The following is a 96,631-nucleotide window of genomic DNA, read 5'->3' as shown; positions in this document are numbered from 1 at the left end:
GGCCGCCTTCGCGAGCAAGCCCGCTCCCACAGTTTGATCGTGGTGTGTCAGGTAGATAGGCGTCGGCTGTCTAATCGTCACGGGAGCAAGCTCCCTCGCCACAGATTTAGCGTCGTGCCGAAGTTGTATCGCAGGCAAGCCAGCTCCCACACTTGATACTCATTGTTTGCAAAAATGGCGCTCATCCAAGCGCTGGCCCATCCCTTGCATTACCCCCCTAAAGCCCAACCGGCCTGCGGTTGGGCGCTGCCATTAGGGGTGAAACTTACCTTGAACATTCTTGACCTTGACCACAGCCTCACCGGCCAGGCACCGATTGCCCGGCGGTTGGCCAGCGGTCTGGCCACGCGCCTGGACCTGCTGGACCTGGGCCCGAAATTGCGTTTGTGGTCCACCGAAAAAACCTGGAAGCGTTTCGTCGAGCGCCTGGCCCAACGGCCACGGCCCCGTGACGCGCGCCCGGAAATCCTGTTTGTCGGCTCCGGCGATTATCACCACCTTACGCCGGCGTTTTTGGCCGACCTCAAAGAGCCTGTCAGCCTGATCCACTTCGACAACCACCCCGACTGGGTGCGCTTTGCACCCAAGCGGCACTGCGGTTCGTGGGTCAACCGGGCATTGAAGATGCCGGCGATCCAACGCATCGTCACTCTTGGCCCGTGCAGCGATGACCTGCATAACCCGCAACTGCGCGGCGGCAACCTTGGCGCCCTCAAGCGCGGGCGTTTGCAGTTGTTTCCCTGGCAGCATCCGCCGTCCAAGGTCTGGGGCCGGGTGGGGGACGGCGCCGGCCACCAGCAACAGGAAAACCACCTGCATTGGCGCAACCTGGCGGACCTGGACTGGGGCGCCTTCCTCGACCAGATGATTGCCAGCCTGCCCACCGAGGCGATCTGGATCACCATCGACAAAGATGTGCTGGCCAGTGAAGACGCCGCCACCAACTGGGACCAGGGCGGCATGCGCCTGGCCCATTTGCTCCAGGCCCTGCGGGCGCTGGCGGCGCGTAAACGCATCATCGGCATCGACATTTGCGGGGAATTCGCTGCGCCGGCATTCAGCAACGCGTTCAAGCGCTGGGAAGCCAAGTCCGACCAGCCGCCACCGGAGCGCTGGAGCCCGCAAGACTTGCAGCGCAACGCCGCAACCAATGAAGCCTTGATCGACCTGTTTGAGGAGCTGTTCCCGTGACCCTGACCGTGGTGTTGTTACTGGCGTTTTCCATAGTCCTCGATGTGATTGGCCAGTTGTGTTTCAAGTTGGGCGTAGACCGTTTGCCACAGCTCGATGGCGGCTTTCGCCTGCGTGCCTTCTGGGGCCAGGTGTTCAATGCGCCGCTGTTGTGGGCCGGCGTCGGGGCCTATGTGATTGAGTTTTTCGTCTGGCTCGAGGCCTTGTCCCGTGCACCGTTGAGTCTGTTGTTTCCGCTGGCGGCATTGGCGTATTGCCTGGTGGTACTGGCGGGCAGGGTAGTGCTCAAGGAAACCGTCAGCCCCCGGCGTTGGGCGGGCACGCTGGTGATTACCTTGGGCGTAATGTTGGTGGCGATTGCGGGGAGCCAGGCATGACGACGCAGACAATCGATACAGGCTGGTTGCATGGGCGGCTTGGCACCCTGGTGCTATGGGCACTGCTGATCGCCACCGAAAGCGCCGGGCAGTTGTTCACCAAGGTGGCCGGCGATCAATTGGGGCCGATGGACTTCAGTTGGCAATGGCTGGCGGACGTGGCGCGCAACCCGGGAATTCTGGCGGCGATTGCCAGCTATCTGGGTGCGTTTTTTGTGTGGATGCTGATCCTGCGGCGTAGCAGTTTGTCCCTGGCGTTTCCGCTGAGTTCGCTGGTGTTTGTGGCGGTGCTGCTGGGCTCTTGGCTGGGGTTGGGGGAGCACATCAGCGTGTTGCATTGGGTGGGCGTGGTGGTGATTATCGGGGGTATCGCGCTGTTGGCTGAGGGCGAAGAACACTGAAGATAGTGCTATGAAACACAGGCTCAATGTGGGAGCGGGCTTGCTCGCGAATGCGGTGGATCAGTGAAGCATCGGGTGACTGACACACTGCTTTCGCGAGCAAGCCCGCTCCCACATTTTGCTCCCAGGTGATTCAGTCGAAGGTGTAGCTGATCGCCGTCTGCACCTGGCCCTGATTCACATGGCCTGCCTCCTTGACGATGCTGCTCTTGGCCGCCGACCCCGCCAGGCGTACCCAGCTGGCGCTGGTCAGCAGTGCCCAGTGGGACGCCAGGGGGAAGGCGAAGCTTTGGCTCAGCGTCACATTCTGCAAGCCGCCACTCGCGTTATAAGGCCGCAAGCCTGAAGCGACAGCTTCGTTGTCGTCCACACCGAAGAAGGTATTGGCCTGGCGTGCATCGGCAAAATGCGCAACCAGGCCATTGCTGCCGATAATCCCGCCACCCACGGGGTAACCCAGTTCGCCGCCGATTTTACCCAGGGCGCCGCTCTGGGAATGCCCGCCGCCCACGGCCTGGCCCAATTGCGCATAAACCCGCCAGAAATTGGCCGGGGCGTATTGGACGAAACCGCCCACTTCGGCCATGTCCGACACGTTGCGCAGGCCCTGCAACTCGCCGTTGGAGGTACGCCCCGGCAGGTAGTTGATATAGGGGCCAGCGGTAAGGCCGTGGGTATCCAGGGCGCTCCAGGTAAGGCCGTCATCGGTGCTCAGGCTGACGTCGCCCCAATCCAGGTCCAGGTACGGCACAGGCCGGGTTTCGTAGCGGCTGCCGCTGGGGTCGTGGGGCTGATAGCTGAGACCAGCGCCCACGTCGCCCGTGATGCCCTCTGCCCACGCGGCACTGCACAGGCCCCACCCTCCAAGTAAACCGGTGAATACAGCAGCAGCGAGCTTGGACATGGGGATATTTCCTGAAGGTGGGCAGGCGCGCATGAACGCGCAAACCGACGCGCCTGCGCAAGCACTCATGTTGTTTGTAGCAAGCTACAAAAATTGTAGCTCCTGCGACACCTATCGCTGCGCATTTCGCCTCAGCCCCCAGCCCTGCGGGGTTTTGGTCAGTTGGCACAGTCCCTGCTCTATCCCTTGGCAAGCGCATACAGCGCGCTCCTCCAAGGCCCTTTACCTAAAGGAAAGGCAGATGATCAACTGGCATATCGTGTGTGACTTCGACGGGACCATTACTCCCACCGATGTCATCGACAACGTCCTCCAACGCTTCGCCGGCCCCGAGTGGGAAACCATCGAACAGGAATGGCTGGATGGGCACATCGGTTCACGCGAATGCCTGAGCCGCCAACTGGCGCTGATCAAGGCGACCCCGGCTGAACTGCTGGCGTACTTCGACAGCGTCGAGATCGACCCGGACTTCCCGGATTTCGTCGATCACGTCATGGGCCTGGGTGCTTCCATCGAAGTGGTCAGCGACGGCATCGAGCAGGGCATTGCCCGCATCCTCTCGCGCAACTACGTGACCCTGTTGCCGATCCTCGCCAACCGCCTGCGCCAGGTCGACCAGGACAGCTGGCGCATCGACTTCCCGTATGCCAGCGATGCCTGCCGCGCCGCTGCCGGCAACTGCAAGTGCAAATCCACGCCGCGCAACAAGCGCGTGTTGGTGATTGGCGATGGCAAGTCCGACATGTGCGTGGCCTCCACCGCCGACTTCGTGTTCGCCAAGGGCAGCCTCGCCGACTACTGCGTCGCCCACCAGATTCCTCATGCGCGCTTCGACACCTTTGCGCAAGTGCCGGCGTTACTGGCCAAGCTGCCCCAAGGCATCGCCGCCAACGCCACCACCTTCAACACCTCTTCTGACAATCAGGAACTCTTCCATCATGTCTGATATCCGTATTGCTACCGCCGAAGACCAGGTTCTCCTGGATAAAGAAGCCAAGTACTGCTCCTACGGCGACACCGTTCACTACATCGAGCCGCCGCGTATTTTCAGCCGCTGCGAAGGCTCCTATGTGTGGGACACCGAAGACCAGGCCTACCTCGACCTGCAAATGTGGTACTCGGCCGTCAACTTCGGCTATGCCAACCCGCGCCTGAACAACGCGCTGAAAAAGCAGATCGACACCCTGCCGCAAATCGCCAGCCAGTACCTGCACAAAGGCAAGATCGAGCTGTCGGAAATGATCGCCGTCGATGCCAAGAACAAGTTCGGCCTCGACGGTCGTGTGCACTTCAACGTCGGCGGTTCGCAATCGATTGAAGACTCCCTGAAGGTGGTGCGTAACGCCAGCAACGGCAAGAGCCTGATGTTTGCCTTCGAAGGCGGCTACCACGGCCGCACGCTCGGCGCCTCGTCGATCACTTCCAGCTTCCGCTATCGTCGTCGCTATGGCCACTTCGGCGAGCGCGCCAACTTCATTCCATTCCCGTACCACTTCCGTGGCCCGAAGGGCATGACCAAGGAAGAATATGGCAGCCACTGCGTGCAGCAGTTCGCCCGCTTGTTCGAGACCGAGTACAACGGTGTCTGGGACCCGAAAACCAATCAGTGCGAATACGCGGCCTTCTACGTCGAGCCGATTCAGGGCACCGGCGGCTACGTGATCCCGCCAATGAACTTCTATCGCGAACTCAAGCACGTACTGGACCAGCACGGCATCCTGATGGTGTCCGATGAAATCCAGATGGGCTTCTACCGCACCGGTAAGCTCTGGTCGATCGAGCACTTCGACGTACAACCGGACGTGATCGTGTTCGGCAAGGCATTGACCAATGGCCTCAACCCACTGGGCGGCATCTGGGCCCGTGAAGAGTTGATCAACCCGACGGTGTTCCCGCCAGGTTCGACCCACTCCACCTTCGCTTCCAACCCGCTGGGCACGGCGGTGGGCCTGGAAATGTTCAAGATGACCAGCGAAGTCGACTACGGCGCCATGGTCATGGCCAAGGGCAAATACTTCCTGGAAGGCCTGCAAGACTTGCAGAAACGCTTCCCGATCATCGGCGACGTCGATGGCCTGGGCCTGGCGCTGCGCTGCGAAATCTGTGGGCCGGATGGCTTCACCCCGGACAAGGCGACCCTGGACTACATGGTCGAAGAAGGCATGAAAGGCGACATGGTGGTAGACGGCCAGAAGCTCGGGCTGATCCTCGACGTAGGCGGTTACTACAAGAACGTGATCACCCTGGCCCCGTCCCTGGAAATCAGCTACCCGGAAATCGACCTGGGCCTGAAGTTGCTGGAGCAACTGCTGGTGCGAGCGACCACGCGGTGAATGCTCAAGGGATCGACCTCGGTGAAGGCACTGCCGGTTTCGTTCTCGGTGATGGTCCGGTCGGGATCCTGTTGATCCACGGCCTGACCGGCACCCCGACGGAATTGCGCCAGGTTGCCAAGGGCCTGGCCAAGGCGGGTAACTGCACGGTGTATGTGCCGACGTTGGCCGGGCACTGCGGCGACAACAGCGACCTGCAAGCCACCGGTTGGCTGGACTGGTACGAAGGCGTGCGCAAGACCTTCGTACAGGTCAGGCAACGCCACGAGCAGGTGTTCGTCGGTGGCTTATCCATGGGGGCGGTGATGTCGATGTATGTCGCATCTGAACACCCAGGGCAAGTCGCCGGGCTGCTGATGTATTCCACCACCTTGAAGTACGACGGCTGGAGCATTAACAAGCTGGCGTTCCTCACGCCCTTGCTGATGAGGATCCCATTCGGCGTGCACATTTGCAGCTTCGAAGAGAAGCCGCCCTACGGCATCAAGAACGAGCGCCTGCGGGCCATCGTCGAGCGGCAGATGAAGGAAGGCGAGAGCAGCGAGGCGGGTTTGCTGACCATGGAAGGCATCACCGTGCGCGAGCTGCATCGCATGAACGCCGTGGTCAAGAGACGCATGCCCCAGATCAACGTGCCGGCGCTGGTGCTGCACTCCATCGAGGACGACATCACCAGCCGCTGGAACGCCGATTACGTGGAGCGCCACCTCGGTGGGCCGGTGACCAAGATCCTGTTGGACAACTGCTACCACATGATCACGGTCGATTTGCAGTACCGGCGGGTGATCGAGTTGAGTGCCGGGTTTGTCGAGCAGCACGCAGTGCAACTCAATCGCGTGGCGTGATTAGTTACTTGTAGGAGCGAGCTTGCTCGCGAAGGTCGTTAACGATAACGCGTACTGCCAGTTTGAACGCGGTGTCTGTTCGGTTTTCGCGAGCAAGCTCGCTCCTACAGTAGAGCGGTGTTGATAAGGAAAAACTGTGATAACCACCCAAGCCTACCCGACCATCCGGGCTATCCAGCGCGATGCCTGGAACGACTGTTTTCCCGGTGCCCTGGAGGATTGGGACTATTACCTGGCCGTGGAAAACGCCGCGATCGATGACTTTCAGTGGCGTTACCTCGCGGTCTTCGAGGATGACACGCTGGTGGCCGTGGCTGCCGCGTTCATCACCCATTATCGCCTCGACACCACGGTGTCGGGGGGCGGCAAACGCTTGACCGAGCGCCTGGAGCGGCTGTGGCCTGGCGTTTTGCAACTGGCGTTGTACGCCATCGGTTCGCCGGTGGCTGAACGCTGTGATGCCGGTGTCGCCAGCCATGTGCCCGAATCCCGGCGCCCGTTGCTGTTGCAGCAGTTACTGGCGGCTGCGCGCAGCGATGCCGACGCGCTCGGTATCGGCTTGCTGGCGGTCAAGGATGCGCCCACCAACGACCCGCATTGGGCCCAGAGCTGCCTTACCGCAGGCTTTCAAAGCATGCCCAGCTTGCCCACAGGGGTGTTGCCGCTGCCTTATGGCTCGGTGGATGCCTACCTGGGTTCGCTGGGCAAATCGACGCGCAAGGACCTGCGCCGCAAACTGCGCGCACCAGGGCCGCGGGTCGAGTGGCGGCGCAATATCGATGACGTGCTGCCCGAGGTCATGCGCCTGTATGAAGCCACGCTCACACGTGCAGACTTGCAGTTCGAACGCCTGCCCGCCGGTTACTTCACGGGTGTGCTCGAACACCTGCACGAGCGGGCGGTCTGTGTTCTGTACTGGGTGGACGAGCGCCTGGTGGCGTTCAACCTTATCTTGCTGGATGAGCATCGGCTGGTGGACAAGTTCTTTGGCCATGACCTGGAGTTCAGCCGCGAGTACAACCTGTACTTCCGCAGTTGGTTGACCAATGTCGACTACTGTATTGAACACCATATTCCGCTGTACGAGTGCGGCCAGGCCGGGTATGCCAGTAAACTGCGCCTGGGGTGCGAGTTCGAGGGCAACAGCCTGTTCTTCCGCCACCGCAATCGGCTGGTCAACGGCCTGCTCACGCTTGTAAAACTGTTTATTCGACCGGATCGTTCCGACCCTGCCATGGCTGCTGCGATAAGCGAAACCTGATGATTACCAAGACCCGCCAGAAAGCCCGCCCCTTTGCCATCTCGCGTTGGAGCGTCCAGCGCAAGCTGGTGCTGGCGTTCTGGCTGGTCAGCGTGATTCCCACCATGATCGCGGCTGAGCTGGCCGCCACCACGCTGTCGCAGATTTTCGACAGCAACGTGCGTATCTGGCTGCAAGAGTCGACCAAGATCGTCAAGGACGAAATCGGCGACATCCTTCACGACAACGCGCGCATGGCCAAGCTGTTCCTGCGCTACACCAGCCCGCCGTCGTCCAAAAATGCCGAGCGGCATGACCGGCTCACCGCTGACATTGCCGATGCCACCGATATCGACGTGGTCGCGCTGATTCGCACCAGCGACCGTAAAGTGATGTTCAGCACGGCCGCCGATGACATCGTCAGGCAGATCAACCTCACCAGCAACGCGGTGCTGCAAACCGTGCAAGTCGCCGGCGTGAGCACGGGCCTGGTGGTGTCCACCTTCGAAACCAGCCGTGACGGCGTTGATTACCTGTTGCTGGTCGCCACTTACCTGGACAGCAGTTTCCTCACCAGCGTGGCCGATGTGCATTCCCTCGACCTGCGTTTGTACCTGGCCAACCCTGCAGGTTTTTCCGAGATATTTTCCACCCAGCGCTTCGCCAATCACCCCTCGCGCATCCCCAAGAATGTCGAGGCCTACCTGCGCAGCACCAAGCAGCCCAGCGAGCAGTTCACTAACCAGTACAGCGGTCTGTATTGGCCGATTTTCAATGATGCCGGCGAGTTGCAAGGCGTGATCTTCAGCGGCCTGCTACGCCATACCAGCCTGGTGGGGTTGGTGAACCAGAGCAATCTGTTCGTGCTGATCTTCCTGGTCAGCTCGGCGCTGTCACTGGCGGCCGGCTTGCTGGTGTCGCGGCGCCTGACCAAGCCCCTGCGCGATTTGTCCCAGGGCGTGGATGCAGTGATCTCGGGCAGTTATGCGCACCGTGTGGTGGTCAGTGGCGGTGACGAACTGGCGCAATTGAGCAGCACCTTCAACCACATGACCGAACGCCTGGGCGAGTTGCATCATCTGGAAGCCCAACTGCGTCGGCGTGACCGCTTGCATGCCCTGGGTGAAGTCGCCATGGGGCTGGCCCACGAAATTCGCAACCCATTGGGCATCATCAAGACCGCCACCCAACTGTTGCATCGGCGCGCCGACCTGGCGGAAACCGACAAGCGTCACCTGGAATACGTCATCAGCGAGGTCAGCCGCATCAACGACCTGATTACCGAGTTCCTCGATTTCGCCAAGCCCAACCCGCCGATACGCGTGCAGCAACCGGCACGCGCCCTGGTGGACGAAATCCTCGGTTTTTGCGGCCCGGAGCTGAGTAGCCATCGCATTGACGCGCAGATCGACGACCAGGCGCCTGGCGCGACGATCTACGCCGATGCCAAGCAGCTCAAACAGGCCTGTCTCAACCTGATTCTCAACGCCATCGATGCGATGCCCGACGGCGGGCGCCTGACCCTGGGCATTCGCAGCGTGGGTGACAACACCCTGATCAGCATTGCTGATACCGGCGAAGGCATCCCGGCGGACATGGTGGAACGCATCTTCACGCCATTCGTCACCACCAAGGCCTCGGGCACAGGTTTAGGCCTGGCCAAAGTCTATTCGATCATGGAAAGTCACGACGGCAGCATCGAATGCGCCAGTGAGAAAGATGCCGGCGCGACCTTCAGCCTGTACATTCCGGCTGACGGTGAAGACGACGGTGAAGATGAGGACGGGCATGACGCATAACGTATTGGTGGTCGACGACGAGCCCAAGCTCTGTGATCTGCTGACCCAGGCCTTGAGCCAGAACGGCATCCAGGTGTTCAGCGCGGGCAATGGCCTGCATGCGCTCAAGGTGCTGGGCGAGGAGGACATCGACCTGGTCATCAGCGACTGGCGCATGCCGGGCATGGACGGGCCGGCTCTTTTGGCCGAGATCAAGGTGCGCTATCCCCATGTGCCGGTGATCGTGATGACGGCCTACAGCACGGTAAAAAACGCCGTGCAGTCGATGCGTAACGGTGCCTATGACTACATTGCCAAGCCGTTCGACATCGACGAGTTGGACATCACCGTGACCAAGGCCCTGCAATTTCGCGACATCATGCGCGACAACGCGCGCATGCGCGCCGAGCTGGACGAACATGCGCAGTTCGACAGCCTGGTGGGCGACAGCCCGGCGTTTCGGCAGGTGCTTCAGGCGGTGGATTCGGTGCGCGACAGCAACGCCACCATCCTGCTGACCGGCGAAAGCGGCACCGGCAAGGAAATGGTCGCCCGCGCCATCCACAAGCATGGCAGCCGTGCCGACCAACCTTTCGTGGCGGTCAATTGCGCGGCCATTCCTGAAGGCCTGCTGGAAAGCGAGATGTTTGGCCATCGCAAAGGCGCGTTCACCGGCGCCGTGGCTGACCGGGTAGGGCGCTTCATGCAGGCCGACAAGGGCACGCTGTTTCTGGATGAGGTGGGGGATATGCCCTTGGCTTTGCAGGCCAAGATTCTGCGCGCCTTGCAGGAGAGGGTTATCGAGCCGGTAGGCGACCCCCGAGAGCGCAAGGTGGATGTACGGGTAATTGCCGCCACCAACAAGAACCTGCTGGATGCGGTGGCGGCCAAGGAGTTTCGCGAAGACCTGTATTACCGCCTCAATGTCTTCCCGATTCCGTTGCCGTCCTTGCGCGAACGCGTGGAAGACATCGCGCCCCTGGCGCGCCACTTCGCCCACACCCTGAGCGCGACCACCGGCAAACGCATCACCGGTTTCAGTCCGGAGGCGTTGCAGGCCATGGCTGCGTATCACTGGCCGGGCAATATCCGCGAGCTGCAAAACTGTGTGGAGCGCGCAACCATCGTGGCGGCTTCATCGGTGATCGAGGATATTGATTTGCCGGGGTATCTGTTTGCTTCCAAACCGAGCGAGGGCGATGTGACCGCGATCCTCAGCGAAGGGCCGGGCGTACCTCAGGATCTGGATGCAGCGCTGGCCGAGGTGGAGAAAGCCTACATTCTGGCAGCGTTGCAGGAGAGCAATGGGGTGCAGGCCGCGGCGGCGCAGCGGATCGGGATTTCCGAGCGCAGCTTCTGGTACCGCTTGAAGAAGCTCGGGATTCAGGTCGATAAAATAGTCCGCTGACACACTGTGATTAAACATGTTGTAGGAGCGAGCTTGCTCGCGAAAAACGTCAACGATAACGCGTGCTTCCTGAATAAACGCGGCGCCTGTGAGTTTCTCGCGAGCAAGCTCGCTCCTACAAAGGGCGATCCCACCTGTTTAACCGCGTTGTGTCAGGTGTGGAGGCGTACCCAGACGCTGACCAGCACGGTCGCGGCCATCAACCAGGCCACGGCAGCGACTGCCAGCGATGCCTCAAGCCGCATCCGGTCCACCATCACATACAGCGTCGCCAAATACACAAAGTACGGAATGATCGACCACATCCCGAACAGGATCGTGGTCTTCAATTCCGCAACCGTTCGGCCTTTACCGACGATGTAATGGGCGATCAGCGCAAAAGTGGGAAACAGCGGCACCAAGCCTGCGATGTAATAGTTTCTGGTCTTGGCCAGCGCCGCCAGGATCAGCACCACTGCGGCGCCAAGCGCAGCCTTCAAGAACAGATCCATCAGTGACTCAACCCGTATTTCTTGACCTTGTCGAACAGGGTGGTCTTGGCCATCCCCAGTTCCTGGCTGGCTTGGGTCAGGTTGCCGCCGCTGCGTTGCAGTGCGTCGTTGAGCAGGTTGCGCTCAAAGGCTTCCACCGCCTCGGTAAAGGCAACCCCTTGGTTGCCGCTGCCGGCGCCGCTTTTCTTGAAGGCGGGCAGGCCCAGGGCGAAACGTTCGGCGACGTTGCGTAGCTCACGCACGTTGCCCGGCCAGTCGTGGCTCATCAGGCTGGACAGGGTCTGGTTGTCCAGCTCCGGCACCGCCCGGTCGAAGCGTAGTGACGATTGCTGCAGGAAGTGTTCGAACAGTTGCAGGATGTCTTCACGGCGCTCGCGCAAAGGTGGCAGTTCCAGGGTGACCACGTTGAGGCGGTAGTACAGGTCGCTGCGGAACTGGCTGGCGCGGCTCAGTTCGTCGAGGTCGGATTTGGTGGCAGCGATTACCCGGCAATCCACCGCCACGCTCTGGTTCGAACCCAGGCGTTCCAACGTGCGTTCTTGCAGCACCCGCAGCAATTTGATCTGCAGGTTGATCGGCATGCTCTCTACTTCATCGAGGAACAGCGTGCCTTGATGGGCATGCTCGATCTTGCCGATGCGACGTTTGCCGGCACCGGTGAAGGCGTTGGCCTCGTGGCCAAAAATCTCGCTTTCAAACAGGTTTTCCGGCAGGCCACCGCAGTTGAGCGCGACGAACTGGTGGGTATGGCGCCGGCTGAAATCATGCAGGCAGCGCGCGACCAGTTCCTTGCCGGTGCCGGTCTCGCCCTCGATCAGCACGTTGGCCGAGGTGTCGGCGACATTGGCAATCAGTTCGCGCAGGTTCTGCATGGCCGGCGAGCGGCCGATGATGCGGCCTTCCAGCGAGTCGCGTTCGGCCAGTTGTCGGCGTAGCGACCAGACTTCCCGCGCCAGCCCGCGTTGTTCCAGGGCGCGGCGTGCCACGTCCACCAGGCGTTCGGGCGAGAAGGGTTTCTCCATGAAGTCGTAGGCGCCGTTACGCATGGCGCCAACCGCCATGGAGATATCGCCATGCCCGGTGATCAACACCACCGGCAGGCTTTTATCCAGCGCCTTGAGGCGGGTCAGCAGTTCCAGGCCATCGATGCCCGGCAGGCGAATATCACTGATGACAATGCCAGCAAAGTTCTCGCCGATACGCTTGAGCGCTTCTTCGGCGCTGCCCACGCCGACGCTGGTAATGTCTTCGAGCGCCAGTGCTTGCTGGCAACCGAGCAGTACATGGGGGTCGTCTTCGACGATCAGGACAGTAAGGTCTTGGGCTTGTGTATTCATGTCGACTCAGCTCGTTGAGCGCCCACCAATGGCAGGTTCAGGACAAAGGCGGTACCACCATCGGCCGGATGTTCCACGGCAAGGCTGCCGCCGGTTGCGGCCGCGAGGCTTGCGGACAGGGTCAGGCCCAGGCCCAGGCCTTGTTCGCCGGGCTTGGTGGTGAAGAAGGGTTCGAACAAATGCTTGCGCGTCTCTGGGTCGATGCCGTGGCCGTTATCACGCACTCGCAGGCGGTATTTACCGTCGCCGCTTTGGCCCTCCAGCCACAACTGCGGCGCCGGTTGCGCCTGCATCGCGTCCAGAGCATTACCGATCAGGTTGACCAGGATTTGTTCCAGGCGGGTTTGGTCGATCTGCAATTGAGCCGGCGCGAAGTCGCGGTGCAAGGTCAACGGCAGGCCGTCCACGCGTGCACCGAGCACCTGGAACGCGGCGTCCACGGCCTTGCCGAGGCTGGCTTCGCCCTGGTCGTCACCGCGTCGGGCAAACGAGCGCAGGCTGGCGGTGATGCGGCCCATGCGGTCGATCAGTTCGTTGATGGTCTTGAGGTTGGTGCTGGCGGTGTCCAGGGCGCCGCGCTCAAGGAAGCGCACGGTGTTGCCCGACAACGTGCGCAAGGCCGCCAGCGGCTGGTTCAGCTCGTGGGCGATGCTGGTGGACATCTGGCCAATGGCGGCGAGTTTGCCGGCCTGCACCAGTTCGTCCTGGGCGCGGCGCAGGGTTTCTTCGGCCTGGCGTCGTTCGCGGATCTGGCCCTTGAGCCGTTCGTTGCTGGCACGCAGGTCGGCGGTGCGTTCGGCAATCCGCCGCTCCAGCTGGCTGTTGGCTTCCTGCAAGGCTTCCCGTGCGGCGAGGCGAGTGGCGATGACCTTGCGCCGCTCGTTCCAGGCAATCAGCAGGAAGGCGACCAGGCCAAAGGCGACGGCCACCAGGATGCCCTGGTTGATCGCGGCCCGGCGCAGGTCATTGAGCGGGGTGAGCAGGGTGAAGTTCCACGGCGTGTCGTTGAGCGGGCGGGTCTGCGCCAGGTAGCTGACGGCGTGCTGGTCGTTGACCACTTCGGTGTTGGCTGGGAAGGTCAGTTTCTCGGTGCCTTCGTTCAGGCGCTCGCGGGCCAGAGGTTGCAGTTCATTAAGCGTTGCCCAGTAATATTGCAGGCTGTGGGCCAGGCGATCCTTGGTGTCATCGCTCAGTGGGCGTACGGCCTTGAGGCGGCGCGCGGGGTCACTGGACAAAATGATGATGCCGTTCTCGTCGCTCACAAACGCCTCGAGACGGGCGCGCTGCCAGCGCTCTTCGAGGGCTTCGAGGCGCACCTTGACCACGGCGACACCGATGATCTTGCCGTGCTCTTCCAGGCCATGGGCCAGGTAATAGCCGGGCTCGCCGTTGGTGCTGCCAATGCCGTAGAAACGACCGGGCTGGCCGCGTACGGCGTTCTGGAAATAGGCGCGAAAGGACAGGTCCTCACCTTGGTAACTGTCGGCATCGCGCCAGTTACTGGTGGCCAGCACGCGGCCGGTGGTGTCCATCACGTAGATGGCGCGGCTGCGACTGCGGCGGTTCAGGCCTTCGAGGTAGTCGTTGACCGTCTTGCGGGTTTCCTGGTTCGGGTCGGCGAGCAGTTGGGAAACACTGGACTCCAGTTCCAGCAGGCTGGGCAGGTAGGTGTACTTGCTCAGTTCGCTTTCGACGGTGCGGGCGTGCAGCTCCAACTGGCGTTCGCCATTGTCGCTGAGGGTGCGGATGCCGTAGTAGTCACTGACCCAGAAGCCGATATAACCCAGGCCGACCATCAGGGCGATGATCAACGGCGGCAGGAACAGTTGGCGTATCAGACGAGGCTTCACGGCAAGTGATGGCGGCGCGGCGCGATATTGATTGGGGTCGCATTTCATCACAGATGCCTTGGGTCAGCTACTTCTCGCCTGCCAGCTGTAGGAGCGAGCTTGCTCGCGAAAAACTCAAGGGCAGCGCGTTAGTCCTGGATACACGCGTTATCGTTGTCGTCTTTCGCGAGCAAGCTCGCTCCTACAGGGGCAGGAGCGAGTTGCTTTTAGTGCTGCAGGATTTTCTCGAGAAAATGCTGCGCACGCTCGGAGCGGGCGCTGATGTCGCCGAAGAACTCTTCTTTCGGGCAGTCTTCGATGATCTTGCCGGCGTCCATGAAGATCACGCGGTCGGCCACTTTGCGCGCAAAGCCCATTTCGTGGGTCACGCACATCATGGTCATGCCTTCGTGGGCCAGTTGCACCATCACGTCGAGCACTTCGTTGACCATTTCCGGGTCCAGCGCCGAGGTCGGTTCGTCGAACAGCATGACGATCGGGTCCATGGCCAGGGCGCGGGCAATCGCCACACGTTGTTGCTGGCCGCCGGAGAGCTGGCCAGGGTGCTTGTGGGCGTGTGCCGACAAGCCCACGCGGTCGAGCAGTTGCAGGCCCTTCTTGGTGGCTTCTTCCTTGCTGCGGCCCAGCACCTTGATCTGCGCGATGGTCAGGTTTTCGGTGATGGTCAGATGCGGGAACAGCTCGAAGTGCTGGAACACCATGCCTACGCGCGAACGCAGTTTTGGCAGGTTGGTCTTCGGGTCGGCGATGGAGGTGCCGTCGACCACGATGTCGCCCTTCTGGAACGGTTCCAGCGCGTTGACGCACTTGATCAGGGTGGATTTGCCCGAGCCGGACGGCCCGCACACCACGATCACTTCGCCTTTTTTAACCTCGGTGCTGCAATCGGTCAGCACCTGGAAGTCGCCATACCACTTGTTGATGTTCTTGATAGAGATCATACGGCAAACCTTTTTTGCAGACGCTTGACCAGCAGCGAGGCGGAAAAGCTGATGATGAAGTAGACGACACCGGCAAAGATCAGGAACTCATTGGAGCGGCCGATGATGTCGCCGTTGGAGCGGGCGGAGTTGAGGAAGTCCACCAGGCCCACGGTGTAGACCAGGGAGGTGTCCTGGAACAGGATGATCGACTGTTGCAGCAGCAACGGCGTCATCTTGCGGAACGCCTGGGGCAGGATGATCAGGCGCATGGTCTGGCCGTAGGTCATGCCCATGGCTTGTGCCGCCGCCATTTGGCCCTTGGGAATCGACTGCACGCCGGCTCGTACGATTTCGCAGAAGTACGCGGCTTCGAACATCATGAACGCCACGACGCAGGAGGTGAACGCGCCGATCGGCGTGTCAACGCCTGTGATCCAGCGCAGCACGAACGGCACCGCCAGGTAGAACCAGGTGATCACCAGCAGCAAGGGGATCGAGCGGAAGTAGTTCACATAGGCGCCGGCCACGCGCGACAGCAGTTTGCTCGACGACAGGCGCATCAGCGCCAGGATCGTACCCAGGATGATGCCGCCGACCACGCCCATGACCATCAACTGCAAGGTCATGACCATGCCGTTCCACAGGCCTGGAATGGCAGGGATGATACCGCTGAAATCGAAGTCCATTATTTGCCCCCCACGGAGATCAGGCCGGGCACTGCGACTTTCTTCTCGACCACGCGCATCAGCAGCATCAGGCTCATGTTCAGGGTGAAGTAGATCAGCGTGGCCAGGGTGAAGGCTTCAAACAGGTTGGCCGAGAACTCGGCGGTCTGTTTGGTTTGCGCCAGCAGTTCCATCAAGCCGATCAAGGACGCCACGGAGGAGTTCTTGAACACGTTGAGGAATTCCGAGGTAAGCGGCGGAATGATGATGCGGTAAGCCTGGGGCAGCAGCACGTTCCAGTAGATCTGCGGCAGCTTGAAGCCCATGGCGCGCGCAGCGGATTCCTGGCCGCGTGGCAGCGCCTGGATACCGGTACGCACTTGCTCACACACACGGGCGGCGGTGAACAGGCCCAGGCACACCACGACGCTCAGGTAGGCCGAGGTGGTCGGGTTCAGGTCTTGTTTGTACCAGTCCTGCAGGTTTTGCGGCAGCATATCCGGTACCAGGAAGTACCAGATGAACAGCTGTACCAGCAGCGGCACGTTACGAAACAGTTCCACGTAGCAGGTCGCGATGCCCGATACGATGCGGTTTGGCACAGTGCGCATGACCCCCAGAATGGAGCCCAGCAGCAAGGCGATAATCCATGCCACGATAGCGATGGCGATGGTCCAGCCCAGCCCGGAGAGGTACCAGTCGAGATAAGTCTCGCTGCCCACGCCGGTGGACTTGAAGAACACGCCCCAGTCCCAGTTGTAATTCATTAGGGTCTCCCCTCGAGATCGATCGATGTACAAGCACCCGCTTGGGGAAGATCCGTTCCCGCCTGACGTTGAACGCCAGGCACACACGATCGGCTCGAAAACCGCCAGGTCGAGTGTTCCAAGTTGAAACCAGCAGGTAATTACAGACGCCTGAGGGAGGGTTGGCTCCCTCAGGACATAAGCTTAGTCAGGTATCAGATTTTTACTTCTGGCGCTGGTTTGTCGCTAGGGTTAGCGATCAGCTCCTTGACCTTGTCGCTCATCGGGAAGTTCAGGTTCAGGCCTTTCGGTGGGATCGGGCTTTCGAACCATTTGGCGTAGATCTTGTTGATCTCGCCGGACTTGTACAGGGCGACAATGGCGTCATCCACGGCTTTCTTGAAGGCCGGGTCGCCTTTGCGAACCATGCATGCATAGGCTTCGAAGGACTGCGGAGTGCCGGTAATGACCCAGTCATCGGGCTTCTTGGCCTTGGCTTCTTCACCGGCCAGCAGGGCGTCGTCCATCATGAATGCAACGGCGCGGCCGCTTTCGAGCATCTGGAAGGATTCGCCGTGGTCTTTGGCGGAGATAACGTTCATGCCCATCTGCTTGTCGGCGTTCATCGCCTTGATGATGCGCTCGGACGTGGTGCCGGCGGTGGTCACGACGTTTTTGCCTTTCAGGTCGGCAAAGTCAGCGTAGGACGGCTTGCCTTCCTTGTCTTTCTTGACCAGCAGGCGGGTGCCGATTTCGAAGATGTTGACGGTGAAATCAACTTGCTGGGCGCGTTCGGTGTTGTTGGTGGTGGAGCCGCACTCCAGATCCGCGGTGCCGTTCTGGATCAACGGGATACGGGTTTGCGAGGTCACCAGGTTGTACTTGGCTTTGAGGTCGGGTTTGTTCAGGTCTTTTTTCAGTTGCTCGACAACGGCCAACTGGATGTCGTGGGAGTAGCCCACGGGTTTGCCCGAGCCATCCGCGATGTAGGAAAACGGAATGGAGCTGTCGCGGTGAGCGAGAGTGATGGTGCCGGAGTCGTTGATTTTCTTCAGTGTGCCGGTGAGTTCGGCGGCAAAAACTGGAGTGCTGATCAGAGCAGCAGCGATAGCTGCGCCCAGGATATGGGGAACGATGCGCATCAATACTTCCTCGACATTTGTTTTTTTTATGAAGCCAGCTGAACGGCTCTCTTGTACAGCGATTGCCCGTGACGGCTCCTATGGCGCCTCAGGCAATCGTTGAAGAGTGTAGAGCATGAGTCGTGCCATACCGAAAACAAAAGGATAACTTAATGATTTATATAGAAATTAACTTTTTGTTTCGGCGATGTTTTCGGTCTTCGGTCCGGCAAACCGAATAGCGCAGAGGGGTGCGTTCGGAAAACCGAATGGTCTGTAGGGGCGAGCTTGCTCGCGAAAAACGCAAAAACGCCGCGTTTATGCTGAATAAACGCGGCGCTCTCAGGTTTTTCGCGAGCAAGCTCGCTCCTACAGGGTGGGGATAGCGGTCAAGCGGCTTCGATCTTGCTGCGGTTCTGCTCGACCCTGGACAAGTAGCGTTGCAGGTTTTCCTGCTCCTGCGGCGTGGTGAACAGGCCCAGCTTGGTGCGGCGCCACAACACGTCCTGCGGTTGTGTCACCCACTCTTCGGCGCACAGGTAGTCGACTTCGCGGGTATAGAGGCCGCCACCCAAGTGGTCACCCAGATCGGCGAGCGATTGCACGCCCTCCAGCAGGCGCCAGGTGCGGCTGCCGTAGGTGGTGGACCAGCGACGGGCAATCTCGCTCGGTACCCAGTCGAACTTGGCGCGGATGGCGTCGGCCAGGGCTTCAGGGGTGGTCATGTGTTCGCCGCCGGGCAGGCTGGCCGTGGCAGTCCAGCTTGGGCGCATCTGGGTGAAGTACGGCGCCAGTTGGGCCATGGCCGACTCAGCCAGTTTGCGATAGGTGGTCAGCTTGCCGCCGAATACCGACAGGATCGGCGCTTCGCCGGTGCTACCGGACAAGGCCAGGGTGTAATCACGCGTGATGGCCGATGGGTTGTCCGACTCGTCGTTGCACAGCGGGCGCACGCCGGAGTAGGTGTGGACGATATCGTCACGACTCAACTGTTTCTTGAAGTGCGCGTTGACCACCTTGAGCATGTAGTCGGTTTCACCTTCGGTGATCGCCACTGCAGCCGGGTCGCCGGTGTATTCGCGGTCGGTGGTGCCGATGATGGTCAAGTGGTTCAGGTACGGAATAGTGAAGACGATGCGCTGGTCTTCGTTCTGCAGGATATGGGCGTGGGCGCCTTCGTACAGGCGCGGCACGATCAGATGGCTGCCCTGGATCAAGCGGATGCCGTAGGGCGAATCCAGCTTCAGGTCGTCCTTGATGAATTTGGCCACCCAAGGGCCGGCAGCATTCACCAGGGCGCGGGCGCGGATCGAGAACAGGCTGCCGTCGGCACGCTCCATGTTCATTTCCCACAGACCGTTGCTGCGATGGGCGCTGACGCAACGGGTCTGCGTATGGATATGCGCGCCTTTCTCGCGGGCCGCCATGGCATTGAGCACGACCAGGCGGGCGTCATCGACCCAGCAGTCGGAGTATTCGAAGCCTCGGGTGATTTCACTTTTCAGTGGGCTGTCGGCACCGAACTTGAGGCTTTTGGAGCCTGCCAGTTTTTCGCGCTTGCCCAAGTGGTCATACAGGAACAAGCCAGCGCGAATCATCCACGCCGGGCGCAGGTGCGGGCGGTGCGGCAGCACGAAGCGCATTTGCTTGACGATGTGTGGGGCTTTGCCTAGCAGCACCTCACGTTCGGCCAGGGCTTCGCGCACCAGGCGGAATTCGTAGTGTTCCAGGTAACGCAGGCCGCCGTGGATCAGCTTACTGCTGGCCGAGGAGGTGTGGCTGGCCAAGTCATCCTTTTCGCAAAGGAATACCGACAAACCGCGACCGGCTGCGTCTGCCGCAATCCCGACGCCATTGATCCCGCCACCAATTACGGCAACGTCATAGACTTCGGCAAGCGGTGGAGCAGGCAAGGTGGAAGGGTTCATCGGCTGGCCTCGCGATCTTTTCGTCTTGGAATTCGAACATTAATGTTCATTTGCGAAAATGGTAGCTGATAATTGCGGGCACAGCCACCCGACTTCGATTGAAAAAACTCATCGAAGGGTGGGGAAAGGAAGAATTATGAACAAAGGTGAATGTGTTGGTGTTGGTGAGGCCGTCATCGCGGGCAAGCCCGGCTCCCACATTTGATCGCATTTCAAACTGTGGGAGCCGGGCTTGCCCGCGATGACGCCTGAGCAGGCGCTACACGACTTCCAGTCGCACCTTGTGCTCATTCAGCACTTGCACCAACGCCGGCACCGGCTGCTGGTCAGTCACCAGGCAGTCCACCAGGCTGATCGGCCCCAGGCGAATCATGGCATTGCGCCCGAATTTACTGGAGTCCGCCGCCAGGATGACCTGTCGCGCATTGGCGATGATTGCCTGGGAAACCCGCACTTCCTGGTAATCGAAGTCCAGCAGGCTGCCGTCCTCGTCGATACCGCTGATGCCCACCAAGGCAAAATCGACCTTGAACTGGTTGATGAAGTCGACACTGGCCTGGCCGACCACACCACCGTCACGGCGCACATTACCGCCGGTGAGCAACACATCGAAGTCGTCCTTGGCACTGAGCATGGTGGCGACGTTGAGGTTGTTGGTGATGATTTTCAGGTGGCTGTGATTGAGCAGCGCACGGGCGATGGATTCGGTGGTGGTGCCGATGTTGATGAACAGCGAGGCGTGATCGGGAATCTGCGCGGCGATGGCTTCACCGATGCGTTGCTTCTCGTCACGCATCTGGTCGGCACGCATGGCGTACGCGGTGTTCTCGACACTGGAGTCATAGGCTGCGCCGCCGTGATAGCGGCGCAACAAGTTGGCGTCCGCCAGCTGGTTGATATCGCGGCGGATGGTTTGCGGGGTGACAACGAATAGCTGCGCCATTTCCTCGATACTGACGTACCCGCGTTCGCGGACCAGTTCGAGGATTTGTTGTTGGCGGGGAGGCAGATTCATGGGGCGTCCTTTGGGCTGCCATACAAAAGTGGCCCATGATGACGCAGGAATCCGCTCCCTGCCAGTTACAACCTGCCGTAAGCCAGCGCTTGGCTTATTCGGCGCCTTCGTGCGGCTCCCAGTCACGGGTGCGGCTCACGGCTTTTTGCCAGCCGGCGTAGAGTTTCTCTTTGGCCGCCTCGTCCAGCTGTGGCTCGAACTCGCGCTCGATTACCGCCTTGCCGCGCAACTCGTCCAGGCTGCCCCAGAAGCCACACGCCAGGCCCGCCAGGTAGGCCGCGCCGAGGGCGGTGGTCTCGCGCATTTGCGGGCGTTCTACCTGGGTGCCGAGGATGTCGGCCTGGAATTGCATCAGGAAGTTATTGGCAACCGCGCCGCCGTCCACGCGCAGGGCCTTGAGGCGTTCGCCCGAGTCCTGTTGCATGGCGTCGAGGACGTCGCGGGTCTGGTAGGCAATCGATTCCAGGGCTGCGCGAATAATGTGGTCTACGCGTACGCCACGGGTCAGGCCGAACAGTGCGCCACGGGCATACGGGTCCCAGTAGGGCGCGCCGAGACCGGTAAAGGCGGGTACCAGGTACACGCCGTTGCTGTCCTTGACCTTGCCGGCAAAGTATTCGGTGTCGTGGGCGTCGTTGATGATTTTCAGCTCGTCACGCAGCCATTGCACGGTGGAGCCGCCGTTGAACACTGCGCCTTCCAGGGCGTAGGCCACCTCGCCGCGCGGGCCGCAGGCGATGGTGGTGAGCATGCCGTGCTTGGATTTCACCGCCTTGTCGCCGGTGTTCATCAGCAGGAAGCAGCCGGTGCCGTAGGTGTTCTTGGCCTGGCCCGCTTCCACGCACATCTGGCCGAACAGGGCCGCTTGCTGGTCACCGGCAATGCCGCCAATAGCGATGCCACTTTTGGTGCGGCCGTAGATTTCGGAGGATGACTTCACTTCGGGAAGCATTTCCCGCGGAATGTCGAGAATCTCCAGCATCTTCGCATCCCACTCCAGGGTGTGGATGTTGAAGAGCATGGTGCGCGAAGCATTGGTGTAGTCGGTGACGTGGGTCTTGCCGCCGGTAAATTTCCAGATCAGCCAGCTGTCGACGGTGCCGAACAGCAGTTCGCCATTGCGCGCACGTTCGCGGCTGCCCTCGACGTTGTCGAGGATCCACTTGAGCTTGGTGCCGGAGAAGTACGGGTCGGTGACCAGGCCGGTGGTGTCGCTGATGTATTGCTCATGGCCGTCGCGCTTGAGCTGCTGGCAGATCTCGGTGCTGCGGCGGCACTGCCAGACAATGGCGTTATAGATCGGGCGGCCGGTGATCTTGTCCCAGACCACGGTGGTTTCACGCTGGTTAGTGATACCGATGGCGGCCACCTGGTCATGGTGCAGGCCGGCCTGCGCCAGGGCTTCGACCATCACCGCGCTCTGGGTGGCGAAGATTTCCATCGGGTCATGTTCAACCCAGCCAGCCTGCGGGTAGTGCTGGACGAATTCACGCTGGGCGGTACACACCACGTTGGCGTCACGATCGAAGATGATCGCCCGGGAACTGGTGGTGCCCTGATCAAGGGCAATGATGTAGTTCTTATTCTGAAGGTCGGTCATGTCAATTGCCTTGGACGAAATAAGGAAGTCAGAAATCAGCCTGGGCCGCGAAGGGCAGGGGACCAGGCTGGCGCTTTCAGGAAATACGAGTCTTGCCGTTGACAGCCGTGTCAGGTGTTTCTTCAGCGATAGCCGGTGCGGCGCTCGGCAGGTGGCGAGCAATCAGCCCGCGATAGGCCGCAGCACCCAGGCATGCGCCGACAATCGGGGCGAAAATCGGCACCAGGAAATAAGGAATATCGCGACCGCCAGTAAAGGCCATTTCACCCCAACCGGCGAAAAAGGTCATCAGCTTGGGGCCGAAGTCCCGTGCAGGGTTCATCGCAAAGCCGGTCAGCGGGCCCATGGCACTACCAATCACCGCGATCAGCAAGCCGATCAACAGGGGCGCTAGCGGGCCGCGTGGCAGGCCGTTGTTGTCATCGGTGAGGGCCATGATCACGCCCATCAGGATGGCGGTGATGACCATTTCCACCAGGAATGCCTGGGCCGTGCTCAGCAGCGCATGGGGATAGGTGGAGAACACCGAGGCCAATTCCAGGCTGGCTTGGGAGCCGCGGACCATGTGGTGGGTTTGTTCGTAATCGAAAAACAGATTGCTGTAGAGCGTGTACACCAGGGCGGCGGAGCAAAAGGCGCCGGCGACCTGGGCAAGAATATAGAAGGGCAGTTTGCGCTTTTCAAAGTCGGCAAAGATGCACAGGGCGATACTGACCGCCGGGTTGAGGTGAGCCCCGGAAATACCGGCACTCAGGTAGATCGCCATGCTCACGCCGACCCCCCAGATGATACTGATTTCCCACAAGCCAAAGCTCGCACCCGCGACCTTGAGCGCGGCGACGCATCCTGTACCGAAAAAGATCAGCAGCGCGGTGCCCAGGAATTCGGCCATGCATTGGCTCGAAAGTGAAGGCTGTTGAAGAGCAGTTGTCATGGAAAACCTCAATTGTTGTTCTTGTCTTGCGCACGGCCTCAACGGGCAGTTGCGCGATATTCACCGCGAGAAGGATCCCCATCCTGGATCGCGGCTTATTGCGGAGCACCAGAGGATAATTCCTGCGGTATTCGGAAACGAAAAAATATAGACAAGAATGACCGCTGTCAAAGGTCGAAAGTGAACCATTGGTCATTTCCGAACTATTGGTGTGGTGAATGATCATGGCCAAGGCGCGTTGCTTTTGCGGTGATAGGTCTGTGCTAGAGCGTTTTAGGTAGGCTTGGCCTAGAATTGGCCATCAGTTTGCCCGCCCGGAGCCGTTATGACCCCTGCATTGGACCTGTTGAAAAAAGTTCGCGCCGAACATCGTGTGCATAGTTATGAACATGATCCCAAGGCAGCCTCGTATGGGCTGGAGGCCGCGGAAAAATTGAGCCTGGACCCGACCCAGGTGTTCAAGACGCTGTTGGCGAGCAGCGAGAAGGGCGAATTGTTGGTGGCGGTGGTGCCGGTCGTCGGAAGTCTGGACTTGAAAGCCCTGGCTCACGCTGCGGGTGTGAAGAAAGTCGAAATGGCTGACCCGGCAGCGGCGCAGCGCTCCACGGGCTATCTGTTGGGCGGCATCAGTCCGTTGGGGCAGAAGAAGCGGCTGCGCACATTTATCGATGAAACGGCGCAACCCTTTGCAACGATTTTTGTCAGCGCGGGCAGGAGAGGTTTGGAAGTTGAATTGCCAGCGGCGGTGTTGGCTGAACACACCCAGGCCAAATTCGCACCGATCGGCCGGGCCTGATAATCATTTTTGAACACCGTGGCGCTCAGCTGTGGGAGCTGGCCCGGTTTTATCAGTGAGCGACGCTGTGGCGGCGCACGCCTGACTCAACAGCAGGAATCTGCGCCGCTGTGCTGCCGGATGCCTGGAACAACACCAGGTGCTCAGCCGCCACACGAATCCCCACCTCTGCGCCCACTTGGTGATCGGCATGGCTGGGGAAAATCGACTCCAATTGAGCGCCGGTCGGCAGCTGTAACCGGTACAGCGTTGAGGCGCCGAGGAAAGTCTTGCCGACGATCCGGGCTTTCAACGCGCTGTCCGGCGCATACACGATATCGTCCGGGCGCAGCAGCACGTCCACCGCAGCGCCGGTCGGCAAGGTGTAGGCACGGTTGCCGCGCAGGTCGCCCAGTTCAGTGCTGACCGATTCGGGCGAGTTCAGCCGACCACGGATGAAATACCCCTGGCCGATGAAACTGGCGACGTAAGGCGTCTGCGGTTCGTGATAGAGGTTGTAGGGCGTGTCCCACTGCTCAAGGCGGCCTTCCTTGAAGACCCCGACGTGATCGCTGACGGCGAAGGCCTCTTCCTGGTCATGGGTCACCAGGATCGCGCTGGTGCCGCGAGCCTTGAGGATGTCGCGCACTTCATGGCTGAGCTTGCGGCGCAGTTCGCCATCGAGGTTGGAAAAAGGTTCATCCAGCAACAGCAGTTGCGGCTCCGGCGCCAGGGCCCGGGCGAGAGCGACGCGTTGTTGCTGACCACCGGAAAGCTCATGGGGAAAGCGCTTGCCCAGGTTCTTCAAGTTGACCAGCTCCAGCAACTCGGCGACTACGCGCTCTTTTTGCGGGTGCTTGCGAATGCCAAAGGCGATGTTGTCAGCCACGCTCAGGTGCGGGAACAATGCGTAGTCCTGGAACACCATGCCGATGCGACGTTTCTCCGGTGCCAAGGTGAAACCGGCACGGGAGATGACTTCGCCCGCCAGGCTGATTTCGCCTTCATGCACCGGCTCAAAGCCAGCAATCGCGCGCAGGGTAGTGGTCTTGCCACAGCCCGAAGAGCCGAGCAGGCAACCGATATCGCCGGCGTTGAGGTGCAGGTTGAGGTTTTGCACCACCCGCTGGTCTTGATAGCCGCATGCCAGATTGCGCAGGTTCAGCAGTAATGACTGGCTCATGCGTGGTGGTACGACGGCGGTACGAGGAATTCGAGCAAGGCCTTTTGCGCATGCAGGCGGTTCTCGGCCTGATCCCACGCGACTGAGCGCGGATCGTCGAGCAGGTCCTGGCTGATTTCTTCGCCCCGGTGGGCGGGCAGGCAGTGCATGAACAGCACGTCTGGCGCGGCCAGGTCGAGCAATGCGCGGGTCACCTGGAACGGCGCGAACCGAGCCAGGCGCTTGGCGGTTTCGTCTTCCTGGCCCATGGAGGTCCAGACGTCGGTGCTGACCAGGTGCGCGCCGGCCACTGCGTCCTTTGGATCGCGCAGCAGTTGCACACGGCCATCGGCCTTGGCCATGAACTCGGCGCTGGGCTCGTAGCCTTCAGGGCAGGCGATACGCAGGTGGAAGTCGAACTGGATCGCCGCTTCTATATAGCTGTTGCACATGTTGTTGCCATCGCCGATCCAGGCCACGGTCTTGCCTTGGATCGAGCCACGGTGTTCGAGGAAGGTTTGCATGTCGGCCAGCAACTGGCAGGGGTGCAGGTCATCGGACAGGCCGTTGATCACGGGCACACGGGAGTTGGCGGCAAATTCGGTCAAGGTGCTGTGGGCGAAGGTACGGATCATCACGGCATCGAGCATGCGCGACATCACGATGGCGCAATCGCTGATCGGCTCGCCACGGCCCAATTGGGTGTCGCGCGGGGAGAGGAAGATGGCCTGGCCACCCAGCTGGATCATGCCGGCTTCGAACGACAGGCGTGTGCGGGTCGAGGACTTTTCGAAAATCATCCCGAGCACCCGGTTTTTCAACGGCTCAAACAGTACACCGCGGTTACGCAGGTCTTTAAGCTCAATGCCTCGACGGATCACGCTGACCAGCTCATCGGGCGTGCAATCCATCAGGGAGAGAAAGTGCCTTGCGCTCATCATTAACTACCTTTTGCAACAGACCGCAGATACTCAAAGCCTTGTTTATTGCGACAACGGGCGAGACCTGCGGCGAAAGCCGCACGGGGCGACGAAATAGGGGAAGACGCGATATTGACATTAAATGTCGCGTTTTACCAATAGGGCTACGGCTTTAGGGGTGTTCAAGCAGGGCGCTGGCGCGCGTTTGAAGACGATTTCCTGACAGCAGCGAGCCATTTGTACACTGGCGTCCAGGCCTTTTGCAATGCGCGGGGGCGGGCTTGGGCCAGGTCGCGTCGGTTTCAGCGCCTGCTGGCAAGGTTTCTGAAACATTTGCTCATGCTTAGCCATGCCCTGGCCTATGCCCGTCGATTCACAACGCGAAGGTTGCTGGCGCCTCAAGGGTGCGCGGCCCATAGTTGAGCCAAAGCCCCTATAAAAGAGACTGGCCATGACCAAGACTCTCCACCACCGTGCCTGCCACCTGTGCGAAGCCATTTGCGGCCTCACCCTGGAAACCACCCAAGCCGAAGACGGTAGCCTGGCGATCACCTCGATCAAGGGCGACCCTCTGGACAGTTTCAGTCGCGGCCACATCTGCCCCAAGGCCGTGGCCCTGCAGGACATCCAGAATGACCCGGACCGCCTGCACCAACCCATGCGGCGGGTGGGCAGCGAATGGCAGCCGATTGCCTGGGATGAAGCCTTTGCCCTGGTGGCCGAGCGGCTCGCGGGTATCCAGGCGCGGCATGGCCGGAATGCGGTGGCGGTGTATCAGGGCAACCCAAGCGTGCATAACTATGGGTTGATGACCCACAGCAACTACTTTCTAGGGCTGTTGAAGACGCGCAATCGTTTTTCCGCGACCTCGGTAGACCAACTGCCTCATCACCTCACCAGTCACCTGATGTACGGCCACGGCCTGTTGTTGCCCATACCCGACATCGACCAGACCGACTTCATGTTGATCCTCGGTGGCAACCCATTGGCCTCCAATGGCAGCATCATGACCGTTCCCGATGTTGAGAAACGCCTCAAGGCCATCCAGGCGCGGGGCGGAAAAGTGGTGGTGGTCGACCCTCGGCGCAGCGAGACGGCAGCCATCGCCGACCAGCACTTGTTCGTACGCCCCGGCGGCGATGCGGCGTTGTTGTTTGGGGTGCTCAACACGTTGTTCTCCGAAGGGCTGACACGCGACAGCCATTTGCCGGTGCAAGGCCTGGATGATGTACGCAAGGCGATTGCCGGCTTCGATGCCGAGGCCATGAGCCGCCAGTGTGCGGTGCCTGCCGAGCAAATTCGCCAGTTGGCCAGGGACTTCGCCGGCGCTGACAAGGCCGTTTGTTATGGCCGCATGGGCGTCTCGACCCAAGCGTTTGGCACGCTGTGCCATTGGCTGGTGCAACTGATCAACCTGGTGACCGGCAATCTGGACCGTGTCGGCGGCGCGCTCTGCACCAGCCCGGCGGTGGACCTGGTGGCCTCTACCAGCGGCGGCCATTTCAACCGCTGGCAGAGCCGCGTGTCCGGGCGCCCGGAGTACGGTGGAGAACTGCCGGTGTCAGCCCTGGCCGAAGAAATGCTGACCGAGGGTGAAGGGCAGATCCGCGCCCTGGTGACGGTGGCCGGCAACCCGGTACTGTCCACGCCTAACGGTCGCCAATTGGAGCAAGCACTGGACGGGTTGGAATTCATGGTCAGCGTCGACCTGTACATCAACGAGACCACGCGTTATGCCGACCTGATCCTGCCGTCCACCTCAGCGCTGGAAAACGATCACTACGACACTACCTTCAATCTGTTCGCGGTGCGCAATGTCACGCGCTTCAATCGCGCGATCCTGCCCAAGCCGGAAGGTGCGCTGCATGACTGGGAGATCTTTGTCGGCTTGGCCAAGGCGTTTGCGGCGCACACTGGCGCGGTGCTCAAGCCCACCCTGCCACCCGCGCAGATGGTCGACTTCGGGCTGCGTGCGGGTGCCTATGGTGACGCATCCAGTCATAAGCTATCGGTGGCGATGCTGGCGGATCATCCCCATGGCGTGGACCTCGGACCGCTCAAGCCCAACCTCGCGGCACGTTTGAAAACCGCGGATGGCAAGGTGCAAGCGGCACCGACGGTGATCCTCGCAGACCTGGCGCGTTTCGCCGCCCAGCCGATGCCGCTGGCCGACGAACTGTTGCTGATTGGCCGACGGCATGTGCGCAGCAATAATTCCTGGATGCATAACTATCACCGGCTGGTGAAGGGCAAGCCACGCCATCAACTGTTGATGCACCCCGACGACCTAACCAGTCGGCAGCTGAGCGATGGGCAACGGGTGCGAGTGAGTTCGCGCATCGGCATGATCGAAGTGGAAGTGGTAGCCAGCGCGGACATGATGCCGGGTGTGGTCAGCCTGCCTCACGGCTGGGGCCACGGTCGTCCGGGCGTGCAGATGAGCATCGCGAGCAGCCAGCCGGGGGCGAGTGCCAATGACTTGACCGACGAGCGGCAATTGGACGAGTTGTCGGGTAATGCGGCGCTCAACGGCGTACCGGTGAAGGTGGCGGCGGCCTGAGCATCCTGTTGGATTTTTGCGTTACAATGCGCCACCGTGCCGACCCGTGAGTCGCAAAGTTCCTGCAGAGGTGTTCCATGGATATCATCGAAACGATCAAAGAGCAGATTGCCAACAACACCATTCTGCTTTACATGAAGGGCGCACCTAACGCGCCTCAGTGCGGTTTCTCCGCAAAAGCGTCCCAGGCCATCATGCAGTGCGGCGAGAAGTTCGCTTACGTGGATATCCTGCAAAACCCTGAAATCCGCGCCAACCTGCCAAAGTACGCCAACTGGCCGACTTTCCCGCAACTGTGGGTAGCCGGTGAGCTGGTTGGCGGTAGTGACATCATCACCGAGATGGCAGCGGATGGTTCCCTGCAAGCGCTGATCAAAGACGCAGCGGAAAAAGCAGCGGCCAAGACTGACGCCTAATTGGCGAGCAATAAAAAAGCCCCGCTTCTCACAAGAGAGCGGGGCTTTTTTTGAGCTTTTCTGTAGGAGCGAGCTTGCTCGCGAAGAACGTCAACGGTAACGCAGCGCGCCTGGTTTAACGCGTTGCCTGGGGAGCCTTCGCGAGCAAGCTCGCTCCTACAGTGATAGCAAGCGCAGTTATTCACCCATCTGCGATTGCAGGTAATTCTCCAGGCTGACCTTGTCGATCAGGCCCAACTGGGTTTCAAGCCAGTCGATATGCTCTTCCTGATCTTCCAGGATATCTTCCAACAGTTCACGACTGCCGAAATCGCCCTTGGTTTCGCAGTGAGCGATAGCGGCCTTGAGGTCGCTGTGGCTCTTGCGCTCAAAGCCCAGGTCGCTGCTGATCATTTCCTGGGTGTGCTCGCCGATGTTCAGCTTGCCCAGGTCCTGCACGTTCGGCAGGCCTTCCAGGAACAGGATACGCTTGATCAGCGCGTCGGCGTCCTTCATGGCCTTGATCGATTCTTTGTATTCACGCTTGCCGAGCTTTTCCAGGCCCCAGTCGTCGTACATGCGCGCATGCAGGAAGTACTGATTGATCGCGACCAGTTCATTGGCAAGGATTTTGTTGAGTTGCTGGATGACTGAGATGTCGCCTTTCATGACTGGGGTCCTGCCCTGTAATAGCTGTGTATAGGGCGGAGTCTGAGCGGTGAAAATCCTAGTGTCAAACCTAAGTTATTGAATAATAAATGAAAATTAATCGGAATAAGAATGTTTGTGTTCCGCGTCTTGGCGCTAACTAATTGAATTACAGGCATAAAAAAACCGGACACAAGGTCCGGTTCTTTAAAACATGCCTATCAGGCGTGTGTAAATTCTGTCGAGTAGGGGAGTGCGGCCTGGGCTGTTTGCAGCTGCGTCAGGGTTTCCCGTACCACTTGCTTGGCCAGGCAAGCGCATTTGCCGCACTGGCTGGCAACGCCCGTGGTTTCACGCACTTCTTTGTAGCTGCAGCAACCTTCATAGATTGCTTCGCGGATTTGTCCGTCGGTGACGCCAGTGCAGAGGCAGACATACATAAGTGAGAACCGTCGCGGGTTTATGGCTTAAGTGCGATGGATCTTAATGTTAACGAGAATGATTGTCAAAATAGTTTCAGCGGCATTTCGGGGGGAATTGCCCGTGCGCTGACGAACGGTTTTTTCGGTGTATGATGGTCGGTCTTCACGAAGCGTGATTGCGTCATATTTCTGTCTGTTTCCACAGGCAGACTCGACCGGTCCTTTTACTTCAATCGTCACCCCTATATCAGGAGATATCCAATGAGCGTACTCGTCGGTAAACAAGCCCCGGATTTCGACGTACCAGCCGTCCTCGGCAATGGCGAAATCGTAGACAGCTTCAAACTGTCTGAAGCCATCAAAGGCAAATACGGCCTGGTGTTCTTCTACCCGCTGGACTTCACCTTCGTCTGCCCTTCGGAGTTGATCGCCCTGGACCACCGCATGGACGATTTCAAGGCGCGCAACGTTGAAGTGGTCGCGGTTTCCATCGACTCCCATTTCACCCACAACGCCTGGCGCAACACCGCCATCAACGACGGCGGCATCGGTAAAGTCAAATACACCATGGCTGCCGACATGAAGCACGACATCGCCAAGGCCTACGACGTTGAGTCCGAAGGCGGCGTGGCGTTCCGTGGCGCGTTCCTGATCGACGACAAGGGCGTTGTGCGCTCGCAGATCATCAACGACCTGCCGCTGGGCCGTAACATGGAAGAGCTGATCCGTCTGGTCGACGCGCTGCAATTCCACGAAGAGCACGGCGAAGTCTGCCCTGCCAACTGGAAAAAAGGCGACAAAGGCATGAACGCTTCGCCAGAAGGCGTTGCGGCTTACCTGACCGAGAACGCTGGCAAGCTGTAAGCCAACGTCACGGTACAAAAAAACCGGCCTGAAAAAGGCCGGTTTTTTTATGCGCGGGATTTGACTTCAGTCGTTGAAGTCTTCCCAGCCGCCCATCTGTTTCCACCGATTGACGATGCCGCAGAACAGCTCGGCGGTCTTCTCGGTATCGTAGCGGGCCGAGTGGGCTTCACGCCCGTCAAAGTCGATACCGGCCGCCTGGCAGGCTTTGGCCAGAACGGTCTGACCGTAGGCCAGGCCGGCGAGCGTTGCGGTGTCGAAACTGGAGAACGGATGAAACGGGTTGCGCTTCATGTCCAACCGCGCCACGGCGGCGTTCAGGAAGCCCAGGTCGAAACTGCTGTTGTGACCGACGAGGATCGCACGTTTGCAGCCATTGGCCTTCAATGCCTTGCGCACGCCACGGAAGATATCGGTCAGCGCCGCTTCTTCACTTACCGCCATGCGCAGTGGGTGGTCGAGCTTGATACCGGTGAATTCCAGGGCAGCGGCTTCGATATTGGCGCCTTCAAACGGCTCGACGCGGAAGAAATGGGTGTGTTCCGGGTACACAAAGCCCTGTTCGTCCATGCCGATGGTGGTTGCGGCGATTTCCAGCAAGGCGTCGGTGGCGCAGTTGAAACCACCGGTTTCTACGTCGATGACAACCGGCAGATAACCGCGAAAACGCTCGGCCATCGGATGGCGCGAGCCGCCACCGCCGTGCTCTTGTTCGTCGTCGTAATGGTCTTCACTCACTTGCTTTCCTCCAGCAGGCGCCAGCGCAGTGTTTCACCGGCGCGCAGCGGGATAACGGTCAGCTCGCCAAAAGGCAGGCTGGCAGGGGCGGTCCAATCTTCACGAACCAGGGTAATGCGGTCGGTATTCGCCGGCAGGCCGTAGAAACGGGGGCCGTTGAGGCTGGCGAAACCTTCGAGTTTGTCCAGCGCGTTACGCTGTTCGAACGCTTCGGCGTACAACTCGATAGCGGCAAACGCGGTGTAGCAGCCGGCACAGCCGCATGCAGCTTCCTTGGCGTGCTGGGCGTGTGGCGCAGAGTCGGTGCCGAGGAAGAACTTCGGGCTGCCGCTGGTGGCGGCATCCAGCAGTGCCACCTGGTGGGTGTTGCGCTTGAGGATCGGCAGGCAATAGAAATGCGGTCGAATCCCGCCCACCAGCATGTGGTTGCGGTTGTAGAGCAGGTGATGAGCGGTGATGGTCGCGCCAACGTTGGCCGACGCTTCGCTGACGAACTGCACCGCATCGGCGGTGGTGATGTGTTCAAACACCACTTTGAGCGTAGGGAACAGCTCGACCACACGACGCATGTGTTCATCGATGAAGATTTTTTCGCGATCGAACACATCCACGTCGCCACGGGTGACTTCCCCGTGGATCAGCAATGGCATGCCGACCTCCGCCATGGCTTCGATCGCCGGCAGGATCTTGTCGATACTGGTTACACCGGAATCGGAGTTGGTGGTCGCGCCCGCCGGGTAAAGCTTGGCAGCGTGCACATGACCGCTGGCCTTGGCCTCACGGATTTCTTCAGGCTGGGTGCGGTCGGTCAGGTAGAGCACCATCAACGGTTCGAAGCGGCTGCCGGCCGGTCGTGCAGCGAGGATGCGCTGGCGATAGGCGTCGGCTTCTGCGGCATTGCGCACCGGAGGTACCAGGTTAGGCATGATAATGGCACGGCCAAACGTGCGGGCCACATCGGCCACGGTTTGGGGTAACGCAGCACCATCGCGAAGATGAATATGCCAGTCGTCGGGACGCAGCAGGGTCAGGCGGTCGGACATTGGGGATTCCAGGCGGGTCAATCTGGTGGGAATGCTACCGGAAAAGACTCTTGCAGGCACTCGCTATCAAGTTTTGCCGGATGCTACCGATATCTCCGGGTATGCCTTAACGATGTATGACGCTTTGAAGTGTTGTAGAAACCTGTGGAGCCTCCCGTGCGCCAGTATTATCTAGCCCTGCTCAGTGTGTTCGCCAGCCTGCCTGCGGCGGCCCTCACGTTCCAGACACGTCTGGAGAATATTGAGTGGAAGGTAGAGGGCGATCAGTTCGAGTGCCGCCTCACCCAGCCGATCACCGATTTCGGTTCCGGTGAGTTCGTGCGCCGGGCCGGCGAGCAGGCGACGTTTCGTCTGAAAACCTATGGCAGCACCCTTGGCGCCGGCTCGGCAACCTTATTGGCCGCGGCCGCGCCGTGGCAGCCGGGCCGAGGTGATATCAACCTTGGGGCCGTGCGTGTCGGCAGCGGAGACGTGCTGTTCAATAGCTCCCAGGCCCAGGCTGGCCGCCTGTTCACGGGTTTGCTTGAAGGGCGCAGCCCGACCGTGCGGCATTACGGGCGTCAAGGCGGCTACTCGGAAATTCGCCTGCTGCCTGTGAAGTTCAACAAGGCGTATAACGATTATCAGGTGTGCACCACCAAGCTGCTGCCCATGAATTACGACCAGGTCAAACAGACCGAAGTGGGCTTCCCCGGTGGTGGTATTGAGCTGGACGCGGCGGCCAAGAAGAAGTTGTCGGTGATCCTGACATTCATGAAAGCCGATCCCACGGTCAATCACGTCGAGTTGAACGGCCATTCCGACAACAGTGGCAACCGCCTGACCAACCGCGACGTCTCACGGCGCCGCGCCCTGGCGGTAATGGATTACTTCAAGGCCAACGGCATCCAGGAATCGCAGATCACGATGCGCTTCCATGGCGAAAGCTACCCCTTGGCACCCAACACTAATGCCGCCAACCGCGCACGTAACCGCCGTGTGAATATTCAGCTTGAGCGGGTGGCTACCCCAGATAAACCGGCGCCTCAGGCCACTGCGCCGAGCAACCCGGCGGCTACCTCATAAGAGGCGACCATCGGTCGCCCACTCGACATAATCTGTCGCTTTATCTTCATTTGCTGTCGCGCCCCTGTAATTTCACGGTTTTGATCGGTAGAATCGTCGCCTTTCCGTACAACCCCGTGGAGTGATGGCATGGCCGACGTAAACAAGGTCGTTCTCGCGTATTCCGGCGGCCTGGACACTTCGGTGATCCTCAAGTGGCTGCAGGATACTTATAACTGTGAAGTGGTGACCTTCACCGCTGACCTGGGTCAGGGTGAAGAGGTCGAACCTGCACGTGCCAAGGCGCAAGCCATGGGCGTGAAAGAGATCTACATTGACGACCTGCGCGAAGAGTTCGTCCGCGATTTCGTTTTCCCGATGTTTCGCGCCAACACTGTCTACGAAGGTGAGTACCTGCTGGGTACCTCCATCGCACGTCCGCTGATCGCCAAGCGCCTGATCGAGATCGCCAACGAAACGGGCGCCGACGCCATTTCTCACGGCGCCACCGGCAAGGGCAACGACCAGGTACGTTTCGAACTGGGTGCCTACGCACTCAAGCCAGGCGTTAAGGTCATTGCGCCGTGGCGTGAATGGGACCTGCTGTCCCGTGAAAAGCTGATGGATTACGCTGAAAAGCACGCTATTCCGATCGAGCGCCATGGCAAGAAGAAGTCGCCGTACTCGATGGACGCCAACCTGCTGCACATTTCCTATGAAGGCGGCGTGCTGGAAGACACCTGGACCGAGCACGAAGAAGATATGTGGAAATGGACGGTCTCCCCGGAGAACGCTCCAGACAAGGCGCAGTACCTGGAACTGACTTACCGCAACGGCGATATCGTTGCGCTGGACGGCGTTGAAATGACCCCGGCCACCGTACTGGCGACTCTGAACCGTATCGGCGGCCAGCATGGTATCGGCCGTCTCGACATCGTCGAGAACCGTTATGTTGGCATGAAGTCCCGTGGCTGCTATGAAACCCCAGGCGGCACCATCATGCTGCGCGCCCACCGCGCCATCGAATCCATCACCCTGGACCGCGAAGTCGCGCACCTCAAAGACGAGCTGATGCCCAAGTACGCCAGCCTGATCTACACCGGTTACTGGTGGAGCCCTGAGCGTCTGATGCTGCAACAGATGATCGACGCCTCCCAGGCTCACGTGAACGGTGTCGTGCGCCTGAAGCTGTACAAGGGCAACGTGATCGTCACCGGTCGCAAGTCCGATGAGTCGCTGTTCGACTCCAACATCGCCACCTTCGAAGAAGACGGCGGCGCCTACAATCAGGCGGACGCGGCAGGCTTCATCAAGTTGAACGCATTGCGCATGCGTATTGCTGCCAACAAGGGCCGCTCGTTGTTCTGAGTCCTGCGCCTGTTGTGAAAAAAATGGCTCCTTGTGCAAAGGGGCCATTTTTTTTGCCTGGCATTTTTAATGCAGCGCTGTTTATTAGTGTTTAGCTTGTGTTTACGGGTTTTTCGTAACTTGTGCGATTGTTTTCCTGTTTTTTTGACTTTTTAAGGCTGAATGATTTTTTACATCTGAGCAGGAACTATGTCTGACAGAAAATTCACTCATGTAGTTGCAAGTGATGCGTGAGATGTTGAATTTTCTGTAGGAATTATGGAAGTGCCAAAATATGTTAAATGGAACTAATGCGAACGGTTTTTCCGGCTCGGTTTGCGTGCGTTATTGCGACAAACAAGGGGCATTTCCTGAAAGTCCTGTGCGGCACGTTTACCCTCAGGGGCTCATACCCAAGACATTTCACTCAAAATATGTACCCGTCGAGAAAGGTCTGAAAGCAACCATAAAGCTCTATGCATCTAAGTTGGCGTTTTTTTGTAGGCTGATTCCTATCTTCTTGTGGGTTGGGTCTCTGCCTGCTCTTGCTCGGGGGGGAATGCTATGCCAACTAGTAATCGACTAGGCTATTGTGTTTGCTCTAAATAATTCGAACAGCGAAATTGGACTTTCTCATGAATAAAGTGCTGATCGTGGATGATCATCCCGTCATTCGTCTTGCTGTGCGCATGCTAATGGAACGTCATGGTTATGAGGTCGTTGCCGAGACTGATAACGGTGTCGATGCGTTGCAACTTGCACGGGAACATATGCCGGATATTGTGATATTGGATATCGGAATCCCCAAGCTCGACGGCTTGGAAGTTATTTGTCGGCTGGCTTCGACCAAGCAAGCCGTCTCGTTCAAGGTGCTGGTGCTGACGTCCCAGGCGCCTGGCCATTTTTCCATGCGCTGCATGCAGGCGGGTGCCGCCGGCTATGTGTGCAAGCAGCAGGATCTGACAGAGTTGCTCAGCGCCATCAAGGCGGTGCTTTCCGGCTATAGCTATTTCCCGAACCAGGCGCTCAACTCAGTGCGGTCAACCATGGGCAATGCCAGTGAAGCCGATATGGTCGAACGCTTGTCGGGGCGGGAGATGATGGTGCTGCAGCAACTGGCCCGTGGCAAAACCAACAAGGAAATTGCCGATGGCATGTTCCTCAGCAACAAAACCGTCAGTACCTACAAGACGCGCTTGCTGCTCAAGCTCAATGCCAGGTCCCTCGTGGACCTGATCGAACTGGCCCAGCGCAACGGCCTGGTCTAGGAGGATATTGCACCCCTTGAATACCCGTGTAACCGGCAGAAAAAAGCCTCCGTCAGGGAGGCTTCCGGCCGTCAACGGCTCGATCAGAAATCGAAGTCGTAATCGGCCAGCTGTTTTTGCAAGCGTCGCTCTTCCAGAAGATTGTCGATAGTGCGGCGTTTGCTTAAATTGGTCTTGGCCACCTCTGCCACAGGTGCCTCTACCACATCGTCATCCGACTCAACGAGGTCGTCTTCCACTTCCAGTTGTTCGTTGCCAGCGCTCATAAGGTCAACTCCAGGCTCAGACTGCCATTGGGGCTCCTTATAGCGATAATCCGCGAACGGGTAAAAAAGATTTTTTCAATCGCCTGATCACAAAAACCAATGATCGCTCAATCGTCGGAGGTTTTGTCCTTGTATTCGCACAAATCTTCGATACGGCAGCTGCCGCAGCGCGGCTTGCGAGCCTGGCAAACATAGCGTCCGTGCAGGATCAGCCAATGATGGGAGTCGAGCAGATAGGGCTTGGGCACGAACTTCATCAATTGCTTTTCTACCTCAACCACATTTTTGCCCCGCGCAATGCCGGTTCGGTTGCTGACGCGGAAAATGTGTGTATCCACCGCCATGGTCAGCTGCCGAAATGCCGTATTGAGCACCACGTTAGCCGTTTTACGGCCCACGCCAGGCAAGGCTTCGAGGGCTTCGCGGGTTTGTGGTACCTCGCCTCCATGCAGCTCTAACAGCAGGCGGCACGTCTCGATCACGTTCTTGGCCTTGCTGTTATATAAGCCGATGGTCTTGATGTATTCGGACAGGCCTTCCACACCCAGCGCGTAAATCGCGGCGGGTGTATTGGCCACGGGGTACAGCTTCGCCGTGGCCTTGTTAACGCCAACGTCCGTGGACTGAGCCGAAAGGATCACCGCAATCAGTAATTCGAACGGTGAGGAGTAGGCCAGTTCGGTTTTCGGTTCCGGATTGTCTTCATGGAACCTGCGGAAGATTTCCAGGCGCTTTGCGGCATTCATAGGGTCAGACGTTTCCTTGCAGGCGGTCGGCGTGATGTTAGCAATACACAGCGCAATGGGTCAGCCGTTGGCCTCGGCATCTTGCAGCGTTTGCTCGGCGTCATTCAATGCGGCTTTCAAGGTTGCCAATTGATGCTCGTCAGCATGGTGATCCTGAGCCTTTTTCAGCGCTGCACGGCGCATGGCCAGCTGGATTTTTGCGCGCTTGAACTCGGCGCTTTTAGTGGCCGTCTTTGGTGGCTGCGGTGAGCTGTTGGCCTCCAGTGCGGCAAGCGCCTGCTCGGACGCCTCGAACTGTCGCTGCAGCATAATCAATTGCGACTGTTGCTCAAAGGTCGGCGGATGCCCAAACGCTTTCAAGGATTTGTGCAACTGAGCGCGACTCATGGCGACACTGCTTTTGGCCTGCTTGATCGCAGCGTCCTGAGCGCCCTGAGTGTTATCGACCGGTGCCACCTCCATCGGCGCTGTGCGCTTGGCTCGTGCCAGGCGTTCGGCGAGCTTGCAAGCTTCTTCACGTTGCAGGCGGGCGTTACGTTGTTCGAAGCGCCGCCCCGCCCGGGCGCGTTTGAGGTCGCGTGCGCGCCGTTCATCATCGTTGCTGGCCAAGTCACCGACGATAGGCACAACGTCAGCAACTGGGCGCATCTCGATACAGTCGACAGGGCAGGGCGCAACACACAGGTCGCAACCGGTGCACTCGTCGACAATCACGGTGTGCATCAACTTGGCGGCACCCACAATGGCGTCTACCGGGCAGGCCTGGATGCATTTGGTACAGCCGATGCATTCGGCCTCGCGGATATAGGCGACTTGCGCAGGCGCATCTCCACGGCTGGTGTCCAGCTCCAGTACCGGCAGGCGCAGCAGTTGCGCGAGCCCGGCAATGGTTTCCCGCCCACCGGGCGGGCACTTGTTGATGGCTTCGCCTTTAGCGATGCCTTCTGCGTAGGGCTTGCAACCCGGGTGCCCGCACTTGCCGCATTGAGTCTGCGGCAGCAGCGCGTCGATACGTTGAATGAGGTTCATGCTGTGATCATAGCGTTGACGCCCGGCCCAGGGAGGAGGGCAAGCTGAGAAGCCCCGCCGTTAGCAACAGCGGGGCATTTTGCAGAGGTTACTTGATGCGCTGACCCGGCTTGGCGCCGCTGTCCGGGCTCAGCAGATAGATTTCTTCGCCGCCGGGGCCGGCTGCCATCACCATGCCTTCGGAAATGCCAAACTTCATTTTCCGTGGCTTGAGGTTGGCGATCATCATGGTCAGGCGACCATCGAGCTTGGACGGGTCCGGGTAAGCGCTCTTGATGCCGGAGAACACGTTGCGCTGTTCGTCACCGATATCCAGCGTCAGGCGCAGTAGCTTGTCGGCACCTTCCACGGCTTCGGCCTTGATGATCAGCGCCACGCGCAGGTCCACGGCGGCAAAGGCGTCGAAATCGATTTCCGGGGAGATCGGGTCCTTGGCCAGCTCGCCATTGCCCGCCGGCGCGGATTGGCCGGTATCGGTCTGGCTGGCAACCAGGTCTTCTTTCGAAGCGTCGGTCATGGCCTGGACTTTCACCGGGTCAATCCGGGTCATCAAGGGCTTGAACGCGTTCAACTCATGATTGCCGAGCAAGGTGGTGTGATCGTTCCAGCTCAACGGCGCCACGTTGAGGAACGCCTCGGCATCAGCGGCCAACAATGGCAGCACCGGCTTGAGGAAGATCACCAACTGGCGGAACAGGTTGACCCCGGTGGCGCAGATCGCCTGAACTTCAGCTTCCTTGCCTTCCTGCTTGTTCAGCGACCACGGCGCCTTGTCGGCGATCCAGGCGTTGGCGCGGTCGGCCAGGCCCATGATCTCGCGCATGGCGCGGGCAAAGTCGCGGGCTTCATAAGCGTCGGCGATGCTCGGCGCGGCGGCCAGGAAGGCGTCGGTCAGTTCCGGTGCGGCGTTCTCGGCTACCAATACACCGGCGTTGCCCTTGTGTATAAACCCGGCGCAACGGCTAGCGATGTTGACGACTTTACCCACCAGGTCCGAGTTGACCTTTTGTACGAAGTCTTCCAGGTTCAGGTCCAGGTCGTCGACGCCACGGCCCAGCTTGGACGCGTAGTAATAGCGCAGGTATTCCGGCGACAGGTGGTCCAGGTAGGTGCGCGCTTTGATAAAGGTGCCACGGGACTTGGACATTTTCTGGCCGTTGACCGTCAGGTAGCCGTGCACGGCAATGCCGGTCGGCTTGCGGTAGCCCGAGCCTTCAAGCATTGCTGGCCAGAACAGCGCGTGGAAGTTGACGATGTCCTTGCCGATGAAGTGGTACAGCTCGGCGGTGGAGTCCTTGCCCCAGAACGCGTCGAAGTCCAACTCCGGGGTGCGGTCGCACAGGTTCTTGAAGCTCGCCATGTAGCCGATCGGCGCGTCCAGCCAAACATAGAAATACTTGCCCGGCTCGCCCGGAATCTCGAAGCCGAAGTACGGCGCGTCGCGGGAGATGTCCCACTGCTGCAGGCCACTGTCGAGCCATTCGGAGAGTTTGTTGGCCACGGCGTCCTGCAAGGTGCCGCTGCGAGTCCAGGTTTGCAGCATTTGCTGGAAGTCCGGGAGTTTGAAGAAGAAGTGCTGCGAGTCCTTGAGCACCGGAGTGGCGCCGGAGATCGCTGACTTGGGATCCTTCAAGTCGGTCGGTGCGTAGGTCGCACCGCATTTTTCGCAGTTGTCGCCGTACTGGTCTTCGGTGCCGCATTTCGGGCAGGTGCCCTTGATGAAACGGTCGGCCAGGAACATTTTCTTTTCCGGGTCGAAATACTGGGTCACCGAACGTTGGTCGATGTGCCCGGCTTCCTTCAACCGCAGGTAGATCTGGCTCGACAGCTCGCGGTTTTCTTCGGAGTGGGTCGAGTGGAAATTGTCGAAGTCCACCAGGAACTCGGCAAAGTCGGCGCTGTGTTCAGCCTGCACATTGGCGATCAGTTGTTCCGGGGTGATGCCTTCCTTTTCGGCGCGCAACATGATGGCCGAACCGTGGGCGTCGTCCGCGCAGACATAAATGCATTGATTGCCGCGATGCTTCTGGAAGCGCACCCACATATCGGTCTGGATGTACTCAAGCATATGGCCAAGATGGATCGAACCATTGGCATAGGGCAGGGCGCTGGTGACGAGGATCTTGCGTGGCTCGGACATGGGGCTCGGCTACTTGATGAAACGGAGGTCGGCCACTATAAAGCGCCGGGAAATTTATTTCACCCCGTGACGCTGTTTCAGAATCTTCCGTACCTTCGAAAGCATGCCGTTCGGCGGCTGGAACGGTTAGGATAGCCGCCTGTTTCAGTCAGTCTTTTTTCGGGAGTAGCCCATGAGCGCCGTCAATCGCGCAGCGGTGGAAGCCGTTCTTCGCCAGTACACCGACCCTTATTTGAACCAGGACCCGGTCAGTGCCGGCTGTGTGCGTGCCATCGAGGTCCAGGGCGACCAGGTGTCGGTGCAGTTGCAACTGGGTTATGCCGCGGGTTTGTTCAAAAGCGGTTGGGCGCAGATGCTGCAAATGGCCATCGAGGGCCTGGACGGTGTGGGTTCGGCCAAGGTCGACATCCAATGCGTGATCGCGCCGCACAAGGCCCAGGCGCAGATCCCGGGCCTGGCCAACGTCAAGAACGTGGTGGCGGTAGCTTCCGGCAAGGGCGGCGTGGGCAAATCCACCACCGCGGCCAACCTGGCCCTGGCCCTGGCGCGGGAAGGTGCGCGCGTGGGTATTCTCGATGCCGACATCTACGGACCGAGCCAGGGCGTGATGTTCGGCATCGCCGAAGGCACGCGGCCGAAGGTGAAGGATCAGAAATGGTTTGTGCCGATCGAGTCATTGGGGGTGGAAGTGATGTCCATGGCCTTCCTTACCGATGACAACACGCCGATGGTCTGGCGCGGGCCGATGGTCTCCGGTGCGTTGCTGCAACTGGTCACACAAACGGCTTGGGGCGACCTCGACTACCTGGTGATCGACATGCCGCCAGGCACCGGCGACATCCAGTTGACCCTGGCGCAGAAAGTCCCGGTGGCCGGTGCGGTGATTGTCACCACGCCTCAGGACCTTGCGCTACTGGACGCCAGGAAAGGTGTGGAGATGTTTCGCAAGGTCAACATCCCGGTGCTGGGTGTTGTGGAAAACATGGCGGTGCACATCTGTTCCAACTGTGGGCATGCCGAGCATCTGTTCGGTGAGGGCGGGGGTGAGAAGCTTGCTACTCAGTATGGCGTTGAACTGCTTGCATCGTTGCCATTGGCGATGGAGATTCGCGAGCAGGCCGATGGTGGCAAACCTACCGTCGCGGCAGAGGCTGATGGGCAGATCGCGATGATCTATCAGGAATTGGCCCGTCATGTCGGTGCGCGGATTGTTTTGCAGGAAGCGACGGCGCCGGCGATGCCGACCATTACGGTGAGCGACGATTGATTAGGCTTTAACGGTTACGCGAAAAGCCTGACGATCCGTGGTGCTCTCAGGTTTTTCGCGAGCGAGCTCGCTCCTACAGGTGGGGCGCCAATAGGGCTTGTTGCTACTTTGCGTAATGCGCGTGTAAGCATTCGCTTACTTTTTCGTAAGTGTTTGGGTTTTTTAGCGGTTGCGTACGTCTTGTATCGACGAAGCCATTATCTATGTTATTGAAAAATAAAGATTATTCTCGCTCAAACGAGCGGCGATGTTTGTCAGCCTGCCGAGAGCATCGCGTTGAACTTCCCTCGGAACGCTCTAACATCAGCCCTGTGTCCACGGATTGGCACAGCCATCAAGGAACGATGGTTTGAAGGAACGTCGCAGGATGCGATTCATCAGGATGATGAAAAGGAATACAGGGACTAGGGAAAAAATGTGGGCGGGTCATACCGCCCCTTTTTTTTGTCTGTAGAAAAGTGAACGCCTGCCCCAGAAATGCAAAAAAGCCCGCAAGGGGCTTTTTTGGAGGGCTTGCTGTGCTGTCAGCGCTCGAGGTGCGCGATCTTGTCTGGTTTGCCATCCCACTCTGCCGCATCCGGCAACGAGTCTTTCTTTTCCGTAATGTTCGGCCAGATCTCCGCCAGCTCGACGTTCAATTGAATGAATTGCTCCATGCCCGCAGGCACTTCGTCCTCGGAGAAAATCGCGACGGCCGGGCATTCTGGTTCACACAGGGCGCAGTCGATGCACTCATCCGGGTGGATAACCAGGAAATTCGGGCCTTCGTAGAAGCAGTCCACCGGACAGACTTCTACGCAGTCGGTGTACTTGCACTTGATGCAGTTGTCGGTGACGACGAAGGTCATTTCTAATTTTCTCCTCAGGCGGCGGCAGCGAAACCCCTTGTGGTGGGGTTCGCGAGGTTTGAGAGCGATAGTCTGCGGACCAGGCTAAAAGCCCGCAGCATCCCAAACCGCGCGAGATTCTATCAGCTTGCAAGCGTCTGCGTTATATCCGAGTCTTCAGTGCATATAACATTTCGAGTGCTTTACGCGGCGTCAAGTCATCCAGGTCAAGCTTGGCCAACTCATCCAGCACCGGATGGGGCAGGCTGGCGAACATATCGCTCTGGTGCGGCGCTGCAGGTTTCTTGCTGGCCTTGGCCGGGCTGGCGACCACGGTTTCATGGGGCAGAGCCGTAGTTTCCAGGCGGCTGAGGTGTTCGCGGGCGCGGGTGATCACATCATTGGGCACACCGGCCAGTTGCGCCACGGCCAGGCCGTAACTCTGGCTCGCCGGTCCTGGCAGCACATGGTGCAGGAACACGATGCGCTCGTTGTGCTCGGTGGCATTGAGATGCACGTTGGCCACCAGCGGCTCGCTTTCCGGCAACACCGTGAGCTCGAAGTAGTGCGTGGCGAACAGCGTGTACGCACGCAGATGCGCCAAGCGTTCGGCCGCGGCCCAGGCCAGGGACAGGCCGTCGAAGGTGCTGGTACCGCGACCCACTTCGTCCATCAACACCAGGCTGCGTTCGGTGGCGTTGTGCAGAATGTTGGCGGTTTCGCTCATTTCCACCATAAAGGTCGAACGGCCACCGGCCAGGTCATCGCTGGAGCCGATCCGCGTGAAAATGCGGTCCACCAGGGACAATTCGCAACTGGCTGCCGGTACGAAACTGCCGATATGCGCCAACAACACGATCAACGCGGTCTGGCGCATGTAGGTGGATTTACCACCCATGTTCGGACCGGTGATCACCAACATGCGGGTATCGTCGTCCAGCGACAGGTCATTGGCGACGAACGGCGTGGTCAGCACCTGCTCTACCACCGGGTGACGACCTTGCACGATGCGCATGCACGGTTCGCTGACAAACCGTGGGCAATTGAGGTCCAGGTTCAGCGCACGTTCGGCGAGGTTGCTCAACACATCCAGCTCCGCCAGGGCGGCGGCGGTGTCTTGCAACGGCGCCAGGCGGCTTATCAAGTCCTCGAGCAAGGCTTCGTAGAGCATCTTTTCCCGCGCCAGGGCGCGGCTTTTGGCTGACAGCGCCTTATCTTCGAACGCTTTGAGCTCAGGGGTGATAAAACGCTCGGCGCCTTTGAGGGTCTGGCGACGTTGATAGTCGATAGGCGCCGACTCCGCCTGCTTGCTCGGCAACTCGATAAAGTAGCCATGCACGCGGTTGTAGCCGACCTTCAGGTTAGCCAGGCCCGTACGGGTTTTTTCGCGGGCTTCCAGATCAATCAGAAACTGCCCGGCGTTTTCACTCAGCGATTGCAGCTCATCCAGCTCGCTGTCGTAGCCGGTTTTCAACACGCCGCCGTCACGAATGATCGCTGGCGGGTTGTCGATGATGGCCTTTTCCAGCAACGCTGCGAGGTCTGGATAAGTGCCGGCCGTCACGGCCAGCTGTTGCAGGTGCGGCGTGTCCAGTTCGGTCATCGCGACTTGCAACTGAGGCAGGGCGCTCAAGGCATCGCGCAGGCGAGCCAAGTCACGGGGCCGCGCATTGCGCAGGCCGATCCGCGCGAGGATGCGCTCGATATCGCCGATTTCCTTCAGTTGCGGTTGCAGCTTTTCAAAGCGATAGCCGTCGAGCAGGCAGGTAATGGAAGACTGACGTGCTTGCAGCACAGTCAAATCCCGCAGCGGACGGTTCAACCAACGGGTCAGCAAACGGCTGCCCATGGCGGTCTGGCAACGGTCCACCACCGATTGCAGGGTGTTATCACGCCCACCGGCCAGGTTGGTGTCCAGTTCCAGGTTGCGACGGCTGGCGCCATCGAGCACCACGGTATCGTCCAGACGCTCATGGCGCAGGCTGCGCAAGTGCGGCAGGGCAGTGCGCTGGGTTTCTTTGGCGTAGCTGAGCAAGCAGCCTGCGGCACCGATGGCCAGGGTCAGGGTTTCGCAACCGAAGCCTTTAAGGTCCTGCACCGAGAACTGCTGGCACAGACTTTTCAGCGCCGAATCACGCTCAAAATCCCACGGTGCACGCCGCTTGGTCCCACGACGTTTCTCCGCCGGCAAGTCCTTGGGCCAATCATCCGGAATCAACAACTCCACCGGATTGATACGCTCCAGCTCCGCCAGCAGATTCTCCCAGCCCTTGATCTCCAGCACGCTGAAGTTGCCGCTGGTGATATCCAGCACCGACAGGCCGAACAAACGCTCATCGCCCAACACCGCCGCAATCAGGTTGTCGCGACGCTCATCCAGCAACGCCTCATCACTCACCGTACCCGGCGTAATAATGCGCACTACCTGACGCTCCACCGGCCCTTTACTGGTGGCCGGGTCGCCGATCTGCTCACAGATCACCACCGACTCACCCAGCTTCACCAGCTTGACCAGATAGCCTTCCAACGAGTGGTAAGGAATCCCACACATCGGAATCGACTGCCCCGCCGACTGCCCGCGCGCGGTCAGGGTGATGTCCAGCAGCTTGGCGGCCTTCTTCGCGTCTTCATAGAAGATCTCGTAGAAGTCGCCCATGCGATAGAACATCAACTGGTCAGGGTGCTGGTTTTTCAGGCGCCAGTACTGCTGCATCATCGGGGTGTGGGAGGACAGATCGGAGGTGTTTTTACTCATTGGGTAATAGGCAAATTCGTTGAAAGTGATGGGGCAAAGGGGGCGCTTGGCCCAGCATTTTTTGCGATGGCGGCAAGGTTAACACGCGAGGTCGGACCTTCGCAGGTCGCAAGCGGCTAGGTAAACCGCGAAAGCGGTGCCGCCTCAAGAAACACCAACATAGCTGTGGCGGTTTAATCAGGCATTGCAGCAGCGTTAGACAATCCGGTCAGAGCCTCGAAAATTATGAGCTGACTTATGCGCATTCATATCTCAATACGGATAGAAACGCAGATCGTGAATACGATCAGACTATTTGGATCTACGCCCACTGGCCGGAAACAACCCTCTGATCACCCCAAGAAACGCCGCAAACAAGTTGATTGAAGTCGCCGTAGTGATGGCAATCAATACATTGTCCGAGAACGGCGCTTTACCCGAGTAATACGTCGACCACCCATTCCAAACCAAAAGAACTGCCCAGAAGATCACACCGCAGGCGGCGAACCAGAATGCACGTCCCGCATATTTCTTGCGCAGTTGCCGTTCGGCCTTCTGGTCTTTTAAGTTCTGGTTTCTTTCATCGTCGGTGCCTATGGCTTGCTCGCCACCGGCTTGGGTGTCCTGGTCAGGCCCTGCCGCGGGGGGCAGGGTGAGTTCCAGGTTGTCGAGTTCTTCACTCACGGATGCGGCTCTTTGGGTGAATGAGTGTTGCCATGTCTTGCCAGTCGATGGCGGAGCCGTCGGCGCCCCTGAGGGCCCAGGCTGTGCCGTCCTCGTGGGACAGGTTGGACAGTTGGGTGCCGGACCATTTGCCGTATTTGTTAATGATCCGGTCAATCAAACGATGGGTGTAGGTATCGCTCTCGGGAACCCTCGGTGTCACGAAGACAACGTCTTCGGCGTCGGGCTTCAGGTTGCTGAGCAGCGACGTTACCGGACGATTACCGTAGGACTTCAACTCATGGTAAAGCGATGGAATGACCGGGCCATATTGCCAGCGTGCGAAGTGATCATCCATGAGGGGTTGATCCCGCTCGCGCAGGTGCCAGGACTGCGTATAAAACAGCAGTTTTTGCAGCTTCATGGGTGTCAGGCCCGAAAGCTTGCCTTCCTTCGCGCGTTCAATGAAGGCGTTAGCGACAGCTAGCGCTGAATAAGCCATGAGCACCTCCGTCGTTACTGGCTACGTTGTTAAGAGTTTTATACATAGGCCCTGAGTTGTCGACAAGCAAGGTGTCGCCCTGCAGGAATATCAAGGTGGCGCAATAATAGAGCGCGAATAACTGGTTGCATATACAGTATTTTGTTTCAGACTAATTGAAATTGGATGTTTAATGCATAAATATGCAAATTAGCATTTGCCAACCTCAAAAACTCCCGTCACTATCCGCGTTATGCAAAAACGCAACGTTTCTATCGTCTTAAGAGAACTGCTGGATCGCGACCGGATCTCCCCCACGGAGCTTCACCGGCGCACTGGCGTGCCTCAATCCACATTGTCCCGGATCCTCAGCGGCAAGATCGTTGATCCGTCGGATAAACACATCTCCCGTATCGCCGAGTATTTCCGCGTCAGCACTGATTACCTGCGCGGGCGCGCAGCAGTGGGCGCTTTGCGCGATGACGGGCGCGACCCGATGCATTCGGAACTCAAGGACATAAGCCTGTGGGACGACGACACCCCCGTTAATGATGACGAGGTGTCGATCCCCTTTCTGCGCGAGGTTGAATTGGCTGCTGGATCAGGAAGATTCGTCATCGAGGAAAGCGAGAAGGCCAGCCTGCGGTTCGGCAAGCGCAGCCTGCGGCATAATGGTGTGCAGTTCGACCAGGCCAAATGCGTGACGGTACGTGGCAACAGTATGTTGCCGGTATTGCGCGACGGCGCCACGGTGGGGGTGAATGCCGGCAAGAGCGGCATTGGCGATATCGTGGATGGCGACCTGTATGCCATCAATCACAACGGCCAGTTGCGGGTTAAACAGCTCTACCGTCTGCCTTCGGGTATTCGCCTGCGCAGCTTCAACCGTGATGAACACCCCGATGAGGACTACAGCTTCCAGGATATCCAGGACGAGCAGATCAGCATCCTCGGTCATGTTTTCTGGTGGGGCATGTACGCCCGCTAACCTCCACGCGTAAGAAGAAACCCGCCCATGTGCGGGTTTTTTTTCGCCCATAGAAAACCGGCAAAGCCCAAGCCCGCCAGGCTTCGAATGCGTCAGTGCATTCCTATAGCAAAAATAAATGCATTTGTGCATTGACTGTATATGCATACATGCATATTCTTCATCTCAAGCCAGCCAACAAGGCCTGGTGGAGGCGGCAAGGATGCTGCCAAGGAAGACAAGGAAGGCACGCAACATCGGCAAGGACGCCATCGAAGCGATGGCAGGGAGGCCAGGCAACACCGGCAAGGATGCCGACGCTCTTTAGTTTCACACAGCTTCGACAACAGGCAGCGATGAACCGGCCTTAACGGTTCAGAGGGTTGGCAACTGACCCGGGTGTGCAGCGTAAAGCACCAGAAGCAGTTATCCGGCAGACAGGGATCGTGGTCGGAAAAACATCGAGGAAAGGACCGTACCGCGCCAGTAGCGCCGAAAGTCCGAGGACATCATTACTGAAAAGCCCGGGCGACCGGGCTTTTTGGAATGCCTACCTATCAAGCATTTGTAAATGAAATACGGACTATTTATTGCTCAGCCAGGAGGCGTGACATGACAAATGAACAGCAAGCGTTAGCGGAGATGCCTATCTGGCTGGTCATCGTATTGGCAGTGATCGGCGGTGTATCCGGTGAGATGTGGCGGGCCGACAAGGAGGGGGCTCGCGGTTGGTCGCTGATCCGCCGCCTGGCCCTGCGTTCCGGCGCATGCATGGTTTGCGGGGTTTCGGCTTTGATGCTGTGCTACGCCGCCGGCATGTCGATCTGGACCGCCGGCGCCATCGGTTGCCTGACCGCCATGGCCGGTGCCGACGTGGCTATCGGCCTGTATGAGCGCTGGGCGGCCAAGCGCATCGGGATAAACCAAGGCTCCCGCCAGGACCCGCAGTAATTGTTGCAAGGACGCTATTTAAAATGACGCTTATCGAAAAGCCATCCCAACTGCCCCAGGCCGTGGGCGCTGCGCTGCATGCAGCCTTCCCGGACCTCAAGGTCGGCAGTCATCAGGACTTCCAGGGCGACGCAGAAAAAACCGGTGTGCAGGTCACGGTCGAAGGCAATGGCCCGGGCATTCGCTCTCGCGAAGGGCGCAAGGCCCACGTGCTGAGCATTTCACTCAGGGCCATGGTCGCTCCCGGTGCATTGCCGTTCGATGCCTGCGACCTGGCCAGCCAACTGATGGACCTGGTGTTGGATAACCGTTGGAACCTGCCCCAGGCACAGTGTGATTTGCCCGCCAATATCGTCGCCGCTCCGGCTGTGCGCAGCACCCTGGATGCGGACTACGACACCTGGACGGTTTCCTTCACTCAAACCCTCTATCTGGGGCCGGCGTTACTCGAAGATCCCACAGGTCAGCCGCTGTTTGCCTGCACCTGGGAGGTCTCGAACATCGACGACCCGGCCCAATACAAACCACTGGCGGAGTAGCCCATGTTCGACGCGCTATTACGCATGCAATTGGGGCCGATCGTCGAACGCTTGGCCGAGATGGAGTCCCAGCTCGAAGACCTCTACCGCCGCGCCGAAAGCTTTTGTCGGATCGGCATTTGCCAGCAGGTCGATGCAGCCAGCAACACCTGCAAGGTCAGCCATGGTGACTTGCTCACCCCGGCGATCCGTTTTTTCAACCCCAGCGCCGGTGCGCAAACGGAAACCCGCATTCCCACGGTGGGTGAGCAATGCCTGCTGCTCAACTACGGCGGGGGGGAGGGCGGGGTGCAGTCTGTGGCGCTGTTCGGGCTCAACAGTGATCGCTTCCCGCCGGTCTCCAGCGTGGCAACGCTCACCCGGCGTCGCCATCAAGACGGCACCCAAAGCGACTACGACGACGCCAGCCACACCTTCAACTGGGTCAATGGCCCGACCACCTTCAGCGGTTCCCGCGAGCAGGTCGAGGCCAAGGTCGGTGCCACCAGCCTGACCCTCAACGCCCAGGGCATCACCCTGAAAATCGGCGGTACCAGCCTGTTGCTGGATGCCGGCGGCGCGCACTTCAGCGGCCCGGTGGTGGACCATCAAGGACGCGTCATCAGCCCCCGATAAGGACACCCCATGATCGGAATCGATAGGAACACCGGGGCAGCCGTCGATGACTGGCTGCAATTCGTGCAGCGTGCCACCCGAGCGCTGACCACCCCCGTGGGCACTCGGCAAAAACGCCCGCTGTACGGCTCGCTGATTCCGCAGTTGCTCGGCCAGAACCTCGGCGATGACCTGTTGATCCTCGCCCAAAGCCACGCTGCACAGGCCTTCTACAACACCCATAACGGTATCGGCGACTTCGACCCCCAGGTCATCGTCGCCACTCGCCAAGGCGCCGGCCTGCTGCTGCGGTTCGCCGGCACCTGGAAAAACCGCCAACAATCCTTCGAGGTCGTGACATGAGCATGCTGATCCCCGGCCAGAACCAACTGGCGGAACCGGCCATCATCAAGGTCGATGAGTTCGAGCCGTTGCTGGCCGAATTCAAAGCGTTTGTCATCGACTATGTCGCCACCCGCGCGCCGCAAAGCGCAGCCAAACTCCAGGTCAGCCTCGACAACGAAAGCGAACTGCTGACCCTGGCCCTGGAAGCCTTCTGCGTGCGCCTGCAAACCCATGAGCGCAAATACAATGCGCGCATCAAGCAGATGCTGGCGTGGTGGGCAACCGGCAGCAACCTGGATGCGCGCCTGGCCGATATGGGCCTGGAACGCCAAGTGCTCGACCCTGGCGACCCTGCGGCGTTCCCGCCGGTGCCGCCCACTTTGGAAAGCGACGACGACGCTCGCCTGCGTTACTACCTGGCGCCCCATGCTCCGGCAGCGGGCTCGCGCATGCAGTATCGCCGCGAAGTGTTCACCCTTGGCGAGCGCCCGGCGGTGAAAGTACAGAGCGCGACGCCGGGTGTGGTGACGGTCACCTACACCTTCGACCCGGACGGCTATGCAGCCCAGGTCAAGGACGGCAACGCCCGGCGCACCGCACCGGGTGAAGTCATGGTCACCGTGCTTTCCCGCGAGGGCGACGGTACGCCGTCTGCCGACTTGCTTGACGGTGTACGACGCCATTTCGCACGGCCGGATGTACGGCCTGAAACCGACCTGGTCAGCGTCCAGGGCGCACAGATTCAGCCCTACAAAATTCGCGTGGTGGCCAAGATCAACGCCGGCCCGGACTCGGGGCTGACCCAAGTGGCGGCGCAGAAACTGCTGCAAGATTACGCAGAGTCCTGCCACCGCCTGGAAGGGCGAGTGGACCCCAGCTGGATCGACTACGCCATCCACAGTGCCGGCGCTGCGCAACTGCAAATCCTCGAACCGCTGGCGCCGATTGTCAGCACCGCGTTCCAGGCCCCGTATTGCACGGGCGTCGAGGTGGAGGTGCGCACGCTATGAGTGAACCCAAAGCGAGTTTGCTGCCCGCCAACAGCTCACCGCTGGAAAAGGCGTTGGACCTGGGCTTCGGCACATTGCTTGAGCGCGTCACCCCGCCGTTTCCGGCACTGATGAACCCGCAGCACACCCCCAGCGAATTCCTGCCTTACCTGGCCGCCGACCGTGGCGTCAGCGAATGGGATGCCGAAGCCAGCGAGGCGGAAAAACGCCTGACCGTGGCCTTGTCCTGGCAGATCCAGCGCCAGGCCGGCACACCCAAGGCGCTGAGTCATGCGGTGGAGTCATTGGGCTTCACGCCCAATATCAGTGCCTGGTACCAGCAACGTCCGCTGGGCGTGCCTTACACCTTCGACGTGCAGGCGATCATCGGGCGCAGTTGGTCCAGCGGTGATCACAACCGGCTGATCCGGCGTATCAACGCGGCGAAAAGTGAACGCGACCAGGCGACGATTACCATCGTGCATGAAACCGAAGGCCAGCTCGCGCTCACGCAAGTGCTCGACGCGCCTTTAAGCGACGGCGAGTTCTACCTGAACGGTGCGTTGCCGGAATTGGCGCTGGTGGCTCGGCTAAACAGTGCCGGGGTTGCCCAGCACTACACCATTAACGACTACGACCTCAGGGCGCAGCCATGACAGATGAAATCACGCGCCTGGTGCGCTTCACCTCCAAAGGTTTGGATGAAGTGCTGCAGGCAAAGAACCAGGGCCTCAAAGGCGAAATCACCCACATCGGCGCCGGTACCGGCCGCTACAACCCCGACGGCAGCGAAGTTGCCTTGCGTGACGAGCGCCAACGGGTGGCCATCGTCGATTACGAAGACCTGGGCGAGCGCCAACTCAGGATGGCCGCGCTGTTTGATGGCGACGGTGAGTATGAGATTGGCGAGTTCGGTTTTTACCTCGCCAGCGGCACCTTGCTGGCGGTGTATTCCGTGGCGGGGAAGTTGCTGACGTATAAAGCGGCGGCGGCGCGGGTGCTGCAGAAGTTTACGCTGGATGTTTCGCCGTTGCCGGCGGATAGCGTGACGATTGTGGTGGGGAGTGACAATTTGAATGTGCTATTGACTGATGAAATTGCGGCCTTATCGGCCGCGAGCATAGACAATATGGCACGCGGTGTAGGGGTTCTATTTCGGGTGATGGAAGTCGAAAAGAAATAGGGCGTTTTTTAATTGATTTCACATGACGCTCATCAGGCGTTTAGGAGCATCCATTTGAGTACTGAACAGCAACTTGCTGCCGTCGTTAGTGCGGCAAACAACTTAACTAACGTTATTACCGGAAAAGTCGGAGAAATTGACAAGGCGATAGCTGATGCCCGCTTGGCGTATGACGCACAATTGGCGGAGTTGAAAAATAGACTCCCAAGGTTGGCGGTCACCAAAAACTTCAATCTTTCCCCCAACGCTGACGGAACATTGATTGAAAATTGGGGGATTCATGCTGAAGTGACGCCCACTAAGCTGCGAACTATCACTCCTGCTTCTCAAGCGGCCGGACGCCCGCAAGCTGATGTGGATTTCATGCTTCAGGTGCAGGCAGATGTGCGTGAACAATATCCAAGCTTTGAAATCAGGGCGAGCGATTATTGGCGCACGTTTGTATATCTGTGGCAAATGAAGTGGTCGGTGTCAGACGTTAGTCCTTGGCTTGCGTTCCCATACACGGTCGATATGGCGCTCGCGAATGGCTCTGGTGCAGTACCGCAGAACTCCTACCTGACGGTAGGCGCCTTCGTGCGTCTTTTGGAAGGTAACGTGTCTGGAGCATGGAGTAATGGCGTTGAAAAAGGCAAATGGCGCTGGTGTTCCAGTGTTATTTCTCCTACAGAACTGTTTGGAAGTTATTACCATCTGCATCCGATGCGCACCTCATCCACAGGCGTTGTTGAGGTGATGCTGGCAGGGGCTTGCACAGGCGTTGTAACCAACCCAGGTGATTGGGGAACGATGTTGGCTCTAGGCTGAGGAGAAAATATGAAACCGCTATTTGTACCTGCTGAACTTCATCCGATTATCAAGTGGGAAATGATCCGTAAGGCAAGGGATCAAGATTTGTCGGCGAGTGATTATGCTGCAATGCCAGACTATCCGATGCTCGAAACCAATAAGCTCATATTCGCTGAGTATCGTCAAAAGCTGCGTGATATTCCAGATCAGGGAGAAGATCCGGACGTAGTGCTCTGGCCATCCAAACCCGATTTCCTCAAATAACTGATTACCGCGAAAGCGGTTTTTTTTCGCCTCCCCAAAGCCCCTCCCGCAGGGGCTTTTGAATTTCCCCCCCGGAGATTTCCACCCATGCCCACCCGCCAAACCTACACCGTCCTCATCCCATTCCCCATCGGCAACGGCCATTGGTCCACCGCCGGCGAGGAACTGGAGCTGCTCGACGTCGAAGCATCCGCCCTGCGCACCGCTGGCCGTCTGGAACTGACCAGCGTCCTCAACTCCACCCCCAAGAAGGCTGAATAACCATGGCAGAAGTCCTGAACTTCGAGCACAACGGCATCACTGTAAATGCCACTGAATCTCCCGAGGCCATGGGTGGCCTTGGCGATAACGTCATCGGCCTGGTCGGCACCGCGCCGAACGCCCATGCGTCGATCCCGAAAAACGCGCCGTTTCGCATCAACAGCTTCACCACCCAGGCGCTGCTGGACCCTACCGGCACTGAGTCGGGCACCTTGTTCCAGGCGGTGTACCAGATCCTCAAAGTGGTGAAAGTGCCGGTCTATGTCGTGATCGTCGAAGAAGGCGCCACCCCGTCCGATACGATCAACAATGTGATCGGCGGCAACGACCCGGTCACCGGTCGCAAGCTGGGCCTGGCCGCCCTGAGCAGCGTCCCGGAAGACCTGACCATCATCGGCGCTCCAGGCTTTACCGGCACCAAGGCCGTGGCCGGTGAGTTCGCCTCCTTCGGCAAGCGCATCAAGGCCCGTGTGGTACTGGATGGCAAGGACGCTTCCGTTGCCGACCAAGTGACCTACAGCGGCGAACTGGGCGGTGCAGACCTGGGCTTCGACCGTTGCCTGCTGGTGCACAACATGCCGTCGGTGTACTCCAAGGCTGCGAAGAAGAATGTATTCCTGTCGCCATCCTCGTTGGCCATCGCCGCATTGGCCAAGGTCAAGCAGTGGGAAAGCCCAGGTAATCAGGTGACCTTCGCCGAGGACGTTTCCCGCGTGGTCGAGTACAACATCCTCGACACCTCCACCGAAGGCGACCTGCTCAACCGCTACGGCGTGAGCTACTACGCTCGCACCATCCTCGGCGGTTTCTCGTTGCTGGGTAACCGCTCCATCACCGGCAAATTCATCAGCTACGTGGGCCTTGAAGATGCCATCAGCCGCAAGCTGGTCAAGGCCGGCCAGAAAGCCATGGCCAAGAACCTCACCAAGTCCTTCATGGACCAGGAGGTCAAGCGCATCAACGACTGGCTGCAAACCCTGGTGGCCGACGAAACCATCCCCGGCGGCAGCGTGTACCTGCACCCGGAACTGAACAGCGTCGAGAAGTACAAGAACGGCACCTGGTTCATCGTCATCGACTACGGCCGCTACGCGCCGAACGAACACATGGTTTATCAACTCAACGCCCGCGATGAAATCATCGAGCAGTTCCTGGAGGACGTTCTCTAATGTTTACCAACCGAGTCAGACAGGCCATTGCGGCCACCCTTCAAGGCCTGCCGTTGTCCGCAACCGTGGAAGAGTTCACCCCGCCGAAGATCGAGTTCGACATGGAAGCCATGTCCGGCGGGCGCTTTATTGCCGAGGAAATGGCCAAGAGCGGCAAGGTGCTCAATGCCAAGCTGGTGTTGCAAGGTGCCGGCCCGGAAATCATGCTGGCCCTGGGCGTGCGCACGGGCGACGACATTTTGCTGAACGTGCGTGAAGCCGGCCAGGATCAAGACGGCAAGACCTACTTCACCTACCACACCGTGGGCGGCAAGCTCAAATCCCTGGAGGAGGCGAAGCTGAAAATGGGCGACAAGGCCACCACCACGCTGGAGCTGTCCTGCCGTACCTACAACCGTCTGGAAAATGGTATTTCGGTGATCGACATCGATGTTCGTACCCAGAAGTTCGTGCTCAACGGCGTCGACATTCTTGGCGATGCGCGCCGCGCCGTACTGATGCCTTAAGGGCCAGCGCAATCTGAAGCGAGCACGGTCAAGGTGGGAGCTGGCTTGCCTGCGATGCAGGCGACTCGGTATCCCTGGAGCATCGAGTGGATGCTATCGCAGGCAAGCCAGCTCCCACAGGGGCCGTGCTCAGGTTTAGATTTTTCGCACTTTTCAACACCGCTCAACAAGGAACTCCCCATGGCCTGGATGCCACCGTTGCACATCCTGCTGTCCCCGATCACCGCCGACACCGGTGCAATGATCGAGCAGGTTCAACTCAAACCGTTGTTCTACGCCGCGCAGAAAGACGCGCTGGCCCGGGCCGGTGATGACGAGGACGACCAGTTCTTCGAACTGGCGAAACTCGCCACCGGCCTGTCGGAAAAAGAGCTCGACCAACTCAAGCGCCCGGACTACGTGAGCATTGCGCAGTACGTACACGAAATATCGACGCGCCCGGCCTCGTTCTTCCTGAAGGAACAGGACGTGACGACCCACGACCAACCTGTCCCTCTGCTATTGCCCCTGCAAGCCGCCGGCCGAACCCTGACCGAGCTGCCCCTGGAAATGCCGGCCTTGCGCGCCACCAAAGTGATGAAAAAACTCGCCACCAACAAAGAGCGCGCCGAGTTCATCACTGCCCATTGCACTGGCCTGATGATCCCCGACCTGGCCGGTTTGACCGTGCCCGACTGGACCGAGCTGCAGGAGCGCATCGACGATTTTTTAAACAAACCGGCGGACTTCTTTCGCAGCGCGACATCGAAGTGATCCTTGATGTGGTGCCGCTGATCTACTCGGTCAATGAGGCAGAGATCCTCGACTGGGACGCCGGAAAAGCATTGCGCCGCTACGACATCGCGATCACTCGCCTTGGCGTCAAACAGGAGTAAGCGGGATGCAGGACAATTATTCGCTCGCCTATGCCGCCGCCAGGAATGGCCGGGATGCGTTCGGCAGTACAAACGGCGCACATGACGCCGATATCCTCAGCCCTGGCGCGTTGTCGGCTGGCAGCTCTACCCCGTCAACAGATTTGGCTGCCTTGTCCGGAACAGTTGCCGCGCTCACCGACGCAACGCTGAAACTTGATGAACTGGCACTGTCGCTCGGCTCATTGCGTGAGGGTGTGGATTCTCTCGACACCGCCTTGTCGTCGTTGAGGGCAGTTGATGTGCGCTCATCCAATGTGGGTGAGCCTACAGAATCGAAGACGGTGTCTGAATCCGCTTCGACCACCTCTGAGAATTTGCGCCATACCCGCGAGGCCATGACGCTGGGCAATGCCCAGATACTAGACCTGGCAAGTGCGCTGCAGCATTCAGGCAGCCATTTGAAATTTGACAACGCCGCGACGTCGGAAAAGTCAGTAAAGGTGCTGCGCGAGGAGTCCAACGAAAGCAGCAAACGCTTCTCTAAGACCCTGGATGCCACATCGGTCTGGGGAGAATCGCTTTGGCTGAAAGCCAAGACGAGCCTGACGGACAGCGCCAATGTCGCCGCTGAAGACTCACCGGTTCTGGCGAGCGCGATTAAAACGGCTGGAGCTGTTACGCCGGTGTTTACCGAACTGTTCTCAGGTTTGGGAGACACGATAAAAAGCCGCGTTGCCGGCAACGTGGTCGATGCGACGCTGGGTAAGCTCCCCGGTGTTGGCAAGCTGTTCAAGGATGGCGGTTCCGAGAAAGGCAAAGCGTGCTGCTGCGCGACGGCAACTGAGCGCCCCATTGGAAGTCGACGTTCGCGCTCGCAGGGCTCCCGCGGGAAAAAGAGTCCTCGTCAGTCGACCTCGCAAAAACAGCAGAGATCTCGAAGCCCTCAAAGCTCGCAGAACAGGCAAAAGAAACAGCCGCTTTCACCGAAGACAGCTTCGACCAAACGATCGCCCGCAGGCAGGAACGGCGGTGTGTTTGCCCGGATTCTAAGTAGCCTCGAACGTGATGCAAAAGCAATGTTGCCTCCGCCGTTTTTGGGCTTGGATGCCGGTGGCCCGGCTCGGCGGTTGCAACCTCGTGCAGTCCTGACGAACAGTCGAACAAAGAACCGATCCGCAGGCCCGTCGACAGCGAGCAAAGGCCCTGGGCTGATCGAAGCAGTAGAGCGCAAGCTCATCCCCATGCCTTTCGAAGGTCGGGTAACTGCCCCGGCCAATACTCGCGATATCAGGCGTGAGCCTCTGCCTGGCCCGCTGAAGATACCTGCCAGCCCACTGGGAACAGCGCGCAGATTGGGATTGGCCGGCGCCCGCCGCCTTGGCCCACTCAAGTATGTCGACACCGCGGTGGATGTGATCCAGGGCGTACGCACTGGCGACGCCAAGGCTGTCGGTTCGGGCCTGAGCACCGCCGGTGGCGCCTGGGCCGGCGCGTCCGCCGGCGCCGCTCTCGGCACCCTGGTTTTCCCGGGTATCGGCACCGCAGTCGGCGGCGCCATCGGTGGCTTGCTCGGCAGCGAAGCAGGCAGCTGGCTTGGGGGCAAGTTGTTCGGTTCAAGTGATCGTCTGCCTGCGCCAAACGCGCTGAGTAAAGAACTCAGCAGCGCGCGAACGGACAACGTTCAGATCACGCTCTCACCGAGCATCCAGATCACCGGCGTCAACCCGGCGGACGCTCAGCAGGTGGTCAATCAAGTGATCCAGGCCTTGCAGTTCCAATGCGTGCCTATGCTCACCGACTCCCTGAGCGTGCGGCGCAACGCGGCACTGGCCGATCCCTCAGGAGGTGATTGATGCGACAACAAATGGTACTGGGCGACTTTATTTTTGGGTTATCCCGGGGGTTCGCCTATTCCACACTGACGCGCAACAGCGATGGCGGTTGGAGCGACCTGGCGATTATTGCCAGCAAACCCCAGTCGCGGCAGAACGGCCAGAAGCTGGAAAAACTCACATTCAGCGGCACCGCCATGTACGCCGTCGGGATGCAACGCCTGGACGAATTGCGCGCCCTGCAAAATGCGCGGGCGCCGTTGCCGCTGGTCGATGGCATCGGCCGTAACTGGGGCCAGTGGCGGATCAATGCAGTGATGGAAAGCCAGAGCAATGTGATTGATGACGGCACTGCCATGGTCATGACCTGGACCCTGGAATTGGAGGAATTCGTCAATGCGTAGAGTGCGAAGTATTGCCGGTGACTCGGTCAACCTGTTGCTTTACCGCGAGTTGGGCCGTTGCGATGACGCGGCCGAAGAAACCCTCTGGCGCTTGAACCCGGACCTTGCCGAATACGGCCCGGTACTGCCCGCAGGCGTATGGGTGATCGTGCCGGAGATGCTAGCCAGGCCGGCCGCCATACGTCCTGTCCTGGCCTGGGACTAAGGAGGCTGTATGACACAGGGATTCACTCCGATCGTGGAGTTCTACGGCGCCAATGCGGCGCTGCTCAATCAACGCCTGATGCACTGGAGCCACACCGATGCCGCGGGCATCGAGACCGATCGGCTGGAACTGACCCTCAACATCGAGGGGTTGGAAGGCTTGCCCAGCCTCAGCGGCAAGATCGGCCTGCGCGTCGGTTATCAGGAAACCGGCCTGGTGGAAAAAGGCGAGTTTGTCGTCACCCAGCGAACCCCGGTGCTGTTTCCGATGCGCCTGATGATCGTGGCCACTGCTGCGCCCTTCAGCGTGGTGGATAAAAGCGGCTACCGCCAGCGCCGTTCCGCCAGCCATGGGCCGACCACCTTGGGCGCATTGTTCCGCCAACTGGTCAGCCGTCACGGCTTTTCACCGCGTGTGGCACCGACGCTGGACGGTATTGCGATTGAGCATATCGACCAGTCCAACGAAAGCGACATGGCCTTCATCACCCGCCTGGCCAAGCGTTACAACGCAGTCACCAAACCGTTCAATGAACTCTATGTGCTGGCCGAAGCGGGGCAGGCCAAGTCACTCACCGGTCAGCTGTTGCCCGAAGTGAAGCTGTCCGTGACACACGACAACCGCCCGGGCGACCAGGCCTTTATTACCGCCAAGCTCGATGAAAAATCGCGCTCCAAATACATGGGCAGCCGCGTCAGATGGTGGGACGCCGCCGCCGGCAAGCAGCGCGTGGTCCAGGTCGGGATCGCCCCGTTCAAGACCTTGCGCCAGCCCTGCCAGAACGAAGCCGAAGCCCGCGCCGTGGCCGAAGGCGAACTGCGCCGTGTGGGCCGTGAAGGCTTGAAGTTACAGATCGAGTGCCCAGGTAACCCGTTGCTGGCGGCCGAAGGGTTGCTGGTATTGGATGACACCTGGCCTGTGTACATGCAGGGGCGCTGGTCGATCACCAAGGTGACACACGTTGGCGACCCGGCGACGGGGTATCGCAGTTCGATCATGGCTGGTGGGTTGGCGGAACAGGCGTGACGCGCATTGTTCAGACCCGCTTACGTCCAGGACACTGCACTGAGTGCTTTTCAACTGCACTTTCGCCCTGAAAACTATGACGGTGTGCTTGATTCAGAAACGTGCGCGATCTTGTATGCACTGAATGAAAAATACGCCTGAGTCGTGTTTCATTGAAAACTTGACCCCAAGGAGGAGGGTTGCATGGTGGTGTCTGAGCAACAGCTAATTAAAGTATTACCAAACTCCCGCCTCAAGGCGGGCGTTTTCATTTCGACCTTAAACACGGCCATGTCTCATTACCAAATCACCACACCCGAGCGCACTGCCGCATTCCTTGCCCAAGTCGGCCATGAATCGGGTCAGTTGTTCTATTTACGAGAGTTGGGCAGTGATCAGTACCTGAGCAAATACGACACCGGCACCTTGGCCGCACGCCTGGGCAACACCCCCGAAGCGGACGGAGATGGACAAAAGTATCGTGGCAGGGGGCTGATCCAGATAACCGGGCGCCGCAATTACATGGCGTGCAGCCAGGCGCTGTTCGGCGATGATCGCCTGTTGCTCCAGCCGCAACTGCTGGAACAACCGCAATGGGCCTGCGAATCCGCCGCCTGGTTCTGGCAAAGCAACGGCCTCAACGAGCTCGCCGACAAAGGGCAGTTCACCGCCATCACGCGTCGCATCAACGGCGGCCTCAACGGGCTGGAGGACCGTTTGCAGTTGTGGGCGCGGGCGAAGGCGGTGCTATGCGTTTCCTAGGTGCGTTTCGCTTGATCGGCGTATGCCTACTCATGGCGCTTGTGTGGCAGGTGCAGGCGTGGCGATACGGGGCGCAATTGGAGCTGCAATCGGTGGTCCACGCGCAGGAGCTCAGCGAGCAAAGCCAGGCAATCCTTCATCTGCAACAGGCTGAACAGGCCAAGCGCCTGGCCCTTGAACAACAGCTCTCTACTAGCGACCACCAACACATTCAGGAATTGAACGATGCCCAGCGTAACCAAGCTGCTCTGCGTGATCGCCTGGCCACTGCTGATGTGCGGCTGTCAGTCCTTCTCGACACCGTCGCCATTGGCTGCACAGTGCCTGCCGCCCCCAGCGCCGGCGGCGTGGTTCATGCAACCTCGCGAGCCCGACTTGACCCGGCGCATGCTCAGCGAATTATCCGTATCACCGACGACGGCGATAACGCCCTGATCGCCTTGCGTGCTTGCCAGGCCTACGTGCAGGCCGTCGCGCATTAGCCTCTTGATGCACTCTGTACCTTGCATGGTCGATGGGCTCCTGTAGGGTAGGCAGACCCCCGCCCATTCCTGGAGACGACCGTGAAGGAAATCACTCAACTGGCTGCCGAACTGGGTCGCCGTTTGCAGGTGCTCAGTGCCCACGTCACCACTGCCGAGTCCTGTACCGGCGGCGGTATTGCCGAAGCTATCACGCGGATCCCGGGCAGTTCGGCCTGGTTCGAGGCGGGTTATGTCACTTATTCCAACCGACAGAAGACCCGGCAGTTGAATGTGCCGGAAAAGCTGTTCGCCAAAGTCGGCGCCGTCAGCCAGGAAGTGGTGGAAGCGATGGCCCGCGGCGCGCAGGAAAAAAGCCTGGCGCGGTTTGCCGTGGCGGTCAGCGGTGTCGCCGGCCCGGATGGCGGCTCGCCGGACAAGCCGGTGGGCACCGTTTGGCTGGCTTTTGCCGTGGGCGAAGAGGTGACGACCGAGCTTGCGCACTTCCCCGGCAACCGCGACGAGGTCCGCCGACAAACGGTAAAAGCCGCGCTGGAGGGCTTGTTGCGACGAGCTGCAGCAGAAATAGACAATCAGGGGTAGGCGATCTCGGATCTTTGTGGAACAATACTGTCTACTTATACAGGTGTTGGCCGTCAGGCCTTATTGATTACGTGAGGACTTTAATGGACGACAACAAGAAGAAAGCCTTGGCTGCGGCCCTGGGTCAGATCGAACGTCAATTCGGCAAGGGTGCCGTAATGCGTATGGGCGATCACGACCGTCAGGCGATCCCGGCTATTTCCACTGGCTCTCTGGGTCTGGACATCGCGCTCGGCATTGGCGGCCTGCCAAAAGGCCGTATCGTTGAGATCTACGGTCCTGAATCTTCCGGTAAAACCACCCTGACCCTGTCGGTGATTGCCCAGGCGCAGAAAATGGGCGCCACCTGTGCGTTCGTCGACGCCGAGCACGCCCTGGATCCTGAATACGCCGGCAAGCTGGGCGTCAACGTTGATGATCTGCTGGTTTCCCAGCCGGATACCGGCGAGCAAGCCCTGGAAATCACCGACATGCTGGTGCGCTCCAACGCCATCGACGTGATCGTGGTCGACTCCGTGGCTGCACTGGTGCCCAAGGCTGAAATCGAAGGCGAAATGGGCGACATGCACGTGGGCCTGCAAGCCCGCCTGATGTCTCAGGCGCTGCGTAAAATCACCGGTAACATCAAGAACGCCAACTGCCTGGTGATCTTCATCAACCAGATCCGTATGAAGATCGGCGTGATGTTCGGTAGCCCGGAAACCACCACCGGTGGTAACGCGCTGAAGTTCTACGCTTCGGTCCGTCTGGATATCCGCCGTACCGGCGCGGTGAAGGAAGGCGACGAAGTGGTGGGTAGCGAAACCCGCGTCAAGGTCGTGAAGAACAAAGTGGCGCCGCCATTCCGTCAAGCAGAGTTCCAGATTCTCTACGGTAAGGGTATTTACCTGAACGGCGAGATGATCGACCTGGGCGTACTGCACGGTTTCGTCGAGAAGTCTGGTGCCTGGTATGCCTACAACGGCAGCAAGATCGGTCAGGGCAAGGCCAACTCGGCCAAGTTCCTGGCGGACAATCCGGATATCGCTGCCACGCTTGAGAAGCAGATTCGCGACAAGCTGTTGACCCCGGCGCCGGACGTGAAAGCTGCCGCTAACCGCGAGCCGGTTGACGAGATGGAAGAAGCCGATACTGACATCTGAAGCAAACGATGACTGTTGTACTGGATACACTCGTCGCTGTTCGGCGCACTGCAATGGACCTGCTCGCTCGCCGCGAGCATGGTCGAGTCGAGCTGACACGTAAGTTGCGCCAGCGCGGCGCAGAGCCTGAAATGATCGAAACAGCCCTCGACCGGTTGACGGAAGAAGGGCTGTTGTCGGAAGCCCGTTACCTTGAAAGCTTTGTGTCTTACCGCGCACGCTCCGGTTACGGCCCTGCGCGGATTCGCGAAGAGTTGAGCCAACGTGGACTGCAACGTGCCGATATTGACCTCGCGCTACGTGAGTGCGGTATCAGTTGGCAGTCGCAGTTGGAGGAAACCTGGCGTCGCAAGTTTGCGGGGCATCTTCCTATAGATGCGAAGGAGCGTGCGAAGCAAGGTCGTTTCTTGAGTTATCGCGGGTTTTCGATGGACATGATCAGCCGCTTGTTGAGCGGTCGGGATATGGACGACTGAACGCCAAAAAACAAAAGGCCCACTATGAAAATAGTGGGCCTTTTTTTCGTCTGCAAAAAATCACGCTGTCTCTGGCGTCATCCGTTGCTGCGCCTTGCCCTGAGCCTGCGCCCAGTTCTCCGGCAGGTTGATGTAATCCACCAACTCCCGCAGTCGCCCCTGATCACGGCCGTTGAAATTGAACACCAGGCGCGTCAAATGGCTGAACCTCGGTTCGTCATGGTCTTCGCCGGTATAGGCGAATTGCTGGAACTCGCCACTGAGCCGCAGGCTGGCAAACGCTTGCTGCATATGGGCCAGGGCGCGATCACTCAGGGGATGAGTCATGCGCACCACAAACTCACGCTTTAGCCAGCGGGTGGAGTGGAAGTTGGCGTAGAACTGGTTGATTTCGTCCACGGCCTCTTCGGCGCTGTAGACCAGGCGGACCAGTTTGAGGTCGGTGGGCAGGATATAGCGATTGGCTTCCAACTGGCTGCGGATGAAATTCAGGGCGCCTTGCCAGAATCCACCGCCCGGCGCATCCAGCAGCACTACCGGCACCAGCGGGCTCTTGCCGGTCTGGATCAGGGTCAGCACTTCCAATGCCTCGTCGAGGGTGCCGAAACCGCCAGGGCACAACACCAGCGCGTCGGCTTCCTTGACGAAGAACAACTTACGGGTAAAGAAGAAGTGGAATGACAGCAGGTTGTCGGTGCCATCAATGGTTGGGTTGGCGTGCTGTTCAAAGGGCAGGGTGATATTGAACCCCAGGCTGTGCTCCAGGCCCGCGCCTTCGTGGGCTGCGGCCATGATGCCGCCACCGCCACCGGTGATGACCATCAGGTCGGAACGCGCCAACGCTGCACCCACCTCTCGGGCCAGCGCATACAGCGGGCTTTCCACTGGCGTACGTGCCGAGCCGAATACCGTGACTTTGCGCCGGCCCTTGAACTGTTCGAGCACCCGAAAGGCATGGTCCAGTTCACGGATGGCACGCAGGGTGATCTTGGCGTTCCAGCGATCACGGTCGTCCTGGGCCATGCGCAGGACGGTGAGGATCATGTCTCGATAAAGGGAGATATTCGGGCTGTTGGGGGCGATCAACTGAATTTGTGCGTCGACTTGCTGGGTGAGGTCGGTCCCGTTTTCTTCAAAATGACGAAGCAACAGATCATTCGATTCATGAGGCATTCAATTTCTCCTTCTTTACAGGGCCTGGGTAGTCGACGAGAACGTCGACTGGGCCACGACACTGCTTGTGTCGCGGCATGCCGCAGGAGGGCAGGCCTTTTTTGCCCTGAAAATATGACAGAACAGCATTAAAAACTGTGGTGGGCGGGCATCTGGGATGAACTGATCATGGGCCGAAAAACCCTTGGCTGGCAACCGCTTATTGGTGGCTCATTACGCAGTTTAGTCGTTGATGGCAAACGCAGAGCAAGCGTGTGCGCCGCTGGGAAGCAGCGCGGGAGGGTCAAGCAGAGGTTACTTTTTCTTTTTCGCCGGAGCCGGGCAATCGGCCTCTGCGAACTTTACCGAAGCCACCGGCCGATTGGTCTTGTTCTCGGTGATTTCGTAGCGCATCACCGCGCCCTTGGCCATCAGCTCGCGGTAGCCTGGGTTGGTGCACACACTGCGGCCCAGCTGGAAATACACAGCCTTGGGGTTGGCGCGCATCTGTTCGGCACGGTCAGGCAGCACGCTGAGGTGATCGATCAGTTGCATGCCTTCAACGGTGTAGGCGACTTCCAGGGTTTTTTCATCGATTTCCCGGGGCAGGTCTTTGTTGCTTTCAGCCGCGACGCTTTGCAGCTTCCTGTTCATTTGAGCCTCCAGCAGCGAGGCCGCGTGGGCGCCCGTAGGCAAGACCAGCGCAAGGGCGACGGATGGGGCAACAAGGCGCAGCATGGAACGCAGCATGAAACTCTCCTGATTCGGTTACTGGTGCATAGACCAGCCACTGGGCTGTGCGTTCAGTGGCGCGCAATTATAGGTGAGCCCTTGCCACTACAGCCAGGCGTATCGCTGGTAAACTGCGGGACTTCTGTTTTTCACGAGTTTGTTCCGTGTCGATTTCCTTTTCTTCGCCGCGTGCCCGATGAGTCACGCCGTCTCCCGTTTGCGTACCCAGCGTCTGGCGCGTGCCGTCAGGCCGTTTCTCAATCGGGGTTCGCGTGCTGAGCGCTGTTCCGGCTGTCGGGTCATTCCTGAATACTGCCTATGTGCCTGGCGGCCTCAGGTAGAAGCCAGGTCCGCCATGTGCCTGTTGATGCACGACGTTGAACCGATGAAACCCAGCAACACGGGCTGGCTGATCGCCGATGTCATTGACGAAACCACTGCATTCGCCTGGTCGCGCACCGAAGTCGACCCCGATTTGCTCAGGTTGCTGGCTGACCCGCAATGGCAGCCGTACATCGTATTTCCCGGTGAGTTCGTGGCGCCCGAGCGGGTGGTCAGCGAGGTGCGCGTGGAGGAGGGCACGCGCCCGCTGTTTATCCTGCTTGACGGCACTTGGAGCGAAGCGCGCAAGATGTTTCGCAAAAGCCCCTATCTGGAACATTTACCGGTGTTGAGCCTGGCGCCCGAGCAGTTGTCGCGCTACAAACTACGACGCTCCAAGCGCGATGACCATTTCTGCACCGCCGAGGTGGCGGCGCTGTGCCTGGAGCTGGCGGATGACCTGGCCGCCAGCGAAGTGCTGGATGCCTACCTCGATGTGTTCAGCACCCATTACCTGGCTGCCAAGTTCCAACTGCCCCTGGATGCGGCAGACACCGTGCATACGCGCCTTGCACCCTACATCCCGGCGGTATAACCAGACGACGTTTGCATGATGGCACTGTAAGCCCGCAACCCGCTAAAATCCCCACGGGCGTAGTGCTTGACCCTCCAGGCTACGCTGGGCATGCTGTGCGCCGATTGGGCGCAACCGTGAATTATCGACGTCGTTTCATGTGTTTTTGACGTTGAGCGGGCCCTGTGGCGATCGCTGCCTGGCCGTCGCCTCGTGTATTGGTGAGCCCTGAACCCATCAGGGCTCCCATAAAAAACAGGATCATTTAACCAATGGCCACATACGAAATCCTGATTGCCGATGACCACCCGCTGTTTCGCAGCGCACTGCATCAGGCCGTAACCCTGGGCCTTGGCCCCGATGTACGTCTGGTCGAAGTGGCCAGCATTGCCGAACTGGAAGCCCGCCTTACCGAAAAGTCCGACTGGGACCTTGTGTTGCTCGACCTGAACATGCCGGGCGCCTACGGTTTCTCCGGGCTGGTGCTGCTGCGTGGTCAATACCCGCAGATCCCCGTGGTGATGGTGTCGGCCCAGGAAGAAGCCGACGTGGTGGTGCGCTCCAAGGAGTTTGGCGCCAGCGGTTTCATCCCCAAGTCCAGCGCGATGGAAGATATCCAGAAAGCCGTGCGTACGGTGTTGGATGGCGATGTGTCCTGGCCACCCCAGGCGTTTGAAGAAATCAATGTGTCCGATGAGGCCAAGGCCGCCCGTGATGGCCTGGCCAGTTTGACGCCCCAGCAGTTCAGGGTATTGACCATGGTCTGCGAAGGGTTGTTGAACAAGCAGATTGCCTACGAGTTGAGCGTGTCGGAAGCGACCATCAAGGCTCACGTTACGGCGATTTTCCGTAAGTTGGGTGTACGTACACGCACCCAGGCGGCATTGCTGTTGCAGCAACTTGAGTCAATCTCGCAACATTAAGTTACAGCCGCTTCACGCTTTTTTGACTTTGCGTGATCTAGCTTCCCCACTTCTTTGGTTCAGTTGCCTACATCTATGTCGCCTTTCAAGGGTCAAACCGGTATCAAACGTATCTTCAATGCAGGAGGCTATTCCCTGGATGGCCTGCGCGCGGCCTTCACCGGCGAGGCGGCATTCCGCCAACTGGTGTTGCTGAACGTCATCCTGATCCCCGTGAGCTTTTTCTTGCAGGTCAGCCGGGTTGAGCGGGCGCTGCTGATTGCAGTGTGTCTGTTGGCGCTGATCGTCGAATTGCTTAACTCAGCGGTAGAAGCGGCCATTGACCGTATTTCGCTGGACCGCCACCCGCTGTCTAAAAACGCCAAGGACATGGGCAGCGCCGCGCAATTCGTGGCACTGACCATGATCACCCTGGTGTGGGCCGTGATCCTGATCTGACGATCAAGCGATACTCGGCAGCACGATCTCGTCGCTGCGCTGCACCCCAGCGGTGAAGGCGCGGCACAGTTCGAGAAACTCGCGCATCGCTGAGGTCTGGTACTTCTGCTTGTGCCAGATAAAGTAGAACTGCCGGGCCAGGTCCAGGTCCGGGGTTTCCACTGGCACCAGGCTGCCACGGCGGAAGGCATCCCGCAGCGCCAGCCGCGAAATGCAGCCAATGCCCAAGCCCGACTCCACAGCTCGCTTGATCGCCTCGGTGTGTTCCAGTTCCAGGCGGATATTCAGTGCGCTACGGTGATGACGCATAGCCTGGTCGAAGGTCAGGCGCGTGCCCGAGCCTTGTTCGCGCAGGATCCACGCTTCGTGGGTCAATTCGTCCATGGTGGCCACGCCACGCTTGGCCAAATGATGCTGGGGCGCGCAGAACACCACCAGTTCATCTTCTACCCATGTCTGCACCTCGATATCCGGGTGGCTGCAGTCGCCTTCGATTAGACCCAGGTCAATTTCGTAGTGGGCAACCTGATGCACGATATGGGCAGTGTTCTGCACATGCAGCTTTACCTGGCTCTCGGGGTGTTGCTGCATAAAGCTGCCAATCAGCAGCGTCGCCAGGTAATTGCCGATGGTCAGCGTGGCGCCGACCGCCAGGGAGCCGAAGCCGGACTTGCCGTTGAGCAGGTCCTCGATCTCCTTGGCCTGGTCCAGCAGCGCCACGGCCTGGGGCAACAGTTGGTGACCGAGGGCGTTGAGGCTCAGGCGTTTACCGGCGCGGTCGAATAATTGGCAGCTGGATTGACGCTCCAGCTCGGTGATTGACGTGCTGGCTGCGGATTGGGATAGGGCCAGAAGGCCAGCAGCGCGCGAGACGCTTTCCTGCTGGGCGACGGCAACGAAGACTTGCAGTTGACGGAGAGTAAATCGCATATCGATATAACCGATAACCCTTATCTTAATAATCCAGTTAACAGATATTGTCGCCGCCATTAGAATGCTGTGCAATTGCGCATCCATACCTTTGGCGCAGACCCATTTCCAGGAGTCCCCCGTACATGAGCAACATGAACCACGAGCGTGTCCTCAGTGTTCATCACTGGAACGACACTCTGTTCAGCTTCAAGTGCACCCGCGATCCGGGCCTGCGCTTCGAGAACGGTCAGTTCGTGATGATCGGCCTGCAACAGCCCAACGGCCGCCCGCTCATGCGCGCTTACTCCATTGCCAGCCCGAACTGGGAAGAGCATCTGGAGTTCTTCAGCATCAAGGTGCCCGATGGCCCGCTGACTTCCCAGTTGCAGCATCTGAAGGAAGGCGATGAGATCATCATCAGCAAAAAACCGACGGGCACCCTGGTGCTTGACGATTTGAAGCCGGGCAAGCATCTGTATCTGCTCAGCACCGGTACTGGCCTCGCCCCATTCATGAGCGTGATCCAGGACCCGGAGACCTACGAGCGTTTCGAAAAAGTCATCCTGTGCCACGGCGTGCGCTACGTCAACGAAGTCGCCTACCGCGAATTCATCACCGAGCATTTGCCGCAGAACGAATTCTTCGGCGAGGCCCTGCGTGACAAGTTGATCTACTATCCGACCGTGACCCGCGAGCCGTTCGAAAACGAAGGTCGCCTGACCGACCTGATGCGCAGCGGCAAGCTGTTCAGCGACATCGGCCTGCCGCCGATCAACCCCGAAGACGACCGCGCCATGCTGTGCGGCAGCCCAAGCATGTTGGATGAGACCAGCGAAGTGTTGAACAGCTTCGGCCTCAAGGTTTCGCCACGGATGCGTGAGCCGGGTGATTATCTGATCGAGCGTGCGTTCGTCGAGAAATGACTTCGGCTCACTTGTAGGAGCGAGCTTGCTCGCGAAGAACGTCAACGATAACGCTGGCATCTTGACTCAACGCGGTGCCTGTTCGTTTTTCGCGAGCAAGCTCGCTCCTACAGTTGAATGCGTTTGCAAAGAAAAGCCCGCGTTGCCTGTGAAGGCAGCGCGGGCTTTTTCGTTTGTGCGATTTACTGTGCCGGAACCACTTCCAGCACACAAATCATCCCGGGTTCCGGATAGTGCCAGCGCACATCCACATCCCAGAATTGCGCACCGTATTCGCGTTCCGACGTCGGAACCTGATACGCCGGCCGCGGGTCCTGCGCCAAACACTGCTCAATCAACGCCACCAGTGGCTCGCTCAGGCGCTCGGCGTGGCCCTGGGCTTGTTGCAGCGCTGTCTTGAGCCACTGCACAGCAATCAGTTGCGGCGCGCTGCTGGCGATGGTGTTGGTAGCGCTGTCGACAATGTCGGCATACGGCACATACGGCTTGATATCCAGCACCGGCGTGCCATCGAGCAAATCTATGCCGGATATCCACAGCCGCCCCGGTTCCACCTTGTCCAGCTTCACCACCGACTGGCCAATACCATTGGGCCGATGGGTTGCGCGGGTGGCAAACACGCCCATGGACGTATTGCCGCCCAGGCGTGGCGGGCGCACTTTCAGGCGTGGCTTGTCTTCCAGGGCCTGATGAAACAGAAACAGCAGCCACACATGGCTGACCTGTTCCAGCCCCTGCACCGCCTCGCCCTGGTCGAACGGCGCCACCAGTTCCAGCACGCCACGGGCAGCCGGTGCCAGTTGCGGTTGGCGCGGGATGGCGAACTTCTCCTTGAAACAGGAGTGTACGAAGCCGACGGGCGAGACCTTGTAACTCATGGCTTAGGCACGGACCCGCAAGGTCAGGCCCTTGAGGAAGTTACGCAGCAACTGATCGCCACAGGTGCGGTAGTTGGTGTGGCCGAACTTGCGGAACAGCGCGCTCAGCTCTGGCTTGGACACCGGGAACTCCGCCGCCTTGAGGATTGCATGCATGTCGTCTTCCTTCAGCTCGAAGGCCACGCGCAGCTTTTTCAGGATGATGTTGTTGGTCACCGGGGTTTCGATCGGCTGCGGCGGGCGGCTTTCGTCCTTGCCGCGCTTGAAAATCACCAGGCCATCGAGGAAGTGAGCCATGACTTCATCCGGGCAGAACACGAAGCCCTCTTCCTCATCTTTCTTGAGGTAGGTCAGCAGATCTTCCTTGGTCACGTCCATGCCGCCGAGCTTGATGATCTCGACCATCTTGTTGTCGCTGATGTCGAGCATGTAGCGCACGCTGCGCAGTACGTCGTTGTGAATCATGGTGGGCAATCCTGGTATTCAACTGATGACACCGCCGGAATCAGGCGGTGTCGGGAAAAGGGAACGGCTTAGAACTTCTCTTTGCCGGACAGGTAACGCCATTGGCCCACTGGCACCTTGCCGATGGACACGCCGCCGATGCGGATGCGGCGGATGGCAATGACTTTGAGGCCAACCGCTTCGCAGAACAGCGCAATCACGCCGGGTTGCGGGTTTTTCATCGCAAAGCGCAGGCGGTTCTCGTTCTGCCAGCTGGCTTTGACGGCAGGCAGTTCTTTGCCCTTGTAGGTCAGGCCGTGGTTCAGGCGGTTAAGGCCGTGGGCAACCATGTCGCCTTCGACTTCCACCACGTATTCCTGCTCGATCTTGGCGGCATCGGCGGTCAACTTGCGCAGAATCTTCCAGTCCTGGGTGAACACCAGCAGGCCACTGGCCTTGGCTTGCAGGTCGGCGCTGGCGCTCAGGCGCAGGAAGTGCCCCTTGAGCGGACGCTTGCCGAAGCGGTGTTCTTCAGAAAGGGTTTCGGCGCTGATCGAGGCCATGGCGGTTTCAGCATCTACGCCTGCGGGGGCGTGCAGCAGGATAGTCACCGGCTCTGGCGCGGTGGCTTTAGCTTCCGGGTCCAGCTCGACTTTCTGGTCAGTGACCTTGAACTGCGGCTCGTCGATCACTTCGCCGTCCACCGAGACCCAGCCGCCTTCGATAAACAGCTCAGCCTCCCGACGGGAGCAACCGACCAGTTCGATAAGGCGTTTGGAGAGGCGTATGGGGTCAGTCATGACAAGGGCCGTAACAAAAGGGGGCCACTATTGTACCTGCCTGGCGCCGGTTAATCCCGGCTCCATTTCAGCGCATGTGCCTTAACAATTATTTAACTGACGCAACACGGGTCAAATGTGGGAGCTGGCTTGCCTGCGAATGCGTCGGGTCAGTCTACTCATCGGGTGCCGGTATACCGCCATCGCAGGCAAGCCAGCTTCCACAGTTTGTACGGTGTGGTTTCAGGCATTACGGGCCTGTTGCTGCTGTAGGCGCAGGTGCAGCAATGGATAAGGCTGCCCAAGGCCATCATGCTCTGTGCGCCCGATCACCTCGAAGCCTTGCTTGAGGTAAAAACCCAGGGCCAGGGGGTTCTGTTCGTTGACGTCCAGTTCATCGGCATTCATGTGTTCGATCGCGTAACCCAGCAATTGCCGGCCCAGTCCCTGGCCACGGTAGTGCGGGTCGATAAACAGCATCTCCACCTTGCCCGCCGACACTCCGGCGAACCCGGTGATGCGTTGGCATGAGTCCTTGGTGCAGATCAGCATGACCGCATCGAGGTAGCGGGTCAGCACCAGGTTTTTCAACATGTGGATATAGCTGTCCGGGAGGAAGTCGTGGGTGGCGCGTACCGAGTCCTCCCAGATCTGCACCAGGCGCGCGTAGTCGTTGGTTTTAGGTGTGTGAATCACCGAATGTTGACGCATACCCGCTGTCCTTGCTGTATTCGGGGTTGATGGGCAATACGATAGACCTAAAAAAGCCCCGCATCTTGTCAGAGGCGAGGCTTTTTTATCATCGTGCGATCAGTCGCGCTTTTGCGCCCACAAGTCGTACTCGTCGGCGTCGGTCACGGTGCACCACACTTTGTCACCCGGCTTCAGGCCGCTGGCATCGTCGATAAACACGTTACCGTCAATTTCAGGGGCGTCGAAGAAGCAACGACCCACCGCGCCTTGCTCGTCGACTTCATCGATCAGCACTTCGATTTCCTTGCCGATGCGCAGTTGCAGGCGCGCCGAGCTGATGGCCTGCTGGTGCGCCATGAAGCGCTCCCAACGGTCTTGCTTGACGTCGTCCGGCACCACGGCCAAGTCCAGCAGGTTGGCCGGAGCACCTTCAACTGGCGAGTACTGGAAGCAACCGACGCGGTCCAGCTGCGCTTCGGTCAGCCAGTCCAGCAGGTACTGAAAGTCTTCCTCGGTCTCGCCGGGGAAACCGACGATGAAGGTGGAACGGATGATCAGCTCCGGGCAGATCTCGCGCCAGTTCTTGATGCGTGCCAGGGTCTTGTCTTCGAACGCCGGGCGTTTCATCGCCTTGAGCACTTTCGGGCTGGCGTGCTGGAACGGGATGTCCAGGTACGGCAGGATCTTGCCGGCGGCCATCAACGGGATCAATTCGTCCACGTGCGGGTAAGGGTAAACATAGTGCAGGCGCACCCACACCCCCAGGCTGCTGAGGGCTTCGCACAGCTCGGTCATGCGGGTTTTCACCGGCGCGCCGTTCCAGAAACCGGTGCGGTATTTCACATCGACGCCATAGGCGCTGGTGTCCTGGGAGATCACCAGCAGCTCCTTGACGCCAGACTTGACCAGGCGCTGGGCCTCGTCGAGCACATCACCCACCGGGCGGCTCACCAGTTTGCCGCGCATCGACGGGATGATGCAGAAGCTGCAGCTGTGGTTGCAGCCTTCGGAAATCTTCAGGTACGCGTAGTGGCGTGGGGTCAGCTTGATGCCTTGAGGCGGCACCAGGTCGATCAGCGGGTTGTGATCCTGGCGTGGCGGCACCACGTCATGCACGGCGTTGACCACCTGCTCGTACTGCTGCGGGCCGGTCACGGCCAGCACACTCGGGTGCACGTTGCGGATATTGCCTTCCTCCACCCCCATGCAGCCGGTCACGATGACCTTGCCGTTTTCCTTGATGGCTTCGCCGATCACTTCCAGGGACTCGGCTTTGGCCGAGTCGATGAAGCCGCAGGTGTTGACCACCACCACATCGGCGTCCTGGTAAGTGGACACGACGTCATAGCCTTCCATACGCAATTGCGTGAGGATGCGCTCGGAGTCGACAAGCGCCTTCGGGCAACCCAGGGAAACAAAGCCAACCTTGGGGTTGGCTTTTGCGATGGTGGTGGACATGTCTAACCTCGGTATTGAATGACGCTGCCGGTCGTGCACGACAAGGCAACGGACGGGCGCTTGGTGCGCCTCTGATCAAAAAGTGCGCAATTCTATCGGCGGGCAGCGCACTTGACCAGCTTTATGCAGGGAAATGCGACGAGTGCTGCGCTGGGCGTGAATATCGCCCTAGTTGAGATCAGTCAGCACTTCCGCTTGTGCTTTCCTGTCCTGGATTGACGGACGCCGACTTCAACGCGCCGTACTTCTACAGTCTGGCCGCTGGCTACCACGCCATGGCCAGCCTGGCCCGGGTTTTCAACATCCCCGACTTTACCTGGCAGCAGCACGGTGCAGGGGAAGTGTTCGTGGGCTATTGGGCCGACAGCTTCTTTGGTGTTCGCCCGCCGCTACAGCTGCCGGTGGAACTGTTCGACGACTACCAGGGCAATCAAAGCGCGATGATTGCAGCCCTTCCCGGGTTGCGACCAGGTGCAACAATCAACCACGACGAGCGCATCACCAGTGTGGCGCTCATCGACAATCAGATGGCCATCCGATGGACGACGCAATCCGCTGCAGCGTAGAACGACAATTCCCTGAACTCACCGGTGGTTATCACCTGCCACGCTTTGCCCGCGTTGTCGCCGTAGCCGACGCCCCGGCCGGCGCCGGCATCTGTGACGACTTCCGGCCGCGCTATGCGGTTGACATCGAGGTCATGGGGCCGGACGGAGAACCAGATCCCAAGCTGCCGATCCTGGCGGGCGTACCGTTGCTACTGCCCACTGGTGGCGAGGAAATGGGCATCTATGCGTTTCCCGAGGAAGGCACCCAGGTTGTGGTGTGTTTTGCCTACGGCCTTCCGCACAAGCCTTATATCCAAACCATTCTGCCTCACGGGCTGAGTATGCCCAGCGTGCCGAAGGGTGATCAGGTGTGGCAGCACAGCGAGGCGTGCCAGCAGCGCGTGGACGCTGACGGCAACTGACTGCACCAAACGGACGGGAAGATCCGGGACAAGGCGATCGAGCGGGAAGTCGAGGCGATGGGAAACACGGAGACGTTCCAGAATCACACCAGGACGGTGGACGACCATTCAACTGAGCATTGGGTGGGGCTCAAGACGATCGAGGCGTTGAGCGTGTTCAAGCTGCTGTCGGGTGGATCTGCAAGCCTGGCGGCGGTGGATGATTTGCATCAGGCGACTGGGCGCGACTTGAATCTGGTGGTGGGGCAGAAGCACAACGCCACGGTGGGTGCTGATATGGTTGAAAGGATCGAGGGGCTGCGTGAGAGTGCGGCGGCTCTGGGGGCAGCGGCTTATGGCACCCAAGACCTGGCTCGGTTCTGAGGACGTGAACCTATTCGAAGTCGTATGCGACACGCTTAATCTGTTGCGAGAGATGAACTCCCAATTGTCTGTGCATACTTATGGCCCTGCACCACCCCCAAATACTGCTTCAGTATTTAAGGCCGGTGCGGCTCAGGCGTTACATTTCTCTACCACCCTAAAGGGCAGTTACAATGTGAAGCTACGAAATTAACTTAAGCCTTGATGTATTCATACTTGAATACTTGGACCTTTTCGTCGACGGGTTTTATCTTTCCATCTGCACGTAGGCGCTGAAGTGCTTTTTTGACTTTCTGCATATCATCTTCACCGCTGAGGTGCCTTACTAACTTGTTTGTTAGAATGGCTCCTGGGTTTTCATCCAAGTACGTTTCAATGACGTCAACCACTGATGCGATCCTTTGGTGCTTAATTGTTACAATAAACGCGTTTTCTGCTTCTTCAAAGTCTGGTTCGACGAGGCCGACTTTCTTAAGCTCATTTCTTGCTGTATCTAAACCTTCCCCGATGTCATGGTTTACTGGGTTGGGTAGGTTGTGGAGCATGCGAACGATGTTGGGATTGCGCGAGAACCTATCATCATAAATGTTATCGGTGGTCATGTATCCAGGAAGTCGGCCAGGACTTCTGATCTCTACTCTGTTATCGAATATTCTAATGTGAATATCATCGTTGAGGCTGTAGTCGCGATGTATTACAGCGTTAACAAGAACTTCCTTAAGCGCTTCTGCCGGATACTGGAGTTTTACGATGCTTTTGCCATCATTGTAAGAGGCACCATCGATATACTTTGCCACTTGAGCGATAGACTGGCTGATTAACTCTTCCACTGTCCCGTTGATGGTTACGGGCATTTCCTCAAGCTGCTCTCTTTTGTATTCCTTGTCAGTAGTGCGAAGGCGATAAACTTTAATTGCGCAGCGGGTTTGTAACGTGGCCTGTGGTGTCTCGTCGAATAATAATACACATCCAACATTTGGTAGGCGTACGTCATCTTTTTTTGTCAGTAATCTTTGTTTTCGGAGAAAGATTTCCGGATCCAGTAAGGACTTAATTCTGTGTATGTAGCTTTTTAGATGTGGACTCTCTAGGACTTCCTCAACTTCAAGGTCGTCAACTGCTTTTCGTTCGTATAATTCGGCTCCTTTTGAGTAACCAAGTTGAGTGATTCGTTCGCCTTTGATTTTTGATTTTCGAGCGTTCACCCTGATATAGCAATCACCATTTGCAGCGTAATGAACCTTCGGGCTTTTAGGTATGCCGAAGTGCAGAATAAATCCTCTATCTCCAGTGTCGAAAAACTCGACTACTACGTTTTCTACGGCAGGGGTAGTTTGTTCAAGGAGTGTGGATATTAAGTCGTTGGCTTTCTCCTGCTCTGTGAAGCCGACTATTCTTTCGCCTAATACTGCTTTATCTTCGATGCCAATGTAGAGGTCTCCTCCATCTGAATTTGCAAAGGCAACAAATGACTCCTGCAATTTTGCGGGGCTGATACGAAAACTTTTAACATCGTTAAAGTGGTCTTCATTCAAGTCCAGCAGCTTTTGCAATTCTTCTTGTGTAATTGCGAAAATTTCCATTTCTACTCCTGACCTGCTCCGATTGATGAGGTGAGTAGGCCAGTGTTGCTACTTGCATTTCAAGTGTTTTTCGTAAACGCATTTCTTTAGAAAAGCAGAAATGCCTCCTCCCCCATAAAGCTATTGAGCGCGGCTGTCTTTGCAGGCGCCACCAGGCCTGTGCGTATGCACGTGTAACGATGCATTCAATCCCACTCAGGCCGGGCCAGTCTTTGCAATCTTCGCCAGAGCACGCTCAGCGGCCGGGAGGAAGGTTCTGGGGCCGGTGGCACATCCACCTCTTATGCTGAAAGCTTACGATAGAAGAAAAAACACTAGGAAAAAGCACTTATCCCCCTCCCTCCGACGGGGTTTGCGTCCTTTTTTGTGCAAAACGGGATGTCGTGCAAACGAACCTGCAGCCCAAGCGGGCCCGGGGGGGCTCCGCAGGGGATCGGCAATTTCGCACTTTGTAGAGTTACAGTGAGCGCTAGACCCTGAGAGACGCAGATTCCTAAAGCCTTCGGCTTGCCTAGGCGGAAAATTGAAAAACCATCAAGAACTGTAATCAGTGCTGCTCTGCGGAAAGGCGCTCTAAGTCAAAGCTTGGTAGATGGCTTGGGAGAAGGAATGCCACGGTTTACGTGGGCTATGGTCAAATCTTCTAGGTTCACCGGTTTGCACAAATGTGCACACTGCTGCCCTGTGGATGACCAGGTACGAGCTATGTCTGCGGGAAGTTACTTTCGTGCATCTAACGTCTGGATGAAGGTTGCGGTAGAAAGTACCAAGCGAAGGGGGTTATTCGTGGATGGCACAAACCCTAACTTAAGCTGATAGTAATCCGCAGCATCTTGGTCTTTCGCATCGACGATCACAAAAGCTACACCAGACTGCTTGGAAACCGTGTGCACGCGACGGAAGAAGTCAGACATCAATCTCTGGCCGAGCCCCTTGCTTTGAGTACCTTTGTCGATCGCCAGACGACTCAAAAGCACTGCCGGCATAGGATACCGAGGCATTTTCTTTTTTTGGTCATCGCTTAGCTCTTCAAGGGCTACAGAGGCGTTCGCTAGGGTGTAATAGCCCAGCAGCGCCCCATCTTCGACGTACATGAATGTGCGGGAGATGTTTCGCTTTTGGTCTTGCCCTGCGTGCTGGGCAATGTACGTGTTTAAGGCTGGGTGCGCCCCGCAATCAAATGCAGAGCGATCAATCGACTTGTCGAAGTCGACGGTGATGAAGTCCATTGAAAGCCCTTAGCGCAAGGCAAGCAGGTTGCGAAGTGTGTCAGTGGGCTCAGGGGGATTATCTAGCAGTTGGTACGCTGTGTTGGCGTCAAGCACGGTTAAGCCCTCGACATCAAAATCAGCGGCCTTCTCTTCATGCGCAACCGAGCGCACGGCCAGTGCCGCAACAACCTTCTTCAGCTCTTCCAGATCGCGTTCAAGGCCAGACAGGTGGGGCGCACGCACCGGACGATGCGTTGAGTCTTTTTGACTCAACACGCTGCTTGAGAGGCTTTTCGTGACATGCCGTTCAACCACATCGTCCGCGCTTGAAAGGAGAGCCTTGAAGCTTCCGTCCCGGCCACGAATGGTCACGGAAACCATTTTGCCGTGCGTAATTCGGGTATGTTTTTTTTGCTGAGCTGCTTTGTTCACGCTGTATCCCTCCGTCAGCCTTCATTCTATCCCATTTTTGCCAACCGCCTATGGCCTTGCCTTTAAGGGGGTTGTTACTAAAGATCAAGAAAATGAAGGTGTGGAGTAAAGATCTTAGGGGCAACCCAGGGAAACAAAGCCAACCTTGGGGTTGGCTAACCTCGGTATTGAATGACGCTGCCGGTCGTGCACGACAAGGCAACGGACGGGCGCTTGGTGCGCCTCTGATCAAAAAGTGCGCAATTCTATCGGCGGGCAGCGCACTTGACCAGCTTTATGCAGGGAAATGCGACGAGTGCTGCGCTATGCTTCGCGCCGTTGCGCACGGGTAAAGCCCTTGGGTCAATAAAACGTCTGTTACGAGAAGTAAAACAGCGCATGCTAGGGTCAGCTTAGAAGCGCTGTTTATAAAAGACCGCAGGTCAAAGGGCAGGAGTGGTTGATGGGTCAGGCAAATAGTCAAGCAGCAGGTGCCGAGCATTCCAGCGCCAAGCCGATTGGCATGCTGGTGGCGGCGGTTGGTGTGGTTTATGGCGATATCGGGACCAGCCCGCTCTACACCCTTAAAGAGGTGTTCAATGGCGGTTATGGCGTGCAGGTCAATCATGACGGCGTCTTGGGGATTCTGGCACTGATCTTCTGGTCGTTGATCTGGGTGGTATCGATCAAGTACGTGCTGTTCGTGCTGCGCGCCGACAACCAGGGCGAGGGCGGCATCATGGCCCTCACCGCGTTGGCCCGGCGAGCTGCCGGGAAGCACACGAAATTGCGCAGTTTCCTGGTGGTGTGTGGCCTGTGTGGTGCGGCGCTGTTCTACGGCGACAGCATGATCACCCCGGCGATTTCGGTGTTGTCAGCCATTGAAGGCTTGGAACTGGCGTTCGACGGCCTGGAAAAATGGGTGGTGCCCATCGCCCTTGTGGTGCTGGTGGCGCTGTTCCTGATCCAGAAACACGGCACCGACCGCATCGGCAAGCTGTTCGGCCCGGTGATGGTTACCTGGTTCCTGGTGTTGGGCGGCCTGGGGGTGTACGGCATCCTGCAGCAACCCGAAGTGCTGAATGCGATGAACCCGGCTTGGGGCGTGCGCTTCTTTATGGTTCACCCCGGTATCGGCGTGGCGATCCTCGGCGCGGTGGTGCTGGCATTGACCGGCGCCGAAGCGTTGTACGCCGACATGGGCCACTTCGGTCGCAAACCCATTGCCCGCGCCTGGTTCCTTCTGGTGCTGCCGGCGCTGGTGCTCAACTATTTCGGCCAGGGCGCGATGCTGCTGGGCGATCCGGAGGCGGCGCGCAACCCGTTCTACCTGCTGGCGCCGAGCTGGGCGCTGGTCCCGTTGGTGGGCTTGTCCACCCTGGCCACGGTGATTGCTTCCCAGGCGGTGATTTCCGGCGCGTTCTCGTTGACCCGCCAGGCGATCCAGTTGGGTTACATCCCGCGCATGCATATCCAGCACACCTCCAGTGCCGAACAGGGCCAGATCTACATCGGTGCGGTGAACTGGTCGTTGATGGTCGGCGTGATCCTGCTGGTGTTGGGCTTCGAATCCTCCGGCGCCCTGGCCTCAGCCTACGGCGTAGCTGTAACAGGCACCATGCTGATGACCACCATCCTGGTATCGGCGGTGATGCTGCTGCTGTGGAAATGGCCACCGGTGCTGGCCGTGCCGCTGTTGCTCTGCTGCCTGTTGGTGGACGGCCTGTTCTTCGCGGCCAACGCGCCGAAGATCATCCAGGGCGGCGCCTTCCCGGTATTGGCGGGGATCGTGCTGTTTGTGCTGATGACCACCTGGAAGCGCGGCAAGCAATTGCTGGTCGGCCGTCTCGACGAGGGTGGCCTGCCGTTGCCGATCTTTATCAGCAGTATCCGCGTACAGCCGCCCCATCGCGTTCAGGGCACGGCGGTGTTCCTCACCGCGCGGCCCGACGCCGTGCCCCATGCGCTGTTGCACAACCTGCTGCATAACCAGGTGCTGCATGAGCAGGTGGTGCTGCTGACCGTTGTCTACGAAGACATTCCACGGGTGCCTGCGGCGCGACGCTTTGAGGTGGATGCCTACGGCGAAGGCTTCTTCCGCGTTATCCTGCACTTCGGGTTCACCGATGAACCGGACGTGCCTGAAGCGCTGAAACTGTGCCATCTGGATGATCTGGACTTCAGCCCGATGCGCACCACCTACTTCCTCAGCCGTGAAACGGTGATTGCCTCGCGCATCAAAGGCATGGCCCGTTGGCGCGAAGTGTTGTTTGCCTTCATGTTGAAAAACGCCAACGGCAACCTGCGGTTCTTCAAACTGCCGGTCAACCGTGTGATCGAGCTGGGCACCCAGGTCGAGATGTAAGGCGCTGCCTACCGGGAGCCGGCAATCGGCTCCCGCTTTCCTTCTGAACCCTGTGCAAACGATGGTTGTCGACTAGGCTGGTAGGAGCGAGCTTGCTCGCGAAAAACGTCAACGATCACGCGTTAATCCTGGATAAACGCGACGCCTGTGAGGCCTTCGCGAGCGAGCTCGCTCCTACAAAAATGCCTATGAAGCCCAGAAGAGGTGTGCCATGAGTCAGCTGCTCGAACCTTATACCCTGCGCCAATTGACCCTGCTCAACCGCATCGCGGTTTCACCCATGTGCCAATACTCCAGCGACGATGGCCTGGCCAACGACTGGCACCTGGTGCATCTCGGCAGCCGAGCCGTGGGCGGCGCCGGGCTGATTTTTACCGAGGCCACGGCGGTGACCGCCGATGGCCGCATCACCGCCCAGGACCTGGGCCTGTGGAACGACGCCCAGATCGAACCATTGCGGCGCATCACCCGTTTTATCGCGGCCCAGGGCGCGGTGGCTGGGATTCAGCTGGCCCATGCCGGGCGCAAGGCCAGCACCCATCGGCCATGGATCGGCAAACATGGCAGTGTCAAGCCGGAGGAGGGCGGCTGGGTGCCGGTGGGGCCCTCGCCGATTGCCTTCGACCCCAATCACACGCAGCCCAAACCACTCGATGAAGCACAGATCCAGCAAGTGATCGCCGACTTTGTCGCCGCCGCCAAGCGTGCCTTGACCGCAGGCTTTGAAGTGGTGGAAATCCACGCCGCCCACGGGTACCTGCTGCACCAGTTTCTCTCGCCGATCAGCAACCAGCGTCAGGACCACTACGGCGGCTCCTTCGATAACCGCATTCGCCTGGTGCTGGAGGTGACCAAGGCCGTGCGCGCCGTGTGGCCGGAGGAGTTGCCGCTGTTTGTGCGCGTGTCGGCCACCGATTGGGTGGAAGACGGCTGGAACCCGAATGAAACCGTGGAATTGGCGCGCCGCCTGAAAGACCTCGGGGTGGATCTGATCGACGTGTCGTCGGGTGGCACCGCCGCCAATGCCGAGATTCCCACCGGCCCTGGCTACCAGACGCGCTTCGCCGAGCGCGTGCGCAAGGAGTCGGGCATCGCCACCGGTACGGTCGGCATGATCACCGAACCCGCCCAGGCCGAGCATATCCTGCGCACTTGTCAGGCCGACATTATCTTCCTGGCTCGTGAACTGCTGCGTGACCCTTACTGGCCACTGCACGCTGACGATGACCTGGGTGGGCGCAAGGCGATCTGGCCGGCGCAGTACCAGCGGGCGACGCATCGGGACCAGCCGATCCACGAGTCGGACCTGCGGGATTGACCCCGCTTACCTCTCTGCCAAGCCCACCCTGATACGGTGGGTTTTTTCTTGCCCGCGTTTAAAGGAAGGCTGATCCTTGCGGGTCGTGAAGCAGGAGACCCCTATGCTGGTGGAACGCGCGTTAACCGAAAACGATATCCCCTTGCTGGCAACCATCGACCGTACGGAACTGATCCAGGCGTGCTACCGCATGGACCGTGGTGAACTGGTGTTGTATGCCGCGCACCATGACATGCGCGGCTGGCCCGAAGGCGAGGCCGAGCAGGATGCAGTGGCCTTGCGTGCCTGCCTCCAGCGTGGTGGGTGGTTGTGGGGCGTCTTTGACGGCCACGCGCTGGTCGCCGCCGTGGTGGTGGACAATCAGCCCTTTCAGCATCAGGGCCTGCTGATGCGGCAGTTGAAATTCCCGCATGTCAGTCACGCGGCGCGTGGTTCGGGCCTGGGCGGCCGGTTGTTGGCGTTGGCCTGCGAGCACGGCCGGCAAGTGGGGGCCCAAGCGCTGTATATCTCGGCCACAGAGTCGCGCAACACCGTGGACTTTTACCTGCGCCATGGTTGCCGACTGATGCAGCAACCCCATGCTGAGCTTTATGCACAAGAGCCTTTAGACATTCACCTGTACCGACCACTGCGTGAGTAATGGCTGTAGGGTTTTATAACCCGGCCTATTTTTTTAAGTGAATACTCTAAAAAAATCCCACGTACGATGAGATAGTTTCTAAGCTTAGGGTGAGCCTGGTTTCTGGCCCGGGGAGGCAGGCTGCTTGTCCACGAAAGCATTGCGCTTCGAGGAGTTGGGAAATGGGCACCAGGAGTGTTTGACTGATATCAGGAGTAGCGGTCCATGGCCAAGTCCTATGGCGTAGCGGGTGCGGTGGCGTCTTTTCTGAGCAGCCGGATGTCCTTGCGGGGTCGAAGGTTGAGTTCAGATGAGATGGAGTTGCTGGTGCAATATCGGGCGCTGACCGAGAGCGATCAGGTGGCGATGCGGTATCTGATTGGCGCAATGAAAAGCGTGTCGCGGTTCTGAGCCACATCCGATCATTCCCACGTTATTGCGTGGGAATGATCGTGCAGTGTGGCATCAAGTGTACTTGCGTTGCTCTGGCGCAGGTGGGAAGTACTGATACAGCCAGGTTTCGCTCAGGGTGCGGTCCTGGGTTCGTATAAACAGGCGCAATTCGACGGGTTCCACGCTATCGCTGGTAGGGTACCAGTCGAACAGGATGCGGTAGCCCTTGATGTTGTCCAGCACCAGCACGCTGAAGTCCTTCACCTCACCATGGGAACAAGTCACCACCGGCTCGATGCCGGTGCCCGCTGGCAGACGATCCAGGCCGCCGCCCTTGAAGTCCACGGCGAAACGCCGCGCCCATACCTTCGGATAATGCTCGCCGGGTGCCCAGCCTTCGGTAAAGCCGCCCATGCCCGAACGGGTCGCGTCGACCTGTGCCAGCGGCGTGCTCACTGGCGGCAGTGCGCTCCAGTACAGCTTGTAGCCGTAGTTGAGCGAATCACCGGCGGCCACGGGCTTTTTCGGGGTCCAGAAGGCCACGATATTGTCCAGGGTTTCGCCAGTGGTGGGGATTTCCAGCAAGTCGATGGAGCCTTCGCCCCAGGCCGTGGTTGGTTCAACCCACAGGCTTGGGCGCTTGCTGTACCAGTCGACCGTGTCCTGGTAGCTGGCGAATTCATGGTCGGTCTGCACCAGGCCGAAGCCTTTGGGGTCGATGTCGGCGAACGCGTTGAATTGCAGCTTGGCCGGGTTGTTCAGGGGCCGGCAGATCCACTCGCCGTTGCCGCGCCACATGGCCAGACGGTCCGAGTCGTGGATTTGCGGGTGGATGGTGTCGCACATGCGGCGCTCATGGGTGCCGCAGCTGAACATACTGGTCATGGGCGCGATGCCCAGTTGCTCGATGGCGGTGCGCGCATTGATGTGCGCGTCGATCGCCATCACCACTTGGTTGGCCTGGCAGTCGATATCGAAGCGGTAGGCGCCGGTGGCGCTTGGCGAGTCAAGCAGGGCGTAGACCACAAAGCGTGTGGCGTTCTTGTCCGGGGTTTCGAACCAGAACTGCGTGAAGTCGGGGAACTCTTCGCGTTTTTTCGCGTAGGTATCAATCGCCAGGCCACGTGCCGAGAGGCCGTACTGGCCAGTGGAGTCCACCGCTCGAAAGTAGCTGGCGCCGAGAAACGACAGCACGTCATGGCGGTCCAGCTCCGGCGCCTTGAACAGCTTGAAGCCGGAGAAACCCAGGTCGCCGGTCAGTTGCTGGGTGTCCACCGTGGTTTTTTCGTAATTGAACAACGAAGGGCGGAAATGCACTTCGCGGGCTTCACGGGTCTTGGGGTCGACGCTGTGCATGCGCACCGGCGTCTTGAAGCCCATGCCGACGTGGAAGAACTGCACGTCCAGTTGGCCGTTCAACTCCTTCCACAGCGAATGGTTACGGTCATAGCCGATGGCGTTGAAATTCTGCGGGGTCATGGTGGCCAGGGTCGGCGGCAGCACCTGCTTAGTGTCCTGGTAGCCACGGGTGGCCAATTGCTTGGCCTGGGCCTTGAGCGATTCGAAATCGAACGCCACGGCCTTGCCATCGGCAGCCCGATTCCCGGCCCAGGCCTGCGCGGCCAGCAGGCCACTGGCCGACAAACCGGTGTAAGCCGCAATGGCCATGGATGCTTTGAGCAAATTCCTGCGATGCATAGAGACAACCTGTCGTGAGCAAATCCCGCGCCGTTCCTGGCACGTAGCGGATCAGAAATAACGGTTCGGACATGCCTTCGGCCAAACGCAACGGACAATAAACAGACGCCGGATAGCTTAAGCGGTTCGATGAACAAGGCAAATTGATTGATGGCGGGATGATGGCGTTGCATGTGCAACAAGACATTTCCAGCACTGCGGTAGAACGTTACATCTGGAAGCACTCTAGATCGCGGCTTTTTGGCACTTAGTTTTACGCTGGAGGCCTATTGGTCCTACGAACCCAAGTGTCTGGAGGCTACGAATGAATACCCGTGGATTGCTCGATCAGTTGCTCAAGTCTGGCCAGGACATGTTGCAAAACAAGGCCGGCGGCCAACGCAAGTCCAATGACAAGGGCGCCCTCGGCGGCTTGCTCAGCGGTGGCGGGCTCGGCAGCATGCTCGGCGGTGCAGGCGGCGGCGCCCTGGCAGCGGGGGCTATGGGCTTGCTGCTGGGCAACAAGAAAGCCCGCAAATTCGGCGGCAAGGCGCTCACCTACGGCGGCCTGGCCGCACTGGGTGTGATTGCCTACAAGGCTTACGGCAACTGGCAAGCCCAGCAGGCCAGCGCGCCCCAAGGCGAGCCGCAAACCATCGACCGCCTGCCGGCTGCCCAGGTGGAGCAACACAGCCAGGGCATTCTCAAGGCACTGGTAGCCGCGGCCAAGGCGGATGGACATGTGGATGAGCGCGAGCGCGCCTTGATCGAAGGCGAATTCACCAAGCTGGACAACGACCAGGAGCTGCAACACTGGCTGCACGCCGAACTCAACAAGCCCTTGGACCCCACCGACGTCGCCCGCGCCGCCAGCACCCCGGAAATGGCCGCCGAAATGTACATCGCCAGCGTGATGCTGGTAGACGAAGAAAACTTCATGGAAAAAGCCTACCTGGACGAACTGGCCCGCCAACTGAAACTTGAGCCGGGCTTGAAGCTTGAGCTGGAAAAACAAGTACGGCTTAACTCATAAACAAGGCCACACGCTCATCAAAAATGTGGGAGCGGGCTTGCTCGCGAATGCGGTAGACCAGTCACTCTATTTCTGACTGGCTCACGCCATCGGGGCATAGGTATCAACACCCTAACCACGATGCGAAGCGAGCCGCTCTTGCTCTTGATCTGCTTTTGATCTTAAGCGCCCCGTCAAACCACACTGGCGGATTACGGGCACACCGAGCCAAAGCGAGGTGCCGAGTGGTGGGGCAAGAGCCCTTTTGGTTACTTTTGGGGCTCTTTTCCAAAAGTGACCCGCTGTAAAAGCGGAACCCTAAGTGGCCGTTACCGCAGCAATGGATATGTACACAATCCAACTGTGTTACCTGCAGGCCGCCTTCGCGAGCAAGCCCGCTCCCACAGTTGGATCGCGGGGTGTCTGGTAGATAAGCGTTGGCTGTCAGGCCGCCATCGCAGGCAAGCTCCCACATTCAGATCGTGGGGGGCAGGTGGGTAGGCGTCGGCTGTCAGGCCGTCACGGGAGCAAGCTCCCTCGCCACAGGTCCAGCGCCGTACCAAAATTGTGTAGATTGCTGTGGCCAACGCGAGCACATCTGCATTCTGTGCACTGCACATCAAAAGCCTTGATAAAAGCGCACAGCCGCTCAGCTATACTCCCCTCCATTTGAATGGCCCTGCGAGGAATTACTGTGAAGAACTGGACCCTGCGCCAAAGGATTTTGGCGAGCTTTGCGGTAATTATCGCGATCATGCTGCTGATGGTCGTGGTCTCGTATTCGCGCCTGCTGAAAATCGAAACCAGCGAAAATTCAGTGCGGGACGACGCGGTGCCCGGGGTGTTTTTCAGCTCGATGATTCGCAGCGCCTGGGTCGACAGCTACCTGCAAACCCAGGAATTGGTCGGGATCCACGAGAACCAGGGCATTTCCGAAGAGGACAAGCAGGACTACAAATCTTTCGAAGCGCGGCTCGAGCAGCACATGGCCAGCTATGCGGGGACAATCAACATCACTCAGGATCGCACTCAGTTCGATGCCTTCGAAAAACTGCACCAGCGTTACAACCAGATTCTCGCCCAGGTCTTGGCGGCCCATCAGAGCAATAACGCAGCCGAAGCGCTGAGGTTGTTCAACGAGCAACTGACCCCCGCCTGGACAGCAGGCCGTGTGAAGCTCAATGAGATTATCAATGAGAACAAGCAGGTCGCCGACAATGCCACCGCCGCCATTGATGATGCTGTAGCGGCCGCGAAGATCAGTATGGGGGTTTCGCTGTTGCTGGCGATTCTCGCCGCTGCGCTGTGTGGCCTGTTGCTGATGCGCGCGATCATGGCGCCGATGCAGCGCATCGTTCAAATCCTCGAAGTCATGCGCACCGGCGACCTGAGCAAGCGCCTGAACCTGGAGCGCAAGGACGAATTCAACGCGGTTGAAACCGGATTCAATGACATGATGACCGAGCTGACTGCCCTGGTGTCCCAAGCGCAGCGTTCATCGGTACAGGTCACTACCTCCGTCACCGAGATTGCCGCGACCTCCAAGCAACAACAGGCGACCGCTACCGAAACGGCGGCGACGACCACCGAAATCGGCGCCACTTCCCGCGAAATCGCCGCCACGTCCAAGGACTTGGTCCGCACCATGACCGAAGTGTCCACCGCCGCCGACCAGGCCTCGGTGGCCGCAGGTTCCGGCCAGCAGGGCCTGGCCCGCATGGAAGAAACCATGCACTCGGTAATGGGCGCCGCCGACCTGGTCAACGCCAAATTGGCGATCCTCAATGAGAAGGCCGGCAACATCAACCAGGTGGTGGTGACCATCGTCAAGGTGGCCGACCAGACCAACCTGTTGTCCCTGAATGCGGCCATCGAGGCGGAGAAAGCCGGTGAATACGGGCGCGGCTTTGCCGTGGTCGCCACCGAAGTGCGTCGCTTGGCCGACCAGACCGCCGTGGCGACCTACGATATCGAACAGATGGTGCGTGAGATCCAGTCGGCGGTGTCGGCGGGGGTAATGGGCATGGACAAGTTCTCCGAGGAGGTGCGCCGCGGCATGTCTGAGGTGCAGCAAGTGGGCGAGCAACTGTCGCAGATCATCCATCAGGTACAGGCCCTGGCGCCGCGGGTGTTGATGGTCAACGAAGGCATGCAGGCCCAGGCCACCGGTGCCGAGCAGATCAACCACGCGCTGGTGCAATTGGGCGATGCCAGCAGCCAGACCGTCGAATCCCTGCGCCAGGCCAGCTTTGCCATTGATGAACTGAGCCAGGTTGCGGTCGGTCTGCGCAGCGGCGTCTCGCGTTTCAAAGTCTGATGAGCGAGCTCGCGGCTAAACGCGGTGCCGTCCCGGCAGCGAAAAAGGCGTTGTTCCTGGTGTTTCGCATCGGCAACGAACGCTTTGCCCTCAAGGCTACGGAAGTGGCCGAGGTGTTGCCGCGCCTGGCGCTCAAACCTATCGCCCAAGCGCCCTTATGGGTGGCGGGTATCTTCGCCCATCGTGGGGTGCTGGTGCCGGTCATCGACTTGAGCGCCCTGACGTTCGGCACTTCGGCTCAGGCGCGTACCAGCACGCGCCTGGTGCTGGTCAATTACCAGCCGCAGCCCTGGAGTGAGGCGCGTTGGCTGGGGCTGATTTTGGAACAGGCCACCGACACCCTGCGTTGCGACCCCGCCGAATTCCAGCCCTATGGCCTGGACAACCGGCAGGCGCCGTACCTGGGGCCGGTGCGTGAAGATGCCCAGGGCTTGATGCAGTGGATTGGCGTTGCGGATCTGTTGACCGCGCCAGTGCGCGCCTTGCTGTTTTCCGCCGAGTTGAGCCTATGAGCAATGACCCGCGGTTTTTCGCGTTCTTGAAAGAACGCATCGGCCTGGACGTCGCTTCGGTGGGCGAGGCGATCATCGAACGCGCGGTGCGCCAGCGCTGCCAGTCGTCCCAGTCGCAGTCGGCGGAGGCTTACTGGCAACACCTGCAAACCTCCCATGACGAGCAGCAGGCGCTGATCGAAGCGGTGATCGTCCCCGAGACCTGGTTTTTCCGCTATCCCGAATCCTTTGCAACCCTGGCCCGCCTGGCCCAGGTGCGCCTGGCCGAGATCAATCAGCTGCGCGCCCTGCGTATTCTCAGCCTGCCGTGTTCGACCGGCGAAGAGCCCTATTCGATTGCCATGGCCTTGCTCGATGCGGGGTTGGCGCCCCACCAGTTCAAAGTGCAGGGGATGGATGTCAGCCCGCTGTCGGTGGAGCGCGCGCGGCGGGGCGTGTACGGCAAGAACTCGTTTCGCGGCGCCGACCTTGAGTTTCGCGACCGCCATTTCACTGAAGACGCAGGTAATTACCGCATCGCCGACCGGGTGCGCGAACAAGTGCGCCTGCAAGTCGGCAACTTGCTGGACCCGGCACTGCTGGCGAACGAGCCGACCTACGATTTTGTGTTCTGCCGCAACCTGCTGATCTACTTCGACCAGCCGACCCAGAAACAAGTCTTTGACGTGCTCAAGGCATTGACGCACGTAGACGGCGTGCTGTTTATCGGCCCGGCCGAGGGCAGCCTGCTGGGGCGCCACGGCATGCGCTCCATCGGCGTGCCGCAGTCCTTCGCCTTCAGTCGGCATGTAGAACCGACCCCGCCGGCCGCACCTGTGGTCAAACCGATGCCTGCGCCGCTACCGCAACGCAGGGCGGCGCCGATATCGCTCAAGCCGCGGCCGTTCAGCACCGTCAGCCCCAACGTGCCACCGGTCAAAGTAGTGGCTACCGATGCCGGGGATTTGCTCAGCCAGATCGCAACCCTGGCCAACGAGGGCAAAAGTGCCGAGGCCCGAGCGGCCTGCGAGCGGTATTTGAGCAGTCACCCACCGGCCGCCCAGGTGTTTTATTGGTTGGGGCTGCTCAGCGATGTGGCTGGCAGTGCCCTGGAGGCCCAGGGGTATTACCGAAAAGCCCTGTATCTGGAACCGCAGCACCCGCAGGCCCTGATGCATTTGGCCGCGTTGCTCGAGTCCCAGGGTGACAGTGCCGGCGCGCGTCGTCTTCAGGCACGCGCCGCCCGTAGCGAGCGAGCTGACAATGAGGCCAAACGATGAGTAGCCCTGACGCGCTCGACACCGCAGGCCTGGACCTGACGCTGACCGATACCCAAGCCATTGACGACTGTTGGAACCGCATCGGTATCCATGGCGACAAGTCCTGCCCGTTGTTGGCCGAGCATATCCACTGCCGCAATTGCTCGGTGTATTCCGCCGCCGCCACACGCCTGCTCGACCGCTACGCACTGCAACAGGACGACCATCACGCGCAGGCAACTGCCGAAGCGGATAATGAGGTGGTCACCCGTTCGCTGTTGATGTTCCGCCTCGGCGAAGAATGGCTCGGTATCGCCACCCGTTGCCTGGTGGAAGTCGCGCCGTTGCAGCCGATCCACTCGCTGCCGCACCAGCGCTCCCGGGCGCTGCTGGGCGTGGCCAACGTACGTGGGGCGCTGGTGGCATGCCTGTCCCTGGTGGAACTGTTGGGCCTGGACAGCACCAGTGCCGGCGCCAGCGGCGGGCGGATCATGCCGCGCATGCTGATCATCGCTGCCCAGGACGGCCCGGTCGTCGTACCGGTGGATGAGGTAGACGGCATCCACGCCATTGATGAGCGCACCTTGAAGGCCGCGTCGGTGTCCGGCACTCAGGCCAGCGCACGCTACACCCAAGGCGTGTTGCAGTGGAAAGGCCGCAGCCTGCGCTGGCTGGACGAAGCGCAATTGTTGTCCGCCGTGACCCGGAGCCTCGCATGACCCCCGACCAGATGCGCGATGCCTCGCTGTTGGAACTGTTCAGCCTGGAGGCCGATGCGCAGACCCAGGTGTTGAGCGCGGGCCTGCTGGCGCTGGAACGCAACCCGACCCAGGCCGACCAGCTCGAAGCCTGCATGCGCGCCGCGCACTCACTTAAAGGGGCGGCGCGGATTGTCGGCGTGGATGCCGGAGTCAGCGTGTCCCACGTCATGGAAGATTGCCTGGTCAGCGCCCAGGAAGGCCGCCTGTACCTGCAACCTGAACATATCGACGCATTACTGCAAGGTACTGACCTGCTGATGCGTATCGCCACCCCAGGCAATGATGTGGGACCGGCAGATATCGAGGCGTACGTAGCGCTGATGGAGCGCTTGCTCGATCCCTCGCAGCCGATTGCCACGCCTGCGCCAAGCCCCGAGGCCATCTCCCTTACGAGGGTTGACGCGTTGCTGCTGGAGCCGGAGCTGGAGCCCGCGCCACCGCTCGGCAGTGAAGCGCCGCGCCAGAACAAACGCATGACCGAAGGCGGCGAGCGTGTGCTGCGGGTGACGGCTGAGCGTTTGAACAGCCTGCTGGACCTGTCCAGCAAGTCCCTGGTGGAAACCCAGCGGCTCAAGCCTTACCTGGCCAGTCTGCAGCGCCTCAAGCGCATTCAGAGCAACAGCTTGCGTGCGCTGGATGCCCTGGATGGCCAGCTCAAGTCGCTGGATCTGAACCTGGAAGCCCAGGAAGCCCTGGCCGACACCCGTCGCCTGCTGAGTGAAGCCCAGACCTTGCTGGCGGAAAAAAACGCCGAGCTGGATGAGTTCGGCTGGCAGGCCGGCCAGCGCGCCCAGGTGCTCTATGACACCGCCTTGGCCTGCCGCATGCGGCCGTTTGCCGATGTGCTGGCCGGGCAGGCGCGCATGGTGCGTGACCTTGGTCGCAGCCTGGGCAAGCAAGTGCGCCTGGAGATTGAGGGGGAAAAGACCCAGGTCGACCGTGACGTGCTGGAAAAACTCGAGGCCCCGCTCACTCATTTATTGCGCAATGCCGTCGACCACGGCATCGAAACCCCTGAGCAGCGCGTGCTGGCGGGCAAACCGGCGGAAGGCTTGATTCGCCTGCGCGCGTCCCATCAGGCCGGGTTGTTGGTGCTGCAATTGAGCGATGACGGCAACGGTGTCGACCTCGAGCGCCTGCGCGGCGCCATCGTCGACCGGAATTTGTCGCCCGTGGAAACGGCTCTGCGCCTGAGCGAAGAGGAGCTACTGACCTTCCTGTTCCTGCCGGGGTTCAGCCTGCGTGACAAAGTCACCGAAGTGTCCGGGCGCGGTGTGGGCCTGGACGCAGTGCAGCATATGGTTCGCCAGTTGCGCGGCGCGGTGGTGCTGGAGCAGACGGCGGGGCAGGGCAGCCGCTTCCATCTGGAGGTGCCGTTGACCTTGTCCGTGGTGCGCAGCCTGGTGGTGGAAGTCGGCGAAGAAGCCTATGCCTTTCCCTTGGCGCATATCGAACGCATGTGTGACCTGGCGCCCGACGACATCGTGCAGTTGGAAGGCCGCCAGCACTTCTGGCATGAGGGCCGGCACGTCGGTCTGGTTGCCGCCAGCCAGTTGCTGCAGCGCCCGCCGGGGCAGACCCCGTCAGATACCTTGAAAGTGGTGGTGATCCGCGAACGCGATGCCGTGTACGGGATTGCCGTGGAGCGCTTTATCGGCGAGCGAACCCTGGTGGTGTTGCCGCTGGATGATCGCCTGGGCAAAGTCCAGGACATTTCTGCCGGGGCCTTGCTCGATGACGGCTCGGTGGTGTTGATCGTCGATGTCGAAGACATGCTGCGTTCGGTGGATAAATTGCTCAACACCGGTCGCCTGGAGCGCATCGCCCGGCGCAGCCAGCAGGCCACCGAAGCGCCGCGCAAGCGCGTGCTGGTGGTGGACGACTCACTGACGGTGCGCGAGTTGCAGCGCAAATTGTTACTCAACCGGGGTTATGAAGTCGCCGTGGCGGTCGATGGCATGGATGGTTGGAACGCATTGCGCTCCGAGGACTTCGACCTGCTTATCACGGATATTGATATGCCTCGCATGGACGGTATTGAATTGGTCACGCTTTTGCGCCGTGACAGTCGCCTGCAATCGTTGCCGGTGATGGTGGTTTCCTACAAGGACCGTGAAGAAGACCGCCGCCGTGGCCTCGACGCCGGGGCCGACTATTATCTAGCCAAAGCCAGTTTCCATGACGACGCCTTGCTCGACGCCGTGGTTGAACTGATTGGAGGCGCCCGGGCATGAGGATTGCGATCGTCAATGACATGCCCCTGGCGGTGGAGGCTTTGCGCCGCGCCCTGAGCTACGAGCCCGCCCACGAGGTGGTGTGGGTGGCCAGTAATGGCCTGGAAGCGGTGCAGCGTTGCGCCGAGCTGACCCCGGACCTGATCCTGATGGATCTGATCATGCCGGTGATGGATGGGGTGGAGGCCACCCGGCAGATCATGGCCGACACGCCTTGCCCGATCGTGATTGTCACCGTCGACCGCCAGGCCAACGTCAGCCGTGTATTCGAAGCCATGGGCCACGGCGCCCTGGATGTGGTGGACACCCCGGCATTGGGCGTGGGCAACCCCAAGGATGCGGCCGCGCCCCTGCTGCGCAAAATCCTCAATATTGGCTGGCTGATCGGCCAGCGCGGCACGCGGGTGCGTGCCGAAACCCCGCCGCAGCGGGTCACCGGCAAGCGTCAACGGCTGGTGGCCATTGGTTCTTCGGCCGGTGGGCCGGCGGCACTGGAAGTTCTGCTCAAGGGTTTGCCGCGGGATTTTCCCGCCGCCATCGTGCTGGTACAGCATGTGGACCAGGTCTTCGCCGCCGGCATGGCCGAGTGGCTGAGCAGCGCCTCCGGCCTGCCGGTGCGCCTGGCCTGTGAGGGCCAGGCGCCCCAGGCTGGCGTGGTATTGCTGGCCGGCACCAACCACCATATTCGCTTGTTGAAAAATGGCACGCTAGCCTATACCGCAGAGCCGGTGAACGAGATTTACCGGCCCTCCATCGACGTGTTTTTCGAAAGCGTCGCCAGTTACTGGAACGGTGACGCCGTCGGCGTACTACTGACCGGCATGGGGCGCGACGGGGCCCAGGGCCTCAAGTTGATGCGCGAACAAGGATATTTGACCATCGCCCAGGACCAACAGAGCTCGGCGGTGTATGGCATGCCCAAAGCGGCGGCGGCGATTGACGCTGCTGTTGAAATTCGCCCACTGGATAGAATTGCGCCCCGATTGCTGGAGATCTTTGCAAAATGAACAAAAATCTCCCGCCGTGCTGGCTTGCAGGTAGTAATTCAGGTGATTGCACATGAATGATTTACAGCTCGACGACTTCAAGACCGACGAAAACGCCGCCATGGTGCTGCTGGTCGACGACCAGGCCATGATCGGTGAAGCCGTGCGGCGTGGCCTGGCCCATGAAGAGAACATCGACTTCCACTTTTGCGCCGACCCGCACCAGGCAATTGCCCAGGCGATCCGCATCAAGCCCACGGTGATCCTGCAAGACCTGGTGATGCCGGGTCTGGATGGCCTTACCCTGGTGCGCGAGTACCGCAATCACCCGGCCACCGCGAATATCCCGATCATCGTGCTGTCCACCAAGGAGGACCCACTGATCAAAAGCGCGGCCTTTGCGGCCGGGGCCAACGATTACCTGGTCAAGCTGCCGGACAACATCGAACTGGTGGCGCGTATCCGCTATCACTCGCGGTCCTACATGACTCTGTTACAGCGCGACGCGGCCTACCGTGCGTTGCGGGTCAGCCAGCAACAGTTGCTGGACACCAACCTGGTGCTGCAACGCCTGATGAACTCCGATGGCCTGACCGGGCTGTCCAACCGCCGCCACTTCGACGAATACCTGGAACTGGAATGGCGCCGAGCCATGCGCGACCAGACCCAACTCTCGTTGCTGATGATCGATGTGGACTTCTTCAAGACCTACAACGACAGCTTCGGCCACGTCGAGGGCGACGAAGCCCTGCGCAAAGTCGCCAACACCATCCGTGAAGCCAGCAGCCGCCCTTCGGATTTGCCGGCGCGTTACGGTGGCGAAGAGTTCGCACTGGTCCTGCCCAACACCTCGCCGGGCGGCGCACGCCTGGTAGCCGAAAAACTGCGAATGGCCGTGGCCGCGTTGAAAATCCCCCACATCGCCCCGGCTGAAGGTGCCAGCCTGACCATCAGTATTGGGCTGTCGACGTTGACGCCGGTTCAGGGTACGGACTGTCGGCAGTTGATCATGGCGGCGGACAAGGGCTTGTACACTGCCAAGCATAATGGGCGTAATCAGGTTGGTATCGAATAATCCCAAGCGCCGCGCGCCCCTGTGGGAGCAGGCAAGCCAGCTCCCACATTTGATCTCTATCTGCCTATGGATCCTGTACAAACCCCCGCCTTTTCGACCAAGCGGGCTGCCGTTTCCAGCCGTTTGCCGTTATACTCGCCGGCTTTCAAAAGTTCGCCAACGAGTGCTGCCCGCCATGGAAATCAACCCGATCCTTAACACCATCAAGGACCTGTCCGAGCGCTCCGAAACTATTCGGGGGTATCTTTGACTACGATCAAAAGCATGAGCGTCTGACCGAGGTCAATCGCGAGCTTGAAGATCCGAGTGTCTGGAACAAACCTGAATACGCCCAGGAACTGGGGCGCGAGCGCGCTGCGCTGGCACAGATCGTCGATACCCTCGACGAACTGAACACTGGCCTGGGTGATTGCCGCGACCTGCTGGACATGGCCGTCGAAGAAAACGACGAAGGCGCAGTGGGCGATGTTGTCGCCGAGCTGGCCCGTCTCGAGGAAAACCTCGCCAAGCTTGAATTCCGCCGCATGTTCAGCCATGAAATGGACCCGAACAACGCCTACCTGGACATCCAGGCCGGTTCCGGTGGCACCGAGGCCCAGGACTGGGCCAACATCCTGCTGCGCATGTACCTGCGCTGGGCCGACAAACGCGGTTTCGACGCGACCATCATGGAACTGTCTGCCGGTGAAGTGGCCGGTATCAAGGGCGCGACCGTGCACATCAAGGGCGAATACGCCTTTGGCTGGTTGCGTACCGAAATCGGCGTGCACCGCCTGGTGCGCAAGAGCCCGTTCGACTCCGGCAACCGTCGCCACACCTCATTCTCTGCGGTGTTCGTCTCGCCAGAGATCGACGACAAAGTGGAAATCGAGATCAACCCGGCCGACCTGCGGATCGACACCTACCGTTCCTCCGGCGCCGGTGGCCAGCACGTAAACACCACTGACTCGGCCGTACGTATTACCCACGTACCGACCAACACCGTGGTCAGCTGCCAGAACGAACGTTCCCAGCACGCCAACAAGGACACCGCCATGAAAATGCTGCGGGCCAAGTTGTACGAGCAGGAAATGCAGAAGCGCAACGCCGCTTCCCAGGCGCTGGAAGACACCAAGTCGGATATCGGCTGGGGCCACCAGATCCGTTCGTACGTGCTCGATGCCTCGCGGATCAAGGATCTGCGCACTAACATCGAACGCAGCGACTGCGACAAGGTACTCGACGGTGATATCGACGAATACCTGGAAGCCAGCCTGAAATCCGGCCTCTAATACCCTCTGTGGGAGCGGGCTTGCCCGCGATCCCCCGCCGAAGGCTGGGGGCAACGAACCTGATGGAATATTTAAAGACATGAGCGACCAACAACTCGACCCGCAAGCCCTGCAACAGGAAGAAAACTCCCTGATCGCCCTGCGCAAGGAAAAGCTTGCTGCCGAGCGCGCCAAGGGTAACGCCTTCCCCAACGACTTCCGTCGCGACAACTACTGCGATGCCTTGCAGAAGCAATACGCGGACAAGACCAAGGAAGAACTGGCAGAGGCTGCGATCCCGGTCAAGGTGGCAGGTCGCATCATGCTCAACCGTGGCTCATTCATGGTGATCCAGGACATGACCGGTCGCATCCAGGTCTACGTCAACCGCAAGACCCTGTCCGAAGAAACCCTGGCCTCGGTGAAAACCTGGGACATGGGCGACATCATCGCAGCCGAAGGCACCCTGGCCCGTTCCGGCAAGGGCGACCTGTACGTCGAGATGACCAATGTACGCCTGCTGACCAAGTCCCTGCGCCCGCTGCCAGACAAGCACCACGGCCTGACCGACACCGAACAGCGCTATCGCCAGCGCTACGTTGACCTGATCGTCAATGAAGACGTGCGCCAGACCTTCCGCGTGCGCTCGCAAGTCATTGCCCACATCCGCAGTTTCCTGATGCAGCGTGACTTCCTGGAAGTGGAAACCCCGATGCTGCAGACCATCCCGGGTGGTGCCGCAGCCAAGCCGTTCGAAACCCACCACAACGCGCTGGACATGGAAATGTTCTTGCGCATTGCGCCTGAGCTGTACCTCAAGCGGCTTGTTGTTGGTGGCTTCGAGAAAGTATTCGAGATCAACCGAAACTTCCGTAACGAAGGTGTCTCGACCCGTCACAACCCTGAATTCACCATGTTGGAGTTCTACCAGGCCTACGCCGACTACGAAGACAACATGGACCTGACCGAAGAGCTGTTCCGCGAGCTGGCACAGCTGGTGCTGGGCAGCACAGACGTGCCGTACGGCGACAAGGTGTTCCACTTCGGCGAGCCATTCGTGCGTCTGTCGGTGTTCGACTCGATCCTCAAGTACAACCCCGAGCTGACCGCTGGCGACCTCAACGACATCGACAAGGCCCGTGCCATTGCCAAGAAAGCCGGCGCCAAGGTGCTGGGCTTCGAAGGCCTGGGCAAGCTGCAGGTGATGATTTTTGAAGAACTGGTGGAGCACAAGCTGGAACAGCCGCACTTCATTACCCAGTACCCGTTCGAAGTGTCGCCGCTGGCTCGTCGCAACGACGACAACCCGAACGTTACCGACCGTTTCGAGCTGTTCATCGGTGGCCGCGAAATCGCCAACGCCTATTCCGAGCTTAACG

The 96,631-nt window shown here is 59.4% G+C and carries 97 protein-coding genes and 3 pseudogenes (1 of these 100 cut by a window edge); 62 read left to right on the top strand and 38 right to left on the bottom strand.

The annotated features are described in order from the left end of the window. Positions 1 to 270: 270 nt before the first annotated feature. Genes BUE92_RS07315 through BUE92_RS07305 form a run of 3 tightly spaced genes read left to right on the top strand, consistent with a single transcriptional unit; the run spans position 271 to position 1,969 of the window. Positions 271 to 1,191, top strand: a complete 921-nt coding sequence (locus BUE92_RS07315; RefSeq protein ID WP_073522824.1) for an arginase — start codon at positions 271 to 273, stop codon at positions 1,189 to 1,191. Next, the gene (locus BUE92_RS07310) at positions 1,188 to 1,568 is read left to right on the top strand and encodes an EamA family transporter (protein ID WP_073522820.1); all 381 of its coding nucleotides are present in this window, start codon (positions 1,188 to 1,190) and stop codon (positions 1,566 to 1,568) included. The genes BUE92_RS07315 and BUE92_RS07310 overlap by 4 nt, the downstream gene beginning before the upstream one ends. Then, positions 1,565 to 1,969 carry an EamA family transporter gene (locus BUE92_RS07305; protein WP_073522818.1) on the top strand — a complete coding sequence of 135 codons (405 nt, stop codon included), beginning with the start codon at positions 1,565 to 1,567 and terminating at the stop codon, positions 1,967 to 1,969. Before BUE92_RS07310 ends, BUE92_RS07305 begins: the two co-directional genes overlap by 4 nt. Positions 1,970 to 2,102: 133 nt before the next feature. Here the strand turns inward: BUE92_RS07305 and BUE92_RS07300 are convergent, their stop codons facing one another. Further along, positions 2,103 to 2,873, bottom strand: a complete 771-nt coding sequence (locus BUE92_RS07300) for a MipA/OmpV family protein (RefSeq protein ID WP_073522815.1) — start codon at positions 2,871 to 2,873, stop codon at positions 2,103 to 2,105. 241 nt (positions 2,874 to 3,114) lie between these two features. Between BUE92_RS07300 and BUE92_RS07295 the strand changes: the two genes are divergently transcribed. The 6 genes from BUE92_RS07295 to BUE92_RS07270 all read left to right on the top strand — a co-directional run bounded on the left by BUE92_RS07295 (position 3,115) and on the right by BUE92_RS07270 (position 10,477). Continuing rightward, the gene (locus BUE92_RS07295) at positions 3,115 to 3,819 is read left to right on the top strand and encodes an MtnX-like HAD-IB family phosphatase (RefSeq protein ID WP_073522813.1); all 705 of its coding nucleotides are present in this window, start codon (positions 3,115 to 3,117) and stop codon (positions 3,817 to 3,819) included. After that, positions 3,812 to 5,206 carry an aspartate aminotransferase family protein gene (locus BUE92_RS07290; protein ID WP_073522811.1) on the top strand — a complete coding sequence of 465 codons (1,395 nt, stop codon included), beginning with the start codon at positions 3,812 to 3,814 and terminating at the stop codon, positions 5,204 to 5,206. The genes BUE92_RS07295 and BUE92_RS07290 overlap by 8 nt, the downstream gene beginning before the upstream one ends. After that, positions 5,203 to 6,051, top strand: coding sequence for an alpha/beta hydrolase (locus BUE92_RS07285; protein ID WP_073522809.1), 849 nt, complete (start codon positions 5,203 to 5,205; stop codon positions 6,049 to 6,051). The genes BUE92_RS07290 and BUE92_RS07285 overlap by 4 nt, the downstream gene beginning before the upstream one ends. Before the next feature lie 136 nt (positions 6,052 to 6,187). Continuing rightward, complete coding sequence (locus tag BUE92_RS07280; protein ID WP_073522807.1) at positions 6,188 to 7,312, top strand: GNAT family N-acetyltransferase; 1,125 nt, start codon at positions 6,188 to 6,190, stop codon at positions 7,310 to 7,312. Next, entirely contained in the window at positions 7,312 to 9,090 is a 1,779-nt protein-coding gene (locus BUE92_RS07275; protein WP_073522805.1) for a sensor histidine kinase, read from the top strand. The genes BUE92_RS07280 and BUE92_RS07275 overlap by 1 nt, the downstream gene beginning before the upstream one ends. After that, positions 9,080 to 10,477, top strand: coding sequence for a sigma-54-dependent transcriptional regulator (locus tag BUE92_RS07270; RefSeq protein WP_073522803.1), 1,398 nt, complete (start codon positions 9,080 to 9,082; stop codon positions 10,475 to 10,477). Before BUE92_RS07275 ends, BUE92_RS07270 begins: the two co-directional genes overlap by 11 nt. 152 nt (positions 10,478 to 10,629) lie before the next feature. Here the strand turns inward: BUE92_RS07270 and BUE92_RS07265 are convergent, their stop codons facing one another. From BUE92_RS07265 to BUE92_RS07215, 11 genes are all read right to left on the bottom strand, one after another. Then, positions 10,630 to 10,968, bottom strand: a complete 339-nt coding sequence (locus BUE92_RS07265; RefSeq protein WP_073522801.1) for a GlpM family protein — start codon at positions 10,966 to 10,968, stop codon at positions 10,630 to 10,632. Continuing rightward, entirely contained in the window at positions 10,968 to 12,305 is a 1,338-nt protein-coding gene (locus BUE92_RS07260; RefSeq protein WP_034126459.1) for a sigma-54-dependent transcriptional regulator, read from the bottom strand. The genes BUE92_RS07265 and BUE92_RS07260 overlap by 1 nt, the downstream gene beginning before the upstream one ends. Next, positions 12,302 to 14,203 carry a sensor histidine kinase gene (locus BUE92_RS07255; RefSeq protein WP_073522800.1) on the bottom strand — a complete coding sequence of 634 codons (1,902 nt, stop codon included), beginning with the start codon at positions 14,201 to 14,203 and terminating at the stop codon, positions 12,302 to 12,304. The genes BUE92_RS07260 and BUE92_RS07255 overlap by 4 nt, the downstream gene beginning before the upstream one ends. Positions 14,204 to 14,361: 158 nt before the next feature. Beyond that, a complete protein-coding gene (locus BUE92_RS07250; RefSeq protein ID WP_003188952.1) occupies positions 14,362 to 15,096 on the bottom strand; it encodes an amino acid ABC transporter ATP-binding protein in 735 nt (244 codons plus the stop codon). Continuing rightward, positions 15,093 to 15,764, bottom strand: a complete 672-nt coding sequence (locus BUE92_RS07245) for an amino acid ABC transporter permease (protein ID WP_073522799.1) — start codon at positions 15,762 to 15,764, stop codon at positions 15,093 to 15,095. Before BUE92_RS07245 ends, BUE92_RS07250 begins: the two co-directional genes overlap by 4 nt. After that, positions 15,764 to 16,510: an amino acid ABC transporter permease gene (locus tag BUE92_RS07240; protein ID WP_073522798.1), complete on the bottom strand. Its 747-nt coding sequence runs from the start codon at positions 16,508 to 16,510 to the stop codon at positions 15,764 to 15,766. The genes BUE92_RS07245 and BUE92_RS07240 overlap by 1 nt, the downstream gene beginning before the upstream one ends. Positions 16,511 to 16,704: 194 nt before the next feature. Further along, a complete protein-coding gene (locus BUE92_RS07235) occupies positions 16,705 to 17,631 on the bottom strand; it encodes a glutamate/aspartate ABC transporter substrate-binding protein (RefSeq protein WP_073522797.1) in 927 nt (308 codons plus the stop codon). 368 nt (positions 17,632 to 17,999) lie between these two features. After that, positions 18,000 to 19,538, bottom strand: a complete 1,539-nt coding sequence (glpD, locus tag BUE92_RS07230) for a glycerol-3-phosphate dehydrogenase (protein WP_073522795.1) — start codon at positions 19,536 to 19,538, stop codon at positions 18,000 to 18,002. A 259-nt stretch (positions 19,539 to 19,797) separates the two neighbouring features. Further along, positions 19,798 to 20,553: a DeoR/GlpR family transcriptional regulator gene (locus tag BUE92_RS07225; protein ID WP_003188962.1), complete on the bottom strand. Its 756-nt coding sequence runs from the start codon at positions 20,551 to 20,553 to the stop codon at positions 19,798 to 19,800. A gap of 94 nt (positions 20,554 to 20,647) precedes the next feature. After that, entirely contained in the window at positions 20,648 to 22,153 is a 1,506-nt protein-coding gene (gene glpK, locus BUE92_RS07220; protein WP_032893327.1) for a glycerol kinase GlpK, read from the bottom strand. 76 nt (positions 22,154 to 22,229) lie between these two features. Beyond that, positions 22,230 to 23,087 carry an MIP/aquaporin family protein gene (locus tag BUE92_RS07215; protein ID WP_014717136.1) on the bottom strand — a complete coding sequence of 286 codons (858 nt, stop codon included), beginning with the start codon at positions 23,085 to 23,087 and terminating at the stop codon, positions 22,230 to 22,232. Positions 23,088 to 23,412: 325 nt separating this feature from the next. On the opposite strand from BUE92_RS07215, the gene ybaK reads away from it, so the two are divergent. After that, positions 23,413 to 23,883, top strand: coding sequence for a Cys-tRNA(Pro) deacylase (gene ybaK, locus BUE92_RS07210; protein ID WP_073522794.1), 471 nt, complete (start codon positions 23,413 to 23,415; stop codon positions 23,881 to 23,883). Positions 23,884 to 23,935: 52 nt separating this feature from the next. Here the strand turns inward: ybaK and BUE92_RS07205 are convergent, their stop codons facing one another. Continuing rightward, on the bottom strand, positions 23,936 to 25,045 hold the full coding sequence (locus tag BUE92_RS07205) for an ABC transporter ATP-binding protein (protein WP_073522793.1): 1,110 nt from the start codon (positions 25,043 to 25,045) through the stop codon (positions 23,936 to 23,938). Then, the gene (argF, locus tag BUE92_RS07200; protein WP_073522792.1) at positions 25,042 to 25,962 is read right to left on the bottom strand and encodes an ornithine carbamoyltransferase; all 921 of its coding nucleotides are present in this window, start codon (positions 25,960 to 25,962) and stop codon (positions 25,042 to 25,044) included. Before argF ends, BUE92_RS07205 begins: the two co-directional genes overlap by 4 nt. Before the next feature lie 433 nt (positions 25,963 to 26,395). On the opposite strand from argF, the gene BUE92_RS07190 reads away from it, so the two are divergent. Further along, positions 26,396 to 28,504, top strand: coding sequence for a molybdopterin oxidoreductase family protein (locus BUE92_RS07190; RefSeq protein ID WP_073522790.1), 2,109 nt, complete (start codon positions 26,396 to 26,398; stop codon positions 28,502 to 28,504). 77 nt (positions 28,505 to 28,581) lie between these two features. Next, positions 28,582 to 28,920 carry a Grx4 family monothiol glutaredoxin gene (gene grxD / locus BUE92_RS07185; protein WP_073522787.1) on the top strand — a complete coding sequence of 113 codons (339 nt, stop codon included), beginning with the start codon at positions 28,582 to 28,584 and terminating at the stop codon, positions 28,918 to 28,920. Between the two features lie 177 nt (positions 28,921 to 29,097). Here grxD and bfr read toward each other — a convergent pair whose 3' ends face one another. Continuing rightward, positions 29,098 to 29,568: a bacterioferritin gene (gene bfr / locus BUE92_RS07180; RefSeq protein ID WP_012722487.1), complete on the bottom strand. Its 471-nt coding sequence runs from the start codon at positions 29,566 to 29,568 to the stop codon at positions 29,098 to 29,100. 200 nt (positions 29,569 to 29,768) lie between these two features. Further along, a complete protein-coding gene (locus tag BUE92_RS07175) occupies positions 29,769 to 29,987 on the bottom strand; it encodes a bacterioferritin-associated ferredoxin (RefSeq protein WP_017526354.1) in 219 nt (72 codons plus the stop codon). A gap of 243 nt (positions 29,988 to 30,230) precedes the next feature. On the opposite strand from BUE92_RS07175, the gene BUE92_RS07170 reads away from it, so the two are divergent. Continuing rightward, positions 30,231 to 30,833, top strand: coding sequence for a peroxiredoxin (locus BUE92_RS07170; protein WP_003172097.1), 603 nt, complete (start codon positions 30,231 to 30,233; stop codon positions 30,831 to 30,833). Between the two features lie 66 nt (positions 30,834 to 30,899). Here the strand turns inward: BUE92_RS07170 and rnt are convergent, their stop codons facing one another. Together rnt and pyrC are read right to left on the bottom strand one after the other, a co-directional pair. After that, entirely contained in the window at positions 30,900 to 31,571 is a 672-nt protein-coding gene (gene rnt, locus BUE92_RS07165; RefSeq protein WP_003188980.1) for a ribonuclease T, read from the bottom strand. Next, entirely contained in the window at positions 31,568 to 32,614 is a 1,047-nt protein-coding gene (gene pyrC / locus BUE92_RS07160) for a dihydroorotase (protein WP_073522784.1), read from the bottom strand. The genes rnt and pyrC overlap by 4 nt, the downstream gene beginning before the upstream one ends. A gap of 156 nt (positions 32,615 to 32,770) precedes the next feature. Between pyrC and BUE92_RS07155 the strand changes: the two genes are divergently transcribed. The 3 genes from BUE92_RS07155 to BUE92_RS07145 all read left to right on the top strand — a co-directional run bounded on the left by BUE92_RS07155 (position 32,771) and on the right by BUE92_RS07145 (position 36,273). Next, a complete protein-coding gene (locus tag BUE92_RS07155; RefSeq protein ID WP_073522782.1) occupies positions 32,771 to 33,679 on the top strand; it encodes a flagellar protein MotY in 909 nt (302 codons plus the stop codon). Positions 33,680 to 33,808: 129 nt separating this feature from the next. After that, positions 33,809 to 35,026 (top strand): argininosuccinate synthase, encoded by a 1,218-nt coding sequence (locus tag BUE92_RS07150; RefSeq protein WP_003188984.1) that lies wholly within the window; start codon positions 33,809 to 33,811, stop codon positions 35,024 to 35,026. A gap of 614 nt (positions 35,027 to 35,640) precedes the next feature. Further along, complete coding sequence (locus tag BUE92_RS07145; RefSeq protein ID WP_003188986.1) at positions 35,641 to 36,273, top strand: response regulator transcription factor; 633 nt, start codon at positions 35,641 to 35,643, stop codon at positions 36,271 to 36,273. A gap of 83 nt (positions 36,274 to 36,356) precedes the next feature. On the opposite strand, the gene BUE92_RS07140 is transcribed toward BUE92_RS07145, so the two are convergent. The 4 genes from BUE92_RS07140 to metG all read right to left on the bottom strand — a co-directional run bounded on the left by BUE92_RS07140 (position 36,357) and on the right by metG (position 40,454). Then, the gene (locus tag BUE92_RS07140) at positions 36,357 to 36,539 is read right to left on the bottom strand and encodes a PA3496 family putative envelope integrity protein (protein ID WP_003188987.1); all 183 of its coding nucleotides are present in this window, start codon (positions 36,537 to 36,539) and stop codon (positions 36,357 to 36,359) included. A gap of 107 nt (positions 36,540 to 36,646) precedes the next feature. Further along, positions 36,647 to 37,285: an endonuclease III gene (gene nth / locus BUE92_RS07135; protein WP_003188989.1), complete on the bottom strand. Its 639-nt coding sequence runs from the start codon at positions 37,283 to 37,285 to the stop codon at positions 36,647 to 36,649. Positions 37,286 to 37,345: 60 nt separating this feature from the next. After that, positions 37,346 to 38,314, bottom strand: a complete 969-nt coding sequence (gene rsxB, locus BUE92_RS07130; protein ID WP_073522779.1) for an electron transport complex subunit RsxB — start codon at positions 38,312 to 38,314, stop codon at positions 37,346 to 37,348. A gap of 88 nt (positions 38,315 to 38,402) precedes the next feature. After that, positions 38,403 to 40,454, bottom strand: coding sequence for a methionine--tRNA ligase (gene metG / locus BUE92_RS07125; protein WP_073522777.1), 2,052 nt, complete (start codon positions 40,452 to 40,454; stop codon positions 38,403 to 38,405). Between the two features lie 172 nt (positions 40,455 to 40,626). Between metG and apbC the strand changes: the two genes are divergently transcribed. Further along, positions 40,627 to 41,721, top strand: coding sequence for an iron-sulfur cluster carrier protein ApbC (gene apbC, locus BUE92_RS07120; RefSeq protein ID WP_034135812.1), 1,095 nt, complete (start codon positions 40,627 to 40,629; stop codon positions 41,719 to 41,721). Positions 41,722 to 42,245: 524 nt separating this feature from the next. Here apbC and fdxA read toward each other — a convergent pair. From fdxA to BUE92_RS07100, 4 genes are all read right to left on the bottom strand, one after another. Then, positions 42,246 to 42,569: a ferredoxin FdxA gene (gene fdxA, locus BUE92_RS07115; RefSeq protein WP_073522774.1), complete on the bottom strand. Its 324-nt coding sequence runs from the start codon at positions 42,567 to 42,569 to the stop codon at positions 42,246 to 42,248. Between the two features lie 142 nt (positions 42,570 to 42,711). Next, positions 42,712 to 45,303: a DNA mismatch repair protein MutS gene (gene mutS, locus BUE92_RS07110; RefSeq protein ID WP_073522772.1), complete on the bottom strand. Its 2,592-nt coding sequence runs from the start codon at positions 45,301 to 45,303 to the stop codon at positions 42,712 to 42,714. A 291-nt stretch (positions 45,304 to 45,594) separates the two neighbouring features. Next, the gene (locus tag BUE92_RS07105) at positions 45,595 to 45,966 is read right to left on the bottom strand and encodes a hypothetical protein (protein WP_032893301.1); all 372 of its coding nucleotides are present in this window, start codon (positions 45,964 to 45,966) and stop codon (positions 45,595 to 45,597) included. After that, positions 45,959 to 46,447 carry a Panacea domain-containing protein gene (locus BUE92_RS07100; protein WP_073522771.1) on the bottom strand — a complete coding sequence of 163 codons (489 nt, stop codon included), beginning with the start codon at positions 46,445 to 46,447 and terminating at the stop codon, positions 45,959 to 45,961. Before BUE92_RS07100 ends, BUE92_RS07105 begins: the two co-directional genes overlap by 8 nt. 223 nt (positions 46,448 to 46,670) lie before the next feature. Here BUE92_RS07100 and BUE92_RS07095 point away from each other — a divergent pair, with 223 nt between their 5' ends. From BUE92_RS07095 to recX, 25 genes and pseudogenes are all read left to right on the top strand, one after another. Continuing rightward, positions 46,671 to 47,414, top strand: coding sequence for a LexA family transcriptional regulator (locus BUE92_RS07095; RefSeq protein ID WP_178380692.1), 744 nt, complete (start codon positions 46,671 to 46,673; stop codon positions 47,412 to 47,414). Positions 47,415 to 48,005: 591 nt separating this feature from the next. Continuing rightward, on the top strand, positions 48,006 to 48,344 hold the full coding sequence (locus tag BUE92_RS07090) for a phage holin family protein (RefSeq protein ID WP_005785384.1): 339 nt from the start codon (positions 48,006 to 48,008) through the stop codon (positions 48,342 to 48,344). A 23-nt stretch (positions 48,345 to 48,367) separates the two neighbouring features. Beyond that, positions 48,368 to 48,883 (top strand): hypothetical protein, encoded by a 516-nt coding sequence (locus BUE92_RS07085; RefSeq protein WP_073522770.1) that lies wholly within the window; start codon positions 48,368 to 48,370, stop codon positions 48,881 to 48,883. A gap of 3 nt (positions 48,884 to 48,886) precedes the next feature. Beyond that, entirely contained in the window at positions 48,887 to 49,498 is a 612-nt protein-coding gene (locus BUE92_RS07080; protein ID WP_073522769.1) for a phage baseplate assembly protein V, read from the top strand. A gap of 9 nt (positions 49,499 to 49,507) precedes the next feature. Next, the gene (locus BUE92_RS07075) at positions 49,508 to 49,840 is read left to right on the top strand and encodes a phage baseplate protein (protein WP_073522768.1); all 333 of its coding nucleotides are present in this window, start codon (positions 49,508 to 49,510) and stop codon (positions 49,838 to 49,840) included. Beyond that, complete coding sequence (locus BUE92_RS07070; protein ID WP_073522767.1) at positions 49,837 to 50,832, top strand: baseplate J/gp47 family protein; 996 nt, start codon at positions 49,837 to 49,839, stop codon at positions 50,830 to 50,832. Before BUE92_RS07075 ends, BUE92_RS07070 begins: the two co-directional genes overlap by 4 nt. After that, positions 50,829 to 51,467: a phage tail protein I gene (locus tag BUE92_RS07065; RefSeq protein ID WP_073522765.1), complete on the top strand. Its 639-nt coding sequence runs from the start codon at positions 50,829 to 50,831 to the stop codon at positions 51,465 to 51,467. Before BUE92_RS07070 ends, BUE92_RS07065 begins: the two co-directional genes overlap by 4 nt. After that, positions 51,464 to 51,994 (top strand): phage tail protein, encoded by a 531-nt coding sequence (locus BUE92_RS07060; protein WP_073522763.1) that lies wholly within the window; start codon positions 51,464 to 51,466, stop codon positions 51,992 to 51,994. Before BUE92_RS07065 ends, BUE92_RS07060 begins: the two co-directional genes overlap by 4 nt. A 54-nt stretch (positions 51,995 to 52,048) precedes the next feature. Further along, positions 52,049 to 52,801, top strand: a complete 753-nt coding sequence (locus BUE92_RS07055) for a hypothetical protein (RefSeq protein ID WP_073522762.1) — start codon at positions 52,049 to 52,051, stop codon at positions 52,799 to 52,801. A 9-nt stretch (positions 52,802 to 52,810) separates the two neighbouring features. Next, positions 52,811 to 53,047, top strand: a complete 237-nt coding sequence (locus BUE92_RS07050) for a tail fiber assembly protein (protein ID WP_073522761.1) — start codon at positions 52,811 to 52,813, stop codon at positions 53,045 to 53,047. An 87-nt stretch (positions 53,048 to 53,134) separates the two neighbouring features. Then, a complete protein-coding gene (locus BUE92_RS28460) occupies positions 53,135 to 53,308 on the top strand; it encodes a hypothetical protein (RefSeq protein WP_003189022.1) in 174 nt (57 codons plus the stop codon). Between the two features lie 2 nt (positions 53,309 to 53,310). Continuing rightward, a complete protein-coding gene (locus BUE92_RS07045; RefSeq protein WP_073522760.1) occupies positions 53,311 to 54,477 on the top strand; it encodes a phage tail protein in 1,167 nt (388 codons plus the stop codon). Then, positions 54,477 to 54,983, top strand: a complete 507-nt coding sequence (locus tag BUE92_RS07040) for a phage major tail tube protein (protein ID WP_056845359.1) — start codon at positions 54,477 to 54,479, stop codon at positions 54,981 to 54,983. Before BUE92_RS07045 ends, BUE92_RS07040 begins: the two co-directional genes overlap by 1 nt. A 180-nt stretch (positions 54,984 to 55,163) precedes the next feature. Next, positions 55,164 to 55,736 (top strand): phage tail assembly protein, encoded by a 573-nt coding sequence (locus BUE92_RS07035; RefSeq protein ID WP_073522759.1) that lies wholly within the window; start codon positions 55,164 to 55,166, stop codon positions 55,734 to 55,736. After that, entirely contained in the window at positions 55,733 to 55,858 is a 126-nt protein-coding gene (locus BUE92_RS28765; RefSeq protein ID WP_017844653.1) for a hypothetical protein, read from the top strand. The genes BUE92_RS07035 and BUE92_RS28765 overlap by 4 nt, the downstream gene beginning before the upstream one ends. A gap of 5 nt (positions 55,859 to 55,863) precedes the next feature. Then, positions 55,864 to 57,693, top strand: a complete 1,830-nt coding sequence (locus BUE92_RS07030) for a phage tail tape measure protein (RefSeq protein WP_073522758.1) — start codon at positions 55,864 to 55,866, stop codon at positions 57,691 to 57,693. Beyond that, positions 57,693 to 58,076 carry a phage tail protein gene (locus tag BUE92_RS07025; RefSeq protein ID WP_073522757.1) on the top strand — a complete coding sequence of 128 codons (384 nt, stop codon included), beginning with the start codon at positions 57,693 to 57,695 and terminating at the stop codon, positions 58,074 to 58,076. Before BUE92_RS07030 ends, BUE92_RS07025 begins: the two co-directional genes overlap by 1 nt. Next, positions 58,069 to 58,281: a tail protein X gene (locus BUE92_RS07020; RefSeq protein ID WP_073522755.1), complete on the top strand. Its 213-nt coding sequence runs from the start codon at positions 58,069 to 58,071 to the stop codon at positions 58,279 to 58,281. Before BUE92_RS07025 ends, BUE92_RS07020 begins: the two co-directional genes overlap by 8 nt. 9 nt (positions 58,282 to 58,290) lie before the next feature. Next, positions 58,291 to 59,307 (top strand): contractile injection system protein, VgrG/Pvc8 family, encoded by a 1,017-nt coding sequence (locus tag BUE92_RS07015; RefSeq protein ID WP_073522753.1) that lies wholly within the window; start codon positions 58,291 to 58,293, stop codon positions 59,305 to 59,307. A 15-nt stretch (positions 59,308 to 59,322) separates the two neighbouring features. Then, a pseudogene (locus tag BUE92_RS27765) lies at positions 59,323 to 59,448 on the top strand (N-acetylmuramoyl-L-alanine amidase); the annotation flags it as partial. A gap of 42 nt (positions 59,449 to 59,490) precedes the next feature. Next, entirely contained in the window at positions 59,491 to 60,048 is a 558-nt protein-coding gene (locus tag BUE92_RS07010) for a glycoside hydrolase family 19 protein (protein WP_073522751.1), read from the top strand. Further along, positions 60,036 to 60,530, top strand: a complete 495-nt coding sequence (locus BUE92_RS07005; protein WP_073522749.1) for a lysis system i-spanin subunit Rz — start codon at positions 60,036 to 60,038, stop codon at positions 60,528 to 60,530. The genes BUE92_RS07010 and BUE92_RS07005 overlap by 13 nt, the downstream gene beginning before the upstream one ends. Positions 60,531 to 60,611: 81 nt before the next feature. Beyond that, entirely contained in the window at positions 60,612 to 61,112 is a 501-nt protein-coding gene (locus BUE92_RS07000) for a CinA family protein (protein WP_073522747.1), read from the top strand. Between the two features lie 83 nt (positions 61,113 to 61,195). Continuing rightward, complete coding sequence (recA, locus tag BUE92_RS06995) at positions 61,196 to 62,254, top strand: recombinase RecA (RefSeq protein WP_005785454.1); 1,059 nt, start codon at positions 61,196 to 61,198, stop codon at positions 62,252 to 62,254. Between the two features lie 8 nt (positions 62,255 to 62,262). Then, the gene (gene recX / locus BUE92_RS06990) at positions 62,263 to 62,730 is read left to right on the top strand and encodes a recombination regulator RecX (RefSeq protein ID WP_034126489.1); all 468 of its coding nucleotides are present in this window, start codon (positions 62,263 to 62,265) and stop codon (positions 62,728 to 62,730) included. 60 nt (positions 62,731 to 62,790) lie between these two features. Here the strand turns inward: recX and BUE92_RS06985 are convergent, their stop codons facing one another. Both BUE92_RS06985 and BUE92_RS06980 read right to left on the bottom strand, forming a co-directional pair. After that, positions 62,791 to 63,903 (bottom strand): TIGR00730 family Rossman fold protein, encoded by a 1,113-nt coding sequence (locus tag BUE92_RS06985; RefSeq protein WP_073522744.1) that lies wholly within the window; start codon positions 63,901 to 63,903, stop codon positions 62,791 to 62,793. Positions 63,904 to 64,197: 294 nt separating this feature from the next. Further along, complete coding sequence (locus BUE92_RS06980; protein WP_073522742.1) at positions 64,198 to 64,632, bottom strand: PA3611 family quorum-sensing-regulated virulence factor; 435 nt, start codon at positions 64,630 to 64,632, stop codon at positions 64,198 to 64,200. A gap of 178 nt (positions 64,633 to 64,810) precedes the next feature. Between BUE92_RS06980 and BUE92_RS06975 the strand changes: the two genes are divergently transcribed. The 3 genes from BUE92_RS06975 to BUE92_RS06965 all read left to right on the top strand — a co-directional run bounded on the left by BUE92_RS06975 (position 64,811) and on the right by BUE92_RS06965 (position 66,870). Continuing rightward, positions 64,811 to 65,530: a tRNA-uridine aminocarboxypropyltransferase gene (locus tag BUE92_RS06975; protein WP_073522739.1), complete on the top strand. Its 720-nt coding sequence runs from the start codon at positions 64,811 to 64,813 to the stop codon at positions 65,528 to 65,530. A 251-nt stretch (positions 65,531 to 65,781) separates the two neighbouring features. Further along, the gene (erdR, locus tag BUE92_RS06970; RefSeq protein WP_003189050.1) at positions 65,782 to 66,432 is read left to right on the top strand and encodes a response regulator transcription factor ErdR; all 651 of its coding nucleotides are present in this window, start codon (positions 65,782 to 65,784) and stop codon (positions 66,430 to 66,432) included. A gap of 75 nt (positions 66,433 to 66,507) precedes the next feature. Further along, positions 66,508 to 66,870: a diacylglycerol kinase gene (locus tag BUE92_RS06965; protein ID WP_019817716.1), complete on the top strand. Its 363-nt coding sequence runs from the start codon at positions 66,508 to 66,510 to the stop codon at positions 66,868 to 66,870. A gap of 3 nt (positions 66,871 to 66,873) precedes the next feature. On the opposite strand, the gene BUE92_RS06960 is transcribed toward BUE92_RS06965, so the two are convergent. Further along, complete coding sequence (locus BUE92_RS06960) at positions 66,874 to 67,800, bottom strand: LysR family transcriptional regulator (RefSeq protein WP_003189054.1); 927 nt, start codon at positions 67,798 to 67,800, stop codon at positions 66,874 to 66,876. 125 nt (positions 67,801 to 67,925) lie between these two features. Here BUE92_RS06960 and fpr point away from each other — a divergent pair, with 125 nt between their 5' ends. Next, complete coding sequence (fpr, locus tag BUE92_RS06955) at positions 67,926 to 68,705, top strand: ferredoxin-NADP reductase (protein ID WP_003189055.1); 780 nt, start codon at positions 67,926 to 67,928, stop codon at positions 68,703 to 68,705. Between the two features lie 182 nt (positions 68,706 to 68,887). Here fpr and tsaA read toward each other — a convergent pair whose 3' ends face one another. The 5 genes from tsaA to rimO all read right to left on the bottom strand — a co-directional run bounded on the left by tsaA (position 68,888) and on the right by rimO (position 72,957). Beyond that, positions 68,888 to 69,583 carry a tRNA (N6-threonylcarbamoyladenosine(37)-N6)-methyltransferase TrmO gene (gene tsaA, locus BUE92_RS06950; RefSeq protein ID WP_073522736.1) on the bottom strand — a complete coding sequence of 232 codons (696 nt, stop codon included), beginning with the start codon at positions 69,581 to 69,583 and terminating at the stop codon, positions 68,888 to 68,890. A gap of 3 nt (positions 69,584 to 69,586) precedes the next feature. After that, a complete protein-coding gene (locus BUE92_RS06945) occupies positions 69,587 to 70,048 on the bottom strand; it encodes a DUF1456 family protein (RefSeq protein WP_005785469.1) in 462 nt (153 codons plus the stop codon). A gap of 68 nt (positions 70,049 to 70,116) precedes the next feature. Continuing rightward, on the bottom strand, positions 70,117 to 70,827 hold the full coding sequence (locus BUE92_RS06940; protein ID WP_073522735.1) for an rRNA pseudouridine synthase: 711 nt from the start codon (positions 70,825 to 70,827) through the stop codon (positions 70,117 to 70,119). A gap of 222 nt (positions 70,828 to 71,049) precedes the next feature. Continuing rightward, on the bottom strand, positions 71,050 to 71,517 hold the full coding sequence (locus BUE92_RS06935) for a GNAT family N-acetyltransferase (protein ID WP_073522734.1): 468 nt from the start codon (positions 71,515 to 71,517) through the stop codon (positions 71,050 to 71,052). Between the two features lie 99 nt (positions 71,518 to 71,616). Next, entirely contained in the window at positions 71,617 to 72,957 is a 1,341-nt protein-coding gene (gene rimO / locus BUE92_RS06930; RefSeq protein WP_073522733.1) for a 30S ribosomal protein S12 methylthiotransferase RimO, read from the bottom strand. Between the two features lie 239 nt (positions 72,958 to 73,196). Between rimO and BUE92_RS06925 the strand changes: the two are divergent. Both BUE92_RS06925 and BUE92_RS06920 read left to right on the top strand, forming a co-directional pair. Beyond that, positions 73,197 to 73,523, top strand: a pseudogene (locus tag BUE92_RS06925) (hypothetical protein); the annotation flags it as partial. Continuing rightward, positions 73,496 to 74,483, top strand: a pseudogene (locus BUE92_RS06920) (phage baseplate assembly protein V). The pseudogenes BUE92_RS06925 and BUE92_RS06920, both read left to right, overlap by 28 nt. A 1-nt stretch (position 74,484) precedes the next feature. Here BUE92_RS06920 and BUE92_RS06915 read toward each other — a convergent pair. From BUE92_RS06915 to BUE92_RS06905, 3 genes are all read right to left on the bottom strand, one after another. After that, positions 74,485 to 75,873, bottom strand: coding sequence for an ATP-binding protein (locus tag BUE92_RS06915; RefSeq protein ID WP_073522732.1), 1,389 nt, complete (start codon positions 75,871 to 75,873; stop codon positions 74,485 to 74,487). Between the two features lie 719 nt (positions 75,874 to 76,592). Further along, complete coding sequence (locus BUE92_RS06910; RefSeq protein ID WP_073522731.1) at positions 76,593 to 77,102, bottom strand: GNAT family N-acetyltransferase; 510 nt, start codon at positions 77,100 to 77,102, stop codon at positions 76,593 to 76,595. 9 nt (positions 77,103 to 77,111) lie between these two features. Beyond that, entirely contained in the window at positions 77,112 to 77,516 is a 405-nt protein-coding gene (locus tag BUE92_RS06905) for a hypothetical protein (RefSeq protein WP_073522730.1), read from the bottom strand. A 442-nt stretch (positions 77,517 to 77,958) separates the two neighbouring features. Here BUE92_RS06905 and BUE92_RS06895 point away from each other — a divergent pair, with 442 nt between their 5' ends. The 4 genes from BUE92_RS06895 to BUE92_RS06880 all read left to right on the top strand — a co-directional run bounded on the left by BUE92_RS06895 (position 77,959) and on the right by BUE92_RS06880 (position 82,208). Next, positions 77,959 to 79,860 carry a potassium transporter Kup gene (locus BUE92_RS06895; RefSeq protein WP_073522724.1) on the top strand — a complete coding sequence of 634 codons (1,902 nt, stop codon included), beginning with the start codon at positions 77,959 to 77,961 and terminating at the stop codon, positions 79,858 to 79,860. Between the two features lie 211 nt (positions 79,861 to 80,071). Next, the gene (locus BUE92_RS06890; protein WP_073522722.1) at positions 80,072 to 81,178 is read left to right on the top strand and encodes an NADH:flavin oxidoreductase/NADH oxidase; all 1,107 of its coding nucleotides are present in this window, start codon (positions 80,072 to 80,074) and stop codon (positions 81,176 to 81,178) included. Positions 81,179 to 81,281: 103 nt separating this feature from the next. Further along, entirely contained in the window at positions 81,282 to 81,818 is a 537-nt protein-coding gene (locus BUE92_RS06885; RefSeq protein ID WP_073522719.1) for a GNAT family N-acetyltransferase, read from the top strand. Positions 81,819 to 82,022: 204 nt separating this feature from the next. Beyond that, on the top strand, positions 82,023 to 82,208 hold the full coding sequence (locus BUE92_RS06880; RefSeq protein WP_073522717.1) for a hypothetical protein: 186 nt from the start codon (positions 82,023 to 82,025) through the stop codon (positions 82,206 to 82,208). A 54-nt stretch (positions 82,209 to 82,262) separates the two neighbouring features. Here the strand turns inward: BUE92_RS06880 and BUE92_RS06875 are convergent, their stop codons facing one another. After that, a complete protein-coding gene (locus BUE92_RS06875) occupies positions 82,263 to 83,888 on the bottom strand; it encodes a glucan biosynthesis protein D (protein ID WP_073522714.1) in 1,626 nt (541 codons plus the stop codon). A gap of 304 nt (positions 83,889 to 84,192) precedes the next feature. Between BUE92_RS06875 and BUE92_RS06870 the strand changes: the two genes are divergently transcribed. The 10 genes from BUE92_RS06870 to lysS all read left to right on the top strand — a co-directional run. Beyond that, the gene (locus tag BUE92_RS06870; RefSeq protein WP_073522713.1) at positions 84,193 to 84,900 is read left to right on the top strand and encodes a tellurite resistance TerB family protein; all 708 of its coding nucleotides are present in this window, start codon (positions 84,193 to 84,195) and stop codon (positions 84,898 to 84,900) included. A 673-nt stretch (positions 84,901 to 85,573) separates the two neighbouring features. Next, entirely contained in the window at positions 85,574 to 87,196 is a 1,623-nt protein-coding gene (locus tag BUE92_RS06865; protein WP_073522712.1) for a methyl-accepting chemotaxis protein, read from the top strand. After that, positions 87,196 to 87,708 carry a chemotaxis protein CheW gene (locus BUE92_RS06860; protein WP_034126504.1) on the top strand — a complete coding sequence of 171 codons (513 nt, stop codon included), beginning with the start codon at positions 87,196 to 87,198 and terminating at the stop codon, positions 87,706 to 87,708. Before BUE92_RS06865 ends, BUE92_RS06860 begins: the two co-directional genes overlap by 1 nt. Then, the gene (locus BUE92_RS06855) at positions 87,705 to 88,967 is read left to right on the top strand and encodes a CheR family methyltransferase (protein WP_073522711.1); all 1,263 of its coding nucleotides are present in this window, start codon (positions 87,705 to 87,707) and stop codon (positions 88,965 to 88,967) included. The genes BUE92_RS06860 and BUE92_RS06855 overlap by 4 nt, the downstream gene beginning before the upstream one ends. Continuing rightward, positions 88,964 to 89,665: a chemotaxis protein CheW gene (locus BUE92_RS06850; RefSeq protein ID WP_034126506.1), complete on the top strand. Its 702-nt coding sequence runs from the start codon at positions 88,964 to 88,966 to the stop codon at positions 89,663 to 89,665. Before BUE92_RS06855 ends, BUE92_RS06850 begins: the two co-directional genes overlap by 4 nt. Further along, positions 89,662 to 91,941, top strand: a complete 2,280-nt coding sequence (locus tag BUE92_RS06845; protein ID WP_073522710.1) for a hybrid sensor histidine kinase/response regulator — start codon at positions 89,662 to 89,664, stop codon at positions 91,939 to 91,941. The genes BUE92_RS06850 and BUE92_RS06845 overlap by 4 nt, the downstream gene beginning before the upstream one ends. Further along, entirely contained in the window at positions 91,938 to 92,948 is a 1,011-nt protein-coding gene (locus BUE92_RS06840) for a chemotaxis response regulator protein-glutamate methylesterase (protein ID WP_073522709.1), read from the top strand. Before BUE92_RS06845 ends, BUE92_RS06840 begins: the two co-directional genes overlap by 4 nt. Positions 92,949 to 93,000: 52 nt before the next feature. Then, positions 93,001 to 94,002 (top strand): response regulator, encoded by a 1,002-nt coding sequence (locus BUE92_RS06835; protein ID WP_073522707.1) that lies wholly within the window; start codon positions 93,001 to 93,003, stop codon positions 94,000 to 94,002. 175 nt (positions 94,003 to 94,177) lie between these two features. Continuing rightward, positions 94,178 to 95,273 (top strand): peptide chain release factor 2 gene (gene prfB / locus BUE92_RS06830; protein WP_096001736.1). Its coding sequence is split into 2 segments (ribosomal slippage): positions 94,178 to 94,249 and positions 94,251 to 95,273, totalling 1,095 coding nucleotides; the frame shifts between segments, so codons are not numbered across the junction. A gap of 79 nt (positions 95,274 to 95,352) precedes the next feature. Further along, positions 95,353 to 96,631, top strand: partial view of a lysine--tRNA ligase gene (gene lysS, locus BUE92_RS06825; protein WP_073522705.1) — the 5' portion only. The gene runs 224 nt beyond the window's last position; only the first 1,279 of its 1,503 coding nucleotides appear in the window; it begins with the start codon at positions 95,353 to 95,355; its stop codon lies beyond the right edge, outside the window.

It is taken from the genome of Pseudomonas fluorescens (assembly GCF_001902145.1).
GTDB classification, from domain to species: Bacteria; Pseudomonadota; Gammaproteobacteria; order Pseudomonadales; family Pseudomonadaceae; genus Aquipseudomonas; species Aquipseudomonas fluorescens_BV.
The sequence above is the reverse complement of the archived record's forward strand: the minus strand, read 5'-3'. Positions and strand labels throughout refer to the sequence as shown.

Coding starts and splice junctions, on each gene's coding strand:
- BUE92_RS07305 (WP_073522818.1), top strand. CDS start 1,565: ATGACGACGCAGACAATCGATACAGGCTGGTTGCATGGGCGGCTTGGC.
- BUE92_RS07300 (WP_073522815.1), bottom strand. CDS start 2,873: ATGTCCAAGCTCGCTGCTGCTGTATTCACCGGTTTACTTGGAGGGTGG.
- BUE92_RS07295 (WP_073522813.1), top strand. CDS start 3,115: ATGATCAACTGGCATATCGTGTGTGACTTCGACGGGACCATTACTCCC.
- BUE92_RS07290 (WP_073522811.1), top strand. CDS start 3,812: ATGTCTGATATCCGTATTGCTACCGCCGAAGACCAGGTTCTCCTGGAT.
- BUE92_RS07275 (WP_073522805.1), top strand. CDS start 7,312: ATGATTACCAAGACCCGCCAGAAAGCCCGCCCCTTTGCCATCTCGCGT.
- BUE92_RS07270 (WP_073522803.1), top strand. CDS start 9,080: ATGACGCATAACGTATTGGTGGTCGACGACGAGCCCAAGCTCTGTGAT.
- BUE92_RS07265 (WP_073522801.1), bottom strand. CDS start 10,968: ATGGATCTGTTCTTGAAGGCTGCGCTTGGCGCCGCAGTGGTGCTGATC.
- BUE92_RS07260 (WP_034126459.1), bottom strand. CDS start 12,305: ATGAATACACAAGCCCAAGACCTTACTGTCCTGATCGTCGAAGACGAC.
- BUE92_RS07255 (WP_073522800.1), bottom strand. CDS start 14,203: ATGAAATGCGACCCCAATCAATATCGCGCCGCGCCGCCATCACTTGCC.
- BUE92_RS07250 (WP_003188952.1), bottom strand. CDS start 15,096: ATGATCTCTATCAAGAACATCAACAAGTGGTATGGCGACTTCCAGGTG.
- BUE92_RS07245 (WP_073522799.1), bottom strand. CDS start 15,764: ATGGACTTCGATTTCAGCGGTATCATCCCTGCCATTCCAGGCCTGTGG.
- BUE92_RS07240 (WP_073522798.1), bottom strand. CDS start 16,510: ATGAATTACAACTGGGACTGGGGCGTGTTCTTCAAGTCCACCGGCGTG.
- BUE92_RS07235 (WP_073522797.1), bottom strand. CDS start 17,631: ATGCGCATCGTTCCCCATATCCTGGGCGCAGCTATCGCTGCTGCTCTG.
- glpD (WP_073522795.1), bottom strand. CDS start 19,538: ATGAACCCTTCCACCTTGCCTGCTCCACCGCTTGCCGAAGTCTATGAC.
- BUE92_RS07225 (WP_003188962.1), bottom strand. CDS start 20,553: ATGAATCTGCCTCCCCGCCAACAACAAATCCTCGAACTGGTCCGCGAA.
- glpK (WP_032893327.1), bottom strand. CDS start 22,153: ATGACCGACCTTCAGAATAAGAACTACATCATTGCCCTTGATCAGGGC.
- BUE92_RS07215 (WP_014717136.1), bottom strand. CDS start 23,087: ATGACAACTGCTCTTCAACAGCCTTCACTTTCGAGCCAATGCATGGCC.
- ybaK (WP_073522794.1), top strand. CDS start 23,413: ATGACCCCTGCATTGGACCTGTTGAAAAAAGTTCGCGCCGAACATCGT.
- BUE92_RS07205 (WP_073522793.1), bottom strand. CDS start 25,045: ATGAGCCAGTCATTACTGCTGAACCTGCGCAATCTGGCATGCGGCTAT.
- argF (WP_073522792.1), bottom strand. CDS start 25,962: ATGAGCGCAAGGCACTTTCTCTCCCTGATGGATTGCACGCCCGATGAG.
- BUE92_RS07190 (WP_073522790.1), top strand. CDS start 26,396: ATGACCAAGACTCTCCACCACCGTGCCTGCCACCTGTGCGAAGCCATT.
- grxD (WP_073522787.1), top strand. CDS start 28,582: ATGGATATCATCGAAACGATCAAAGAGCAGATTGCCAACAACACCATT.
- bfr (WP_012722487.1), bottom strand. CDS start 29,568: ATGAAAGGCGACATCTCAGTCATCCAGCAACTCAACAAAATCCTTGCC.
- BUE92_RS07175 (WP_017526354.1), bottom strand. CDS start 29,987: ATGTATGTCTGCCTCTGCACTGGCGTCACCGACGGACAAATCCGCGAA.
- BUE92_RS07170 (WP_003172097.1), top strand. CDS start 30,231: ATGAGCGTACTCGTCGGTAAACAAGCCCCGGATTTCGACGTACCAGCC.
- pyrC (WP_073522784.1), bottom strand. CDS start 32,614: ATGTCCGACCGCCTGACCCTGCTGCGTCCCGACGACTGGCATATTCAT.
- BUE92_RS07150 (WP_003188984.1), top strand. CDS start 33,809: ATGGCCGACGTAAACAAGGTCGTTCTCGCGTATTCCGGCGGCCTGGAC.
- BUE92_RS07145 (WP_003188986.1), top strand. CDS start 35,641: ATGAATAAAGTGCTGATCGTGGATGATCATCCCGTCATTCGTCTTGCT.
- BUE92_RS07140 (WP_003188987.1), bottom strand. CDS start 36,539: ATGAGCGCTGGCAACGAACAACTGGAAGTGGAAGACGACCTCGTTGAG.
- nth (WP_003188989.1), bottom strand. CDS start 37,285: ATGAATGCCGCAAAGCGCCTGGAAATCTTCCGCAGGTTCCATGAAGAC.
- rsxB (WP_073522779.1), bottom strand. CDS start 38,314: ATGAACCTCATTCAACGTATCGACGCGCTGCTGCCGCAGACTCAATGC.
- metG (WP_073522777.1), bottom strand. CDS start 40,454: ATGTCCGAGCCACGCAAGATCCTCGTCACCAGCGCCCTGCCCTATGCC.
- apbC (WP_034135812.1), top strand. CDS start 40,627: ATGAGCGCCGTCAATCGCGCAGCGGTGGAAGCCGTTCTTCGCCAGTAC.
- fdxA (WP_073522774.1), bottom strand. CDS start 42,569: ATGACCTTCGTCGTCACCGACAACTGCATCAAGTGCAAGTACACCGAC.
- mutS (WP_073522772.1), bottom strand. CDS start 45,303: ATGAGTAAAAACACCTCCGATCTGTCCTCCCACACCCCGATGATGCAG.
- BUE92_RS07100 (WP_073522771.1), bottom strand. CDS start 46,447: ATGGCTTATTCAGCGCTAGCTGTCGCTAACGCCTTCATTGAACGCGCG.
- BUE92_RS07090 (WP_005785384.1), top strand. CDS start 48,006: ATGACAAATGAACAGCAAGCGTTAGCGGAGATGCCTATCTGGCTGGTC.
- BUE92_RS07085 (WP_073522770.1), top strand. CDS start 48,368: ATGACGCTTATCGAAAAGCCATCCCAACTGCCCCAGGCCGTGGGCGCT.
- BUE92_RS07080 (WP_073522769.1), top strand. CDS start 48,887: ATGTTCGACGCGCTATTACGCATGCAATTGGGGCCGATCGTCGAACGC.
- BUE92_RS07075 (WP_073522768.1), top strand. CDS start 49,508: ATGATCGGAATCGATAGGAACACCGGGGCAGCCGTCGATGACTGGCTG.
- BUE92_RS07070 (WP_073522767.1), top strand. CDS start 49,837: ATGAGCATGCTGATCCCCGGCCAGAACCAACTGGCGGAACCGGCCATC.
- BUE92_RS07065 (WP_073522765.1), top strand. CDS start 50,829: ATGAGTGAACCCAAAGCGAGTTTGCTGCCCGCCAACAGCTCACCGCTG.
- BUE92_RS07060 (WP_073522763.1), top strand. CDS start 51,464: ATGACAGATGAAATCACGCGCCTGGTGCGCTTCACCTCCAAAGGTTTG.
- BUE92_RS07050 (WP_073522761.1), top strand. CDS start 52,811: ATGAAACCGCTATTTGTACCTGCTGAACTTCATCCGATTATCAAGTGG.
- BUE92_RS28460 (WP_003189022.1), top strand. CDS start 53,135: ATGCCCACCCGCCAAACCTACACCGTCCTCATCCCATTCCCCATCGGC.
- BUE92_RS07045 (WP_073522760.1), top strand. CDS start 53,311: ATGGCAGAAGTCCTGAACTTCGAGCACAACGGCATCACTGTAAATGCC.
- BUE92_RS07040 (WP_056845359.1), top strand. CDS start 54,477: ATGTTTACCAACCGAGTCAGACAGGCCATTGCGGCCACCCTTCAAGGC.
- BUE92_RS07035 (WP_073522759.1), top strand. CDS start 55,164: ATGGCCTGGATGCCACCGTTGCACATCCTGCTGTCCCCGATCACCGCC.
- BUE92_RS07030 (WP_073522758.1), top strand. CDS start 55,864: ATGCAGGACAATTATTCGCTCGCCTATGCCGCCGCCAGGAATGGCCGG.
- BUE92_RS07025 (WP_073522757.1), top strand. CDS start 57,693: ATGCGACAACAAATGGTACTGGGCGACTTTATTTTTGGGTTATCCCGG.
- BUE92_RS07020 (WP_073522755.1), top strand. CDS start 58,069: ATGCGTAGAGTGCGAAGTATTGCCGGTGACTCGGTCAACCTGTTGCTT.
- BUE92_RS07015 (WP_073522753.1), top strand. CDS start 58,291: ATGACACAGGGATTCACTCCGATCGTGGAGTTCTACGGCGCCAATGCG.
- BUE92_RS07010 (WP_073522751.1), top strand. CDS start 59,491: ATGGTGGTGTCTGAGCAACAGCTAATTAAAGTATTACCAAACTCCCGC.
- BUE92_RS07005 (WP_073522749.1), top strand. CDS start 60,036: ATGCGTTTCCTAGGTGCGTTTCGCTTGATCGGCGTATGCCTACTCATG.
- recA (WP_005785454.1), top strand. CDS start 61,196: ATGGACGACAACAAGAAGAAAGCCTTGGCTGCGGCCCTGGGTCAGATC.
- recX (WP_034126489.1), top strand. CDS start 62,263: ATGACTGTTGTACTGGATACACTCGTCGCTGTTCGGCGCACTGCAATG.
- BUE92_RS06985 (WP_073522744.1), bottom strand. CDS start 63,903: ATGCCTCATGAATCGAATGATCTGTTGCTTCGTCATTTTGAAGAAAAC.
- BUE92_RS06980 (WP_073522742.1), bottom strand. CDS start 64,632: ATGCTGCGTTCCATGCTGCGCCTTGTTGCCCCATCCGTCGCCCTTGCG.
- BUE92_RS06975 (WP_073522739.1), top strand. CDS start 64,811: ATGAGTCACGCCGTCTCCCGTTTGCGTACCCAGCGTCTGGCGCGTGCC.
- erdR (WP_003189050.1), top strand. CDS start 65,782: ATGGCCACATACGAAATCCTGATTGCCGATGACCACCCGCTGTTTCGC.
- BUE92_RS06965 (WP_019817716.1), top strand. CDS start 66,508: ATGTCGCCTTTCAAGGGTCAAACCGGTATCAAACGTATCTTCAATGCA.
- BUE92_RS06960 (WP_003189054.1), bottom strand. CDS start 67,800: ATGCGATTTACTCTCCGTCAACTGCAAGTCTTCGTTGCCGTCGCCCAG.
- fpr (WP_003189055.1), top strand. CDS start 67,926: ATGAGCAACATGAACCACGAGCGTGTCCTCAGTGTTCATCACTGGAAC.
- tsaA (WP_073522736.1), bottom strand. CDS start 69,583: ATGAGTTACAAGGTCTCGCCCGTCGGCTTCGTACACTCCTGTTTCAAG.
- BUE92_RS06945 (WP_005785469.1), bottom strand. CDS start 70,048: ATGATTCACAACGACGTACTGCGCAGCGTGCGCTACATGCTCGACATC.
- BUE92_RS06940 (WP_073522735.1), bottom strand. CDS start 70,827: ATGACTGACCCCATACGCCTCTCCAAACGCCTTATCGAACTGGTCGGT.
- BUE92_RS06935 (WP_073522734.1), bottom strand. CDS start 71,517: ATGCGTCAACATTCGGTGATTCACACACCTAAAACCAACGACTACGCG.
- rimO (WP_073522733.1), bottom strand. CDS start 72,957: ATGTCCACCACCATCGCAAAAGCCAACCCCAAGGTTGGCTTTGTTTCC.
- BUE92_RS06915 (WP_073522732.1), bottom strand. CDS start 75,873: ATGGAAATTTTCGCAATTACACAAGAAGAATTGCAAAAGCTGCTGGAC.
- BUE92_RS06910 (WP_073522731.1), bottom strand. CDS start 77,102: ATGGACTTCATCACCGTCGACTTCGACAAGTCGATTGATCGCTCTGCA.
- BUE92_RS06895 (WP_073522724.1), top strand. CDS start 77,959: ATGGGTCAGGCAAATAGTCAAGCAGCAGGTGCCGAGCATTCCAGCGCC.
- BUE92_RS06890 (WP_073522722.1), top strand. CDS start 80,072: ATGAGTCAGCTGCTCGAACCTTATACCCTGCGCCAATTGACCCTGCTC.
- BUE92_RS06885 (WP_073522719.1), top strand. CDS start 81,282: ATGCTGGTGGAACGCGCGTTAACCGAAAACGATATCCCCTTGCTGGCA.
- BUE92_RS06880 (WP_073522717.1), top strand. CDS start 82,023: ATGGCCAAGTCCTATGGCGTAGCGGGTGCGGTGGCGTCTTTTCTGAGC.
- BUE92_RS06875 (WP_073522714.1), bottom strand. CDS start 83,888: ATGCATCGCAGGAATTTGCTCAAAGCATCCATGGCCATTGCGGCTTAC.
- BUE92_RS06870 (WP_073522713.1), top strand. CDS start 84,193: ATGAATACCCGTGGATTGCTCGATCAGTTGCTCAAGTCTGGCCAGGAC.
- BUE92_RS06860 (WP_034126504.1), top strand. CDS start 87,196: ATGAGCGAGCTCGCGGCTAAACGCGGTGCCGTCCCGGCAGCGAAAAAG.
- BUE92_RS06855 (WP_073522711.1), top strand. CDS start 87,705: ATGAGCAATGACCCGCGGTTTTTCGCGTTCTTGAAAGAACGCATCGGC.
- BUE92_RS06850 (WP_034126506.1), top strand. CDS start 88,964: ATGAGTAGCCCTGACGCGCTCGACACCGCAGGCCTGGACCTGACGCTG.
- BUE92_RS06845 (WP_073522710.1), top strand. CDS start 89,662: ATGACCCCCGACCAGATGCGCGATGCCTCGCTGTTGGAACTGTTCAGC.
- BUE92_RS06840 (WP_073522709.1), top strand. CDS start 91,938: ATGAGGATTGCGATCGTCAATGACATGCCCCTGGCGGTGGAGGCTTTG.
- BUE92_RS06835 (WP_073522707.1), top strand. CDS start 93,001: ATGAATGATTTACAGCTCGACGACTTCAAGACCGACGAAAACGCCGCC.